We start from the raw sequence: 110,752 nt of genomic DNA, 5'->3' as shown, positions 1-110,752 counted from the left end.
GCTGGCCGCCCGCGTCGACGCCTATTGCCAGGAGGCGGGCCTTCTGGTGCGCCCCTACGAGAACCTCGCCATCCTCTCGCCGCCGCTGGTCGTCACCCGCGCCGACGTCGACGAGATCATCGATATCCTTTCCGACGCGCTGATCCGCGCCGGTGAGGATCTGAAGGCCGGGCGTCTCTGACGGCGCCCCCTCCTCGGCCCTCGCGGGCCTCCTCGGCGGTCAGGGCCGCCCCCCTCATAGGCCAGACCCGAAGGCCAGACCTAAGGAAGGACAGGACATGAGCCAACCCACCCATTTCATCGATTGCCGCGGGCTTTCCGCACCGCTGACCGTGCTGCGCATCAAGCAGGCCGTGATCGGCCGTTCGGATTGCGGGCTGCCGCTTGACGTGCTGGTGGACGAAACCTGCTGCGATTGCGATCGTGTCGCCGCCTCGCTGACCGGAGAAGCCACCGACCTGCGGCTGATCCACTCGGCCGCGCCCGCCGGGGCCGCCGCCGCCATCGCCGGGACCGCGACGACCACAGGGGCCACGCCGCATCATGTCTGAGGCCAGTGCCACGACGACCGCGCCCGCCGGGACCCGCCCCCGGGACCCGGCGGCGCACGACACCCCCTGGTGGCAGCGCGACGACCTGACCTATCGCGAGGGACGGCTGCACCTGGGCACCGCGGATCTGGACGCGCTGGCGCGCAAGGTTGAAACCCCCGCCTACGTGCTGCGCGCCCCGCGCGTGGTCGACAACCTGACCCGGCTGGGCCGCGCGCTGGACGGCACCGGGCTGGGATACCGGATCTACTACGCGATCAAGGCCAACCGTACCCCGCAACTGCTGTCGCACCTGGCGGCGCAAGGCATGTGCGGCGCCGACATCTGTTCCCCGAACGAGCTGATGCACACGCTGGCCTCGGGCTTCCGCGAGGAGGATATCTCCTTCACCGCGGGGTCGCTCTCGCCTGCCGACATGGCCGTGCTCGCGCGCTTCGACGGGATCAACATCAACCTCGATTCCCTTACCGCGCTGCGCCGGATCGGCGAGCTGTGCCCGGGGCGCGAGGTGGGCATCCGGATCAACCCCGACGTCGGCATCGGCTATACCGGCAACGACCTGCTGCAATACAGCGGGGAGGAGGCCACCAAGTTCGGCATCTACCTCGACCGCCTGCCCGAGGCGATCGAGATCGCCCGGACGGCGGGGCTGAAGATAACCCGGATCCACTTCCACGCGGGGTCGGGCTATCTCGACCGCGAGTTGATCCAGTTCGCCCGGGTGCTGGAGGCAAGTCTTGCCTTCGTCGACCAGCTGCCGGACCTGACCGAGGTGAACATCGGCGGCGGCCTCGGCCTGCCGCACAAGGCTGACGACAAGCCGCTCGACCTTGACCGCTGGGCCAGCGCGGTCGCCGCGGCCTATGGCGGGCGCGGCCTCTCCGTCGCGGTCGAGCCGGGGGATTTCCTGGTCAAGGATGCGGGCGTCCTGCTGACCCGCGTGACCTATTCCGAGCGCCGCAAGGACGTGGAGTTCCTCGGGCTGGACGCGGGCTTCAACCTGGCGATGGAGCCCGCCTTCTACGGCCTGCCCTGCGAACCCGTCGCCGCCGTGCCGCGCCCCGGGGCGCCCCGGAGCTACACCGTGGCCGGCAACGTCAACGAGGCGCTGGACAAGTGGGCCGAGGATCACGCGATGCCGCCGCCCGAGGAAGGCGACGTGATCGCACTGATCAACGCGGGCGGCTACGCCGCCTCGATGCGGTCCGATCATTGCATGCGGGGGGATGTGCGCGAGGTGCTGCTTCTCGACTGAGCGGTGCCACCGCCGTTCCCCTGCCGTTCGACCGTGCAGATGCACCTGCCCCGGGCGCGCGTTCCCCGCGCCCGGGTTGCCCCCGCCGCGAGACCGGCCCAGACGCTGAAAGACCCCATGACCGATTCCAAGCCTCTCCCGAGAGACACCGAAAGCTACGAGACCGCGCCCTCCCCGGTCTCTCCCGAATTCGCCTTCGACCCCACCGATCCCTGGACCGAGACCTTCCAGAAGGGACTCGAGCGCGCCGAGCTGCGTGACAAGCGGGTCTACGAGGTGGGCGTCGGCACCGGCATCAACGTGGCCTTCATGCTGCACATTTGCGGCGCCGCCGCCGTTGCCGGAAGCGACCTCGACCCACGGCTGGCGCAACTGGCCGAGGCCAACGTGCGCCGCCTCGCCCCGCGTGAGGCCGACCGTTTCACCCCCGTGCACGGGGAGGTCAGCCTGATCGACCATCCCGAGGCCCGCACCGCGGTGGAGCGCGCCGACATCGTGATCGGCTGCCTGCCGCAGGTGGGCGACCCCGACGATCCCCGCCTGTCCAGCTTTCGCCGCGCGCAGAAGGTAGCGCTGGCCGACGGCGCCGAAGACCGCGAGGCCGACCACCTTGCGCATTACTACCCCTGGGCCGATTTCGACGCGTTTCCCTTCAACGCCGTCGGCCTTGGCCTGAACGAGGCGCTGCTGCGCCGGCTGCGGGCGGTGGCGCCCTCGGCCGAGGTGGTGCTCAACTTCGGTGCGCGGATCGGCACGGAGGTGATCTGCGGCCTGTTCGAGGCGAACGGCTACACCCCCGAGATCCTGCATGCTCAGGTCGTGCGGCAGCACGCGGGCACCGATTTCTCGTTCTTCGTGGCGCTCGAAAAGGCACTGCGCGGCAGTGGCCTCGACGGTGATTTCGCGTGCGAATTCTACGCCGATCCCGAGGGCCGGCAGCACCTGACCGCGATCGAGGCGCAGGAACGCGTCGACAGCGACCCGGACGCCCCGCTCTTCCACGAGGTCTGCGTGATCCGCGGCCGCCCCACCTGAGCCCTTCCGCCCGAACCACTCTTCCCGCGGCCTCAGGGCCGACCGCCCTCGCGCAGGCAGGCAAGCCACGCGCGGGCGGCATGGGACAGATAGGCATCGCGGCGCCAGACCATGGCCATGTGCCAATCCGTATCGGCATGGTCGAGCAGCACCTGCGCCACCAGATGGCGGTGCTGCTCGCGCGTCATCAGCCGGGGCAGAAACGCCACGCCCAGGCCTGAGGCGGCCAGTTCGACGATGAAATCCACCTGGCTGCTGCGCACCGCGACCTGCGGGGTAAAGCCCCGGCGGCGGCAGGCCTCGACGATGATCCGGTTGAGGGCGAAACCGCTTTCGAACAGGATGAACGGGATGTCGCGCAGCGCGTCGATCCCGATCGCGCCGGCCTTCGCCAGCGGGTGATCGCGTGACAGCAGGGCCATCAGCGGCTCGCGCCGGACATCCTGCCAGGCGAATTCCTCGGACACCGGCAGCAGCGATCCGGCGAGGTCAAGCTCCCCCGCCCGGACCACCTCCTCCAGCCGCGAGCTGCCGTGTTCGACCAGGTGGATGTCGACCCCGGGATACCGCGCGCGGTAGCTGGCCAGCACCGGCGCGAACAGAACGCTTGATCCGATCGGCGGCAGGCCGAGGCGCAGCGTGCCGCGCTGCAGGCCGCGGATCTCGTCGATCTCGCGCATCAGGTCCGCCTGTTCGGCAAGGATCCGCAACGCCCGGCGGTGCACCACCTCCCCCGCCGCGGTGAGGCCGACGCGCTGCCCCGCCCGGTCGATCAGCGGCACGCCAACCTCGTCCTCCAGCTGCCGCACCGCCTTGCTCACCGTCGACTGGGTGGCAAAGACGGCCTCGGCCGCGCGGGTGAAGCCACCCTGGCGGACCACCTCGACGAACATTCTCAGCGTGCGGAAATTCATCATCATTCCATATTGGAATGATGATCAGTCACACAAGTCATTTTACGAATTTCCGCCGCGCCCCCATATTGCCCCCAGGGAAGGAGACACGCGCCGAACGGGAGTTTCCGCCATGACCGCCCACCACCTCTCCGTCCGCTTCCGCTACGGCCTGCGCCACAGTGCGCCGGGACAGATCGTCTTCCTCGGCCTGATCTGGCTGTTCAGCCAGGAGGTGGTGCGCGCGACCGGGTTGCCCCTGACCGGCGGCATCGTCGGCCTTGCGCTGGTGCTCTTGCTGCTGGCGACGCGCCGGATCAGCGTGCTGAGCCTGAGGCGCGGCGCAAGCTGGTTCCTGGCCGAGCTTCTCCTGTTCTTCATACCCGCGGTGCTGGCGGTGCTGAACTATCCGCAATTGTTCGGCCTGCTCGGGCTGAAGATCATGGTGGTGATCCTCGGCGGCACCGTCGCCGTGATGGGCGTGACCGCGATGACGGTCGAGCTTTCGGGCAAGTGGAGGGCGCGCCATGCCGCATCCCATGCTCTCGACGCTTGATCCCTGGCTCGCGACGGCGTTCTGGTCGGCGCTGACGATCGCCTTCTACCTGCTGGCCAAGCGGCTTTACCGTCGCTGGCCGCACTGGCTTCTGATGCCGCTGGCGCTGACGCCCGCGCTGCTGATCGTCGTGGTGCTGCTCATGCATGCAAGCTACGGCGATTACATGCACGGCGCCGGCTGGCTGCTGACGCTGCTCGGGCCCGCGACCGTGGCCTTCGCGGTGCCGATCTACGAACAGCGCGCGCTGATCCGGCGCGAATGGCCGGTGCTGGCCTTCGGCATGGTCGCCGGAAGCCTGACCGCGATCGGGACAAGCTGGCTCCTCGCCACGCTTCTGGGGCTGAACGGCGCGCTGAGGCTGAGCCTGCTTCCGCGCTCGATCAGCACGCCCTTCGCGATGCAGGTCTCGCAGGACATCGGCGGGGTACCGAACCTGACGGCGGTGTTCGTCGTGCTGACCGGGGTTTTCGGCGCGGTGCTGGGCGACATGATGCTGACCTGGCTGCCGATCCGCAGTTCGCTTGCCCGTGGGGCTGTGCTGGCGATCGGGGCCCACGGGGCGGGCACCGCGCGCGCCAACCAGCTGGGGGTGGAGGAAGGCTCCATCGCCGGGCTGCTGATGGTGTTGGTGGGATTGCTGAACGTGCTGGTCGCGACCCTCCTCGCCGCCCTGGCCTGAGGCCCCTACACCTCCGCCGCGGCGACCGCCAGCTCGGCCATCCGCAGGACCGCCGCGTGCGTGGCGGCGACGGCGATGAACCGGGCATTGTGGCAGAACTTCGCCCCTGGCACGCCACTGACCGCCTCGAGCGCCGCATCGGTCAGCCCGGCCCAGGCCTCGGGCAGGTCGGCCCGGCTTTCGAAGGTGTCGCCACCCTTGCGGATCGTGGTCAGGGCCCAGTCTCCGTCGCGCGGGTGGATCACGAACAGCAGGTGATCCGCCCCCGCCTTCTCGACGGCCGAGCGGAAGGGCATGCCCATCGGCAGTTCGAGGATGCGCGCGGCCCCGGCGGCCTCGATCGCCTGCATCACCATCGCCTCGGCCCGGCACTTGGCGGCCCGCCCCTCGACCGCCGCCTCGACGAAGGCCCGCGCCACATCCAGGGCGCGAAGGAAGGCGACATCGTCGGCGCCCGCACCGCGGCTGTCGAAGGCGGGCTTCAGCGTCTCCAGCAGCGCGGGCAGCGTCAGCCCCGCCAGAGGCCCCGCGACCGAGGGTTCCAGCGCGCCGTTGTCGACAAGGTCGACCGGCAGCACGAACCCCTTGTCAAAGCTCGCGTGGACCTCTTCCACCGCCGCCTCGGGCACCCCGGAGGCGCGCAGGTAGGCGTGGCCGAAATGCTTCCAGATCAGCCCGAAGGAACTGTAGGGTTGCCCGTCCTCGCGCAGCGGATTGGGCCGCTGGTGGTGGTCGAAGATGCCGGTCACGGCGTCATAGGAGCGGCCCACGTCATAGATGATCCGGCCCTCCCCCGGGGTGATCCACGCCGCCTCGCGCGAGCGGACCAGCGCGGCGTCGGGATAGAGCCGGGTGAGGATGACGGAGGACAGAAGCTCGTCGGCATGGAAGCCGCCGGAATGGGTGACAAGGTGGGTGATGGTCATGGCATGCCCCGGCGTTGTTGGACGGGGTGGCCGGTCGCGGCGCCCCGGAATGTCTTGATCAGCGCGGCGCGCGCCGCGAAGCGTGGGATTGCCTGACCGCACCGCCCGGCGGCGCCTCGCCAGGCGGCGTCGCCCCGGGGTATCCCGGATTCGGTCCCCGGTTGCCACCGGTTTCTGCGAGTTGACCGCGCACAGGGCCCGGCGCGGCACAAGAGACACGGGCGGGGCAGCCGGGGAAGCCCCCGATGCCCCGCCCAGGATGCGGGCGAAAAGGCGTGGCGGCCTAGCCGTCGCCCGCCGCCGCCAGAAGCTGCGCGTTGCCGCCCGAGGCGGTCGTGTCGATGCAGACGTGGCGTTCCAGCAATACCCGCCCCGCATCCGGCGCCTCGGCGATCAGCGGCAGGATCGGCCCGTCGCGCCGCGCCAGCGCCTGCGCATAGGCACGCCCGGTCTCCGCATCGCCCCACCACAGCACGCCCGAGAAGCCTTCGAGCGTCTCGAGCAGTTCCGGCGCCACCGCCCCTTCGGCCGCCACCGCCGCGCCACGCAGCGCCTCGACCGCCGCAAGCTGACGCGCGGCGACCTCCGGCCCCGGGCCGAGGCACAGGACCGGCGCGCGCGGCACCAGCGACAGCCGGTTCGATTCCCCCGTCGGCCCCGGAAGCTCGGTCACCCGCACGGTGCCGTCCTTGCGCCGGGCGGTCCGAAGCGCCGACTGAAGGCGTTGCGAATCCGCGGCACCGGGCCACGCGCCGCCCTCGGGCCGCTCGGCCCGGGCAAAGCGCGGCAGGTACTCGGGCCCGCCGGCCTTGGGGCCGGTGCCGGAAAGACCTTCGCCGCCGAACGGCTGGCTGCCGACCACCGCGCCGATCTGGTTGCGGTTGACGTAGATGTTGCCGACGTGCAGCCGGTCGACCAGCGCCTGAACCCGGTCGTCGATCCGGCTGTGCAGGCCGAAGGTTAGCCCGTAGCCGGTCGCGTTGATCGCCGCGATCACCTTCGGCAGGTCGCGGCCCTTGAACCGCGCGATGTGCAGCACGGGGCCGAACACCTCGCGCTCCAGATCGTCGATGCCGCCCACGCGGATCGCCACCGGGGGCACGAAATGGCCGTCCACCGGCGCCGCCAGCTCATGCAGCACCCGGCCCTGGGCGCGGGCACCGGCGACGTACTCCGCGATGTCCGCCTGCGCCTCGGCGTCGATCACCGGGCCCACGTCGGTTGCAAGCTCCCACGGGTTGCCGAGCGCTAGATCGTCCATCGCGCCGAACAGCATCTTCTCGATCCCGTCCGCCACGTCCTCCTGCACGTAGAGGCAGCGCAGGGCCGAACAGCGTTGCCCCGCGGACTGGAAGGCCGAGGCGAGGATGTCGCGCACCGCCTGTTCCGGCAGCGCGGTGCTGTCCACCACCATGGCGTTGAGGCCCCCTGTCTCGGCAATCAGCGGCGCGTCGGGCGACATGTGATCGGCCATCGCCCTGCGGATCATCAGCGCCGTCTCGGTCGAGCCGGTGAAGGCCACGCCCGCAACCCGGGGATCCGAGGTTAGCGCCGCGCCCACGGTCGCCCCGTCACCAGGCAGGAACTGCAGCGCGGTTTCGGGCACCCCGGCCTGATGCAGAAGGCGCACGGCGAGTGCCGCGATCAGCGGCGTCTGCTCGGCGGGTTTGGCGATCACCGCATTGCCGGCGGCCAGCGCGGCCGAGACCTGACCGGTGAAGATCGCCAGCGGGAAGTTCCAGGGCGAGATGCAGACGAAGGTGCCGCGCGGCGGCTGCGCCAGCCCCAGCGCCCCCTCGCCATAATAGCGCAGGAAATCGCAGGCCTCGCGCAGCTCGCCCACCGCGTCGGCCATCGACTTGCCCGCCTCGCGCGCCGCAAGGGCGAAGAAGGCGCCGTATTCGTTTTCGTACAGCTCTGCCGCGCGGCGCAGCACCGCCGCACGTTCCGCGGCGGGGGCGTCCCAGGTTTGCGCCGCGGCAAGGGCGGTTTCCACGTCGGCGGGCGTCGCGGGCGTGACCCGGCCCACCTTGTCCGCCGGCCGCGCGGGGTTCAGGGCCTCGTAGGCCGTGCCGCCCTCCACCGGCCCGGCGATCACCGGGGCGGCATGGAAATGCTCGGCGTGGAAAGCCCCACGGGCCTCGTCGATCTCGGCCAGCTCGGACAGTTCCGTAAGGTCCCACCCGCGCGAGTTGCCGCGCCCGCCGAACAGGTCCGGCCCCTTGCGGATCGCCGGGTTCGACGGGCTGGGCAGCAGCGGTTCGATCGCCGCGAAGGGGCAGGCGGCGACCACCTCGGGGGGCACGTCCTCGTCCACGATCTGGTTGACGAAGGAGGAGTTGGCGCCGTTCTCCAGCAGCCGCCGCACCAGATAGGCCAGCAGGTCGCGATGCGCCCCCACCGGCGCGTAGATGCGGCAGCGCGTACCCTCGGCCTTGTGGACGATGTCGTGCAGGCGCTCGCCCATGCCATGCAGGCGCTGAAACTCGAAAGCGTCCTTGTCGGTGGCCATTTCAAGGATCGCGGCGACGGTATGGGCATTGTGGGTCGCAAACTGCGGATAGATCCGGTCGGTCATCGACAGAAGCTTGCGCGCGTTCGAGACATAGCTGACGTCGGTCGAGGCCTTGCGGGTGAAGACCGGGAAATCCGGCAGGCCCATCACCTGCGCGCGCTTGATCTCGCTGTCCCAATAGGCACCCTTGACCAGCCGCACCATGATCCGCCGGTCCAGCCCTTGCGCCAGTTGGTAAAGCCAGTCGAGCGCCGCGCCGGCGCGCCGCCCGTAGGCCTGCACCACCACGCCGAAGCCCTGCCAGCCGGCCAGCACCTCGTCCGCCAGCACCGCCTCGATCACGTCGAGCGACAGGTCGAGCCGGTCGGCCTCCTCCGCGTCGATATTGAGGCCGATGCCGGCCTTGGCCGCCTGCCGGGCCAGTTGCTGCATGCGCGGCACCAGCTCGTCCATCACCCGGACGTGCTTGGCCACCTCGTAGCGCGGGTGCAGCGCCGACAGCTTGACCGAGATCCCGGGGTTGTCGCGGATGTCGTCGGATTTCGCCGCCCCGCCGATCGCCGCGATCGCGTCGGAATAGGCCTTGAGGTAGCGCAGCGCGTCGGCCTCGGTCCGGGCGGCCTCGCCCAGCATGTCGTAGCTGTAGGAATAGCCCTTCGCCTCCATCCCGGCGGCGCGGTCCATGGCGGACTTGATGGTCTCGCCCAGCACGAACTGGCGCCCCATCTCCTTCATCGCGCGGCCCACGGCGGTGCGGATCACCGGCTCGCCCAGCCGCCTGACGGCGGCGCGCAGGTGGCCCGCCACGCCCGGCTCACGCTCGTCCAGCACGCGGCCGGTCAGCATCAGCGCCCAGGTCGAGGCGTTGACCAGCGACGAGGCCGAGCGGCCAAGGTGGCGGCCCCAGTCGGACGGCGCGATCTTGTCCTCGATCAGCGCATCCATCGTCGGCGCGTCGGGCACCCGAAGCAGTGCCTCGGCCAGGCACATCAGCGCGATGCCCTCGTCGGTGGACAGGCCGTATTCGGCAAGGAACACCTCCATCAGCCCGGGCTTGGCGCTGGAGCGGATCTTGCGCACGAGGTCGGCGCCGCGGGCGGTGATGCGGGCGCGGTCGTCGGGCGACAGCGCGGCGGCCTCGATCAGCCGCGCAAGCAGCGGGCCCTCGGGCGCAAGGGTCGATGCGCGGATCGTCGCGCGGGGGTCGGCAGGAACGGAAACTTGCATGGCGCGATTCTCCTTGATGGGTCATCATAGGCCGGAGCGGCCACCCGTTTGTCCTGAATTAGACTCAACGGCAGGCCGAAAGAACTGAATATTCGGAGAATGACATGCCACAAGACCCGGCGGACCTCGACCGTTTCGACCATGCGATCCTGCGGGTCCTGTCGGCCGAGGGCAGGATCAGCGCGACAGAGCTGGCCCGCCGCATCGGATTGTCGAAATCGCCGACCCAAGCGCGGCTCAAACGGCTGGAGGAAGCCGGGGTGATCACCGGCTACCGCGCCCTGCTCGACCCGATCCGGATGGGCCTTGCCCATGTCGCCTTCGTCGAGGTCAAGCTTTCGGACACGCGCGAGGCCGCGCTGCAAGCCTTCAACAAGGCGGTGACGACCGTGGGCGAGATCGAGGAATGCCACATGATCGCGGGGCATTTCGACTACCTCCTCAAGGTGCGGACGGCGGACATCCAGGAATACCGCAAGGTCTTGGCGGAGCGGATCTCGGCCCTGCCCCATGTGACCGCCACCTCGACCTATGTCGCGATGGAATCGGTGAAAGATACCCCGATCTGAGGCCCCCGCCCAAGTCCCTCGGGCCAAGGCCCCCTCCCCAAAGGTCTCGTCCAAATCTCTCCGGTGCCGGGTGTCAGGGCGCCCGATGTCACGGCGCCGGGTGCAGGCCCGCCGGCGCGGCGGGGCCACTCTCCTCTGGCATCGGGCGCGGCACCTCGGCCGCCGCAGGGGCCATGATCGGCGCGGCGACCGGCGTCGCCCGCGCCGCGGCAAGGCTTCTTGGCAGCGTAATCCTGGGCAGCGCGATCCGCGGCAGCCGGCGCCGGTGCAGGTGGCGGGCCTCGTACCAGGACCGGGCAGTGGGATGTACCGCTTCCGAGGCGTCGCGGCCGATCGGGCGGCGGCGACGGATCAGGAAGGCCTTGCCCCAGCCCATCCAGGTGCCGCACATCGGCGCCTCGGCATCGGTCTCGAACCGCTCGCGCCAGCGCGGCGGCAGGGTCAGCCCCGATCCGGCCGCCTTGTCCAGCATCCAGACCAGCGGGATGTTCGACAGCGGCCGCCCGGGCGAGAAGCCCCCCAGCATGCCGCCGACATCGCCATGGGTACCGCGAAACCAGACTTGTTCCACCCGCCCTTCCCAGGCGTCGGGGGTCGTCCACAGCACCGGATCGAAGGCCCGCCGCGTCTCGTCCAGCGCCAGCGCGTGAAAGCCGCGCAGGATCGCCGGGCCAAGGTCGTGGTTGTGAAACGCGTGCTGCGGCGCGCTCATCCGCCACAGCAGCGGCAGCCGCCAGCCAAGCGCCTTCACGGTGTCGAAAACGCCCACCATCTCGATCTTCACGTCGGCATGGCAGAAGCGGCGGGCGAAGGCCCGGCCCGCGTCGCGCCCCGGCGGCATCTGGTAATGGCGGTAGGCGGTGCGGATGTTGCGCACCGTCGCCTCCTCGGCCCGCACGAGGCCGACCCGGTCGATCACCCCCGCCAGCGAGCGTACCGCATAGGCCCCGCGCGAGTAGCCGAACAGAAAGATCCGGTCGCCCGGGCGGTAGCGAGAAGCAAGGAAGCCGTAGGCGCGGCGGATCTGACGGTTGATCCCCCGCCCCGAGATCACGTCGGCCGACTGGCGCCAGCTTTGCCACTGGATCCCCGCCTCGTAGTAAAGCGACAGGCGGGGCGAGGGCGTCAGTTCGGACAGCAGCTTGTAGGCCAGGCCCGCATTCGTCTCCATCCCGGCGTCGAGGGTCGACAGGGTGCCGTCGAGGATGACGACGTGATCGACCGGTTCACGCGCGAACCGCGCGCCCGCCGGAGTTTGCGACGTGACCCGGCGCCGTGGCCAGATCCGTGCGAGAAGCTGCTTAACCCGCGACACCGCCTTCCATTGCCTCCGTTTCGGCCTCTCTGAGCCACCCCCAGACCCGGGACGGTGTCAGCGGCATATCCACCCTTCGGACCCCGCGTGCCCAGAGCGCATCGAGCGCGGCATTGGTCACCGCCGCCAGCGCCCCCACCGTGCCCGCCTCGCCACAGCCCTTCATGCCCAGCGGGTTCGCCGTCGAGGGCACGGGTTCCGTGGTGAAGCGCATCATCGGCATGTCCGAGGCGCGCGGCATCGCGTAGTCCATGAAGGAACCCGTCAGAAGCTGTCCGGTTTCATCAAATCCCACGTGTTCCATCACCGCCTGCCCGAATCCCTGCGCCACGCCGCCGTGCACCTGCCCCTCGGCCAGCTGAGGATGCAGGATATTCCCGAAATCGTCAGTGATCGTATAACGATCGAGTGTGAGTTGCCCCGTCTCGGGGTCGATCTCGACTTCGGCCACATGCGCGCCATTGGGATAGGACCGCCCGGGCAGCTTGGTTTCCTCGTGATGGGTCAGCAATTCGGGCCGCCCGGCCCGGCGCGCCATCTCTGCCGCCTCCATCACCGTCGGCGTCAGGTTCGATCCCGGCGCGCGGAAGCGCGTGCCGTCGAATTCCGGCCGCTCGCCCATCTCGCCTTCCAGGAAATCGGCAAAATTCGCGATCATCGCCTCGGCCGTCGCCATGGTCGCCACGGACTGCACGGTGACGGAGCGCGACCCGCCGGTGCCGCCGCCCTTGGCGATCAGATCGCTGTCGCCCTGCACCACGACGATCTTGTCCACCGGAATGCCCATCCGGTCCGACAGGAACTGGGCGTAGACCGTCTCGTGCCCCTGCCCGTTCGACTGGGTGCCGACATAGAGGTTCACCGTGCCATCCTCGGCGAATTCCACCTTCGCACCCTCGGTCGGGTCGCCGAGGATCGCCTCGAGGTAATAGGACAGGCCCACGCCGCGCAGCATCCCCTTCGCCTCGGACGCGCGGCGCCGTTCGGCGAGGCCCGCAAGGTCGGCCTCCTGCGCCACCCGGCTCATCACCCGGTCGAATTCGCCCACGTCGTAGAACTCGCCCGAGGCAGTCTTGTAGGGGAAGGCCGCCGGCGGGATGAAGTTCTTGCGCCGCAGGGTCAGCGGATCCACCCCCAGCTCACGCGCGGCCATGTCCATCGTGCGTTCCAGCGTGTAGATCGCCTCGGGCCGGCCTGCGCCGCGATAGGCATCGGTCTGGGTGGTGTTGGTGTAGATGCCCCGCGCGCGTACATGCACCGTCTGCACGTCATAGACGCTGGTCAGCACGCGCGAGGAGATCTGCGACTGGATCAGCTGCCCGAAGTTCGAGTTGTAGGCGCCGAGGTTCGACAGGATGTCCACCCGGTAGGCGGTGATCCGGTGATCCGCGTCGAACGCCAGCTCGGCCACGCTCACGAGGTCCCGGCCGGCGTTGTCGGTCAGCATCGCCTCGCCGCGGTCGCTCATCCAGTGGCAGGGGCGGCCGAGGATCTTTGCCGCCGTGGCGACGGCGAAATGCTCGGGGTACGGCCCCGCCTTCATGCCGAAGCCGCCGCCAACGTCGCCGGTGGTGATATGCACCGCGCCGGCGTCGAGCGAGAGCGCCTTTGCCATTTGCCGCTTGAGGTTCCATACGCCCTGGCTGTTGAAGGCCAGGTGCAGGCGCGATCCGTCCCAGTCGGCGGTGACGCCGCGCGGCTCCATCGAGTTGACGATGATCCGGTTGTCCTCGACCCGCAGCGTCACGGTGCGGGCGGCGGCGGCAAAGGCCGCCTCGGTCGCCTCGGCATCGCCGAGGGTCCAGTCGTAGGCCACGTTTTCCGGCGCCTCGTCATGGATCTGCGGTCCGCCCGGCGCGATCTCCAGATGCACCGGCAGGTCATCGAATTCGACCGCGATCGCCTCGGCCGCGTCGCGCGCCTGCATCACGGTCTCGGCCAGCACCAGCGCGATCGGCTCGCCGACATACCGCACCCGGTTGCGCGCCAGCGCCGGACGCTCGGGCGCGGCCCCCATGGAGCCGTCGGAATTCTGCACGCAGGTCGCGGGGACGTTCGCCGCAAGCCCCGCCGCCTCCAGATCCGTCAGCGTCAGCACGGCCGCGACTCCCGGCATCGCGCGGGCCTCGGCCACGTCGAGCGTCGTGATCTCGGCATGCGCGACCGGGGAGCGCAGGAATTGCGCGACCAGCGCGCCATCGGGCCGCGTATCGTCGATGAACCGGCCCTCGCCGGTCAACAGCCGCACATCCTCGACCCGCTTGATCGACTGGCTCTTTCCGAATCCGCTCATACCCTGCGCCCTTCCCTGCTGGCCCTCGCTCGCTGGGGGGAGCCTAACCCGTCGCGCGGCGCTGTCCAGACGCCGCAACGCAGAATCGGGTTTCTGCACCGCCAGCCCCACGTCGCCGAAAACCCGCCAAACGCAACGCGGCGCCCCCGTCGCCGGGAACGCCGCGCCTCCATCCCCTGCGGGAAGATCAGCCTTGCAGAGACAGGACCGTCACGAGGCCCAGGTCGCCGAAGCCGTTGAACCGGGTATTGGTGGCCATCGAATAGGCGCCCATGCCGTGGAAGACGAGGTAATCCTCCTCCTCAAGGTCGCCCGGCAGCGGCAGCTCGCCCGGCAGGCGGTCGACGCTGTCGCAGGTCGGGCCGAAGACGATGCGGTTGACCGTGTCGCCGGTGCGGCGCTGACCGGTGGGAGAGACCGCCTCGATCCGGTCGATCACGCCGATCATCGGCAGCTCCATCAGCGCGCCGTAGACGCCGTCGTTCAGGAACACGTGCTGATCGTCGCGGATCGCCTTGACCCGGGCGGCCAGCGTGAACGCCTCGGCGCAGAGGCCGCGGCCCGGCTCGCACACCAGCGCGGGGCGGGCGTCGCCGAAAGCCTCGGTCGTGGCGCTGTCGATCAGGGCGAAGATCGCCTCGAGCTGCGGCTGCACGTCGTTCAGCCGGTGCGAGGGGAAGCCGCCGCCCACGTTCAGCCGGCGGATCGTGACGTCCGCGCCCTGCGCGATCTCGGCGGCGGTGTGGATGTAGGTCTCCCACGCCGCGGGATCGGTGCACTGGGTGCCCGGGTGGAAAGTGAGCGAGGGGATGAAGCCCGCCTGCGCCGCCTTCGCCAGAAGCTCGATCGCCAGGTCGACTGTCGCGCCGAACTTGGCGCCGAAGTTGTAGGCAGCCCCCTGCACCGGAAGCTTGAAGCGCACCGAGATCTCGCAATTCTCGGCCGGCACCAGCTCGATCAGCTTGGCCAGCTCCGAGTGGCTGTCGACTGACCACGACTTCACGCCCATCTCGACCGCGGCGCGGATTTCGCTGCGCGCGCGGACCGGGTTGTTGTAGTGCAGCGCGGCATGCGGTGCGAGCCGGCGGATCATCGCGATCTCGTTCGGCGAGGCGACGTCGAAGCCCTGGATCCCCGCGGTCGCGAGGTTGGCGATGACGATCTCGTCCGGGTTCGATTTCACGGCATAGGTCACCAGCCCCGGAAAGCCGTTCAGGAACCGCCGGGCGGTCGCCTGCAGAACCGCGGGCGAAAAGAACATCGCCGGGCTATCAGGTTGATTCGATTTGAGGAATTCGGACGGGTTGGTCCAGATTGTCTTCGAGAGCCCCATCGGCGTGTTCCCTTTCGCTGCCAACAGAGCGCAAGCCTTCCAGCCCTGGCATGACCAGTTCGGAGCCGCATGCGCGTTCAACCAAACCAGGCCAGGTACGAGCTGTGCGCGCCCTTTGATCCTGAAAGCAAGTCTCGCCCATATGAATGTTGTTTTCACCGATGAAAAGGGTTGAATTGTCCGAAATCGTCGTCAAAATGACGAAACTGGCAGGCAAATTCGCAAGGCTTCGATGGACGACCTCGACGAGAAGCTTCTGGCGGCGCTGGCGGCGGACAGCAGCACCTCGACCTCGCGTCTCGCGCGGCGTTTCAAGGTGGCGCGATCGACCGTTCAGGCCCGGATCGAGCGGCTGGAACGAACGGGAATCATCGCGGGCTACACGGTGAAGCTGGGTAACGTGGCGCTTGGCCGGCGGATTCGCGCGACCGTTCTGGTGCAGGTCGAACCGCGGTCCACACCGCAGATCCTGCAACGACTGAAAGGGATGCCGGAGGTCGAGATTGTCCACACCACCACGGGCCGGGTTGATCTGATCGTGCAGATCGCGGCGGGCACGACGCAGGAGCTCGACCTTGTCCTCGACCAGGTGGGAGCGATTCCCGGGGTGAAATCGTCGGAAAGCCTGATCCAGCTGTCGACCAAGATCGACCGGGCGATCTGAGCGGTCATTCGAACGGGCGGGACGACGCCCCGTTCGGGGATCTAGCAACGGCTCAGCGCAGGTGAAACCGGTCGACGAAGGCCTGCCCCAGCGCGAGGTCGCCGCGGAACCCCACCGTTTCTGCCGTCTCGGCCAGCGGCTGCGGCCCGTAGACCGCCGCGGCCACCGCGTTGGTCGTGCCCGAGAACCCGATGTCGCCGCCCGGCACCTCGGCCCGCGCGACCTTGTAGGTGCCGTCCATCCGCCCCTCGAATCCGTCGCCGTCGAAGTCGAAGCCAATCGTCAGCCGAGGGCCGCCCGGCGCGGCCATCGCCCGCATCGACAGCATCAGCGCGGTGGGCGAGATGAAGAGCCCCGGGTCGTGCCCCGGCATCCCCGCGCCCCACCGGCAAAGCGCGCGGATCACAGGCCAAAGCCCCCTGCCCGCCGCGCTCAGCGCATAGACCTGAACCGAGGCCGGCGCCGGGATCTGCCGCGTCTCGACCACGCCGGCCGCCTGCAGGTCGCCCAGACGCCGGGTCAGGATGTTCGCGCTGATCCCGGGCAGGCCCGCCCGGATCGCACCGAAACGGCGCGGCCCCAACATCAGCTCGCGCACCACCAGAAGCGCCCAGCGGTCGCCGATCAGGTCGAGGGCATGGGCCGCGATGCAGCCCTCCTCATAGCGTCTTTGCGGGGTTTCGCCTGCCTTGGTCATGTTTTCTAATTTATAGTTGTTTTTTGTAACTTCAACGCTCAGCCTTGTCTCAGGGAGAATCGAAAGGGCATGTGCGATGACCTATGTCGACGGGTTCCTCACCCCCGTGCCTGCGGACGGACAGGAGGCCTATCTCGCCTTCACCCGCCGCGCCTGGGCGATGTTCCGCGATCTCGGCGCGACTGGCACGATGGAATGCTGGGAAGACGATGTGCCCGACGGCCAGCAGACGGATTTCCGCCGCGCGGTGCAGGCCGCACCGGGCGAGAAGGTGGTGTTCAGCTGGATCCTTTGGCCCGACAGGCCGACCCGCGACGCCGCCATGGCGAAGATGTCCGACGCGACCGTGATCGCCGGGCTGGGCGGGATGCCCTTCGACGGCCGCCGGATGATCTTTGGCGGCTTCACACCGATCATGACCTCGGAGGATGCGACATGAGCGACAGTTTCCACGGCCTGCCCTGCTGGTTCGAACTGATGAGCCCCGACCTCGACGCGGCGAAGGCCTTCTATTCCGGGCTGTTCGGTTGGGAGGTGACGGATGCCGGGATGGAGGGTTTCACCTATCTGCTGGCAAAGGCGGAGGGCACGATGGCCGCCGGCATGATGGCGGTGCCGGAGCCGGGCATGCCGCCGTTCTGGGTGATGTACCTCGCGGTCACCGACGTGGATGCCGAGGCCGAGGCGATCCGCGCCCAGGGCGGCGAGGTTCACAAGGCGCCCGCCGACATTCCCGGCACCGGGCGCTTTGCCGTCGTCGCGGATCCGCAGGGCGCGGTATTCGGGCTCTTGCAGCCGCTGCCGATGGAAGGGGGTGGCGCGCAGGATGGCGCGGGCCGGGCCTTCGACCAGGGCAAGGCGGGCCATGGCAACTGGCTGGAGTTGCAGACCACCGACCAGAAGGCGGCGCTCGGCTTCTATGCCGGGCGCTTCGGCTGGACGCTGGATCACGCGATGCCGATGGGCGAGATGGGCAGCTACGACGTCTTTGCCCGTGAAGGCACGCAGATCGGCGGCATGATGCCCAAGGTCGCGCCGGTCCCCCGCCCCTTCTGGCTGGTGTATTTCGGCGTGAACGACGTCGCGGCGGCGCTGGCCGGGATCGAGGCGCAGGGCGGCAAGGTCGTCAACGGGCCGATGGAAGTGCCCGGCCCCGCGCTGGTGGCCCAGGCGCGCGACCCGCAGGGCGGACTTTTCGCCGTGGTCGGGCCGAAGCCCGCGTGACCAAGCGCCCTCGGCGGGGTGCGGCGCCGGACGGTCCCGCCGACCGACGCGCGCGCCTTCAGGCGGTGACGGTCGCCGCACCCGCGTGCAGCACGCCCTCCGCCCGGTCGAGCCGCAGGAAGGCGATCGCGCGGCCGCCCGACTGGGTATAGAGCGTGCCGGCGGTCTTGCCGCCCTCGGTCATCAGCTGGGTGCCCACAGGGGCCGCCCCCTCGACGGTGACGGTGCGCAGGCCCTTGCGCAGTTCGGTCTTGTGCTTCATCCGCGCGGTCACCTCCTGGCCGACGTAGCAGCCCTTGCGGAAGTCGACGCCGTTCAGGCGTTCGAACCCCGCCTCGAGCAACAGCGTCTCCTCCGGCACCAGCTCGATCCCGCTTTCGGGGATGCAGCGCGCGACGCGAAGCGCGTCCCAGTCGGTCTCGCCCTCGCCCGCCGACAGGCCGTAGCCGCGCCAGCCGAGGCCCGGGTCGCGCGGATCGGCAAAGGCGCCCTCGGGCACCGGGCCGAGACCGCGCACGACGGCCATGTCGGCTTCGGCGATCTGCACCTTGGCGCGCAGCCGATACATGTTCAGCCGCTTGATGAGCCCGTCCGCCAGCGCCGCCTTTACGTCGAGCAGCACGCTTTCGCCGTCCGCCTCGGGAACCAGGAAGAAATCGGCAAGATACTTGCCCTGCGGCGTCAGCAGCGCGGCATAGACCAGCCCGTCCTTCAGCCGCCCGACATCGTTCGAGACGAGGCCTTGCAGGAAATCGCGCGTGTCCGGGCCGGTGAGGCGCAGGATGCGACGGTCGGGGGTGCGTTCGCCGGGCATGGGAACTCCTTTCCAGGGATTGCCCCCGGGATATAGCATCCGCCGGGCGCCATGAAAGGGGCCGCACCTTCTGGCCCCCTCATGACCTGCCGCGGCGTCCGCCCGGGCCCTACCCCATCGGCAGGGCCCTTTCCACGAGACGGGCGAGGAAGCTCGCGCCGATCGGGGCCGCCTTGTCGTTGAAGTCGAAATCGGTCTCGTGCACCAGCGGACCCTTGCCCTGGCCAAGGAACAGGAAGGCGCCGGGCCTGGTACCGAGCATGGCGCCGAAATCCTCGCCGCCCATATGCGGATGGCCGAGGATCTCGACCCCCGAGATCTCGGCCGCGACCTCGGCGGCCAGGGCCGTCTCGGCCTCGTGGTTCACGGTGGGATCGAGGTCGATCTTGGACGAGATCGTCACGGAAACCCCCATTGCGGCGGCAACGCCCTCGCAGATCTCCTTCATCCGGCGGCGGACCATGTCGCGCGCCTCGACCGAGAAGCAGCGGATCGTGCCGCCGATCCGTGCCTCGGCCGGGATCACGTTGAAGGCGGAGCCGGCGTTCACCTGGGTGATGGACAGCACCACCTCGTCCGTCGCATCGGCATTGCGCGACACGATGGTCTGCAGCGCATTGGCCATCACCAGCATCGCCGCCACCGGGTCGGAGCTTTTGTGCGGATAGGCCGCGTGGCCGCCGCGTCCGGTGATGTGGATGTTGAAATCCCCCACCGAAGCCATGAACGGCCCGGGCCGGGTGGTGAAGACGCCCAGATCCTCGCCCGCCGAAGTGTGGATGGCAAAGACCCGTTCCACCCCGAAGCGGTCCATGATCCCCTCGGCCAGCATCGCCTTGGCACCTTCGCCCGTCTCTTCCGCGGGCTGGAAGATCAGCGCGACCGTGCCGGCGAAGTTCCGCGTTTCCGCCAGATACTTCGCGGCGCCCATCAGCATCGTCGTGTGGCCGTCGTGGCCGCAGGCATGCATCGCACCCGGCACCTGCGAGGCATAGGGCGCGCCGGTCGTCTCGGGCATCGGCAAGGCGTCCATGTCGGCCCGCAGACCCAGCGTCGGCCCGGCCGCGCGCCCCTTGATCAGCGCGACGATCCCGGTGCGGCCGATGCCCTCGTGGATCTCGTCCACGCCGATCTCGCGCAGCCGCTCCGCCACGAAGGCCGCGGTCTTGACGCAGTCGAGGCCGATCTCGGGGTTCTGGTGGATATGCTGGCGCCAGCCCGCCATCTGGGCTTCGGCATCGGCGATCGAGTTGAGGACGGGCATGGTGGACTCTCCGGCTGTCGTGAGGTTAACCGGACCCAAGCGCAAATCGCCGGAGGCTGCAATGTCCGATCCCGCATCCACCCCGCCTTCAACCGGCAGGGACCGCGCCGCGTCCGAGCGGCTGGTGCACGATCCGGAGGGCGGCATCGACCGGCTGGTCGAGATCATGCGCCGCCTGCGCGACCCCGAGGGCGGCTGCCCCTGGGACCTGGAGCAGGACTTTGCCACCATCGCGCCCTACACGATCGAGGAGGCCTATGAGGTCGCCGACGCGATCGACCGCGCCGCCTGGGGCGAGCTGCAGGGCGAGCTGGGGGACCTGCTGTTCCAGTCGGTCTATCATGCGCAGATGGCGGCCGAGGCGGGGCATTTCGACTTCGCCGACGTGGTGCGCGGGGTCAGCGACAAGATGGTCTCGCGTCACCCCCATGTCTTCGGCGACGAGAGCCGCGACAAGTCGGCCGAGCAGCAGACCGCGGATTGGGAAAAGATCAAGGCCGCCGAACGCGCGGGCAAGGCCGAGCGCGGCGCGCTGGACGGGGTGGCGGCAGGGCTGCCGGGGCTGACGCGCGCCGTGAAACTTCAGAACCGCGCGGCGCGGGTGGGCTTCGACTGGCCCTCGACCGACGAGGTGATCGACAAGATCGCCGAGGAGGCGCGCGAGCTGGTCGAGGCCCGCGCCGAGATGACCGAGGCCGAGGTGTTCGAGGAATTCGGCGACCTGATGTTCGTCGTGGCGAACCTTGCCCGCCACCTGAAGATCGACCCCGAGCAGGCGCTGCGCGCCGCCAATGCCAAGTTCACCCGCCGCTTCGGCGCGGTCGAGGCGGCGCTAGCGGAGCGTGGCAAGCGGCCCGAAGACAGCGACCTGGCCGAGATGGATGCGCTCTGGGACGCGGCAAAGGCGGCGGAGAAGGCGACGCAGGGCTGATTTCCCGGACGGGGCGCTGCGTGGCGAGTGCCGGGATTTGCGTATTTGGGGAACAATGAAAGGCAGGCGGCCTTTCGCACGGGCCGGGGTCAGCGGGGCGATGTCAGCGGGCCGGGATCAGCGGGCCGGGATCAGCGCCACCACCTTGATCTCGACCAGGAGGCCCGGGTGGGCCAGTTCCGAGACGCCGATCCGCGTCCAGGCGCAGGTGCCGCGCGGGAAGCGGCGGTTCTTCACGGCGCGGAACAGGTCCATATGCTCTGCCATGCCCACGTGATAGGTCGTCATCTCGACCACGTCCCCGAAGCCGCAGCCGCCTGCGGAGAGGACGTCGGATAGGTTCCGCCAGCAGGCCTCGAACTGCGCCTCGGGGTCGTCGATCACCTCGAGCGCGTCGTCGCGCCCGACCTGGCCCGCGCAGAACAGCAGGTTCCCCGCGCGCACGGCAGGCGCATAGCCCTTTTCCACCACGATCGCCGCCATCGAGGGGGGGGACGATGGTCTCTCGTTCCTGGGTCATGGCGGGTCTCGTTGGTTGCGGGGTCCGCGCCGGGCTACACCCGGGGCGCGCGGCTGTCGAGGCGCCCCCTCGACAATCGCCGCGTCCTCCGGTCTTGTCGCCGTTCAGACAGGAGGCAGGCCATGAGCGCGCGAAAGATCATCATCGACACCGATCCCGGCCAGGACGACGCCGTGGCGATCCTGCTGGCGCTGGCCAGCCCCGAGGTCGAGGTGCTGGGCATCACCGCCGTCGCGGGCAACGTGCCGCTGCCGCTGACCGCGCGCAATGCCCGCATCGTGTGCGAGCTGGCCGGGCGGCGCGACATCCGTGTCTTCGCCGGCTGCGACGCGCCCATGTCGCGCGGCCTCGTCACTGCGGAGCATGTCCATGGCAAGACCGGCCTCGACGGGCCGCAGCTGCCCGACCCCACGATGCCCCTGCAAGACACCCATGCCGTCGATTTCATCATCGACACGCTGAGGGCCGAGGCGCCGGGGACCATCACCCTTTGCCCGATCGGGCCGCTGACCAACATCGCCACCGCCTTCCGCCGCGCCCCCGACATCGTGGAGCGCGTGCAGGAGATCGTGCTGATGGGCGGCGCCTATTTCGAGGTGGGCAACATCACCCCCGCGGCCGAGTTCAACATCTACGTCGACCCGGAGGCGGCGGAGATCGTGTTCGGCGCGGGCGCGCCGATCACGGTGATGTCCCTCGACGTGACGCACAAGGTGCTGGTGACGGGGCCGCGCACCGAGGCCTTCCGCGCCATGGGGACCGAGCCGGGACGGATGGTCGCCGAATGGACCGATTTCTTCGAGCGCTTCGACAAGGAGAAGTACGGCTCCGACGGCGCGCCCCTGCACGACCCCTGCGTCATCGCCTGGCTGATCGAGCCCACGCTCTTTTCCGGCCGGCAGATCAACGTCGAGATCGAGACGAAGGGCACGTTCACCCAGGGCATGACCGTGGCCGACTGGTGGGGCGTGTCGGGGCGCGCGCCGAACGCCTTTTTCGCGGGTGACGTGGATGCCGACGGCTTCTTTCGCCTGCTGACGGAGCGGATCGCCCGGCTCTGACCGGCTCAGGCCCCGCCTTCGGAAAGCTTCATCACGACGAGGCCCGCCACGATCAGCACGGCGCCCCCCAGCCGCAGCGGCGTCACCGCCTCGCCCAGCACGGTCACGCCCAGAAGGAAGGCGCCGATCGTGCCGATCCCGGTCCAGACCGCATAGGCGGTGCCGAGCGGCAGGGACCGCATGGCAAGCGAGAGGACGAAGAAGCTCGCCACCATGGTGACGACGGCGATGATGCTGGGCAGGGGAACGGTGAAACCCGCGGATTTCTTCAGGTAGAAGGCCCAGACGACCTCCAGCACCCCGGCGATTGCAAGCGTGATCCAGGCCATGGCACGGCCCTTTCCGAACGAGGCCGGGCCGTCCCGGGAAGATGCGAAGGACGCGGGCCGTCCCGCGCCCGGGGACCCTAACCCTCCGCGGCCACCGGTTCAATGGCGGGGTCGATGGCCCCCCCCCTCGCCGCCCGCACCGCAAAATCCTTGCTCAAGGATTTTGGCAAGAGTTTTGCGCAAAACTCTTCCTCCCCCCGCCCGAGCGACTATCTTGGGGATATCATGCTTCACATCCCGTTCGACAATTCCTACGCCCGCCTGCCCGACCGCTTCTATGCGCGCCAGGGCCCCACGCCCGTGGCCACGCCCGGCCCGATCGCCGTGAATGCCCCGCTCGCGGCGGAACTGGGGATCGACCCGCAGGCGCTGACCGCGCCCGAGGGCCTTGCCGTTCTCGCCGGCAATGCCCTGCCCGAAGGCGCCGACCCGATCGCGCAGGCCTATGCCGGGCACCAGTTCGGCGGCTGGTCGCCGCAGCTCGGCGATGGCCGCGCGATCCTGCTGGGCGAGGTGGTGGACCGCGAGGGCCGGCGCCGCGACATCCAGCTCAAGGGCTCGGGCCCCACCCCGTTCTCGCGCCGTGGCGACGGGCGTGCCTGGGTCGGCCCCGTGATCCGGGAATACCTCGTGTCCGAGGCGATGCACGCGCTCGGCGTGCCCACCACCCGCGCGCTGGCCGCCGTCACCACCGGCGAACGGATCCAGCGCGAGCGCGCCTTTCCCGGCGCCGTGCTGACCCGCGTCGCATCCTCCCACATCCGCGTCGGCACCTTCCAGTATTTCGCCGCGCGCGAGGATACCGAGGCGCTGCGCCTTCTCGCCGACCATGCCATCGCCCGGCACTATCCCGGGGCCGAGGGCGCGATGGGCCTTCTGGACCGCGCCGTCGCGGCACAGGCCGCGCTCATCGCGCAATGGATGTCGCTCGGCTTCATCCACGGCGTCATGAACACCGACAATTCCCATGTCGGCGGCGAGACGATCGACTACGGCCCCTGCGCCTTCATGGATGGCTATCACCCCGACACGGTGTTCTCCTCGATCGACCAGCAGGGCCGCTACGCCTATTCGAACCAGCCCAACGCCGGGCTGTGGAACCTTGCGCAATTCGCCTCGGCGCTGCTGCCCCTGATGGGCGCGGACACCAACGCCGCGATCGAGGCCGCGACAGAGGCGGTCTACCGGTTCGAGCCGCTCTACCAAACCGAGTGGCTGTCGCGGTTCCGTGCCAAGCTGGGCCTTGCCACAGCGGAAGAGGACGACCCGCAGCTGATCGACGGGTTCCTGACCCTCATGGCAGGCCAGGAGGCCGATTTCACCCGCAGCTTCCGCGGCCTCGCCGAAGGCACTGCGCGCGCCGAATTCGCCGACCCGGCCGCCTACGACGCATGGGAAGCCTCCTGGCACGACCGCCTCGCCCGCGAGGGCCGGCCACTGGCCGAGGCGCAGGCCGCCATCGCCCGGGTCAGCCCCGCGATCATCCCCCGCAACCATCGGGTGGAGGAGGCGATCCAGGCGGCGGTAGGCGGCGATCTCGGCCCGTTCGAGGCACTTCATGTCGCCCTTGCCCAGCCTTTCGACGCCGATCCCGCCTCGCCCTGCCGCGCTGCGCCGGCGCCGGACCAGCGCGTCCTGCGCACCTTCTGCGGAACCTGACCCGATGCATCGCGACGCGCCGGGAGAGCGCCTGAGGATCGCCTCGTACAACATCCGCAAGTGCATGGGCACCGACCGGCGCCGCAGCCCCGAACGGGTGCTGCGGGTGATCGCCGACACCGATGCAGAGATCACCGTGCTGCAGGAGGCCGACCGCCGCCTCGGCCCCCGCCCCGCGGCACTGCCGCGCCGGGCGATCGTGGAACACACCGCCTACCAGCCGCTCCCGGTGGCCCGCAACGAGGTCAGCCTCGGGTGGCACGGCAACGCGATCCTCGTGAAGCCCTGGATCGAACTGGAGGAGGTCCATCACATCGACCTGCCCTCGTTCGAGCCCCGCGGCGCCGTCGCCGCCGACCTCAGGCGCGACGGGCGGATGCTGCGGGTGATCGGCGTGCATCTGGGCCTTCTGGGCAACGACCGGCTGCGCCAGCTGGGCGCAATCTCGGACTGGATCGCGCGCCAGCCGAACCTGCCCACGCTGATTCTCGGCGATTTCAACGAATGGTCGCCGCGCGCCAGCTTTCCGCCGCTCGGGCCCGACTTCCGGGTGCTCGCCCCCGGGCCCAGCTACCACGCCCGCTTTCGCCTCGCCCCGCTCGACCGCATCGCGCATGACCGCGGCTGGCAGGCCGGCCCCACGGGTCTCACCGACCATGGAGAGGCCACCCGCGCCTCGGACCACCTGCCGATCTGGGCGGAAATGGCCCTCGCCGACCGCCCGGTGGTGCACCCCGTGGCCTGACACCGCCGGCCGGGCCACCCTGCGAAAACGGCCCAGCCCGGTCAGCCCCGGTCAGGCCCCGATCCGACTTCATCCTGGCAGAAATACTCCGACGGGGGCAGCCCCCCGAAACCAAAGCCTTGCGCGCACCCGGGGCGCGCTCCGCTGGATCAGGCCTGACGACCGGAGGGCGCCGCCGCCCGGGCCCGGGTTTCAGCCCTTCTGCGCCGCTTCCAGCGCGTCTAGGCGCGCCTTCAGCGCCATGTTTTCCTCGCGCGCCTTCTGGGCCATGGCGCGAACTGCGTCGAATTCCTCGCGGGTGACGAAATCGCGATCGGCAAGCCAGCGGTCGACCAGCCCCTTCATCGCGGTCTCGGCCTCGGTCTTAGCGCCCTGGGCCACACCCATGGCGTTCGTCATCAGCTGCGAAAAATCGTCGAGAATCTTGTTGCGGGTCTGCATGGCGCGCCTCCGGATAACGTGACCTTCCATATGGCCCCCACGCGCCGGAATCTCAAGGTTGACTTCACCCCGCAATCCGGGACAACCAAGCCCCGACGGAGGTGCCATGCAGCATTACATCCCCTTCCCAGATATCTCCCCCGACATCTTCACCCTCCACCTCTTCGGCGCGACCTTCTCGCTGCGCTGGTACGCGGTGGCCTATATCGTCGGCCTCATCACCGGCTGGCGCATCGTCGTGGCGCTGGTGAAGCGCGCGCATCTGTGGCCCGGCGGCACCGCCCCCATGTCCCCCCGGCAGGTCGAGGACCTGCTGACCTGGGTCATCCTCGGCGTGGTTCTGGGCGGGCGGATCGGCTTCGTGCTGTTCTACGAACCCGCCTATTACTTTTCCCACCCGTGGGAAATCCCGCAGGTCTGGAACGGCGGCATGTCGTTCCACGGAGGTTTCCTCGGCGTCATGATCGCCGGGCTCATCTACACCTGGCGGCAGGGCATCCCGTTCTTCCAGGTCGCCGATGCCATGGCCGTGGCCACCCCACCGGGGCTGATGTTCGGCCGCATCGCGAACTTCATCAACGATGAGCTCTGGGGCCTGCCCAGCCACGTGCCCTGGGCCGTGGCCTTCCCCGGGCCGGAGGCGTCGAATTGCGGCCCGGGCTGGGTCGGCGTCTGCACCCGCCACCCCTCGCAACTCTACGAGGCGGGGATGGAGGGGATCCTGCTCGGCTCTCTCCTGCTCTATCTCGCCTGGCGCACCGGCGCACTGAAGCGCACCGGGCGGGTGCTCGGGGTATTCCTGATCGGCTACGGCCTTGCCCGCTTCACGGTGGAGTTCTTCCGCCAGGCCGACCCCGAGTTCATGACCCCCTCCGACCCGATGGGCAACGTGATCCGGTTCGGCCACGGCCTGGGCGGGTTCTCCATGGGGCAGGTGCTGTCGCTGCCGATGATCCTGATCGGCCTCGGCTTCCTGTGGTGGAGCTTCCGGCGACGGCCCGAGTCAGGGCCCGAGACGCGGCCCGAAACTGCGCCCCCGGCCGCCGCTTCCGCCCCTCCGCCCCCTGACGGCAAAGACCGGACGTGACCCCGCTCGGCGATCTCCTCGCCCGGCGGATCCGCGCCGGCGGGCCGATCACGGTGGCCGAGTACATGGCCGCCTGCCTGCTCCACCCCGAGCATGGCTATTACACCACGCGCGAACCCTTCGGGCAGCGGGGCGATTTCATCACCGCGCCCGAGATTTCCCAGATGTTCGGCGAACTTGCGGGCCTCGCGCTGGCGCAGACATGGCTCGACCACGGCGCGCCGGCCGCTTTCGCGCTGGCCGAGCTGGGCCCCGGGCGGGGCACGCTGATGGCCGATATCCTGCGCGCCACGCGGGGCGTGCCGGGGTTCCACGCGGCGATGAAGCTACACCTGGTCGAGGCCTCGCCCCGGCTGCGCGCCGTCCAGGCGAAGGCGCTGGCGGGTCAGGCGCCTACCTGGCATGACGGGGTCGAGACCCTGCCCGACCTGCCGCTCTACCTGATCGCCAACGAATTCTTCGACGCCCTGCCGATCCGCCAGTTCCTGCGGGCGGGCCGCGCCTGGCGCGAGCGTCTGGTCGGGCTGGAAGACGGCGAATCCGGGGGTGTTGCGCTGACCTTCGGCCTCTCCGCCCCGGTGGCGCCCCCGGCACTTGCCCATCGCCTCGGCGACACGCGGGAGGGCGAGATGGTCGAGCTTTGCGCCCCCGCAACGGCCGTGATGGAGGTGCTTGCCGCGCGCCTTGCCACCGATGGCGGGGCCGCGCTGATCATCGACTACGGCGACTGGCGGTCGCGCGGCGACACGCTGCAAGCGCTTAGGGCACGCGAAAGTGATCCGCCCCTCGCCCACCCCGGCGAGGCCGACCTGACCGCGCATGTGGATTTCGAGGCGCTCCGCCGGGCCGCCCCCGCCCTGCCCGCCGCAGGCCTGACGGCGCAGGGGGCCTGGCTTGGGCGCCTTGGCATCGCCACCCGGGCCGAGGCCTTGGCCGCGCGGCTGGAGGGGGCCGCCCGCGATACCCACCACGCCGCGACACACCGCTTGACCGCGGCGGAGGAAATGGGAACCCTGTTCAAGGTGCTGGGCCTCTCGGGGCCCGGCCAAACCCTTCCGCCGGGGCTGGATCCGGCGGCCGACAGATCTGACCGGGAAGGCGGCACACAAGGATCATGACGCTCGAGATCATCACCTCTCCCGCGCTCGCCCCGGTCCGCCACGGCTTCTTCACCCGCAAGGGCGGGGCCTCGTCCGGCATCTTCCAGGGGCTGAACTGCGGTCCAGGCTCGTCCGACCTCGCCTCGGCCGTGACCATCAACCGGGCCCGCGTGGCCGAGGCGATGGGGGCCGCCCCCGATGCGCTGGTGACCATCGACCAGGTGCATTCGCCCGACGTCGTGACACTGACCGAGGCGCGACAGGACCGGCCCACCGCCGATGCCATGGTCACCGCCACGCCGGGCATCTTGCTGGGCATCCTGACCGCCGATTGCCAGCCCGTGCTGTTCGCCGACGCGCAGGCCGGGGTGGTCGGCGCGGCCCATGCCGGATGGCGCGGGGCGCAGGCGGGCGTGCTGGAGGCGACACTCGACGCCATGGAATCGCTCGGGGCGCGACGGTCGGACATCACCGCGGTGATCGGCCCCTCGATCAGCCAGCAGGCCTACGAGGTGGGCCCCGAGTTCTTCGAGAGCTTTCTCGACGAAGACCCCGACAACAGCCGATTCTTCGCGGGGGGCGATGGCGACCGCGTGCAGTTCGACCTTCCCGCTTACGGTCTGCACCGGCTGCGCAGCGCGGGTGTCGGCGCGGCGGAATGGACCCGGCACTGCACCTATTCCGATCCCGACCGGTTCTATTCCTTCCGCCGCACCACCCACCGCGGCGAGGCCGATTACGGCCGGCTGATCTCGACCATCCGTCTCTGACCGCCGGCTTCGGCCGTTGCGCCAACGGGAACAATTTCAAGCCATCCACCATCATCGTCGCCGAAATGCGGCGGAAATGGCCCCGGGCTTTCGCGAAGATACCCGCATCCTGTCACGGCTTTGCCCCATTGCAGGGTCAGTTTCGATCTCAGCGAAACGCAATCTCCCACTGGGGCTGAGGAGGGGAAAAGAGATGAAGACCGAACGCCGCTGGATGAAATGGGTCCTTGAGGAAAGCGCAAAGCCGCAGCCGGCAATGCCGTGGCAGCGCAGCCAGCGCCGCCGCCCCGAAGCACTGCGCACCGCAGAGCGCCCGGCGCCCAAGCCGCTTCAGGTCTTCGCGGCCGAGTGAGCGGCCCGCACTGGCGGCGCCCAAACGATCTTTCCGAAGGCCGGGCAAGCGCCCGGCCTATCGCATTTGTCCCGGGGCATGCCGCCGGAGGAGACCGGGCCTGACCGATCAGTGGACACGCGGGACGCGAATCACGGGTTGCAGGCCGAGCGCCGGGTCAGGGGTTCCCCGGAAAGCCTGGGGCGAACCGCGCCGCGCCAAGTTCGCCCCTTTTGTCCGAACTCGGTTAAGATTGCGTCAAGTTGATCCCGCTTCGGCCCCACCCGGGAAACAATTCCGGCAGACCCCGATGATTGCGGCTTATTGCGCATAAATACTGGAAATATTTTGACAAAAATTGGAACACCGTCCATGTTTGGGGAACATCGGTTGAAGACCGAATGAGCTTGGTCCCACAGCGCGCCCGGGAAAGTTCGCAGCAAGCGGATGGACCCCCGTCGCTCCTCTGGCGACGGACGGGCGGCCGGGGAGACCTTCTCTCTCCATACTAGATGATACGTGCAAGCGGCGGCGCCCTGCGCAACCCGAAGCTGCAGCCGCCCGCGCCGCGGGCAGAGGCCTCAGGCCGTACGGCTCAGCCGCGCTTCGAGCACGTCGAAGGGCACGCCCGGTTCGTCCTTGGCGCAGCGGATCACCAAGCTTGTCTTCACCGATGCCACGTTGGCCGCCGAGGTAAGCCCCTCGGTCAGGAAGCTCTGGAAGGTCGACAGGTCCGGCGCCACGCATTTCAGGATGAAGTCGATCTCGCCGTTCAGCATGTGGCACTCGCGCACGAGGGGCCAGTCGCGGCACCGCTGCTCGAACGCCGAAAGGTCGACCTCGGCCTGGCTGTGCAGGCGGACCATGGCGAAGACCTGCACCTCGAACCCCAGCTCGCGCGGGTCGATGTCGGCGTGATAGCCGCGGATGTAACCGGCCTCTTCCAGCGTGCGCACCCGGCGCAGGCAGGGCGGGGCCGAGATCCCGACCCGCCGGGCCAGTTCGACGTTGGTCATCCGGCCGTCGGCCTGCAACTCCGCCAGGATCCTGCGGTCGATCGGGTCGAGTTTGGTGCCGGCCATCTGAATTCCTCGTCTCAGCGCGCAGAACTTACGAAATCGCATGCCTGTGCGCAATATTATTTCGCGACTGCGCAAGATTTATTGCGCAAGTCCCGTGGCAATTGTCGGAGCGATGCAGAGCGGGCGATCTGTCGCAGACGCAACCCCGCATCCCGCAGCCCTTCCCGTCGCAGCCATGCCGGCCTATATCGGGGCCTGCGACAAGACGAAAGGGGCAGATCATGGTCGAGACACGACATAGCAAGGTTCTGATCATCGGCTCGGGGCCGGCGGGCTATACCGCGGCGGTCTACGCCTCGCGCGCGATGCTGGAGCCGGTCGTCGTGCAGGGCATTCAGCCGGGTGGCCAGCTGACCATCACCACCGAGGTCGAGAACTGGCCCGGCGACACCGAGGTGCAGGGCCCCGACTTGATGGTGCGGATGGAGGCCCACGCCAAGGCGATGGGCGCCGAGATCATCAACGACCACATCTCGCGCCTCGACCTGTCGAAGCGGCCCTTCGTGGCCGAGGGCGGCATGACCACCTTCACAGCCGACGCGGTGATCCTTGCCACCGGGGCGCAGGCGAAATGGCTCGGCCTGCCGTCGGAAGAGAAGTTCAAGGGATTCGGCGTGTCGGCCTGCGCCACGTGTGACGGGTTCTTCTACCGCGGCAAGGAAGTGGTGGTGATCGGCGGCGGCAACACGGCGGTCGAAGAGGCGCTGTTCCTGACCAACTTCGCCTCCAAGGTAACGGTGATCCACCGCCGCGACAGCTTCCGCGCCGAGAAGATCCTGCAGGATCGGCTGTTCAAGAACCCCAAGGTCGAGGTGGTCTGGAACCACACGGTCGAAGAGATCCTGGGAGAAGAGCCCAAGGGCGTCACCGGCGTGCGGCTGAAGTCGACGGCGGACGGTGCCGAGAAGACCCTGCCCTGCGACGGCTTCTTCGTGGCGATCGGCCATTCGCCGGCCTCGGAGCTGGTCAAGGATCAGCTGCAACTCAAGGACGGCGCCTATGTATGGGTCGAACCGGGCAGCACGCGCACCTCGATCGACGGGGTGTTCGCGGCGGGCGACCTGACCGACCACACCTACCGCCAGGCGGTCACCTCGGCCGGCATGGGCTGCATGGCCGCCCTCGATGCCGAGCGGTGGCTGGCCGAGCAGGGGATGGCTGAGTAATCGGGCACGAGGTCCCGCCGGATGCACCCGGATGCGCCCTGCGGGACCACCATTTCACGCCCCCTGCCCCACCATTTCACGCCCGCTGCCCCACCATTTCGCACCCACTGCCCCACCCAGAGGGAATGCCATTCCACGACGCGGGCCACGACCGAACAACGCGGCCTCCGACCCCCGGTCCACCAGAACCCTGTTCGCTCACTGCGCAGGAGTGCAGCAGGTTCGGTCTTTTCCCGCCGAAAGCGCCCGAAAGTCTTGAATCCGCCTCATTCGCGGGGCTATCCCCAGCCAAACGCGCTCTTTCGCCCAGGTGGCACATCGGCGCAGCCCGACGCCCTTATCGCAAGGAATTCAGATGCAGCTTCCCAACCTCGCCCCGATCCCGGAACTCTATGTGTCCTATGAGTCGGCCCAGAAACTGAAGGTCGAGGCGGGCGAGCTGCCGTCCTGGGATCTGACCCCGCGGCAGGTCTGTGACCTGGAGCTCCTGATGAACGGCGGATTCTACCCGCTCAAGGGCTTCATGACCGAGGCAGATTACGACGGCGTCCTCAAGGACATGCGGATGAGCGACGGCGCGCTCTTCCCGATGCCGATCACCCTCGACGTGGGCGAGAAGTTCGCCGAAGGGATCGAGCCGGGTCAGGACATCGCGCTGCGCGACGCCGAGGGCGTGATCCTCGCCATCCTGTCGGTCACCGACAAGTGGGTGCCGAACAAGGCGAAAGAGGCCGAGGCGGTGTTCGGCGCCGACGACCTGGCGCACCCGGCGGTGAACTATCTGCACAACACGGCCGGCAACGTCTATCTGGGCGGCCCGGTCACCGGGATCCAGCAGCCGGTGCATTACGACTTCAAGGGTCGCCGCGACACGCCGAACGAGCTGCGCGCCTATTTCCGCAAGATGGGCTGGCGCCGTGTCGTGGCCTTCCAGACCCGCAATCCGCTGCACCGCGCCCACCAGGAGCTGACGTTCCGCGCCGCGCGCGAGGCGCAGGCGAACCTGCTCATCCACCCGGTCGTGGGTATGACCAAGCCGGGCGACGTGGACCACTTCACCCGCGTGCGCTGCTACGAGGCGGTGCTGGACAAGTACCCGCAGGCAACCACGACGATGAGCCTGCTGAACCTTGCCATGCGCATGGCCGGCCCGCGCGAGGCGCTGTGGCACGCGATCATCCGCAAGAACCACGGCTGTACCCATTTCATCGTTGGCCGCGACCACGCCGGCCCGGGCAAGAACTCGGCGGGCGAGGATTTCTACGGCCCCTACGACGCGCAGGAAATGGTGCGCAAGCACCAGGAGGAGGTCGGCATCGAGATGGTCGACTTCAAGCACATGGTCTACGTGCAGGAACGCGCCCAGTATGAACCGGCCGACGAGATCGAGGACGGCGTGACCGTGCTGAACATCTCCGGCACCGAACTGCGCCGCCGCCTGCGCGAAGGGCTGGAGATCCCGGAATGGTTCTCGTTCCCCGAGGTGGTGACGGAACTGCGCCGCACTTCGCCCGCGCGCTCGAAGCAGGGCTTCACCGTGTTCTTCACGGGCTTCTCCGGCTCGGGCAAGTCCACGATCGCCAACGCGCTCATGGTCAAGCTGATGGAGATGGGCGGCCGTCCGGTCACGCTTCTGGACGGTGACGTGGTGCGCAAGAACCTGTCGTCGGAGCTGGGCTTTTCCAAGGAGCACCGCGACCTGAACATCCGCCGCATCGGCTATGTCGCGAGCGAGATCACCAAGAACGGCGGTATCGCCATCTGCGCCCCGATCGCGCCCTACACCGCCACCCGCCGCGCCGTGCGCGAGGACATCGAGCAATACGGTGCCTTCGTCGAGGTCCACGTGGCCACCGCGCTGGAGGAATGCGAACGGCGTGACCGCAAGGGTCTCTACAAGCTGGCGCGCGAGGGCAAGATCAAGGAATTCACCGGCATCTCCGACCCCTACGAGGCGCCCGAGAACCCCGAGCTGCGCGTCGAAACCGAGAATGTCGAGGTCGACAACTGCGCGCACCAGGTGCTACTGAAGCTCGAGTCGATGGGTCTCATCCGCGGCTGACGACAATGCCTGCCCAGGCGGCCGGCAGCATGCGCCTGGGAGGAGGCCGGTGAGACTAGCGACATTCTGGCGCACCGGCCCCCTGCGCAACATCGAAACCCTGTGCCTCGCCTCCTGGGTCGAGGCCGGGGCGGAGGTCGACCTCTACAGTTTCGGCCCGGTGACCGGCGTGCCCGAAGGGGTGCGCCTGCTGCCGGCCTCCGACGTTCTGTCGGAAAGCTACATGGAGCTTCTGGTGCCGCTCAGGCACCCCGACCGCGAGGTCTGGCAGCCCATGGTCAATTACTCCGACCTGTTTCGCATGAAGCTGATGGAACAGGGCCGCGGCATGTGGCTTGACGGTGACGTGCTGCTGTTCCGACCGTTCGAGATCGACACCTCGAAGCCGTTCTTCGCCTGGGAAGACAGCCACCGCATCGGCAGCCCGGTGTTCTACCTGCCGCCGGACAACCCGATGATCGCCGATTACAACCGGCTCTATGACAGCCCGACGCTGATGCCGCACTGGCTGGGGTGGAAGCGTGGCGTGTTCAAGCCGCTGATATACCGCCTCACCGGGCAGCGTTTCACCCCGCCCGACCTTGGCATCACGATCTACGGCAACGACGCCTTCACCCGGCTGGCGACCAAGCACGGCCAGCTTGGCCATGCGATCGGCACTCGCGCCTTCTATGCCTGGAACGGCAAGGAGACAGCACAGTTCTACAAGCCCGGTCCGGTGGAGGCGCTGGAAGAGGACCCCGGGGTGATCGGCCTGCACGTCCATTACAAGGGCGCGCCGAACACCCGCCCGCCGGAAAGCAGCCTCTACGCCCGGATGGTGAAACGCCTCGGCCATCGCCTGCCACCGATGAACTGGATCGAGCCGGACTGACCGCGCCAGCGCGGCCTTCGCCGAACCTAGCCCCGATCCCTGCCATGGCCCGACCCCCGCCTTGGCCAGAACGGCACCCGGCACCGAAATGTCCGAAAACGACAAAGGCCCCGTCCGGGCGGATGGGGCCTTTGGGTGCCGCCCACGCCCCCCGAGAGGGGCGCGGCGTCATGGGTGCCGGTCAGTGCACGTTGACCGGCGTCATGTCGTTCTGCCGGGCCAGCGCGAAGGCCAGCCTGCGGTCGCGCACCAGCGCGATACGTTCGCCGTCCGCGCCATGTACGGCGTAGAGCGTGTCAAGCCCGTCCGCCTGCTCGCGGATCTCGTCCGGCAGGGTGTCAACCGCGACGGGACGCACGTAGACAATCGGGCGTGCGCCCGTCTCGTGTTCGAATTCGTACTGGGTGTTCATCGCGTTCTCCTTGCCCCGATTCCTGTCTCGTTGCTGCCTTTCGCCTTGCCGACCCGGCGGCGGGATACCCTAGCCCCGGGTAATCTCGATCCTCTGAACCCGCGTCTCGGGAACCGACCGGCACAGATCGACATGCAGAAGGCCGTTTTCAAGCGACGCCCCCGACACTTCGACTCCGTCCGCCAACACGAAGCGGCGCTGGAATGCCCGCGCCGCGATGCCGCGATGCAGGTAGATGCGGCCGTCGTCGGCCTCGGACTGCCGGCCGCGGAGGATCAGCTGCCGGTCCTCGATCGTGATCTGAAGCTCGGCCTCGGAAAATCCGGCCACGGCGAGGGTGATGCGGTAGGCGGTCTCGCCCGATTGTTCGATATTGAAGGGCGGATAACCCTCGGTTCCTGCCTTTGCGCTACGCTCGACCAGCTGGTCGAGCCGCTCGAACCCCAGCAGGAACGGGTGCGAGGCGAAGCTCAGTTTCGTCATCGGCGTATGTCCTTCACGCAAAGCGACATGTGCCGGGCCCCTGATCCGGGCGCCCGTACACAAGATATGGGCGCGCCCCACCCCCGCTGCAAGGGCAGCCGCCGGGGCGCGCCGGGAGAGGCCGCCGGCGGATTGCACCGCACCCGCCGCCCCCGGCGAGCGCCTGCCCCGCACCTGCCCCGCGGCCGAGATGCCGGAATACTGCCACGGCGGCGGGTATTTTCTGTATCCTGAGCCGAGAATCACATGTCACGCGACGGCCGGAGATGAACGCGTCAAGCAAACTGGAAAATCTGGAGGTCCTGCGGATCGAACTGGGCGTGCTTCGGCGCGAACACCGCGACCTCGACGAAGCCATCCACGCGATGGAAACCGCGGGCCGGAGCGACCAGCTGACCCTGCGGCGGCTGAAAAAGCAGAAACTGGCGCTGAAGGACCGTATCGCCCGGCTGGAAGACCAGATCACCCCCGACATCATCGCCTGACCTCCATCATCGCCTGACCTCCCTCCCGCTCCGCGCCCCGGCGGCTGCGCCCACCCACCCGGGGGGCACATTCGCATCGTCGGGCGGAAAAGACGGGGGATGAGCCCGCCCTCCCCGGCGGCCCGGGGGTTTTGCAAAGCCTGCCCGGGGGGTGCTTGCCGCGGGCGGCGTCGTGGGTATAGTGCCCGCTCCAATCACCGGCGCGAGGGGACCGCGATGGCCGAGACAGAGGTGGGCATCATCATGGGCAGCCAGTCAGACTGGCCCACGATGAAGGAGGCGGCAACGATCCTCGACGATCTGGGCGTGCCTTACGAGACGCGCATCGTGTCGGCCCATCGCACGCCGGACCGTCTCTGGTCCTACGGCAAGGAGGCGGCGGGCCGTGGGCTGAAGGTGATCATCGCCGGCGCCGGCGGGGCCGCGCACCTGCCCGGCATGATGGCGTCGAAGACCCGGGTGCCGGTGATCGGCGTGCCGATCCAGACGCGGGCGCTGTCGGGCGTCGACAGCCTCTATTCCATCGTCCAGATGCCCCGGGGCTTTCCGGTCGCGACCATGGCGATCGGCGCGGCGGGGGCGGCCAATGCCGGGCTGATGGCCGCGGCGATCCTGGCCACCACCGACGCCGCGCTGGCCGAACGGCTGGAGGCCTGGCGCGCCGCGCTCTCCGCCTCGATCCCCGAGGAGCCGCAGGATGACTGAGACGGAGGCACCGCTCGCGCCCGGCGCGACGATCGGGATCCTGGGCGGCGGCCAGCTGGGGCGCATGCTGTCGGTCGCGGCGGCCCGTCTGGGCTATCGCACCCATATCTACGAGCCGGGCGCCAACCCGCCCGCCGCCGATGTGGCCCATGCCGTGACCACCGCATCCTACCAGGATGTCCAGGCGCTTGACGCCTTCGCGGCCTCGGTCGACGTCATCACCTACGAGTTCGAGAATGTGCCGACCGCCGCGCTCGACCGGCTCGAGGCGCTCAGACCGATCCGCCCGGGGCGGCGGGCGCTTGCGGTCAGCCAGGACCGGATCGCCGAAAAGGATTTCCTGACCGGGCTGGGGCTGACCACCGCCCCCTATGCCGCGGTGAACGATACCGCCGGGATGGAGGCCGCAGTCGCGACGATCGGCGCGCCCTCGATCCTCAAGACCACGCGGCTGGGCTATGACGGCAAGGGACAGGCACGGCTGACATCGCCCGCCGACGCCGGCGCGGCGCTGGCCGCGATGAACGGCGCGCCGGCGGTGCTTGAGGGCTTCGTCGACTTCTCACACGAGGTCAGCGTGATCGCGGCGCGGGGCGTGACCGGTGAGGTCGCGGCCTACGACCCGGGCGAGAACGTCCACCGCGACGGCATCCTGCACACCACCACGATCCCCGCGCGGCTAAGCCCCTCGCAACGCTCGGACGCGGTGCTGATCGCGGCCCGCATCCTCAACGCGCTGGACTATGTCGGCGTCCTGGGGGTCGAGCTGTTCGTCACGCCGCAGGGCCTTCTGGTCAACGAGATCGCGCCGCGGGTGCACAATTCCGGGCACTGGACTCAGAACGGCTGTGCGGTGGACCAGTTCGAACAGCACATCCGCGCGGTCGCCGGCTGGCCGCTGGGCGACGGGCAGCGCCACGCGGACGTCGTGATGACCAACCTGATCGGCGACGACATCGACGCGGTCCCGCAGCTTGCGAAGGAGCCGCACGTCGCCCTGCACCTCTATGGCAAGGCCGAGGCGCGGCCGGGTCGGAAGATGGGCCATTACAATCGTGTAACAGGCGCAGCCCCCCGCTAAGGCAGCCACAACCGCCTGCCGGGCAAGAATTTTCGGCGAAAATTCATGCCTGGTGCGCGTTCACGCAAGCGTCACGACTCGGTGGAAACCAGCCGACCCGTCTGGCGTTTGCGGAACAGAACTCCCAAGTGAAGCGTCAGTCCGGCAGTACGTCGGGGGCGATGAATCGCCCTCGGTTGAACGCATCCTTTGCGAAGGAGAATGAACAATGAAGACTTTCGCTCTGACATCGAAACGTGTCGCCATCGGGTCTGCCGCGGCGCTGACGCTGGCGCTCGGGACCGCCGCCGTCACCACGCCCGCCCATGCGCAGGGCGGTGACATCACCCGCGGCGTCATCCTCGGCGCCATCGGGGGGGTGGCCCTCGACCAGCTGGCGAACCAGCCGTCGCGGCGCGACTATTATGCCGCGCCCCCGCCGCGCACCGATTACGTCTACGAGCGTCCGGCGCATCGCCGGGTGGTGCGCGAATACGTCTATCATTCGCACGCCGCCTCGCCCGCGCAGCAGGCCTTCGACAGCCAGCCGCACCGGATGCGGGTGTCGATCCAGTACCAGTTGATGCAGCGCGGCCTCTACAATTCCGGTCTCGACGGGGCCTGGGGTCCGGGCACGTCGGACGCGCTCTACAGCTATGCCCGCAACCACCACAAGGAAGGCATGCTGGCCACGGTGAACGGCAGCGATCAGCTGTTCTCCGACCTGCTGGGCTGACACCCGGCGCTAGCCGAACGCCATCGGGGGCGGGAAGGTCGGGCGACCTTTCCGCCCTTTTCTCATGGCCACTGCTCTCATGGCCGCTCCGGTCGGACGGCCGGAGGTCACGGCGCGGGCATCCGCCCCACCCCCGCGCGCCCCGACGCCAGAAACGGGCGGATAAGTGCTCCGGGACCCGCCCCGCCGCCCGCGAGCTCTCTCATCCGGCGATGCGGGGCCGGCCGGAGGCGGTGACGCCCAGCCGTGCCTCGATGAACATCCGCCGACCCTCCACCTCGACCTCCTGGATCTCGCGCGCGGGGCTAAGGCGCAGGTCTTCGGCCCCGGCGGCGCGGGCGCGGGCGGTGGCCTCGGCGCCGGCCGCGGCCTCGGCGGCCTCCAGCGCCGTTTCGCGGTCGCCATAGCTCTCGGCGCCCGAGGGCAGGTGCACGGTAAACCGCCCCTCGACCGGCTGGGTCACCAGCACCTCGGCCCGAACGGCGACCTGCCCCACCACCGCCCCTACCGCATTGGCAACGCCCGCATGCGCCGGCAGGATGATCCGTGTGTTCAGCCGCGCGCCCAGCGGCGGGTAATAGGCGGGCGCCGAGGCCCCCAGCCCCACCACCGGCAGACCCAGCTGCGCCTGCAGCCGCACCACGCCGGCATGCCCGGCAAAGGCGCGGCGAGTGAGGGCATGGCGGGCCAGCGTCTCGGGCGGCACCTCCCAGCCGGGCGTATCCTCGGCAAAGGCGGTCTCGAGCAGGCAATCGACGGTCTGGTCGCCGAGCTGCGCCAGGATCGCCTGGGCGAGTGTGCGGGCATCGGGTGCGATCCGTTCACCCCGCGCGTCGCGTCGCCGGGCCATCAGCCGCAGCCCCTTCTCCGCCGCGCCGGTGTCCCATGCCTCCTGCTTGCCCAGAAGGTGGCTTGCGTCCGAGGGCGTGACCCCGGAAAGCGCAGCCAACCCGAGCTGTACCAGGCGGTTGAGTGCGGCCGCCTCGGGCCGGGTCTTTAGAATCTCGGCCAGCGGCGCGGGCCCGGGCGCGATCCGTTCCCAGAGCGCCACCTCGCGCGCGCTCAGCCCCGGGGGAAGGTTCCGCCCCGTCTGGCCCTGCCCCGTCTGGCCCACCCCAGTAGGCGTCACGAAACGGCCATCGTAGCTTCCCGGCAGGTCCGAGGCGAGGGCGCGGTCCAGCGCGCGATGCACCATCTCCGGCGCCTCGGTGGCCAGCAGCGCGATCGGCACCAGCCGCCGCGGCCCGAGATGCAGCCCGGCCTTCAGCCCGTCGAGCAGGTGCACCTCGCTGTCGCCGCCAAGACCGGTCGTGCGCATCGCCACCGCCTCGACCATGGTGCGCCAGCCGCCGACGCTTGCCCCCAGCGGGTCGATCGCCGGGCGCCCGTCACGCAGGATCGCGACATCCGTCGTCGTGCCGCCGATGTCCGACACCAGCGCGTCGCGCACACCGCTCAGCCAGCGCGCGCCCACGAGGGAGGCCGCGGGACCGGAGAGGATCGTCTCGATCGGCCGTTCGCGCGCGACCCGGGCCGAGATCAGCGCACCGTCGCCGCGCACCACCATCAGTGGCGCTTTGATGCCCGACGCGGCAAGGTGCCCCTCACAGGCGTCGATCAGCCGGGCGATCATGCCGATCAGTCGGGCGTTCAGCATCGCCGTCAGCGCCCGCCGCGGGCCATTGAGGTTGGCCGACAGCTCGTGCGAGCAGGTCACCGGGCAACCGGTCGCGGCGCGGATCAGCGCGGCAGCGGCCAGTTCGTGCGCCGGATTGCGGGTGGCAAAGCTTGCCGCCACCGCGAAGGCGCCCACGCTGTCGCCAAGCGCCGCCAGCGCCGTTTCCAGCGCGGCGAGGTCGAGGGGGGCGACCTCGATGCCCGCATGGCTATGACCGCCGGCCAGGTGCACCACGGGATCGCCCGCAAGTGCCGCGTCGAGACCGCCCCGTGCCAGATCCTCGGGACCGAAGCCGATGAACACAAGCGCGACGCGGCCGCCCTGCCCCTCGACCAGCGCGTTGGTGGCAAGGGTCGTCGAGAGCGAGACGAGCGCGACCTCGGCGGGCAGAACTCCGGCCTGGGCGAGGGCCGCGTCGACGGCCCGGCCGATGCCGAGGGCAAGGTCGGCACGGGTGGTCAGCGACTTCGCCGCGGCGATCACCCGCCCGTCGCACATCCCGTCGGGTTCGGGGGCGATCCCGCGGGCTCCGGGCGGGGCCCCAGGTACTTCCCCGGGCGCAGCCCAGGATGCTGCCCCGGCACCCGCCGCCTCGTCGATCACCACCGCGTCCGTGTAGGTACCGCCGGTGTCGACCCCCAGAAGGACCGCCATGGCGTCAGCGTGCCATGGCGCGCTGGAACGCCGGCCGGGCGCGGATCAGGTCGAGGTAATCGGACAGACGGCGCTGGGTCACCGGGAACTTGGCCCCGAGCGCCCAGACAAGGCAATGGCCGAGCACGATATCCGGCACCGTCATGTCGCGCCCCATCAGGAACGGCCCTTCCGAGAAGCGGTCGACCAGCACCTTTTCGCTGCGCTCGAATTCCCACTTCAGCGTCGCCTTGACCCCGGACTGGCGCAGTTCCTCGGGCAGGACGAAGGAATGCCGCGCCGCCATCCACAACGCCGCGTCGAATTCGTCGAGCAGGAACTGCGTGAGGCTGTCCTGCCGCGCGCGGCCAAGGGTACCCGCCGGGAAGGTGAGCCGGCCGTGCTTGTCGGCGAGGTACTGGATGATCGCGGTGGAATCGGTGATCGGCGTGCCGTTGTCGATCAGCACGGGCACCTTGCCCGCCGGGTTGAACGCCACCACCCCTTCGGAACGCGGCGCGGCGGGGATGTGTTCGTAGCTTTCGCCCAACTCCTCGAGCATCCACAGCACCCGCGCGGCGCGGCTGTTGACGGGGCCGATCACGGTGTAGCCGCGGTGCGCGTCCAGCCGGGTCGGATCGGGGGTTTCAGTGGTCATGGCGGTCCTCCCTGTCTGGTGTCGGTGGCGGTCTCCGCCGCCTGCGCTATCGCTGGGCAAGCATGGCAAGCCGGATCAGGCTGCGTTCCATCACCGCGCGGGCGGGCGCACGGGAGGAGGAGCGCAGCTGCAGGTCGGTCTCGACCAGGATCCCGAGCGCGGTCTCGGCCTTCATCACGTTCCACTGGCGCAGCTGCCGCTGCATCCGGTCGCGGCGCGGCCCGAAGACCGGCGGGCGCAGCCGCGCCAGGCCCTGCGCCGGCCCCGCCGGATCCGCCCCCGCAGAATGCAGCGCCCGGAAATGGCGCAGCGTCATGATGCAGAGCGTGACCGGCGCCACGCCCTGCCCCTCCAGCCGGCTGAGCATCGGGCCCAGTTCCTGCTGGCGACCCTCGGCCACGATGTCGATCACCGCGTCCACCCCGGCCTCGGTGCTCTGGGGCGCCGAAAGGGCCACCTCGGCCACGGTCAGGGGCGTCGTGTCGCCGTGCTTGTACAGGCCGATCTTTTCCACCGTCTGGCGGAAATCGCCGGGGTCGAGCGTGCGCGCCAGCGCCATCAGGTCGGTCATCGCCTCGCGGTCGACCTGCGCCAGCCCCGCCTTCGCCAGCGCGGCCTCGATCTCCTCGCGGCCCGGCGGGTCGTCGTAGATCCCCACCGCATAGGCCGAAGCATGCCCCTCGAACGCCTTGCGCAGCGCCGACCGGGCGTTGAGCTGCCCTGCCGTGACCACGATCGCCGCGTCGCCCTCGCGCCATTCGGCCAGCGCGGCGGAGATCACCGGGGCAAGGCCATCGCCCGCCTCCTCGACGAAGGCGACGCGAGGGCCGGGAAAGAAGCCCTGCGCCTTGACCGCGTCGATCAGCAGCGCGCCATCCTTGCGCAGGTCGGCCGCGGGGATCCGGGTCAGCCGCATCTCGGCCTCGCCCTCGGGGCCGATCAGCGCCGCGATCGCCTCCTGCCGCTTGAGCGCGACGCGCATCGCGTCCGCGCCAAACAGCAGCAGCCCCGCGCGCCGCGGGTCGGGGCGGGCGATGTAGCGGCTCGCCTCTGCCCCGGAAAGTTTCATTTGTTCCAGCTTCCCGAGGTGGCAAGCAGGCGGGTGACCACCTCGTCGGCGAGAATCACCATCAGGCGCCGGTGCGCGTCGGCCTGGGCCGACAGCGTGGCGACCGTCGATCCGGTCGCACCGTAGCTGACGAAGCTCTGCGCCTTGCCGGTACTGACGGTGGCGCCGGTCTGGGCGTCGCGCAGCGTGTAATTGACCGATCCGGTCACGTTGTAGCGCCCCGTCACCCCGTCGGGGGTCAACGCGGAACCGGATTCGCCCACCGACAGCGAATAGCCAAGCGTGAAGCGCGGCCCGTCGGGGGTGCCCAGCCGGGCTTCCAGCTCGCCCACGAAATCGAACGCATCGCGCGAGGTGGGGTCGTCGGCGCGGATCTTGCCACGCAGGCCGGCGGCGGGGCCGCCGGGCGCGTAGGCCGGGGTGAAGCCGCAGGCGGCCAAGGGCAAAGCGCCGAGGGCGATCAGGACTGAACGGCGATCAGATGACGACATTGACGATACGCCCCGGCACGACGATGACCTTCTTCGGCGCGCGTCCGTCGAGCGCCCGGATCACACCATCCTCCGCCAGCGCCAGCTTTTCAACCTCTTCCCGGGGCAGATCCTTCGGCACGGTGATTTCGCACCGTTTCTTGCCGTTGATCTGGATCGGCAGCACGATCTCGTCATCGACCAGCATCGCCGGGTCGGCCCTGGGCCATTCGGCATCGGCCACAAGGCCCTTGCCGCCGAGCATGTCCCAGATCTCCTCGGCCAGGTGCGGGGTCATGGGCGACATCAGCTGCGCCATGACCTGCATCGCCTGACGCTTGGCACCGGCGCTGGCGTCGGTACGCTGCACCGCATTGGCCAGACCGTAAAGCGCCGCGACCGACTTGTTGAAGGCAAAGCCCTCGATCCCCGCCGTCACCTCGGCGATGGTGCGATGCACGGTCTTGATCAGCGCCAGGTCCTGCGAGGCATCCCCCGCGCCCCGCGCGTCCACCTCGGCCGCCAGACGCCAGACGCGGCTGAGGTGCTTCGAGGCCGCATCGGCGCCCGAGGCCGTCCATTCAACGTCGCGCTCGGGCGGACTGTCGGACATCACGAACCAACGCGCGGTGTCGGCGCCGAAGCTGTCGACGATGTTAACCGGGTCGACCACGTTCTTCTTCGATTTCGACATCTTGGCCGAGGGGACGATGGTGACCGCCTCCCCCGTGGCCTTCACCTTGCCGTCCTCGACCTCCTCGGGCAGGTGATAGACCGCCCGGCCCCGTTCGTCGCGGGTCATGTAGATCTCGTGCGTGACCATGCCCTGCGTGAACAGCGCGTCGAAGGGTTCGATTGCCGTCTTCGGCAGGTGGCCGGTGATCTGCATCGCCCGCGCGAAGAAACGGGAATAGAGGAGGTGCAGGATCGCATGCTCGATCCCGCCGATGTACTGGTCGACGTTCATCCAGTATTCGGCCTCTTCCGCGACCGTGGGCGTGGTCGCGCGCGGCGCGGTGAAGCGGGCGTAGTACCACGAGCTGTCGACGAAGGTATCCATCGTGTCGGTCTCGCGCCGGGCGGGCCTGCCACAGGTCGGACAGGCGCAATCGCGCCACGTCGGATGCCGGTCGAGCGGGTTGCCCGGCTTGTCAAAGCTCACGTCTGCGGGCAGCTCGATCGGCAGGTTTTCCTTCTTCTCGGGCACCACGCCGCAGGCATCGCAATGCACCACCGGGATCGGGCAACCCCAGTAGCGCTGCCGCGACAGGCCCCAGTCGCGCAGGCGGAACTGGACCTTGGCCTCGCCCCAGCCCTTTTCCTCGTAAAGCGCGAGCGTCCGGTCCATCGCCTCCTGGCAGGTGATCTCGGTCCCCGGCGCGCCGTGCCACTGGACATAGCGCACCTTCTCGGTCTTCTGCGGCACGAAGGCGGTCTTGCCAACGCTTTCGTCGCTGCCCAGCGGCTTGAACACGTCGATCACCGGCAGGTCGTACTTGCGTGCGAAATCAAGGTCACGCTGGTCATGCGCCGGGCAGCCGATGACCGCGCCGGTGCCGTAATCCATCAAGACGAAGTTGGCGATCCACAGCGGCAGCTCCAGCGTCGGATCGGCCGGATGCGTGACCTTGAGGCCGGTGTCATAGCCCAGCTTCTCGGCCTGTTCGATGGCGGCCTCCGAGGTGCCCATGCCGCGGCACTTGGCGCAGAAGGCCGCGATCTCGGGATTGTCCTTCTCCAGCGCCTTGGCCAGCGGATGGTCGGCGGCAATGGCAGCGAAGGTCGGGCCCATCATCGTGTCGGGACGCGTGGTATAGACCGGCAGCGTCTCGAACCCCGCGGGCGCGCCCTTCACGCCGAACGAGAACGACAGGCCCTTCGACTTGCCGATCCAGTTCGACTGCATCAGCCGCACCTTCTCGGGCCAGTCCTTCAGACCGTCGAGCGCGGCAAGCAGCTCATCGGCGAAATCCGAGATGCGGAAGAACCACTGGGTCAGCTCCTTGCGCTCGACCTCGGCGCCCGAGCGCCAGCCCTTGCCGTCGATCACCTGCTCGTTCGCAAGCACCGTCATGTCGACCGGATCCCAGTTGACGACGGCATTCTTGCGGGTGATCAGACCAGCCGCCAGCATGTCGATGAACAGCGCCTGCTGCTGGCCGTAATATTCCGGATCGCAGGTCGCGAATTCGCGCGTCCAGTCGAGCGAGAAGCCCAGCGGCTTCATCTGCTCTTTCATGTCCGCGATGTTCTGGTAGGTCCAGTCTCGCGGGTTCGCGCCCTTCTCCATCGCCGCGTTCTCGGCAGGCATGCCGAAGGCGTCCCAGCCCATCGGGTGCAGCACGGAGAACCCGCACGACCGCTTGTAGCGCGCCACCACGTCACCCATCGTGTAGTTGCGCACATGGCCCATGTGGATCCGCCCCGACGGATAGGGGAACATCTCGAGGACGTAATACTTCGGCTTGGCCGGGTCACGCTTGGCAAGGAAGGTCCCCGCCTTCTCCCAGGCTTCCTGCCATTTCGGCTCGACGGTGGCGGGATCGTAACGCGACATGAGGGCCCCTTGATAGGAATAGGACGCAGCTTGCGGTGCAGCTGGCGATGCGCAGGCCGTTATATCGCCCCGGGGGCCGAGGTCCAGTGCCCCGCTTTCATTGTTCCACAAATACGCAAGCCCCGCCCGGCATGAGGCAACCCGGATAGGGGCTGTGCGGAAAGGGCCTAGTCGTCGGTCCTGCGCGCCTCGGACGCCAGCATCACCGGGATGCCGTCGCGGATCGGGAAGGCCAGATGCGCGGATTTCGAGATCAGCTCCTGCGCCTCCGCGTCATAGCTCAGCGGCCCAAGCGTCAGCGGACAGACCAGCGCCTCGAGCATGTGGCGGTCGAAGGCGGGCCGGCGCTCGCCCGCTTCGGCGGTGCCGGTCGCGGGCGCGCTTGCGGGCGTGTCGGTCATTGCAGGGTCTCCTCGGACGAGCCGCCGCGCAGGGCGAACTCGATCAGCGTCACCAGCGTCTCGCGCCGGGTTTCCAGGTTCGGCGCCTCGAGCAGCGCCTGCTTGTCCTCGTTCTCGAACGGACAGAGCATCGAGAGCGAGTTGATCAGCAACTCGTCCTCGGCATCGGCAAGGCTGCCCCAGTCGGTCGAGAGGCCCATCTCTTCGAAATATTTCTCGAGCACGCCGAGAAAGCTCTCGCGGTCGAATTTCGGATCGGTCTCGACCGCGCCCTGGTCGCCGGTGAAGCACGACCAGTCGACCTCGGCCCGCAGGTAGGGGGTGAACCCCTCGACCTCCTGACGCACCTTGAACCGCTGCACCCCCGAGAGGGTGATCATGTAGCGCCCGTCCTCGGTTTCCGAGAACGCGGTGACGCGGCCCGCGCAGCCGATCTTGTGCAGCTTCGACCCCGAGCACCCCTTGGGAAGCTCGCGCGGCTGGATCATGCCGATCAGCCGGTGTTCGGTCTTCAGCACGTCGTCAAGCATCGCGAGGTAGCGCGGTTCGAAGATATGCAGGGGCAGCCGCGCGCGTGGGAGCAGCAGCGCCCCCGGAAGGGGGAACAGGGGCAGCATATCGGGAAGGTCGGCAAGCTTTCGCATGCGCATGGAGCTAGCGCGCCCCGCGGCTCAGGCAAATATCATCGACGACAGTTTCCGGCGGCCTTTCTGCACGACCGGATCCTTGGGGTTCAGCGCCTCGAAGATGGTGAAAAGCTGAGCCTTGGCAGCGCCCTCGTTCCACTCGCGGTCGCGGCGGAAGAGTTCCAGCAATTCGTCGATCGCCGCCTCGGTCTCGCCCGCGCCGTACAGCGCCTGGGCCAGGTCGAACCGCGCCTGCAGATCGGACGGATCGGCGGCCACCTTCGCGCGCAGCTCGTCGGCGGGGCCGGCCTTCTCGGCCTGGCGGGCCAGCGCGATCTTGGCACGCGCGGACTCGATCTCCTTCGCTGTGGCGATCTCGGCGGGCGCATTGGCCAGCAGCGCCTCGGCCTCGTCGACATTGCCGAGTGCGAGGTGCGCCCGGGCCAGCCCGCCGTAGGCGCCCGCGTTGGCAGGCTCCTCGCCGAGGATCGCGGCGAAGATCTCGGCCGCGTCGGCGGCGGCGCCCTGCTCAAGGAATTCCTCGGCCTGTTCCAGCGCCGCGCCGAGGCCGCCATCGTCCTCGCCCTCGCCCTCGAGCAGCTTGTCGATGAACTTCTTCAGCTCGATCGGCGGCAGCGCGCCCTGGAAGCCGTCGACCGGCTGGCCGTTGCGGAAGGCATAAACGGTGGGGATCGACTGCACCCGCGCCTGCGCGGCCAGCGCCTGGTTCTCGTCGACGTTGATCTTGACCATGCGGACCTTGCCGCCGGTCGCGTTCACCGCCTTTTCCAGCTCGGGTCCGAGGGTCTTGCACGGTCCGCACCAAGGGGCCCAGAAATCGACGACGACGGGCACTTCCTTGGACAGCTCGATGACGTCCTCCATGAACGTCCGCTCGCTGCTTTCCTTGACGTAGGCGCCCTGCCCACCCTGCGCGTTGGCGGCCGCAGCCCCGGTGCCGAGTTCGATCATGTCATCCCCCTCTAGGCTCGTGTTGCGCCCTATATGTGTCGCGCAGGCGCGAAGGCCAAGGGGGAAATGGCGGCCAAACGTCGCGCACCCGCCGCGCCACCGGGCGCGAACCGGTCGGCTGATGCCCTGCCGGGGCGCCTGTACCGTAGCCCGGGCAGGGCTCCCTCCGGGCCGGGGCGGAGAGAATCACCACAACCTGAAATTGAAAATCACGCGCCGACGCCGACCTGACCCGCACGTCAGAAGCTTGTATTCTTTCGCCTGTGAAGGCGTCCGGGAAACATCATTGCAAATTTCCGGCGACGCCCTGCGGGGCCACTCAAATCAAAGTGAACCACGTCGCGTCACGTCTTGCCCTCGCCCACCATCCCGCTGTTGATGCCCTCTTCAAAACCAAAGGGGGGCGTCCCACGGCGCGGGCGGGAGGGTTCTGCCGCGTCCAAGCCCCCTTCAAACGGAGGTTCAATTTGAAAACGCTCACAGCGCTCTCCGCGCTCGCCCTTGCGGCGGCCGCGGCCGCCCCCGCATTGGCGCAGTCCGACCATGTTCCCGCCGGCACCAAGCTGGCCAAGGATCAGACCTACACCTACTGGTTGCAAGACGACATCAAGACTCTCGACCCCGACCTGAACCAGTCGGTCGAGGGCAACGAGATGCTTCTCCAGCTGTTCGAAGGTCTCTACGACCAGGACAACGAGGGCAACCTCGTCCCCGCGCTGGCCGTCAGCTACGACCTGTCGGCGGACAAGAAGGTGTATACCTTCCACCTGCGCAAGGAGGCCAAGTGGTCGAACGGCGATCCGGTGACGGCGCAGGATTTCGTCTATGGCTGGCAGCGCGTGGCGAACCCGAAGACCGCGTCGGAATACGCCTATTACATCCAGCTGATGAACCTCGAGAACGCCGATGACGTGGTCAACGGCAAGAAGCCGGTGACCGATCTGGGCGTCAAGGCGCTGGACGATCACACGCTGCAGGTCACGCTGTCGAAGCCGACCGCCTTCTTCCGCGAGATGCTGACCAACGCGACCACCTTCCCGGTGCCGGAAAAGGTGGTGAAGAAATACGGCGACGACTGGACCAAGCCCGAACACATGGTCACCGACGGCGCCTACACCCTGAAGACCTGGGACATCGGCGCCAAGATCGTCATGGTGAAGTCCGACACCTATTGGGACGCCAAGAACACCACGCTGACCCAGGTCACCGCGATCCCGATCCAGGACACCGACCAGGCGCTGCGTCGCTACATGGCGGGTGAGCTGGACCGCGTGCAGATCCCGGCCGGCCAGTACCCGCGCCTGAAGAAGGAATACCCGAACCAGGCGACCTCGCACCCCTATTCGTGCACCTACGCCTACCGCTTCAACGTCGGCCCGAACGGCCCGAAGGCGCTCAAGGACGTGCGGGTGCGCAAGGCGCTGAGCTACGGCATCAACCGCGACATCATCGTCAACAAGATCCTCAAGGGCGGTCAGAAACCGGCCTATACCTGGACGCACTGGGACACCGCGGGCTTCAAGGCGCCCGATATCCCCTACGCCAAGTGGTCCGAGGCCGAGCGGATGAAGAAGGCCAAGGCGCTGCTGAAAGAGGCGGGCTACGGCCCCGACCACCCGCTCAAGCTGTCGATCACCTACAACACCTCGTCGGATCACAAGAAGATCGCGATCGCGGTGCAGCAGTTCTGGAAGGCGATTGGCGTTCAGGCGACCCTCAGCAACTACGAGTGGAAGGTCTACCTCGACAAGCTCAACAAGGAGCATGACTTCGATGTGGCCCGCGTCGGCTGGTGCGCAGACTACAACGAGCCCTCCACCTATCTCGACGTGAACGTGTCCTGGTCGGACCAGAACTCGGGCCAGTGGGACAACGCCGAGTACGACAAGGTGATGAAGGATTCGACCACCGCCAAGGATCCGCAGGCGGATTACACCAAGGCGTCGAAGATCCTGGCCGACGACATGCCGCTGGCGCCGATCTACGCCTATGCCAAGGCGGACATGATCAACCCGCACATCAAGGGTATCTTCACCAAGAACGTGATGAACTACTGGTACGCGAAGGACATGTACCGCACGGCGAAATAAGCCCGCGCGACATGACCTGAAGGGGCGCGGGCCGATCCAGGGCCCGCGCCCGCCCCTTGACCGAAAGCCCCCCGATGATCGTCTACATCCTCAAGCGGCTGGCCGTCGCGATCCCGACGTTGCTGGTCCTCATCATCGTGTCCTACATGCTGATGCATTTCGCGCCCGGGAACCCGTTCTCGTCCGAGCGCGCGGTCTCGCCCGAGATCATGAAGAACCTCGATGCCAAGTACGGCCTGAATCTGCCGCTCTGGGAACAGATCGTGCATTACCTCTGGCAGGTCGTGGCACATTTCGATTTCGGCCCGTCCTTCGTCTACAAGGACCGCACGGTGAACGACATCATCGCGCAGGGCTTCCCCGTCACCCTGACCTACGGGTTCCTCAGCTTCATCGCCGCCGTGGCAGTGGGCGTGGGCCTGGGCATCACCTCGGCGATCCGGCGCAACTCGTGGCTGGATTATTGCGCCGTGGGGTTGTCGATCGGTGCGCAGGTGCTGCCGAACTTCGTCATGGCGCCGATCCTGGTGCTGATCTTCACCCTCGGCCTGCACTGGCTGCCCGGCGGCGGGTGGAGCTTTCACGACCCGCGGTTCTGGATCCTGCCGGTGATCGCGCTGTCGACGTCCTACATGGCGTCGATCACGCGGATCACCCGGTCCTCGATGCTGGACGTGCTGGGATCGAACCACATCCGCACCGCGCGGGCCAAGGGCCTGCCGAACCGCAAGGTGATCCTGCGCCACGCGCTGAAACCGGCACTGGTGCCGGTGGTGTCCTACCTCGGGCCGGCCTTCGTCTCGATGATCACCGGCTCGGTGATCGTGGACGTGTATTTCTCGACCGGCGGCATCGGCAAGAGCTTCGTCGACAGCGCGCTGAACCGCGACTACGCGGTGATGATGGGCGTGACGATCCTTCTGGGCACCCTCACCATCCTCTTCAACCTTGTCGTCGATATCCTCTACGCGTGGATCGACCCGAAAATCCGGTACTGAGCCCATGGTCTTCGACGAAACCAAGATGAATTCCCTCGCCGATGCGACCAGCCAGCCCGACGTCGCCGGGCGCTCGCTCTGGGCTGACGCACGCCGGCGGTTCTTTCGCAACAAGGCGGCGTTGCTGGGCCTCGGCCTGCTGATCTTCGTGGTCTGCTTCGCGATCTTCGGCAACTACATCGCCGCCTGGAACAACTCCGACATCGACTACAACGTGATGGGCGACGCGAGCCTGTCCGGGCCGTCGCTCAGCAACGGCCATTACTTCGGCGTGGACGACCTAGGCCGCGACCTTTTCGCCCGCACCGTGCAGGGCACGCAGATCTCGCTTCTCGTCGGTATCATCGGCTCGGCCATCGCGGTGATCGTGGGCACGGTCTACGGCGCCATCGCGGGCTATTTCGGCGGCCGGGTCGACGGCGTCATGATGCGCATCGTCGATATCCTGCTGGCGATCCCCTACATGTTCGTGCTGATCCTGCTCTTGGTCATGTACGGCCGGTCGATCGGCATGCTGTTCGTGGGCGTCGGCCTGATCTCGTGGCTGGAAATGTCGCGGATCGTGCGAGGGCAGACACTGACACTCAAGAACCGCGATTACGTCGAGGCCGCGCGCGCCATCGGCGTGCCGCCGCTGACGATCATCCGCCGCCACATCCTGCCCAACCTCGTGGGTGTCGTGGTGGTGTTTGCCACGCTGCTGGTGCCGCTGATGATCCTGACGGAAAGCTTCATCTCGTTCCTCGGCCTCGGCGTGCAGGAACCCCAGACATCGCTGGGCGCGCTGATCTCGGAGGGCGCCGGCACCATGAACTATGGTACGCTGTGGCAGCTGGCCTTCCCACTGTTCTTCTTCATCATCACCCTCTTCGGGTTCTATTTCGTGGGCGACGGCCTGCGCGATGCCCTCGACCCAAAGGAGCGCTGATCATGCCCCTTCTCGATATCAAGGACCTGAACGTCCGCTTCGGCACCCCCGACGGCGAGATCCACGCCGTGAACGGCGTCAACCTGAGCCTCGGCCGGGGCGAGGCGCTGGGGATCGTCGGCGAAAGCGGCTCCGGCAAGTCGCAGCTGAGCTTTTCGCTGATGGGCCTGCTGGCCTCGAACGGGCGGGCCTCAGGGTCGGTGACATTTGATGGGCAGGAGATCCTGAACCTGCCCGAGCCCCAGCTGAACCGCATCCGGTCCGAGCGCATCGCCATGGTGTTCCAGGACCCGATGACAGCGCTCAACCCCTACATGCGGATCTCGGACCAGCTGACCGAGGTACTGGTTCTGCACAAGGGCCTGTCGAAGCGCGACGCGCTGAAGGAGGCGGTGGCGATACTGGATGCCGTGCGCATCCCCGATGCCGCGAACCGCGTGCGGCTTTACCCGCACGAGTTCTCGGGCGGGATGCGGCAGCGGGTGATGATCGCCATGGCCCTTCTGTGCAAGCCCGACCTTCTGATCGCGGACGAACCCACCACCGCGCTGGACGTGACGGTGCAGGCCCAGATCATGGAACTGCTGGGAGAGCTTCGTCGCGAGCTTGGCATGGCGACGATCCTGATCACCCATGACCTTGGCGTCGTCGCGGGCTTCTGCGACCGGGCGATCGTGATGTACGGCGGCCGGGTGATGGAGGAATCCCCCGTCGATCCGCTCTTCGAGGCGCCGAGCCACCCCTACACCCGCGGACTGCTTTCCGCCCTCCCCCGGCTGGACGAGGACACGGCGGCGACGCCGATCCGCGGCAACCCGCCGAACATGGCGGGCGCGACGGTGGGCTGCCCGTTCCGCCCGCGCTGCGACTTCGCCGAAGGGATCTGCGCGCAGGAGATGCCCCCGCTCGAGGGCTTCGCCCCCGGCCGCACCCGCGCCTGCCACCGCGCCATCTCGGCGCTGAACGAGGAGGCCGCGGCATGACCACCCCCGCCAAGGCGCCCCTGATCGAGGCGCGCGACCTGCGCGTGACCTTCGAGATCCGCCGCCCGTCCGACCTGCCATGGACGACACCGCCCAAGCTGCGCGCCGTCAACGGCGTGTCCTTCACGCTGGAAGAGGGCAAGACCCTCGGCATCGTGGGTGAATCCGGTTGCGGAAAGTCCACGCTGGCGCGCGCGCTGATCCGCATGCTGCCCGCCGAGGGCGAGGTGATCTGGGAAGGCAAGACCGACCTTCTGAAGCTGTCGCCCCGGCAGATGCTGAAGCACCGGGCCGACATCCAGATGATCTTTCAGGATCCGCTGGCCGCGCTCGACCCCCGGATGACGGTGGGAGAGATCATCGCCGAGCCGCTCCGCACCCATCGGCCCCGCATGGGCGCCAGGGCGCGCAAGGAGAAGGTGCGCGAGATGATGGAGAAGGTCGGCCTCCTGCCGAACCAGATCAACCGCTACCCGCACGAGTTCTCGGGCGGCCAGTGCCAGCGGATCGGCATCGCCCGGGCGCTGGTGGTGGAGCCGAAGCTTCTGATCTGCGACGAGCCGGTCTCGGCGCTCGACGTGTCGATCCAGGCGCAGGTGATCGCGCTGCTGGAGGACCTGCGGCGGGAACTGGGCCTGACCATCGTCTTCATCGCGCATGACCTCTCGGTGGTGCGCCATGTCTGCGACGAGGTGCTGGTGCTCTACCTCGGCCAGATGATGGAGACGGGGGAGTCGAAGGCGCTGTTCCGTCAGCCGGAACATCCCTACACCCAGGCGCTTCTGTCGGCCGTACCGATCCCCGACCCGAAGGTCGAGCGGTCTAAGACCCTGATCACGCTGGAGGGCGACCTGCCCAGCCCGCTGAACCCGCCCTCGGGCTGCCCGCTTCGCACCCGCTGCGGCCGCGCGACCGAGGTCTGCGCCCAGACGCCGCCCGTCCGGCACCGCGCGGCCAGCACCGTGGTCTGCCACCACCCCGGCCCCGCCGAGGCATTGCAGGACGTGCTGGCCGAGGGCTGAGCGAACCATTGCCCGGGCGACCAGCCCGGGCAGCGGCCTATCGTGAGCTTGCAAGGCGCCCCAACGCCCGAGACGGGCGGGACTTTCGCGAACTGCCTCGCCCCGGCGTTCAGGCCACGCCCGACCCTCCGCCCCGGAGGGCGCATTGCAACGCCGCCGCAGGCTCAGGCGACAGAGGGGTGTGGCACGACCAAGTACCCGCCAACGCCGCAGGAACAGCGCCTGCCCGGGGCCGGGCGCCGCCCCTCTCAGCTGGCGCCCTTGCTCCCCCCTCAGATGTCGAACGTCGCGAAGACCGGCGCGTGATCCGAGGGCTGCTCCCACCCGCGCACGTCGCGCAGGATGCGGCTGGAATGCGCGGCCCCGGCGATGTCGGGCGTGGCCCAGACGTGATCCAGCCGGCGCCCCTTGTCCGCCGCGTCCCAGTCGGGCGAGCGGTAGGACCACCAGGAATACAGGTTCCCCTCGGGGATGTCCTTGCGGGTCACGTCGACCCAGCCACCGGCTTCCTGCGTCTCGGCCAGCGCCTCGACCTCGACAGGCGTATGGCTGACCACTTTCAGAAGCTGCTTGTGGTTCCAGACGTCATCCTCGCGGGGTGCGATGTTCAGATCGCCCACCAGGATCGACCGCTCCGGCGTCTCGGCCCGGAACGCATCGCGCATCGCTGCGAGATAGTCGAGCTTCTGCCCGAACTTCTCGTTCACCGTGCGGTCGGGCACGTCGCCCCCGGCAGGGACGTAGAAGTTGTGCACCGTGACCCCGTTTTCCAGTCGCGCGGCGATGTGCCGGGCATGGCCGAGGCCTGCATAATCCTCGGCCCCCGCTTCCTCGATCGGCTGTTTAGACAGGATCGCCACGCCGTTGTAGCCCTTCTGCCCCCGGGCCAGGCAATGGGCGTAACCATGGGCCTTGAAGACGTCGACCGGGATCTTGTCGACCGGGCTCTTGCATTCCTGCAGGCACAGGACGTCGGGCGCCTCCTCGCGCAGAAGCCGCGCGACGAGGGCGGCGCGCAGGCGGACCGAGTTGATGTTCCAGGTGGCAAGCGTGAACGGCATGGCAAGTCCTTCGAGGCATGCGGGACAGAGTCGGGGCGATGGAGGGCGGAAGATAGGCCCCGCAGCCGGGGGCCTCAAGCAGGTTCCGACGGCGGGTGCCATGTCTCTCCGCCGAACCACGCCAATCCGCGGCGCGGCGCCACCGAGGTTGGGATGGCGGTGGACCTCCGACACGTCACCGCTCACCCTGGTCCTCCCGGGGACGCCGTTCGCCGCTTGCCACCGCGGCCGCCCCGGGCGAGGATCGGCGTGAATGTCCGAGGTTCCCGATGCGTGCTGTCCAGTTCTCCGCCCCGCTTGCCCCCCACCCTGCCGCCGCGCATCGCGCCCGGCGCCTCCGGGCAGCTCGGGCCGGGGCCTTGGCGCTGCTGTCCGGCCTGCTTGCCGGCGCACTCCCGGCCCTGCCCGCAGCGGCCACAGTACTGGGCCGGATGGAGGCGCAGATCGCCGGGCGGCACATCACCTATCACACCTCGGACACCGCCGCAGCAGGCTCCGGCTGGGAGGCCCGGGCCAACCGCAAGGTCGTGTCGATCCTGTGGAAGGGGCCAGCCCCGACCGACCTCCTGCTGATGGAGATGACGCTGGAGAACGGCAGCCCTGCGTCGGCGCGCCTCCTGTTGCCCGAGGCCCGCCAGGGTGCGGTCGAAGCGAAGGCGCCGCGCGATCTGTCGGTCAGGTTGCAGGCCGTGCGGACCGACGGAAGCTGGCTGAAGCTGAAGGGCCGTGCGACCGGCACCTTCTACCCGCTTCGCCGGGGCGGGGCGCTGCTGCCGGACGACGGCCTCCCCGTCACGGTGCGGTTCGATACCTGGGTGCCCGGCATCGCGCCGCCCGCACAGTCCAAGCCCTCCCATCGGAAAACCGGCAAGACGGCCACGGAGACGGAGACGGGCGCGACGCGCAAGGCGCACCCCGCCGCGCCCGAACGCTCGCCATTGCCGAAACCCCGCGCGCCGGCCCCTACGGCGGCCCATCAGGAGACACCCTGACATGCCCGCCCCCCTCGTGCTGCGCAATCGCGGCTTCGGCCTCCTGATCTCGGCCAGCGCGGTGTCGAACCTCGGCGACGGGGTCTCGGCGCTGGCCTTTCCCTGGCTCGCCACCCTGATCACCCGCGACCCGCTGCTGATCGGGGTGCTCGCGATGGCCGGGCGCCTGCCATGGCTGATGTTCTCGCTTCCCGCCGGGGTGATGACCGACCGCTGGGACCGCGGGCGGATCATGGTACGGGCCGACCTGGTGCGGCTGGTGCTGACCCTCGGGGTGGTCGCGCTGATCCTGTCGGTGCCGGCGCTGGATGGCGCCGCACCGGGCGGAAGCCTCGCCGGCGCGGGCTGGCTGATGGCGGTGCTGGCGGCACTGTCGTTCCTTCTGGGCACCGCCGAGGTGCTGCGCGAGAACGCGGCGCAGACCGCCCTTCCCGCGATCGTCGCCCCTGCGGATCTGGAACGCGCCAACGGCCAGCTCTGGAGCGCCGAACACCTCATGGCCTCGTTCCTCGGGCCGCCGCTGGCGGGTGTCCTGATCGCCGCGGCGGTGCCCCTGCCCTTCGCCTTCGATGCCGCGACCTTCGCGGTGGCAGCCGGCCTCGTCGCGCTGATCGCGATGCCGCGGTTGGCGCCCGTGGCGACGCGCCGCCGCTTCCTGGCCGAGATGGCCGAGGGCATCGCCTGGATGCGCGCCAATCCCTTCGTCCTGCGCCTCGCGGTGATGCTGGGGCTGATGAACGCCCTCTTCACCGCCGGGCAGACAGTGCTGGTGCTCTATGCCCAGGACATCCTCCACCTCGGCGCCGTGGCCTTCGGCGGCCTGATGACCGCGGGCGCGATGGGCGGGATCGCGGGCGGCCTTCTCTGCCCCGGCCTCGTGCGGCGCCTCGGCGGCGACCGAAGCCTTCAGCTCGCACTGGCGATGATGGCTGTCTCGGACCTCGTGATCATGGCCGCCACCTCGGCCCCGGCGGTCGGGGGCGCGATCGTGCTGCAGGTGCTGGGCGGCATGCTCTGGAACGTGGTCACGGTCTCCTACCGCCAGCGGGTTATCCCGCCGCTGCTGCTGGGCCGGGTGAACAGCGTCTACCGCTTCTTCGGCTGGGGCGCGATCCCGCTCGGCGCGCTTGCCGGCGGTGCCATCGTCGCCGGGCTGGAGCCCGCGCTCGGCCACGTGGCCGCCCTCCGCGCGCCCTACGCGGTGGCGGCCGCAGGCGGCGGCGCCCTCCTGCTCTACGCGCTGGCCCGGCTCAGAATGCCCGCCTGCGCCAAGTGATCACCGCCGACGGCCCGCCCAGCCCCTTTCCCCGCGCGGCCCCCTTTCATCTTGGCGAAGATACTCCGGGGGTTCGGAGGCTGGCCCCCGGCCTCACCCCCGCCCCCGGCCTCACCCCCGCACGCCCATCCTCCCCCAACGCAAAGGGCCCCGAGGTTTCCCCGGGGCCCATCGCCGCGTTACGCGCGTCCGTCACTTCTTCAGCGCAAGATCCGTGACCTCATGCGTCCAGGCCCCCTCGGGCTTCTTGGTGATCGCCGGGTTCTCGGGCGAGATCGCCGACAGCAGCGTGTTCACCGTCTCGTCGTAATCCTTCGGATCCAGCGCGCCGTCCGAACCCTCGGTAAGCTTCGCCACCTCCTTCATCATGTATTCCTGGTGCTCCAGCGTCTGGGCGCCCGAGGCATCGTTGTCGATGACGATCTTGGCGGCCTCGTCGGGGTGCTGTTCGGCCCATTTCCAGCCCTTCATCGAGGCCCGCACGAACTTCACCATGTCGCCCTTGAACTTCTCGTCCTTGAGCTTCGGCCCGAGGACATAGAGCCCGTCCTCCAGCATCCCCACCCCTTCCTTGAGGTAGTTGAAGGTCACCAGCTGGTCGGGCTTGATCCCCGCGTCCAGAACCTGGCCGTATTCGTTGTAGGTCATGACCGAGATGCAATCGGCCTGGTGCTGCAACAGCGGATCGACGTTGAAGCCCTGCTTGAGAACGGTCACCCCGTCCTTGCCGCCCTCGGTCGGGATCTTCAGCTTCGCCATCCAGGCGTAGAACGGGTATTCGTTGCCGTAGAACCAGACCCCCAGCGTGTGGCCCGGGAAATCCTTGGGCGACGAGATGCCCGAGGATTTCAGGCACGTCAGCTCCAGCCCGCCGTGCTTGAACGGCTGGGCGATGTTGACCAGCGGCAGGCCCTTCTCGCGCGCGGCCAGAGCGGCGGCCATCCAGTCGACGATCACGTCGGCGCCACCACCCGCGATCACCTGCTCGGGCGCAATGTCCGGGCCGCCCGGCTTGATCGTGACGTCCAGCCCCTCGTCGGTGTAGAAGCCCTTGTCCTTGGCGACGTAATACCCCGCGAACTGCGCCTGCGTGACCCACTTGAGCTGCAGCGTCACCTTGTCGGCGGCACTGGCCGAAACCGCCGCCCCCGCCACCATCGCGCCGGCAATCGCCCCGGCTACCAGTTTCCTCATTCCTTCAACCTCCGTGTTGGCGGGCCGGGTTGTCCCGGTCCCGGGTTCTCTTTCACTCGTCCTGTCGCGGAGGGGTCACCCCCGCGCCCGCTGTGACGGATGCCAGAAGGTCACGGCCCTCTCGATCATCGCCACAATGCCATAAAACGCGCTTCCGGCCAGCGCCGCGACCGTGATCTCGGCCCAGACCATGTCGAGGCCCATCCGCCCGACCTCGGTCGAGATGCGAAAGCCCATCCCCTTCACCGGCGAGCCGAAGAACTCCGCCACGATCGCGCCGATCAGCGCCAGGGTCGTCGCGATCTTCAGCCCGTTGAAGACAAAGGGCATGGCCGCCGGCAGCCGCAGTTTCCACAGGCTCTGCCAGTAGCTCGCCGAATAGGTGGCCATCAGGTCGCGCTGCATCTTCTCGGACGCCGCCAGCCCCTCGACCGTGTTCACCAGCACCGGGAAGAACACCATCACCACGACGACCGCCGCCTTCGACTGCCAGTCGAACCCGAACCACATCACGAGGATCGGGGCCGTGCCCACGATCGGCAGGGCGGCGACGAAGTTCCCCACCGGCAGGAGCCCCCTTTGCAGGAAGGGCGAGCGGTCGACGAGGATCGCGACGATCACCGCCGCCGCGCAACCGATCACATAGCCCGACAGCGCGCCCTTGATGAAGGTCTGCACGAAATCGACCCAGAGGATCGGCAGGCTGCCCGCGATCTTCACCGCGATCTCGGTCGGCGGCGGCAGGATCACCAGCGGCACGTTCAGCCCGCGCACCAGCCCCTCCCACACCACCAGCAGGGTCAGGCCGAACAGCGCCGGCACGATCAGGCCGACCGCCCGGCTCTTCGCCCAGCGACCGTTCGAGAGCCGGATGTTCACGGCCCAGGCTGCGGCCCAGAAGACCAGTACCGAGACGATCCAGATCATTGCCGCATCCCCATCCGCCGCAGCGTCACCGCCTGCAGCGCGCCGATCGCGCCGACAAGAACCGCCGCCACGATCGCCGCCATGAACAGCGCGGCCCAGATCATCACCGTCTGGCCGTAATAGCTGCCCGACAGCAGCCGCGCGCCAAGGCCCGCGACCGCGCCCGTGGGCATCTCGCCCACGATGGCACCGACGAGGGCGGCGGCGGCCGCAATCTTCAGCGAGGTGAAGAAATAGGGCATCGAGGCGGGAAAGCGCAGCTTCCAGAAGGTCTGGGACCGGCTGGCCGAATAGGTCTTCAGAAGGTCGAGCTGCATGCCATCGGGGCTGCGGAAGCCCTTCACCATGCCGACCACGACCGGGAAGAAGCTGAGATAGGCCGAGATGATCGACTTCGGCAACAGCCCGGTGATGCCGACCGAGGCCATCACCACGATCACCATCGGCGCGATGGCGAGGATCGGGATCGTCTGGCTGGCGATCGCCCAGGGCATCACCGACATGTCCATCGCGCGGTTGTGCACGATCCCCACCGCCAGCAGCACCCCCAGCCCGGTGCCGATCGCGAACCCCAGCAGCGTCGCCGAGAGCGTCACCCAGGCATGGTAGACAAGGCTGCGCTTCGAGGTGATGGCCTGACCGAACACACCCTGCCAAAGCCCCTCGGCCACCTGGTGCGGCGCAGGCAACTTCGGGCGTTTCTGCGCCATCGTGTCGGTCAGGATCTGCGAGAAGGTGACGGTCTGGTTGTTGCGCGCCGCCTGGTCGAGGGTCCACTGGGAATTCATCCAGACCGAGGCGCCGTACCAGACCACGAGGATCGCGGCCACGACGGTGAGGATCGGGATCACGGATCTCATGCATGCCTCCCCTTGCTTTCATTGTTCTCCAAATACGCAAGCAGCGCCCGTGGCCGGCGGGCCGCCGTGCGTATTTTAAGAACAATGAAAGGATTTGGGTGTGAGCTTGGCGCACGGTACAGGCTGGCGAGCCGATGACCGTGAACGATGAAAGGGGGGCCCGCGTCCCTACCCCAAGCGCGGGACGGCACAGGGGGGCGCAGGGCGACCGAAGCCCCCCGGGCCGTGACCCGCGACTCAGTCATAGGAATGCCCCGCGCGCAGCCCGTCGCGGACCCGGTGGGCGACCTCGATGAACGCGCTACTGTCGCGGATGTCGAGGGGGCGGTCCTTCGGCAAGGGGCTTTCGATCACGTCGGTGATCCGGCCGGGCCGGGGCGACATGACCACGATCCTGGTGGACAGGTAGACCGCCTCGGGGATCGAGTGGGTGACGAAGCCGATGGTCTTTCCGGTCCGCGCCCAGAGCTTCAGGAGTTCCTCGTTCAGCCGGTCGCGGACGATCTCGTCCAGCGCGCCGAAGGGTTCGTCCATCAGGAGGATCTCGGCGTCGAAGGCCAGCGCCCGGGCGATCGAGGCGCGCTGCTGCATTCCGCCCGACAGCTGCCAGGGGAACTTCTTGCCGAAGCCGCCGAGGTCGACCAGATCCAGCACCTCCTCGACGCGCCGTACCTGCTCGGCCCGGTCGAACCCCATGATCTCCAGCGGCAGCCTGATGTTGCCGGCGATGGTGCGCCAGGGATACAGCCCCGCGGCCTGGAAGACATAGCCGTAGGCCCGGCTCTTGCGCGCTTCGTCCGGGGTCATGCCGTTGACGGAAAGCGTGCCCTCGGTCGGATGCTCCAGCGCTGCGATGGCACGCAGGAACGTCGTCTTGCCGCAGCCCGACGGCCCGATGAACGAGACGAAATCGCCCTTCTCGATCGTCAGGTTCACATCCTTGAGCGCATGAACCGGGCCGTCGTTCGTGGAGAACGTCAGCCCGAGGTTCCTTGCCTCGATCACCGTTTGCGCGGGGGAAGCCGTATCCTTCATCACACCCCGCTCGGCGGAATGCCCGACCGCTGGACCGGCCGCGGGGCGGTCAGGTCCTTCCAGCTCGACAGCGCCTTCGACACCGCGCCGTTCGGCGGACGGCTGACGAATTCGCCGTGCCCCTCCTTCGGGTTCAGATCGCCATCCACCACCGCGACACGGCCGCGCGACAGGGTGTAGCGCGGCAGGCCCTTCACCGTCTTGCCCTCGAAGACGTTGTAATCGATCGCCGATTGCTGGGCCGAGGCGGAGATCGTCTTCTCCTTCTCCGGATCCCACACGATCAGGTCGGCATCGGCGCCCACCAGCACGGCGCCCTTCCTGGGGTAGATGTTCAGGATCTTGGCGATATTGGTCGAGGTGACGGCCACGAATTCCTGCGGCGTCAGGCGCCCCGTCCCCACCCCGTAGGTCCAGAGCATCGGCAGACGGTCCTCCAGCCCGCCGGTCCCGTTCGGGATCTTGGTGAAATCGCCGACGCCGTAGCGCTTCTGGTCCGTGGTGAAGGCGCAATGGTCGGTCGCCACGCAGGAAAGCGACCCAGAGGCGAGGCCGTTCCACAGGCTGTCCTGATGCTGCTTGTTGCGGAAGGGCGGGCTCATCACGCGGCGCGCGGCATGGTCCCAGTCCTTGTCGAAATACTCGCTCTCATCCAGCGTCAGGTGCTGGATCAGCGGCTCGCCCCAGACCCGCTTGCCCGCCTGTCGCGCGCGGCGGATCGCCTCGTGGCTCTCCTCGCAACTCGTGTGCACCACGTAGAGCGGAACCCCCGCCATGTCGGCGATCATGATGGCGCGGTTGGTCGCCTCGCCCTCCACCTGCGGCGGGCGCGAATAGGCGTGCCCCTCCGGCCCGTTGTTGCCCTCGGCCAGAAGCTTCGCCGACAGCTCGGCCACCACGTCGCCGTTCTCGGCATGCACCAGCGGAATCGCCCCCAGCTCGGCACAGCGGCGGAACGAGGAATACATCTCGTCGTCGTTCACCATCAGACTGCCCTTGTAGGCCATGAAATGCTTGAAGGTGTTGATGCCGCGCTCCTGCACGACGGTCTGCATCTCGTCGAACACCTGCTTCGACCACCAGGTGATCGCCATGTGAAAGCTGTAGTCGCAATGTGCCCGGGTCGACTTGTTGTCCCACTTCTTCAGCGCGTCGAGCAGGCTCTCCCCCGGGCTGGGCAGCGCGAAATCCACCACCATCGTGGTCCCGCCCGCCAGCGCCGCGCGCGTGCCGCTTTCGAAATCATCCGAGGAATAGGTGCCCATGAAGGGCATCTCCAGATGCGTATGCGGATCGATCCCGCCCGGCATGACGTAGCAGCCGGTCGCGTCCAGCACCTCGTCGCCGTTCAGATCGGGGCCGATCTCGACGATCCTGCCGCCCTCGACCTTGACGTCGGCCGCATAGGTCAGGTCCGCCGTCACGATCGTTCCGTTCTTGATGACAGTACTCATCCCTGCCTCCCTTTTCCATCGAAGGGCGCCGCACACCCTTTCATTGTTCCACAAATACGCCGGGGGGTCCGGGGGGCTGGCCCCCCGGCCTCATTCCACGACGACTGCCGTCTCCAGCACCGCATGCAGAAGCACGTCCGCCCCGGCCCCGGCCCACTCCTGGCTGATCTCCTCGGCCTCGTTGTGCGACAGGCCGTCGACGCAGGGGCACATGATCATCGCCGTCGGCGCCACCTGCGCGATCCAGCAGGCATCGTGCCCCGCGCCCGAGATGATGTCGCGGTGCGAATAGCCAAGGCTCTCGGCCGCCTTCCTGACGGCGCCCACGCAACCCGCGTCGAAGGTGACCGGATCGAAGCCGCCGACCTTCTCGAACTCCACGCCAAGGCCCATCTCGTCGCAGATCGCCTGCGCGCCCTCCTTCAGCCGGGTCTCCATGTCCTCGATCACCGCAAGGTCGGGCGAGCGGAAGTCGACCGTGAACACCGCCTTGCCGGGGATCACGTTGCGCGAGTTGGGATAGACGTCGATATGCCCCGCCGCCCCCACCGCATGCGGCGCGTGGGACCAGGCGATCTCGTCCACCAGCTGCAGCACCCGCGCCATGCCGAGGCCCGCATTCCTGCGCATCGGCATGGGGGTGGAACCGGTATGCGCATCCTTCCCGGTGATCGTGACCTGCGTCCAGCTCAGTCCCTGGCCATGGGTCACCACGCCGATATCCTTGCCCTCGGCCTCGAGAATCGGGCCTTGCTCGATGTGCAGCTCGAACATCGCGTGCATCTTGCGCGCGCCGACCACCTCGTCGCCGACCCAGCCGATCCGACTGAGCTCATCACCGAAGGTGTTGCCCTCCGCATCCGTGCGCGCATAGGCCCAGTCCTGCGTGTGGATCCCCGCGAAGACGCCCGAGGCCAGCATCGCGGGGGCAAAGCGCGTGCCCTCCTCGTCGGTCCAGTTGGTGACGACGATCGGATGCTTCGTCTTCACGTCGAGGTCGTTCATCGTCCGGATGACTTCCAGCGCGCCCAGAACCCCCAGCACGCCGTCGTACTTGCCGCCCGTGGGCTGCGTGTCCAGGTGGCTGCCCATGTAGACCGGAAGCGCGTCGGGGTCGGTGCCCGCCCGGGTCGCGAACATGTTGCCCATGGTGTCCACGCCCATGGTCATGCCCGCGGCTTCGCACCACCCCTTGAACAGCGCGCGGCCCTCGGCATCGGCATCGGTCAGGGTCTGGCGATTGTTGCCGCCCGCCACGCCCGGGCCCACCTTCGCCATTTCCATGAGCGAGTCCCACAGGCGCGCGGGGTTGATGCGGAGGTTCTCTCCGGGTGCAGCCATGTCGTTCTCCCTGTCGGCGGGGTTTGCAACCCTCTTGCGACGAATCCAATTCTGACCATATGGTCAGGCTTGAGACTGGGACGGCTCTGACCATCCGGTCAAGGTTTATCTCGGGAGAAAGCGCAGGATGAACGAGGAATCGCCGGTCGGACGCCCAAAAAAAGGGCGGCGCGAGGCGGCGCGGGAAGCGACCGAGCAGGCGATCCTCGAGGCCGCCGAGAAGGTCTTTGCCGAGGCCGGCTTCGGCGGGGCGACGATGCAGCTGATCGCCGATCTGGCAGGGCTGCCCAAGGCCAATCTGCACTATTACTTCGCCACCAAGGAATCGCTCTACCGCGCGGTGGTGGAGCGGATCTTCCGGATCTGGCTGCACGCCGCAGACCAGATGGACGAGGCCGCGGGCCCGGCCGAGGGGATCGGCGCCTACATTGACGCCAAGATGGAGATCTCGCGCCGTCACCCGAACGGGTCGAAAGTCTGGGCGTCGGAGGTGATGCACGGCGCCCCGGTGATCCAGGATTACCTTGAGACCACGCTGCGCGACTGGACTGCGGGGCGCTGCGCGGTGATCGAGCGCTGGATCGCCGAGGGCCGGATGGCCCCGGTTGACCCGCGCCACCTTCTCTACATGCTGTGGGCCACGACCCAGCATTACGCCGACTTCAACCACCAGATCGAAACGCTGAACGGCGGCCGCCCGCTGTCGGCCGCGGACTGGGAGGCGGCGAAGACCAACGTCAAGGAAGTGATCCTGCGCGGGATCGGCGCGCTGGACTGATCCTGCCCCGCCGGGCCAGGGTCAGCAATGGGGTCAGGACCGGAGCCAGGACCGGGGCTGCGCCCCGCCTCGGGAGGGCTCGCTTTCCCGGCCCGGTGCCCTACCCTTTCCCCCGAACGATCGGAGGAAAGCCATGCGCAAGCTTCAGACCCAGGGGGTGCACCACATCACGCTGACTGGGGCCGACCGGCAGTCGACGATCGACTTCTGGGAGGGCGTGCTGGGGATGCCCTTCGTCTTCGACCAGCCCAACCTCGACAACCCGGATGAGGGACACCTCTATTTCGATCCGGGCGACGGGCGGCTCATCACCGTCTTCACCAACGAGGCCCGCGCGCCCGTCCACGACCGAACGCCCACCGATCCGGGCTGCGTCCACCACCTCGCCTTCGCCGTCAGCATGGCGACCCACCGGCAGGCAGTCGAACGGCTGGACGAACGCGGCATTCGCCATTCGGGGGTGAAGGACCGGGGCTTCATGGACTCGATCTACTTCACCGACCCGCTGGGCCTGCTGATCGAGCTTGCCTGCTACAAGTTCGACCCGCCGCGCGGCTTTGCCCATGCCGACGTGATGATCGCGGCGCATCGTCTTCGGGTCGCGCGCGGCGACGATCACATCGCCGAGGTCCACCTTGCCGACGCGATCGAGGAGCTGATCGCCGGATCGCAGGGATCGCTGAGCGGGGACCGCGGCGCGAAGAACCCCTACTGACCGCCGCCCAGCCGGAACCCTGCCTCTGCCGCCGCGTCCACCGGTAGCCCCATCAGCGCCAGCACCTCGGCGATCCGCGCCTCGCATTCCGCGGGCTGGGCGGCAGGCAGCAGGTTCTGGCCGAAATACCACGTAAGGTACTTGGCGAAGGGCGTCCGGGCCGCCTCGGCCGCCTGCATCGCCGCGCCGATCGCATCGGCACGGTAGAGCGTGGTCACCGCGTGATGGAAATCCACCTGCGCCGACACCACGGCGGGCACCCGGTGCAGCATCGCCTCGATCGCCACGGCCGAGCAGCGGGTCACCACCACCGCCGATTTCGCCAGCACCTCGTGCAGGTTGGGCGTGGCCACGATGACCCCGTTCCGCGGGTCATGATAGCGCGCCATCACCTCGGTCTCGCGCAGGCCCGACCATGGGTGTGGCTTGATCACCACCGGACGGTCGCCCCGCTGGCGCAGGGTCTCGGCGATCAGATCGGGATAGGCCGCGTAGCTCGGGTAATGCTCCGGCGCGGCAAAGGTCTGCGCGGCGATGGTGATGCAGCCGTCGGGGATCTCCACCTCGCCCGCGGGCGCCTGCGCGAACTTCGTCCGCCCGGTCGCGACGAAGCGCTGGCGCAGGCGGGCCATGAACTTGGCCGAGAACTCCTCGGCCATCTTGTGCGGGCGGAAGTCGCGCAGCCGGACTGAGGAATTGTTGCGCACCCCCAGGGGATCGAAGAACCAGAACCCGTTCAGATAGCCCGGAAAGCAATGCACGAGGTCGGGCCGGGTGGCGGGCACCGGCGGCCGCTCGATCATCCAGATGTTTAGGAGGCCCGGCCGCGGCGCAACCGGCGCAACCGCCGTCAGCCCGTCGACCGGTGCCAGCCGGTAGCCGTTGCGCTCCAGCAGGCCCGAGAGCGTGCTGAGGAAATCGAGGCGCCCGGCGCAGGCCGCCTCCAGCAGCTTGTCCTGCGAATAGACCAGCGCGAGACGCCCGCCCGCCGCCGACACCTCGGCGGCCAGCCTCTCGGCCTCGGCCATGGTCAGGGGGGCGGTCACCGCGTCACTCATCCTGTCCCCCACCGACTGGCCCCGCCGACTGGCCCCGCCGACTGGCCCTCACCGAAGGCTCACCCCTTCAGCTCGACCTCGACAAAGGTCATCGGCGCATCGCCGCCGTTGATGACGTTATGCTCGGTGCCCACGGGCCGGCGATAGGCGCTGCCGGCGGGCACAACGCTTTGCGTGACCTCGCCCCCTGGCAGTTCCAGTTTCAGCGTACAGTCCGTCACCGTGGTGATGACGTACTCCATACCGTGGGTATGCCATCCCGTCTCGGCCCCCGGCGCGAAATCGTAGCGGGTGACCCGTACCTTCTCGTCATCGAGAAGGACCGTGGCCGCCGCCCCGGCGCGCGTCATTCCAGCGTCTCCAGCACCTCTTTCAGCGTGCCGATCAGCTGGTCGATCTGCGGCTTCTCGATGATCAGGGGCGGCGACATGGCGATGATGTCGCCGGTGGTGCGGATCAGGATGCCCTTCTCATAGGCCTTGAGGAAGGCGTTGAACGCCCGCTTCGTGGGTTCCCCCGCGATCGGCGCCAGCTCCACCGCGCCGATCAGGCCCATGTTCCGGATGTCGATCACGTGGCGCGTGCCCTTCAGCGAATGCAGCGCCTCCTCCCAATAGGGGGCGAGTTCAGCGGCACGTTCGAAAAGGCCTTCCTCCTTGTAGGTGTCCAGCGTGGCGATCCCGGCGGCCGAGGCGATCGGGTTGCCGGAATAGGTGTAGCCGTGGAACAGCTCGATCATGTGCTCGGGGCCCTGCATGAAGGCGTCGTGCACCTCGGCCGAGCACATCACCGCGCCCATCGGGATCACGCCGTTGGTCAGGCCCTTGGCCGTGGTCATCATGTCCGGCACCACACCGAAGTGCTGGCCAGCGAAGGCCGACCCAAGCCGCCCGAAGCCGGTGATCACCTCGTCGAAGATCAAGAGGATGCCACGCTTCTTCGTGATCGCGCGTAGCTTCTCCAGATACCCCTTGGGCGGCAGCAGCACGCCGGTGGAGCCCGCCATGGGTTCGACGATCACCGCGGCGATGGTCTCGGCCCCGTGCAGCGCGACGATACGCTCCAGCTCATCGGCAAGGTTCGCGCCGTGTTCCGGCTGCCCCCTGGTGTAGGCGTTCTGGTCCGGCAGGTGGGTGTGCGGCAGGTGGTCCACACCGGCCAGCAAAGTGCCGAAATGCTTGCGGTTCGACACGATCCCGCCGACGGAGATGCCGCCGAAGTTGACCCCGTGATAGCCGCGCTCGCGCCCGATCAGGCGGGTGCGCTGCCCCTCGCCGCGGGCACGGTGATAGGCGATCGCGATCTTCAGCGCGGTTTCGACCGACTCGGAGCCCGAGTTGGTGTAGAAGACGTGTTCCATCCCCTCCGGCGCGATGTCGATCAGGCGGTTGGCCAGCTCGAAGGCAATGGGGTGGCCCATCTGGAACGCCGGCGCATAGTCAAGCTCTCCCGCCTGTTTCCGGATCGCCTCGGTGATCTTCGGCCGGCAATGGCCCGCGTTGCAGCACCACAGACCCGCAGTGCCATCCAGCACCTCGCGCCCGTCGGCGGTGGTGTAATGCATGTCCTTCGCGGCCACGAACATCCGCGGCGCCTTCTTGAACTGGCGGTTCGCGGTGAAAGGCATCCAGAAGGCATCAAGATCGTTCGGGGCGGGTTTGCGGTCCAGGGCCATGGGCCTCTCCATCACAAGGCGCGCCGCGAGAGGCGGCGCACGGGTATCGGTTTCTGACCGGATGGTCAGGCTCACGCTAGGCAGCCTTGCATGCCACAGTCAAGGGCGGGCGTCGCGGGGCGCCACATGCAAGGCACTCCCCGCGCCGCGCCAATCCGCCCCCGCGAGGGGCTTTCCTTTCCGATCGTCATCCCCCAATCTCCACGCAAGATTCTTTCAGCGGGAGGGCGCAGAATGGGGTGGTTGCCGGACGAGACCGGATTGGAGCGCAGGCCCGCGAATTTCGTGCCGCTGACACCGCTGTCGCACCTGCAGCGCGCCGCTGACCTCTTCGCCGAGCGCACCGCCCTCGTCTATGGCAGCACCCGGCGGAGCTATGCCGAATATGCCGCCCGCGTCAGCCGCCTCGCTTCGGCCCTCGCGCATCGCGGCGTTCGGCCCGGCGACGTGGTGGCGACCCTCCTGCCCAATATCCCGCCACAGGCGGAGGCGCATTTCGGCGTGCCCGCCGCGGGCGCGATCCTGAATACCATCAACACCCGGCTCGACGTCGATACGGTGGCCTATATCTTCGGCCATGCCGGCGGCAAGATCGCGCTGGTCGACAGCGCCCTGCTGCCGCTTGCCGAGGCCGCGATCAAGGCGATGGAAGGCCCGGCGCCGCAGATCGTCGAATGCGTCGACACCGAGGCCGGGCAGACCCAATCGGGCCATTACCTGACCTACGAGGAGCTGCTGGCCGAGGGCGATTCCGGCGCCGACTGGATCATGCCCGACGACGAATGGGAGAGCATCTCGCTCAACTACACCTCGGGCACGACGGGCAAGCCCAAGGGCGTGGTCTGCCATCACCGCGGCGCCTACCTCTGCACCATGGGCAACGCGATCTCGTGGCGAATGGTGCTTTATCCGGTGTACCTGACGATCGTGCCGCTGTTTCACTGCAATGGCTGGACGCACACCTGGATGATGCCGCTTCTGGGGGGCACGCTGGTGTGCTGCCGCGACATCACCGCGAAGGCGATCTACGACGCGATCGCCGACGAGGGCGTCACCCATTTCGGCGGGGCGCCGATCGTTCTCAACACCATGGTCAACGCGAAACCGGAGGACCGGCGCAGCTTCGACCACATCGTCGAGGTCTTCACAGCGGGCGCCCCGCCCCCCGCCGCGACCCTCGCCGCGTTCGAACCGCTAGGCTTCAACGTGACCCAGGTCTACGGCCTGACCGAGACCTACGGCCCCACCACCGATTGCACCTGGAAACCCGAATGGGACGCCATCGAGGGCGACGAGCGCGCGGCGCTGAAGGCCCGGACCGGCGTCGCCATGCCGATGATGGAAGAGGTCGTGGTGCACGACAACGGCACGCCCGTGGCCCGCGATGCCGCCCACCTGGGCGAGATCGCGATGCGCGGCAACGGCGTGATGAAGGGCTATTACAAGAACCCGCAGGCCACCGAGGAGGCCTTCAAGGGCGGCTATTTCCGCTCGGGCGACATCGCGTTTCAGCATCCGGACGGCTACATCAAGATCACCGACCGGGCGAAGGACATCATCATCTCGGGCGGAGAGAACGTCAGCTCCGTCGAGGTCGAGGACGCGCTGGCGCGCCACCCGGCGGTCAGCCTCTGCGCCGTGGTCGCCAAGCCCGATGAGAAATGGGGCGAGGTGCCCTGCGCCTTCGTCGAGCTGAAGGACGGCGCAGAGGTCACGGAGAAGGAGCTGATCGCCTTCTGCCGCGAGCGGCTCGCGGGGTTCAAGACGCCCAAGCACATCGTCTTTGCCGACCTGCCCAAGACCTCGACCGGGAAGATCCAGAAATTCGAGCTGCGCGCGGTGGCGAAGCTGATCGACGCCTGAATGCCGGAAGATCCGGCTGCCGGAGGCAAGGCAAGGGGGGGCGCGCCCCCCCTTGGACCCCCCGGGATATTTCCACTCAGAAGAAGGGGAGCCGGGCGCGCGAGGCGGATGACGGATCTTTGCGTCTTTCTTGTGCAAATACCTCTGTCCGGCGGGTCTCCTGCCCTTTGCCCCCGCCGCGACATGCGGTAGGATCGCCCGCGAGAGGCACAACGAGCAGGGCCCATGGCGCGCGCAACGGCGCTATCACGTTATCAACGGCTGGAAAGCCAAGGGATCTGGCGCGAGGCGCCGGACGCCCAGCGTCGTGACGTCATCGTGGCATTCGGTGAGGCTTCGCTCGTGCTGTCCGACGTCCGGTCCGAGCAGGCGCTGACCCACTGGTCGCTGCCGGCCGTGGTGCGGCTGAACCCCGGCGAGGTGCCCGCGCTCTATTCCCCGTCGGAGGACGGGGTCGAGACGCTGGAGCTTGACGACGACGAGATGATCAGCGCCATCGAGACGGTGCGCGGCGCGATCGAGGCGCGGATGCCCCGGCCGGGGCGACTGCGCCACGTGATCACCGGAACCGCGCTGACGGCGGTGGTGCTGCTGGCGGTGTTCTGGCTGCCGGGCGCGCTGATCGACCACACGGCGCAGGTCGTGCCGCAATCGAAGCGGCAGGACATCGGGCGCATGGTGCTGGCCGATCTGACGCGGATCACGGGCCCGGCCTGTTCCGATCCCGACGGCAAGCGTGCGCTGACCCTGCTGACCGACCGGCTGTTTCCCGACGGGGGGGCGCAGGTGATCGTGGTTCCCGGCGGCCCGGCGCGGGCCGTGCATCTGCCCGGCGGCTACGTGGTGCTGCGCCGCGACCTGATCGAGCGTTACGAGGGCCCCGATGTCGCCGCCGGCTACATGCTGGCCGAGCGCGCGCGGGCGGCGCAGACCGATCCGCTGAAGTCGCTGTTGCGGTGGGCCGGCGCCGCAGCGACGGTCCGGCTGCTGACCACCGGTCAGATGTCCACCGGCGCGGTGCATGGCTATGCAGAGGTGCTGCTCAAGCGCGCGGCCCAGCCGGCCGAGGTGTCCGAGACCGCGCTGATCGCCCGGTTCCGCGCCGAGGAGCTGTCGCCCGCGCCCTATGCCAGGGCGCTGGACGCCGCGACCCCGCCCGAGCCGGGGGCCGCTGCGACCGCCGCGGGCCTTCTGGCCGCCGATCCGTTCAAGAGCGATCCGCCGCCGCCGCTGATCCCCGATGACAGCTGGGTCGGCCTGCAGGGCATCTGCCAGAATTCCTAGCACCGCCATGCGCCGCGGCCACCGGCGGTGGCGCGCGGACCCGTCGGCAGCGGACCCGTCGGAAAAGGTCGGGGCGCCCCTCGCCTTTCGGAAAGGAACGCCCCTGGTCGCTTGCCTGTCCTCTGCCCTTCTTGGCTCGGGGGTCTTGCCTGTCCGTCAGCGAATATAGGCGTCGCCGAACCCCGCCTGGCGCACCGTTCCCAGTGCGGCCGTTAAACTTGCGGTCGAGGCGAAAGGCCCCGCCATGACCGTCTTCAGCACGCGCCCGCGCGCATGCATCGTTCCCATCGCCACCGGCAGCCCCGCCGCGCGCAGCCGTGCCGCCGTGCGGGTTGCGTTGCCCGGTTCGCCGAAGGCGCCGACCTGGACGTAGCGCCCGCCGGCCTGCGGCGAGGGCGCCGCCGCAACCGCCGCGTTCGAGGTCGAGAGCGTGGCCCGCGTGGTGCGTTGCGCCGAGGCGGTGCGGACCGGGTGGCTGCGGGCAACCTTGGCCGTCGTCGATACGGGGCGCGCCCGCACCGTGTCAGGGTACGTCAACCCCGGGTATTTCGAGGTCACGTTCTGCCCGGTGGTGGTGTTCAGCAGTTGCCGCGGCACGGTGTCGGTCCAGACCAGGTTCATCGACTGGTCGCCGGCCGCGCTGCGCGGACCGCGCAGAGGGTTGAGCCGGCCATCGGTCCAGGCCTGCTTGTAGCCCGAGGGTACCACCGGTGCGGTGTTGATGTTCGGATTGTCGACCATCGAGGCGCCATTCACGCCCGAGGTCCGATCTGCATAGACCGTCTGCCCCGAAGACGCCGGAATCTGTGCCACGCTCGCCGGCGCCACGCTTGCGGGCAGCGGTGCGGCAGCGGTCGTGCTTTGCGCGGGGGCCGGGCTACCGGCGGGCAGAAGCGGCTGCGGCGGGGCGACCGGGACATTGCCCTTCATGTCGAAGTCGTCAAGCTGCGCGGTCTGCACCGGCTGCTTGGCCTGCGCCTGATCGACCACGCGCACGACCATATAGGTGTTGCTCCCCGGCTGGCAGCTCACCGCGGTGCGCCCGTCCGACAGGGTGTAGACCTTCGACACCTCGTAGCTGTAGCCCGGGCATGAGGCCTTGTTCACCAGCTTCACCGGGCGCGCTTCGACCGCGCTGCCCGAGCCCTTGGTCTGCTGCTCTGACGGGGCGTCGCCGAGCGCGACCTGATGCGCGGTGACCGGCCCGACCGCGCCAACGGGGGTGCCGCTGCTGTATTTCGGCGTGGTCTTGGCGGTGTAGGTCGCGGCAGCGGGGGCCGGGGCCATCTTGCTTGCGATGGTCGGCATCGGCGCCGCAGCCTTCGAGGGGGCCGGGATCGGAGCGGGGGCCGGTGCGGGCGCCGCGGCGGCGACCTTCGGCTTGTTCAGGGGCACCTCGGTGGTGATGCTCTGATGCGTGGCGGGACGGGTCTCGTTCTGGGCGAAGGTCGGTTTGTAGCCGCACATCAGTTGGCGCGACCGGGTCACCCGCGGCACCCAGGTCGTGTTGCCGCCGTAGCCCGCGCGCATGAAGATGCAGCCGCTGCTGTCGACGAACTGACCGCCCTTGTAGGAGGCAGGCGGCAACTCTGCCGGACCCTGGCTTTGAAAGATCGTCTCGGCCCACAGGGTCGAAGGAACCAGGGCAGTCGCCGCAGCTGCGACCGCCAGTACCCGAATAAGCATGACTACCCCCTAGTAGCGTTGGGGAATCATGCCAGCCCTCGGCCCACGAGTAAAGCGGGAATTCGCTTATTTGGTACCGAACATGCGGTCGCCCGCATCCCCTAGCCCAGGAACAATATATCCATGGTCGTCCAGCCGTTCGTCTACAGATGCTGTGACGATCGGCACGTCGGGATGGGCCTCGCGCATCCGCTTCACCCCTTCGGGCGCGGCCAGCAGGCACAGGAAGCGCAGGTTCCGGGCGCCCGATTTCTTCAAGAGATCGATCGCCGCGGCCGAGGAATTCCCGGTGGCGAGCATGGGGTCGACAACGATCACCATGCGGTCGCCCAGCTCCGGCGGGACCTTGTAGTAGTACTGGACCGGCTGCAGCGTTTCCTCGTCGCGGTAAAGGCCGACAAAACCCACGCGCGCAGCGGGAACCAGCTCGAGGATCCCGTCGAGCAGGCCGTTCCCGGCCCTGAGGATCGACACCAGCACCAGCTTCTTGCCGTCGATGGCGGGGGCGTCCATCTCCATCAGCGGGGTTTCGATCCTGCGCGTGGTCATCGGCAGTTCGCGCGTCACCTCGTAGGCCAGCAGCTGGCTGATCTCGCGCAGGAGCTGGCGGAAGCTGGCGGTCGAGGTGTTCTTGTCGCGCATGATGGTCAGCTTGTGCTGCACCAGCGGGTGGTCAACGACGGTCAGGTGGGTCTGCATGGCCTAGCTCCCTAGTCTTTCGATCAGCCGCTTGCGGGTGCCCTCGTCGCAGAAGGCGGCCTCGGCCGCGGTCCGGTTCAGGGTATGGAACACCCCGTCGTCCCAGTCCAGCGCCTCGGCCAGCCGGTCGAACTCGCGGGTCATCGTGGTGTGGAAGAACGGCGGATCGTCGGTGGACACCGTAACCTTCACCCCCCGGTCGTAAAGCTTGCCGATCGGGTGGCGGCGCCAGTCGGGGTAAAGCCCCAGCGCCACGTTCGATCCAGGGCAGCATTCCAGCACCACGCCCGCCTCGGCCAGTTCGTCGACCAGCGCCAGATCCTCGATCGCGCGGACACCGTGGCCGATACGCTCGACCCGCAGATCATGCAGGGCGTCGCGCACACTTTCGGGCCCGCCCCATTCGCCGGCGTGGCAGGTCAGGTGCAGCCCGGCCTCGCGCGCCATGTCGAAGCTGTAGGCGTAATCCTTCGGCGTGCCGGTCTTCTCGTCGCCCGCAAGCCCCAGCCCCACGACGAACTCCCCCGCTGTCTCGGCGGCGCAAAGCGCGGCCTCGCGCGCCTTGTCGGGGCCGAAGTGGCGGATGGGCGTGACGATGGCGCGCAGGATCGGGCCGCCCTGCGCCTCGACCCGTGCCGCCGCCTCGCGGATCGCCGCGAGATAGTCGCGCCAGGCCGCCACGTCGCGGCCGCCGCAGAAATCGGGGCTGAGGAAAGCCTCGGTGTAGATCACGCCCGACGCTGCGCTTTCCTCAAGCACGGCGGTGGTGAGGCGGGCGTAATCCTCGGGGCTGGTCAGGACGGAGGTCGCGGCCTCGTAGACCTTCAGGAAGTGCCAGAAGTCGGTGTAGCTGTAATGCCCCTGCGCATCGAAGATGCCCGAGATGTCGATGTGCTTCTCGGCCGCAAGGCCACGGATGAAGGCGGGCGGCGCGGCCCCTTCGAGATGCAGGTGCAGTTCGATCTTGGGGGTCACAGAAAGCTCCGTCCCGGGCACTGGGGGTGGCCCTGCGGATCAAGGCCGAGATGCGCGGCGACCGAGGCCGCGACGTCGGCATAGGCCACCTGCCCCACCGGGCGCAAGCCGACACCCGCGCCCACGACCGGCACCCGTTCCCGCGTGTGGTCGCCGCCGGTCCAGGTGGGGTCGTTGCCGTGGTCCGCAGTGAAGATCACCAGGTCGCCGGGACGCAGCGCCGCCGCCAGCCGCCCGACATGGCCGTCGAACCATTCCAGCGCGCGGGCATAGCCCGACACGTCGCGGCGGTGGCCCCAGAGGCTGTCGAACTCGACGAAATTCGCGAAGGTGAGCGATCCGTCGGGGGCCTCGGCCACCCGTTGGTGCAGATGGTCCATCAGCGCGGCGTCGTCGGGGCCCTTCAGCAACCGCCCCACCCCGCGCATGGAAAAGATGTCGCCGATCTTGCCGATCGCCGTGGTCTCGCGCCCCGCCCCTGCCGCCCAGTCGAGCAGCGTCGGCGCCGGCGGCTCGATGGCATAGTCGTGGCGGTTGGGGGTGCGGATGAAATGGCCCGGCTCTCCCACGAAAGGCCGTGCGATCACCCGCCCCACCCGCATCGCGTGAAGCGTCGGCGCCAGCGCCTCGCACAGCGCGTACAACCGGTCGAGACCGAACGCCTCCTCATGCGCGGCGATCTGGAAGACGCTGTCGGCCGATGTGTAGCAGATCGGCCAGCCGGTCTTCAGATGCTCCGCGCCCAGGGCATCGACGATCGCGGTGCCCGAGGCATGGCAATCGCCGAGGATCCCCTCGGTCCCGGCTAGTCGGCAGGTCTCGGCCACCAGGTCGGGCGGGAAGCTGTCGAACCGGTCGGGGAAGTAGTGCCATTCCCACGGCACCGGCACGCCCGCCAGCTCCCAGTGGCCGGAGGGCGTATCCTTGCCGCGCGACACCTCGGTCGCGGCGCCCCAGAGGCCCCGGGGGTCGGCGTCGAACCCGGGCATCCCGGCGCCCGAGGCCAGCCGCACCGCCGCCCCCAGTCCCAGCGCATCGAGGTTGGGCAGACGCAAGGGGCCGCTGCGCCCCTCCTCCGCCCGACCCGCGGCGCAGGCCTCGGCGATATGGCCCAGCGTGTTCGCGCCGGTATCGGGCACGCCATCGTTGTAGAAGGTCCCGGCGTCGGGCGCGCCGCCCGCGCCCACGCTGTCCATCACCACCAGAAAGGCCCGTGTCATCCGTCGATCCTGTCGTAGATCAGCGGCGGTTCGACCACCTCCTCGTCGCCCAGGATGAAGGCCGCGCGCACCACGGCCTCCGCCGCGTCCGCCTCGGCCTCGGACGCCGCGTGGATGATGGCCAGCGGCAGGTCGGCCGAGACATGCTCCCCCACCCCCGCGATGTCCGAGAGGCCGACGGAAGGGTTGATCCGGTCGCCGCCGGTCAGCCGCCCGCCGCCCAGGGTCACCACCGCAAGTCCCAGCGCCTCGCCGTCGATCATGGTGACATGACCTTCGACGCCCGACACCACCTCGCGCATCACCGGGGCCGAGGGGAGGCGGTCGGGCCAGCGTTCGACGAAATCGGCCGGCCCGCCAAGAGCCGCGACCATGCGGCCGAAGACCTCTGCCGCCTGGCCGGATTCCAGCGCCGCCTCGATCCGCTCGGCGCCATCGTCGGGATCCGCCGCCAGCCCGCCCAGGGCCAGCGCCTCGCCCCCCAGCGCCGCCGTCAGATCCCACAGCGCCGCGTTGACCGAGGTGCCGGTCAGCGTTTCCATCACTTCGATCACCTCGAGCGCGTTGCCCGCGGCGGTGGCCAGGGGCTGACTCATGTCGGTAATCAGCGCAGTGGTCATGCAGCCCGCGCCCTGCGCGGTGGCGACCAGCGCACGCGCCAGCGCCTCGGCCTCGCCCAGGCTCTTCATGAAGGCGCCGGAGCCGGTCTTGACGTCCAGCACCAGCCCCTCCAGCCCCGCCGCCAGCTTCTTGGACAGGATCGAAGCGGTGATCAGGTCGATGCTTTCCACCGTGCCGGTCACATCGCGCACGGCATAGAGGCGCCGGTCGGCCGGGGCCACGTCGTCATTGGCCGCGACGATGGCGCAGCCGATGTCACGGGTGATCTGGCGCAGCCGGTCGGTCGTCACGTCGGTACGCACTCCGGGGATCGCCTCGAGCTTGTCGAGCGTGCCGCCGGTATGACCCAGCCCCCGGCCCGAGATCATCGGCACATAGGCCCCGCAGGCGGCCAGCGCCGGCGCCAGCAGAAGCGAGACGCAATCCCCCACCCCGCCGGTCGAATGCTTGTCGAGCACGGGCCCCGGCAGGTCCCATTCCAGAACCGCGCCGCTGTCGCGCATCGCCCGCGTCAGCGCCACGCGCCCGGCCTCGCCCAGCCCCTTGAGGCAGACCGCCATGGCAAAGGCCCCGGCCTGCGCGTCGGTCACGGCGCCCGAGGCGAGGCCCTTGGCGAACCACGCCAGCTCCTCGCCCGTGGGGCGCTGGCCGCGGCGCAAGTGGGCAATGATGGTGCGGGCGTCCAAGGTCAGCGGCCCGTCGCGGTGAAGGGGACCCGCACGGTCAAAGCTCCATGTGCCCGCGTCCGAATGCGCCGGGCAGGATCTCGGCCACGGTCACGGTCCAGCTCTTGCCGCCGGTGGTGCACATGGTGACCTTGACCTCCGGCTTGGCGAATTCGGCGATCTTCTGGCGGCAGCCGCCGCAGGGGGTGACGGGCTCGGGGCTGCCGGCGATCACCACGATCTCGGCGATTTCGGTCTCGCCCGCGGCCACCATCGCCGCGATCGCGCCGGCCTCGGCGCAGGTGCCCTCGGGGTAGGCCACGTTCTCGACGTTGCAGCCGGCGTGGACATGGCCCGCGGGGGTAGAGAGCGCGGCGCCCACCTTGAAGTTGGAATAGGGCACGTAGGCGTTCTCGCGCACCTTCGTGGCGGCCTCGAGAAGCGTTGCGGTGTCAGCCATCTGGACCTCCTGGGATGGTGCCGGACAATGTGCGGCGCGGGGGCACATGATGCAAGGGGGCGTCGGCGGGGAGTGCTGGCGGAGGGACTGGCGGGAACCGGCGGGGGCGCTGCCCCCTGCACCCCCGGGATATTTTCGCTCAGAAGAAGAGCAGGGGCGCGTTCCGTCCTCTTCCGAGGGCGGATATCCGACGGGGCGCCGGGGCGCGTCAATCACGGTGCTGCAGCGCCGCCACAGCCCGGGCCAAGGCATCGAGGAAGGCGGGATCGCGCGCAAGCGCCGCCGGCATCAGGCTGCCGCCACCGTGCACCGGATGGGCACGGCCGCTGCGCCGCCGGCATCGGTCGGCGAGGTCGGCCTCGGCCAGCGACTGGGGGATCGCCCCGTCGCGCCGCTCCGGCTGCGGGGCGCGTGGCACCCGCGCGGCCGCCAGCACGTCGCCGATCGTCAGCAGGCGCATCGCGTCTCAGGCCGCGACGACGACCTGCGCAAAGGGCCCGGGGCCGAAGCTGTCGGAGATCTGCGCCACCGCCAGGGAGAACCCGGCCCCCAGCGTGCCGTCGGCGTCGCGCGCGGCGGGGGAATAGGCCCATTCCGGGGTGACCACCACCTCTTCGCGCACGATCCCGCCGTTCAGGACGACCCGCACGAGATAGGCCTCGCGGCTTTCCCCCAGCGGTACGTCGTAGCCCTGCCAGCTGTCGCCGTCGATCCGGGTGCGGCGGGTCCAGCCTGTCCGCACCCACAGGTCCGCCCCGACCACCGCCCTCAGGTGGCATGGCGAATAGGGACGCAGGCCGATCCCCCCGAAGGCGGCGACCTCGTGCACGTAGCTCGGGTCATCGTAGGGCCGCGCCGCGTTGCCGATCCGGTAGTGCCGCGCCAGCCCGCGCGCCGACAGCGGCAGCGAGATCTGCCGCGCTGCCCCGTCGAGCAGGACGAAGCGGCTGCCGATCGGCCAGACCGCCGGCATGACCCCGTCCGATCCCGCCTGCCCCCGCAACCTCAGGCTCAGGTCATAGGTGTCGGGCGCGACCAGCGTGGCCTCGGCGAACTGGAACACCTCCCAGAACTCCGCCGTGCCATCGCCGATCACCGCCGCATTCGCCCCGTTCAGCACATCATCCATCGAGGCGGATGACAGCGCCCCGCCGTAAACCTTCACCCGCAGCGCCAGCCCCCGGTCCCAGAGCCCGGCCGAGGCAGCCGGCAGGATCGACAGCGTCTCGCCCATGACCGAGCGCGCGGGGATCAGCGTGTTGAGCGCATAGCCCGCGTCCTGCGGGGCCGAATAGCACGCCACCGTCCCGGGCCATGGCGTCGCCGTCACCGCAAGATGCGGCGCCTGCGGCACCTCGGTCCCGGTCAGCAGCGGCAGGTCCATGAAGACCGGAAACACCGGCACCGGCGGCACGAAGGGCCGGGGCACCACCCGCTCCTCCGCCGCGTCCGAGGGGATGTAGACCCCGGGCTCCACCCGCGTCGCCTCGAGGATCTTCGCGCCCGCGTCCTCGACATGATCGATGCGGTAGTCGAGGCCGCGCAGGCTTACCACGTCGCCCGCCCCGAGGCCCGGCATCGACGGCGGCACCGCGCATTTCAGACTGTCGCGCGCCACCCGCTGCTCGGCCAGCCAGCGCTCGGTGATCTGCCGGCCCTCGACGCCGGTGAAGACGATCGGCACCTCGGATTGCGACACCGGCAACTGCCCCTCGCCCGGAAAGGTCGCCTCGGCCGCCGCCGCCTCGTAGGCCCCGGCCCAGCCGACATAGCTCAGCCGCACCCGCCCCGATACCTCGGCCGCCGCCGCACGCGCCACCTCCACCGCGCTGTCCATCTCCTCGGCCAGCGCCAGCCGTCCCTCGTCGAGGCTGACCGACGCAATCCCGTCGCGCAGCCGGAACCGCAGGAGCCCGTCCCGCTCCGCCGCCTCGAACCCCGAGGTCAGCATCAAGGGCTGCAACGCCGCCCGTGCGCTGCCGGTCTGGTCCAGACTGTAGCCCCGCACCAGCCCATGCAGCCGGGCCGTGTCCAGATCCTCCGGCGGCACGCCCGAGCTGGCGCAGATCTCGGCCACCACCGGCGCCATCGCCTGCGCCGTGGCCCGCCCGGTCAGCCAGTGGCCGCGGGCGTAATTGTCGCCGTCGGTCCAGACGTCGACACGGCTCGGAAAGGCCGGGAAGGATCGCGCGTCCCAGCACCAGACGTGGCTCCGCTCATGCTCCAGCATCCGCCCCGCGTAGAGGGTCGCCGCCGGGTTGTGCGCCGGATCGCTCCAGTAGATCCCCATTGCCCGCAAGTACTGGTGCTGGATCAGGTCGTCCCGCGTCCCGCGCGAAAAATACGGCAGCGCCGATTCCGAGGATTTGGGATCCAGGAACACGTTCGGCCGGTTCGTCCCCTTGTCCACCGCCGGACAGCCGATCTCGGTGAACCGAATCGGCTTCGATCCCGGCACCCAGGCCGTGGGCAGCGCCTCCCGCATCCCGCCCGTGCGCGCGAAGTGCAGGTTTTCCCACCAGCCCCGGATATCCTTCGCCCGGTAGACCCAGGGCTCACCGTAATCGCCATCGGTGATCGGCGTGCGGCGCTGGATCTCGCGGGCCTCCCCGGTCTGATAATACCAGTCGAAATACTCGCCGCCCCCGATATTCGCCATAAGGTAGTCAAGGTTGTAGATCGCGCCCCAGCCCTCGTCCGCATGCCCCGGATCGTCGCGCCAGTCCGACGCCGGCAGGTAATTGTCGATCCCCACGAAATCTATGTTCTCATCAGCCCAGAGCGGATCGAGCGGGAACGTGAGATTGCCCTCCGGCGTCACGTAGGATCCGTATTCCGACCAGTCCGCCGCATAGGTCAGCCGCGTCCCCGCCCCAAGGATCCCCCGAACATCCGCGGCCAGCACGCGCATCGCCTCGGCAAAGGGCACACCGCCCGCCCCGCGGACCCGTGCAAGCCCCCGCATCTCCGACCCGATGCAGAACACGTTGACCCCGCCCGCGGCCCTGGCGAGCCAGGCGCAGGACAGGATGAACCGCCGGTAGCCCCAATCCTCCGCCGCGCCGGAATACGCCACCCCGCCCGCCTCGATCGCGAAGTCCCCGGGCTGGACCGTACCAAAGAACGTCGCCACCTGCGTATCGGCCTCCACCATCCCGTCGACCGACCCTTCGCGCCCCGGCGCAATGTCCAGCGTGATCCGCCCGCGCCAGGGAAACGCCGCCTGCTCCGCCCCGCCATAAGGGTCGGGAAGGCCGTTGCCCTCAAGCACCTCCATCAGGACGAAGGGATAAAGCGTCACCTCCTGCCCCGCCGCCTTCAGGGCCGAGATCGCCTCGATCACCGACCCGTCGGCGGGCGTCCCGCCATAGACCGGCGCCTCTTCGATCCGCCCGATCGCCTGTGCCTCGCCCCGCGTGATGCCCCCCGCGCGCCAGGCCATGCCCACGCCCTCGGTCTCCGTCTGCTCGACCTTCGGGCGCACCTTGCACGCGCCGCAACGCAAATCGTCCCCGAACCACGACACCACGACCGAGACCGACCCGCAGGCCGGCAGCTCCAGCCCCAGCTGATCCAGCGCATGGGAGAAATCGGTACGCGCGCCCACATTGTGCACATTGGCCGAAGCATTCACCCCCGGACCATAGGAATAATGCACCGGCGTTGTCGCCAGCGCATATTCCCCGGTCCCGGGTATCAGCGCGACCGCCGTCACCTCTTCGGTCATGAGCGCGGGTTCCGCCCCCTGCCGCGGCGCCCTGCGCAGCACCTCGAAACTGAACTGCGGCACCCGGTTGCCATAGTCCCCCAGCGGCAGATCCTCGAACACCACATAGGCCGTGCCGCGATAGGCGGGCGCAAGCCCTGCCCCGTTCACCGCCTCGATCTTGGGGTCGGGCAGCTGGTCCTCCGACCCGGTGTAAACCCGCATCGGCAGATCCTCGGGCGCAAGCTCCACCCCGTCGGCCCAGACCCGCTCAATCCCCGCGATCTCGCCCTCGCAAAGCGCGACCGCAAGGCTGACCGAATAGCTGTATTCCGTCACGTTCGTGGTCTGGCTCGACCGTGGCGAAGACGCCTTGCCGCCCCCGCTCGTCACCGTGGACGAGGTGGTCGATACATGCTCGGTATAGGTCGTGGCCCAGATCACCTGGCCTCCCACGCGGGTCATGCCCCAGACCCGGCCCACCGCCGTGCCCTCGCTCGCCCCCGTCAGGCGGTAACGGTCGATCCGCCCCGTCTCCACCGCCTGCGACCCGCTGGAGCCACCCATCAGCCGCTGGTCGATGACGCGGCCCACGGTCGCCCCGATCGCCCGCCCGATCACCGCACCCGACAAGCCCAGCACCGTGCCGCCAAACCCCGCCCCGATGGCAGATCCCGCCGCCGCAAGTACGATCGTCGCCATCAGGCACCCCTTTCCTCAACCTCTGGCCCCGGAAACCGGAACCGCGCCACGATCCGCCGCCGCCAGGGCGCCGTGAGCGGGCTTTCCATCACCCGGTGCCCCGAATAGGCATGCACGAAACTGGGGATCGCCCCCACCTCTGCCGCGATCCCCAGGTGCTTGGCGATGCTGCCCTCGCGCATGCGAAACAGCAGCACGTCCCCCGGCGCGTCCTCTGCCTCGCCCCCCGCCGGCACCAGATGCCTGAGCGCGGCGCGCCACAGCGCCTCCTCCCGCCCGGGTTCGGCCCAGTCGGGGGTATAGGCCGGCACCGCCTCGGGCTCCGCCCCCATCACCTCGCGCCAGACCCCGCGCACAAGGCCAAGGCAATCCGCACCCGCCCCCTTCAGGCTGGCCTGATGCCGATAAGGCGTGCCGATCCAGCCCCGGGCGGCCAGCACCACCTGCCCGCCGACCGCACTCATGACGCCCCCTGCGCCACGCCCGGCCGCTGCGGAAAGGTGGTCAGCCAGTCATCCCCGGGGATGTCCGGAAACCCCCGGAAATTCAGAAAATTCTGGAACTTGAGGCGGCAGGTCTCGGCCCGCTTGTCACAGCCCGCCTCGATCCGCACCATGTCGCCCGCGGCAATCTCCGTAGCCAGCGTCTGCCACAGCTCCACCTCCCGGCCCTCCGCGCTCAGCCGGTCGTTCTTGACCATCGCCACCACGCCCGCCGCCGCCCCGGTCAGCACCTTGAAGCGCCCCCGCTCGAACCAGCGATCGTCGAAGCCGGTGAAATCGGCAAAGCGAAAGATCCGCCGGTCCTCGACCTCCTCCACCACGCGCTCCGAGAAAAATCCCGGCGCGCCCAGATCCACCTTGCAGGCCCCGTCCCCCAGCACCGCACCACAACCCGGCTGATAGACCGCGCCAAAGGGCTGGTTCAGCGCCTCGGTCAGCCCCCGCAGTTCGGCCGTGAAACTCCCGCCCGTCCGCGCAAGCTCCCCGAAGCTCCCCCGAAACTGCAACACCCGCGCCGAAGGGTCGGTCCAGTCCACCAGCCAGGCCCGCACCTCGGCCCCGTCGAACCGCCCGGCGATGATGTCCGCCTCGGTGACCGAGACATCCGACAGCGCGCCCACCGCCTCGGTGTTGTCCACCGCCAGCCCCGTTGTCTGCGACAGCGCCTTGGCCGTCATGCCGGTACCGGCGCGAAAGGTGATGCCCTCGAAACCCAGATCCCGGTCGTGATCGGTAAAGCCGAAGGTCGCCCCGTCCGCCCGCACCACCGCCCAGCAGCGGCAGACATGGGTCGTCCCCTCCGCCAGATGCGCATGAAGATCGCTCACAGCCGTACCTCCACCACCGGCACGCTGGGCAGCTCCCCGGCCTGAAAGCTCTGCACCGAAACCTGAACCCGGTCGGTATCGAAGCGCACCGGCACGTCGAACTCGAACCCCGCCGTCACCGGCACGCCCACGTCTGGCGCGGCCGCGAAGGTCACCACCCCCGTAGCCGCCTCGACCGAATATTGCAGGCCCTCGACCAGCGGCTCGCCCGCGATCCCCACTTTCACCGTCCCCGCCACCGGCTTCAGGATCGGCCGGGCATAGCTTTGGTCGCCGGAACGATAGACCTTCTGCAACCGGAACGCCGTCGTCGCCCCGTCCCCCGTCGCAATCACCTGGTCGTCGAAGGCCACGCGGCCCGAAGGCAGGCACGACCGGTAATCCGCCCAATCCTTCCAGCGGAACCCGTTCAGCTGCCCCCGCCGCGCCTCGAAGAAGGCGATCAGCGCCTCGACATCGTCGAGCGAGCGCAACCCCACCCCCGCGTCGTAGTGCCTGCGCGAATCCGCCCAGGGCGTGTTGCGCTCCTCATAGCCGTTCGCCAGCGTCACGATCTCGGTGCGCCGTTCCGGCCCGCCGACCGAGCCGAAGCTGAGGTTGGCGGGAAAGCGGATCTCGTCGAAGCCCATGATATCACCTGTTCCTCTGGCCGCGGCTCAGCGCCCGGCCCAGCTGCGCGGCAACCTGGCTCTGGCTGCGGCGGAAATTCGCGACGTCCGGCGTGGTCACATTCATCACCACATTCACCGCCCCGCCGCCGCCCGCCGCCTGCACCCCCAGCCGCCCGTCGGGGCCACGGGTCAGCGGCATGATCGCCTCCGGCCCCGCCTCGCCCATCAGCCCCCGACCGCCGCGCATCGCGAACCCCGTGGGTTGCGCCACCACGCCGCCACGCGCGAACGGCATCACCCGCCCTTGGCTGAAGGGCGCGCCATTGGCGAACGGCTGAATCGACGACATCACGCTTTCCAATCCCGTGGCGATCGCCCCGCCCACCGCGTTCTGCACCGGCCGCATCGCGATGGCGTAGACCGAATCCACCATGCTCTTGGCCACCCCGTCCAACGCGTCCGACAGGCTCTTGCCGTCGAACACCAGCCCGTCGAAAGCGCGCCTGAGCCCCCAGCCGATCCCCCGCGACAGCGTGTTCACCTCGCGCGAGGTGAACACGAGGCTGTCGCGCATCGACGACAGCGCGCCATCGAACGCCGTCACCACCTCGGCCGAGCCGCCAAGCGTCGCCTCCAGCGCATCAATCCCCTGCGCCAGATCCGTCAGGTCCGTCGTCATCCATCCGCCCCTTCTTGCCCGGAATGTCCGGATAGGCCGCGGCCAGCTCCTCCAACCGCACCCGTGTCAGCGGCCCGGCACCGCCCCCGATCCCCAGCATCAGCATCAACTCCACCGGGGTCAGCGCCCAGAACGCCCGCGGCTCCAGCCCCAGCGTCCCCAGCCCGGCCCGCATCAGCCCGGGCCAGTCGAGCCCGCCCTTCACCGCCCCTCCGGCAGCGCAAACGCCCGCGCCAGCAGCTCCGCCGCCACCCGCGCGGCCTCCACCGGCCCGCCGCCGATCTCGGCACTGCGCAACGCCGCGTCGGTCACGTCCCAGCCGCCGCCGCGCAGGCCCGCGACCACCAGCGCCAGAACGTCGCGGGTGGAAAACCGCCGCCCCTCGAACCGCTCGACCAGCGCGATCAGGCTGTCCTCGCCCAGGCCCGCCTCCAACTCGGCCAGCGCCCCGAGCGTCAGCTTGCACACCCGCCGCTCGCCATCGACGACCAGCGCGACCTCTCCGGCCCATGGATTTACCGGCGCCTTCGCCATGCCGTTCACGTCAACGCCGTGAACACGAGGGCCCCGGCCGAGGCCATGGTCAGCTCATAGGTCGCCTCGCCGTCATGGTTGCCGGCATATTCCAGCGCGGTGATCATGAACGGCCCCTCGACCGTGCCGAAGGCGGGGATCACCACCTGGAAATTCGGCACCTCGCCGTCGAAGAAGATCTGCCGCGCCCGCTCGTCGGTCGTGGCATCCTTGAAGATCCCCGACCCGGTCAGCGCAGCCGACTTCACCCCAGCGCCGGACAGGAGCTCGCGCCACCCTCCGGCGCTCTCCAGCGAGGTCACATCGACCGATTCCGCGTTGAAGCTGAGGTGCGAGGCCCGCAGACCGGCCACCGTCTCGAACGTGCCGCTGCCGGTCATGTCCAGCTTGATGAGAAGATCCTTGCCGTTCTGGGCAGCCATGGTGATTTCTCCGATATGTGAAACAGCAGACAAACAGGGCGCCAACGTCGGCGCCGAAATGTCTCAAAAGTGACAGCCTAAAGGTCGATCCGCGCGCGGAAGGTCAGGTCGATCCGCCGCGCGTCGCCGTTCTCCGTGCGCCGCGCCCGGGCCTTCAGAAAGCCGATGCCGACCAAGTGACCCGCCTCCAGCGCAAGATCGGCCCCCACCAACAGCGCGGCCACCCGCCCCGCCACCTCCTTGGCGCCCAGGAACCCCGAGGCCGTCGAATGCACGCTGACGGTGAACCGGTGCTCGGCCCCCTCGCTGGTGGCGTCCGAGGCATCGCGCACCTCCTCCTCGCCCAGCGAGACGAAGGTCTCCGGCGCGTCGCCCGGCGGCACCGCGTCATAGATCGCGCCGCCCAGAAGGGCCGCCAACGCCGCGTCGCCTGCCAGAAGATCGTAGACCGCGCCCTGCAGCGCGGCAGCATCCTGATAGCTCATGCCGGCACCTCCTCGCGCGCGAAGCAGGTCAGGAAGTTGCCCGCCGCGTCCATCTCGGCCACCGCGAGGATGGTGAAGATCCGCACCCCCTCGCGAAAGCGCTGCCCCGGCACCGGCCGCGCCGGCGCCCCCGGGGGCGCTGCCCGCACGATCACGCGGTAAGGCACCCGCGCGTAGGTCACCGCCTCGCCGAAACTCTCGCGCCCGGTGCCGGGCCGCAGCTCGGCCCACACCGTGCCCAGCGCGGTCCAGCCGCTGCGAAACCCGCCATGCCCGTCGCCCGCGCGGGCAGCGGTCTCCAGCACCAGCCGCCGGTTCAGACGCACCGCGCTCATGCCTGTCCCCCGCCCAGCACCCGCACCGTGCGCCAGCGCTCGATCAGTGCCAGTACGCCGAACGGGATCGCGCCCTTCGACGCCCCGCCCTCGTGCCGGGTCTCGTAATATTCCGCCCCCAGCAGGAACACTGCCTGCCGCAGATCGGCGGGAACGTCGGTCCAGTCCGTCCCGAACCCCGCCTTGAAGGTGATCCACGCCTCGCCCTGTGTCGGTATCGCGGGCAGCCACGTGCCCGCCCCCGCGATCCTCGGCCGCTGGCTGTCCTTCACCAGCCGGTAGCGCGACGGGTCGACCATCTCCTCCGCACCATCCTGGTCCAGCAGCACCAGCGACAGAATCTGCTGCACGGGCGCGACAGGAAGGGCCTGTGCCGCACCATCGCGCCACTGGTTCAGCCCCCAGGAGAAGCTTTTCTGGATCAGCACCTTGCCGATCCGCCCCTCGATCGCCGCCAGCGCCGAGCGCAGGTAGCTTTCCGCCAGCCCGTCCTGCAGCCCGTCGTCGCCGAACCCGGTACCCAGCCTCAGGTGCTCCTTGAATTCGGCCACCGGCAATTGCGCCGCGGTCACCGATGTCTGCTCTATCAGCGTCATCATCCGCTTGTTTCCCCGTTGGTCATCCTCCGCGGATCCGGGCGCGCGCCACCTCGTCCGACCGGCGGAGGAAGACAGCAGCTTGACGAGCGTGCCCCGCGAGGGCCCGGCACGCGCCCGGCAACCCGGCCCCGGCGGGCCGGGCGCTCGGCCCCCTTACGAGACCGCGAACTTCAGAAGCTTGATCGCGGCGAAGTCACTGACATCGCCACCGACCCGCTTGGTCGCGTAGAACAGGACATGCGGCTTGGCCGAGAACGGGTCGCGCAGCACCCGCAGGTCGGGACGCTCCGCCACGGTATACCCGGCGCGAAAATCGCCGAAGGCCAGGGCATAGCTGCCCGAGGTAATGTCAGGCATGTCCTCGGCGATCAGCACCGGATAGCCCATCAGCCGCGCAGGCTCCCCCGCTGCAAGGCCGTCCGACCACAGGAAGCGGCCATCGGCATCCTTCATCTTGCGCACCGCCCCCGCGGTCTTCGAATTCATCACGAAGGTCGCGTTGGCGCGGTAATCGGCATCCAGCGCATAAACCAGATCCACGATCGCATCGACCGAATTGGTCGCCGCGAAATCGCCGTCCGCGCCGGTCGCGACATAGCCGAGGCTGCCCCAGGACCAGCTCGTCTCGGCGACCGCCGGATGGCTCAGGAACCCGGTCGGCTTGTCCGACCCGTCGCCCGCGATGAAGGCCTGCGCCTCGGCCCGGGCGAACTTCTGCGCGATCCGGCCGGCCAGCCAGCCCTCGATGTCGAAGGCGCTGTCGTCCAGCAGCCGCTGCGACGCCTTGGGCATCGCGCTCAACTCGTTCAGCGGGATGGTGATGCGCTCGATCTGCGGCGTGTCGCTTTCGGCGACGGCACCCGTCTCCGATGCCCAGCCCGAGCCGACGTCGCTATGGTCGATCAGCACGTCGAAGCTCGTGGCCTCCACCGTCACCACGTTGGCGATCGCCCGGATCGACGCGGTCGAGGACAGCACAGAGCTGATCGTCGCCGCCGTCTCCGGATCGACCAGATAGCCGCCATCCGCCGCCACCGAGGTGTTCATCGCCTTGCCCTCGAGGACGAGGCCGCGCAGCCCGTCGTCGTCGCCCGACCGCAGGTAGGCATCCAGCGCCTTGCGGTGCGGCGCCTCGATCTCGGCGGCATGCGAAAGTTCGGGGCGCGAAAGGGCCGGGCGGCCCTGGGTCATGGTCTTGCGGTCCAGCATGGTCAGTCGCTCTTCCTGCTCTCTGAGGGTTACCTTCACGTCATCCCGAAAGTCCCTGATCTCCTCCAGGAACCCGGCCAGGGCGGTCTTCACCGTCAGGGCCTCGCCCGTGCCGCCGGACACACCCGTCCCGGCCGCCCGAGCCTTGATCTCGGTCGTCGTCATTCATCTCTCCTTGGGGTTCGTGCGGGCGGCTCAGCGCCCCGCCAGCGTCCGGCGGGCGTCCTCCAGGACCTCCGCCAAGTCAGCGAGCAACGGGTCGGGCGCTTCGCCCTTGGCCGCCACCCGCGCCTCCGCGAGCATCGGGAAGGTCACCAGCGACACCTCCCAGAGCTCCAGTTCCTGCAACAACCTGCGACCCTTGGCGTCGCGCTCCGCGCTGACCGTGCGGTAGCCGATCGACAGCCCCTCGATCGCACCCGCGTCCAGCAACGCCAGCGCCTCACGGCCCTGCGCCACCTCGGTCAGCACCCGGCCCTCGACCCACAGGCCCTTGCCGTCCTCGCGCACCACGTCCCAGACGCCGATCGGCTGCGCGGGATCGTGCTGCCACAGCATCTTCACCCGCCCGCCCCGCGCCGCCAGCGCACTCAGCGACCGGGCATAGGCCCCGGCCGCCACCACGTCGCCGCCCTGGTCGACATGGCCGAAGACCGAAGCATAGCCCCGGATCGTCGCATCCTCGCCCAGTTCCAGCGCCACCTCCGGCCGGCAATACTTCAGCTCCAGCCCGTAATCCCTTGCGTCCATGTCCGGTTTCCTCACTTCAAAAGGGAGTCGACGATCAGCCCCGCGCCCTGCGCCAGCATGAAGATCAGCGCGCCGTAGACCGCCATCCAGATCCGCCGCTCCAACCGGTCCAGCGCCACCTCGATCTGCCCGAGCCGCCGCTCCAGCCCGGTCCAGCGCTCCTCGGCCACGCGCTCGTTGGCCTCGATCCGCGCCGCCGTCGCGTCGAAACTGTCGTAGAGAAAGCGCGAGCCCCCGCCGGGAGGCTTGCGCCCCTCCATCGACTCAGGCCTCCCCGGCCAGCCGCGGCAACCCCAGGATCGCCCGCTTCTCGGCATCGGTCAGGAACTCGGCCGCCCCCACCCGGGCCCATTGCTGGTCGCGCTCGGCGGCCAGGGCCGGCACCTGATCGAGGTCGGGCCGGATCTCGACGGCCTCGCCCGAGAACCCCGCCAGCCAATGCCCCACCGCCGCCGTCACCCGCGTGACCAGCGGCACCACCGTCAGCCGATAGAAGGCCCGGTTCGCCTCCTGATAATTGGCATAGGTCGCGTCGCCCGGGATCCCCATCAGCATCGGCGGCACCCCGAAGGCGATGGCGATCTCCCGCGCCGCCCCTTCCTTGGTCTTCAGGAATTCCATGTCCGAGGGCGAGAACCCCATGGGCTTCCAGTCAAGGCCGCCTTCCAGCAGCATCGGCCGCCCGGCATTCCGCGCGCCCTGGTGATAGCTCTCCATCTCCGCCACCAGCCGGTCGTACTGGTCGGCCGACAGCCCGCCCTGCCCATCGGCGCCCCGGTACACGATCGCCCCCGAGGGCCGCGCCGCGTTGTCCAGCAAGGCCTTCGACCAGGTGCTGGCGGCATTGTGCACGTCCAGCGCCACCGCCGCCGCCTGCAACGGCGACAGGCCGTAATGGTCGTCCTGCGGATGAAAACTCTTCACATGGCAGACCGGCGCCACCGCCCCGGTCATGTCGAACCGGTGCTTGCGATTGCCCACCCGGTATTCGTAGGCCACCGGCCAGCCATCGGCCCCAGGTACCAGCCGCATCCGGTCCGAGCGCAGCACATGCAGCTCCAGCGGCAGCCGCCCCGCCCCCGGCACCGCCTCGAGATACCCGTCCCCACTGAGCAGGATCTGCGCGTAAAGCGCCTCGAACAGCTCCGCTCGCCCCTGCGCCGGGTTCGGCCGCCGGATCAGGTCGATCAACGGATGCACGTCATAGCGCCGCTCGGCATCCTGATAGACCAGCGGCAGCGCTGCCGCCGCCTCGGCGATCAGCCGCACCGCGCGAAACCCCACCGGGTTGCCCTGGAACCCCGCACGCACCAGGGACGCCCCGTCGCGCGCGCCCCCTGCCACCCGGCCCGAGCCCGCCCAGGCGATCGCCGGGACCGCCGCGCCCGCCTTGCGCTCCGGCACGACCGCTTCCTTGCGCCGCAGGAACTGAAACATCCGCCTTCTCCTCGATCACGCGCGCGCCCCCGAAACCGCTCCCGGCTCCGGCTCCGCGCACCCTGCCCACGGGCCGCGCCGCCGCCCGGCACACGCACAGCCCAACCTTCTTTCTTGCCGAAATACTCCCGCCGGAGGCATCCTCACCCGGCCGAGCGCGCCGCCCTCACAGCCCCCGCACCCGCGGCCGCCGCCAGGCCTGTGCCGGCGCGATCATCAGGTCGGTCAGCGCCCAGACCAGCGCGTCCACCCGGTCCGGCGACCCCGTGCCCTCGAAACCCCGCGCCGTCATCTGCGCCATCTGGTCCTCCAGCAGCCCCAGCCCCCGGACATGGCGCACCCGGCCCTGCTCGTAGAGCGCGGCCACCGGCTCGGCCCGCGCGGCCTTGCCGCGCGCCGCCCGCACCGCACGATAGGGCACCAGAGGATCGACCTGCCGCAGCACGCTCTCCACCAGATCCCCGCCCTGGTTCACCTCGGCTACCAGACGCTCGGCCCCGTGCCGCTCCATCGCCGCGATCGCGGCCCGGGCCCACCCGTCGGGCGATGCCGCCTCGACGCTCGCGTCCTCAAGGACGTAGGCCCGCCAATCCTGCGGCGGCCCCTCGGCCACCACGCCCGCCACCACGATCCCGCAGGCATCCGACCGCCCGTGCCCGGTGACTGGCGGATCCACCGCCACCACCACACGGCTCAGCTTCGGCACTGCATCGCCCCGCGCCGCCTCCAGCATCGCACTTGTCCAGAGCGCACCCTCGGCATCCTCCAGGAGCACACCGTCCAGCTCCTGCCGACCCTTGCGCGTCCCGCCGTACCGCGCCCGCACCTCCTCGAGGAACGAAGCCGCCAGATAGGCCCGGTTCGCCTCGGTCGGCGCATGCGTCAGCACGGTCGAAGGGTTTCGCAGGATCGCCTTCAACACCCCCACGTTGCGCGGCGTCGTCGTCACCACCTGGCGCGGCCCGGCCCCCAGCCGCAGCGCGAACTGCAGCATGTCCCAGGCCTCCTCAGCCCGCTTCCACTTCGCCAGCTCGTCGGACCAGGCCGCGTCGAACTGCGGCCCCCGCAGACGCTCCGGGTCATGTGCCGAATACAGCTCCGCCACCGCCCCGTTGGGCCAGACCAGCCGCTTGCGCGTGGCCTCCCAGGCCGGGCGCCGGTCGGGCGGCGTGCAGGCCAGGATCCCGCTGTCGCCGAACACCATCACCTCGCGCGCCTGGTCGATCGTCTCACCCACCAGTGCCACGCGCCGCGCCACGCCCGGATCGCCGGGCCGCGCCCCCTCAACCTGGGCACGCACCCACTCGGCCCCGGCCCGGGTCTTGCCCGCGCCGCGGCCGCCCATGATCACCCAGCTGCGCCAGACGCCCTCGGGCGGCAGCTGATGCGGCAGCGCCCAGAACTCGAACATCCAGGGCAGCGCCATCAGCGCGCCCTCGCTCAGGCTCTCCAGGAAGGCATCAACAGTCTCCGGCGTCGCGGAGGCAAGCCAGGCGGCGCCCGATCTCAGCGCGGGCCGCATCGAAGTCGAGCGCCCCGGGGCCGGCGCCGCCGGCCTCGTCTTTGCGGAGTCGTTCAAGGGTCGTCCTTTCGGTCAGGACCGCCTGCAGTGCCTGGCGCAGTTCACGGGCATAGCCCGGAACCTTCTTCGCCTCGTCCAGCTCGCCCCGCTGCAATTCCCGCAGCATGTGGGCCAGCACCTCGGCGGCGGTCGTGTAAAGAAGGGAGGCCTCCGAAACCAGCGGTCGCGGCGGCGCCCCCGACGGATCGGGAGTGTCCATGTCCATGTAGAGAATGTTCCTGCCCCTCGGACCCGCGTCACCCGGCCCCGGGCGTGCCTGGCACGCCCGACCGCCCGGTCCCGCGAGTGTCTTGCTGGTACGGCGGTGACCCGATGCGATGGTGCCACGGTGCGATGTGCCGCGATGCCAAGCGAAATTGCGGCACCGCAGCCACCGGCTCTCAAGAAAACCGCTCTCGAGAAAGCCGGGCAACAAAAAAGCGGCCCCGGGTCTCCCCGTGCCGCTTGCCCACCTCTTCCAGCTTGTCTGAAGCTATACCCTGGAGCGTTCGCAGAGTCAAGCGCTAAATTTCAGGTTGTGCTCGACACGCGCCGCGACAGGCCCGCCGCCGCGCCGTCACCGTGGCGGCCAGCGGCCTTCATTCATGCGTTTTCGCACCTCTGCCGGCTCGTAATACTGCCCCATAAGCCCCCGATCATTCAGGATTTTCCGAACATCCGCCAGGGCCTTGCCATAGCGCCCGTCCAGATCGACCCGGGACTTCGCGGCAAGGTAGGGCAAGGTGAAGCCCCGCTTGTCCGCCACTCCCGGGCGCGCGCCGCGCTGAAGCAGGTACAGAACCGTCGGCCAATCCTCGATCACCGCCGCGGCAAGCACCGGGGTCGCCCCCTGAAAGCCCTTGATCTCGATATCGGCGCCCGAATCCAGAAGCGACTTGAGCCGGGCGTGATCCTCGGCCTCGATCGCGTCGAAGATCACCGGCCAGTTGTTCGGCCCCTTCGCGTTGGGGTCCGACATGTCGTTCGCCATCTTCGGCCCTCCCATGGCCCCGGAACTGCGGGCACCGACCCAGACTAACAAGGCCGCCGCACCCGAGACAACCAGCGCGCGCCTCACAGGCATCCGTTCGCGACCTGCGTGTCGTAGATGCCTTTCGCGGCCTTCTCCAACGCCTCGTTGACCGAACTCATCAGGTGAAGCCGTCCGCCCCGCGCCGCCGATCCGCCCGCCGCGCCCCCGGCCGCGGCGCCCCCGAAACCGCCGGCAAAACCTCCGGCGATGCCGCCCGCCGCGGCGCCGGCATAATCGGTCCAGGCCGAATCCTTGGCCGGCGCCAACGGCCGCCGCGTGCCCACCGCATCGGGCAGCGGGGTGTTGTCCTGGCCGGCACTCAGGATGTCACCCTCGACGTAATAGGCCTCCATCGGCACGTCGCCCAGCGTCTTGCCGAACCGCTCCGTCGTCGCGGGGTTCAGGCCCGCCGCGTTGAAGGTGCTCCCCGGCGCGCCGCTCACGGCCGACGCGGCCGATGCCATGCCGCCCCCCAGCGAATGCCCGGTAAAGCGGACGCGGCCCGGGGCCATGGTCTCCGCGGTCTGCCCGATCTGCATCGCGCGGTTGTAATACGGCGTCTCCTTGCCCAGTCCCTGCTTGACGTTGGTCTCCCAATCCTCGCCACTCAGCGGCGAGGTGCCCTTGAACGCGATGGTGTAATCCTTCTCGCCAGTCACCGGATCGGTATGGACGAACACGTCCGAGCGGAAATCGCTGTCGGGGATGCGGGTCAGATCCATGTCGCCATCCTTCAGCCCCAGCGCCTCGAGATCCTCGTCGGTGGCGCGCGCGGTGTTCGGCGGCAGCGGCGCATCCGCACCGCCATAGGCCGCGCCCGCCATCATGGCGTCGTTCTGCGCCTGCGCCAGCCGTGCCGCGTCGGCCGACAGGCGGATGCAGATCGGTGGCAGCACCTGCATGCCCGGCGGCCCCATCGCCCCGGCCATCCCGATCAGCACGGTCGGCAGGCAGGGCGGCATGATCGCTCCACCCTTCGCCGTGGGGTCGCCCAGCCGCGCCGCCGGCCGTCCACCGATCAGCACGGTGGGCGAGCCGAAGATAATCGCGTCCACCGCCGCCGGCGGCGGCCCGACACAGGCGCAAAGGTCACCCATTCGCGCGGCGGGCAGCTTGCCGACAAGAACGTTCGGTTGGCAGGCGGGCAGGATCGGAAGGGTCGCCCCCATGCACATCGGGCAGGTGTGCATGTCGGTCAGACGCGCGGCAGGAAGTCCCGGCATTCAAATACCCTCACGAATGCGAGAAGTATCGGCAGGTCGTTCCCCATTGTCAACGCAGCCGCCGGGTCGGCGCCGGCCTCCGGACACGCGCCCCCGCCCTGCTTGCGCCGGGACGCGACCCCGGATACCTTTCAATAGCGCAGGGCCGCCCGACGGCCCCGCGTCTCCCCCTTTCGCATCGTCATCTCCCCCCTGACCGGCCCGGACCGGCCTTGACCGGAAGGATCGCTCCATGAGTGACCGCCTCTTCGTCGTCACCGGCGGCCCCGGCGCCGGCAAGACGACCCTGATCAATGCCCTCGCCCGCCGCGGTCTCGCCCATATGCCCGAGGCCGGGCGCGCGATCATTCGCGACCAGCGGCGGATCGGCGGCACCGCCCTGCCATGGGCCGACCGCACCGGCTATGCCGAGCAGATGCTGGGGTGGGAGATGCGCTCCCACGCCGAGGCCTCGGCTCTCCCCGGCCCGGTGATCCTCGATCGCGGCCTGCCCGACGTGATCGGCTACCTCACGCTTTGCGGCCTGCCGGTGCCTGCGCACATCTCAACCGCCGGCCGCGCGTTCCGCTACAACCCCACGGTTTTCCTCGCCCCGCACTGGCCCGCGATCTATGCCCGCGACGCCGAGCGACGGCAGGCCCCCGAAGAAGCCGCCGCCACCAGCCGGACGATGGCGGAGACCTACCGGCGCCTTGGTTACCGCCTGGTGAACCTGCCTCTCGCAGGGGCCGAGGCGCGGGCGCAATTCGTCCTCGACCGGATCGGCGCCGTCTGAACCGGCACCGGAAACGCAAAAGGGCCGCCCCTCAGGGCAGCCCTTCGCAAATCGTGGAGAGAGGGGCCGATCAGGCCTCTTCGTCAAGCGCCTCGACGGCCTTCTGAAGGTCGTCCTTCGAGACGTCCTTCTCGTCGACCTTGGCGTGGCTGACGATGTGATCGACGACCTTGTCCTCGAACAGCGGGGCGCGGATCTGCTGCTGGATCTCGGCGTTCTGCTGCACGAAGTCGAAGAACGCACGCTCCTGCCCCGGATACTGGCGCGCCTGCGTCAGGATCGCCTGGGTCATCTCGCCGTCCGACACCTCGATCTCGTGCTTGCGGCCCATCTCGGCCAGCAGGAGGCCAAGGCGCACCCTGCGGGTCGCCAGCTTGGTGTGCTCGTCGGTCACGTCCATCTCGCCATGGTCATGGCCATGGTGATCGGGGTTTTCCTCGTGCCACAGCTGGTGCGCGATCTGCTTGGCCTCGACCTCGACCAGGCTCGGCGGCAGGTCGAACGACACCAGCTTGTCGAGCTGGTCGAGAAGCGAACGCTTCATCACCGCGCGCGCCGCACCGGCATATTCCTCTTCCAGACGCTCGCCGATCTGCGATTTCAACGCGGCAAGATCCTCGGCGCCGTATTTCTTCGCCAGCTCGTCGTCGATCTCGGCGGGCTTGGGGGCCTTCACCGCCTTGACCGTGCAGTCGAAGGTGGCTTCCTTGCCGGCCAGATTCTTGGCACCGTATTCCTCGGGGAAGTTCACGGTCACGGTGACCTCGTCACCAGCCTTGGCACCGACCAGCTGCTCCTCGAAGCCGGGGATGAAGCTGCCCGAGCCCAGAACCAGCGGGTAATCCTCGGCCGCGCCGCCCTCGAAGGCTTCGCCGTCGACCTTGCCCAGGAAGTCGATCACGATCTGGTCGCCGTCCTTGGCCTTCGAGCCCGCCTTGCGGTCCTCAAAGTTCTCGGCGGATTCGGCGAGGTTCTTCAGCGCCTCGTCGACGGCCTCATCATCGGCCTTGACCACCATCTTCTCGAGCGCGAGGCCCGACAGGTCGACCTCGGGGATCTCCGGCAGCGCCTCGTAGGACATGTCGACGACCACGTCGTCACCTTCCTTCCAGGTCTCGCCGTTCTGCATCTTCACGTCGGGCTGCAGCGCCGGGCGGTCGCCGGTGGCTTCGAAATGATCGCGCATCGCGCCGTCCACGGCTTCCTGGATCGCGTCGCCGACCAGGCGCTGACCGAACTGCTTGCGCAGCATCGCCATCGGCACCTTGCCCTTGCGAAAGCCCTTCATCTCGACTTCGGGCTGCGCCTCGACCAGCTTTTCCTGCACCTTCGCGTCGAGCTCGGCAGCAGTCACCGTGATGGTGTAGCCGCGCTTCAGACCGTCCTTCAGGGTCTCGGTGACCTGCATCTTCCGTTCCTTCTTTCACCTCTGGTGCGGGTGGAGGGACTTGAACCCCCACGGATCACTCCGCCAGAACCTAAATCTGGTGCGTCTACCAGTTTCGCCACACCCGCATGAACCAAGGGCGCCCCCGCCTGTCTCCACGTCGCGCAAAGCTTGACGTCTCGGGCAGGGCCGCCCTGAAATCGCGCCCTTCTAGCAAAGGCCGCGATGGGATGCGAGAGGAAAAACAGCCGCAGAAAAAGCTCGCCCGTAACCCATTCTTGACATATTTTGGCAAAAAAATACGAGGCAGAAACAGCAGGATCAGCCCATGTCGAAAATGACGACGGGCCACACGGTGCAGGCGCGCCGTGTTGACGGCCATGAGCATGCGTGCGGGGGCATCGCCGCCGGGACCATCATTCTCACGCTCGACGGCGCCCTGCCGGTCGAGCATCTGACACCGGGCGACCGGGTCATCACCCGCTCGAGCCCGCGCGTGCTGCGCGGCGTTTCTGTGCGGTCCGAAACCGGGGTGTCCGTCGTCCGCATCGGCGCCAGCACCCTCGGCCCCGACCGCCCTGACGACGACATCCTCGTTGCCCCGGGGCAGCCCGTGCTGGTGCGCGACTGGCGGGCCAGGGCGCTCTACGGCGCCGAACGCGCCATGGTGCCGGCCCATCGCCTCGTCGACGGCGAATTCATCCGCACCGAGGAAATGGCCGATCTGCGCCTCTTCACCCTCGACCTCGGCGGCCCGGCGGTGATCTACGCCGGCAACCAGGAACTCGGGATCGAGCCGGAGACGGCCCCCGCCTGACCCGGATCCGGATCACCGGCATCGGCACGTCTGCGATGGGCGCCCCCGAAAGGGCGCCCTCTTTCATTACGACCCCGGCGTCACGACACAAGTTCCCCGAACCCGGCCTCGGTGGTGCGGTGCATCGGCGGGCGGCCCGGCCTTGGGCCCCGGGCGTCCTCCGGCTCCGGATCGGGGGCGGAAAGCAGCTTGTGCAGGTCCTCGCGCGTCAGGCCGATATCGTCGATCAGACGGTCATCGCTGCGCGCAAGCAGGAACGCCATCGACCTGCGGCGGGCATGCAGCGCGCGCAGGCGGGACGGCAGGGTGAGCAGGGCGGAAAACCTCAGGGCGCGGAACATCGTGGGCCTCTCTCGTGTCTGGAAGCTTCTATCTGGCGCCTGCGTTGACATCAGACCAACGAATAGTGATGATGTCCGGTATATGCTGGATTGATGCCACCCCTTCAGGCCCGCCCTACCCCGTCAGGCCACCCCCACCCCTTCAGGCCCGCCCATGCCCGTCCCCCTCGACAGTGACCTGATGCGCAGCTTCCTCGCCGTGGCCGAGGCCGGCAGCGTGACCGAGGCGGCCGGGCGGCTGGGGCGGACGCAATCGGCGGTCAGCATGCAGATCCGCCGGCTCGAGGATCTGCTCGGCCAGCCCCTGTTCGAACGTCAGCCGCGCGGCGTGGCGCTGACCGACCGCGGCGCGCGGCTGCTGCCCTACGCCCGGAGGGTGAGCGAGCTGTTGGACGAGGCCGCGGCGGCGCTGAGCGAGCGGCCGCTGTCGGGCCCGGTCCGCGTCGGCATACCCGAGGAATACGGCGAGCGGGTGCTGCCCGGTGTCCTTGCCGCCTTCGCCGAACGGCACCCGGCGGCCGAGGTGACCGTGCGCGTGGACTTCTCGGCCCCGCAACTGCGGGCGCTGGCGTCGGGAGAGCTCGACCTCGCCGTGACCTTCGCCGAGGGCAAGGAGGGGCCGGGCGAGGTGTTGGGCGTCGACCCCACCGTCTGGGCCACCTCGCTGGCCCACGGCCAGCACCTGCAACGGCCACTGCCGATCGCGGCCTTCTTCCGCTCGGACTGGTGCCGCGACTATGCCGAGGGGTCGCTGCGGCGCCAGCGCATCGCCTACCGCGTGGCCTGGACCTGCGACACCGCGGGCGGCATGGAACGCGCGGTGAGGGCTGGCCTTGCCGTCGCCCCGCTGTCGCGCTCCTCCATGCCCGACGGCTGCCGCGAACTGACCGCCGAGGACGGCTTTCCCCCGATCGACAGCTCGGCCATCGTGCTGCACCGCAACCCGCGCAGCACCACCCCCGCGGTCGAGGGCATGATCGAGATGCTGCGCGAGGCGTTCCAGCCCTTCGCCGGGGCACGGCCATGAAAGCGCGGTTCGACACCCCCACCGGCCCGGTCAGCGTGAGCGCGACCGACACCGCCATCACCCGCCTGCGCTGGAGCGGGGCGGAGCCCGAAGGCACCTCCGACCTGCTCGAGGAAGCGGGGCGCCAGCTGGCGGAATATTTCGCCGGGGCGCGGCGCGGGTTCGACCTGCCGCTGGCGCCGCGCGGCAACGATTTCCAGCTGCATTTCTACGCGATCCTCTGCGCCATCCCCTATGGCGAGACACGGACCTACGGCGAGATAGCGGCTGAGATGGGCGCCAGCGCACAGGCGATCGGTCAGGCCTGCGGCGCCAACCCGATCCCGATCTTCATCCCCTGTCACCGGGTGCTGGGGGCGAATGGCCTTGGCGGGTTTTCCGGCGGCACGGGGATCGAGACCAAGGTGGAACTTCTCAAGCTCGAGGGCGCGGCGGGGCTGCTGATCTGAGGGCGCGGTCGCCCAAAAGTCTTCAGAAGACTTTTGCCAAAATCGTTCTCAACGATTTTTTGCGCCTCTGCCGGGCTCAGGCGCGGGTCGGCACGATCTGCTGCGCGATCCCCACCAGCACGAGGTAGATGCTGGTCAGCGCCAGCCCCCAGTGCGAGATCACGCCCGCCTCGAAGTTCGTCGCCGCGCACCAGCCCGCGAACACCGTCCACAAAAGCGCGATCGGCAGCGACAGCTGGCGCCAGCGCTCGGTCCGCACGGGGTGGATGAACTTCAGCGGCGTGAACATCGCCGCCGCCAGTACGACGACAAGGCCGAGAGTGACCCAGAAATCGGGCCTGAGCGCAAAGATCACGATGGCGAACATGTTCCAGCAGCCCGGGAAGCCGGCAAAGGAATTGTCCTTGGTCTTCATCCGCGTGTCGGCAAAGTAGATCACGCTGGCATAGGTGATGACGATGATCGCCAGCCACCCGGTCCAGCCCGGCAGAAGCCCCGACTTGAACAGCGCATAGGCCGGGATGAAGACGTAGGTCAGGTAGTCGATGATCAGGTCCAGCAGCACGCCGTCGATCTGCGGCGCGTTGCGCTTGACGTCGTAGCGCCGCGCCAGCGGCCCGTCGACACCGTCGACGGCGAAGGCCACGACCAGCCAGGTGAACATCAGCGCCCATTTCTGCTCGACCGCCGCCAGCATGGCCAGCATCGACAGAACGGCGCCTGTGCCGGTCAGCAGGTGGACGAAAAAGGCTTTCTGTTGCGCGTTCATGGGCCTGTCATGAAGAAAAAACGTCGCACTTGCAACCATCGGGCGGCGCGAAGGCACGGCGCCTCAGGCACGCGGATGGGCCTTCTCGTAGACCTCCATCAGCCGGGCGGTGTCGACCGCCGTATAGGCCTGGGTCGTCGACAGCGAGGCGTGGCCAAGCAGCTCCTGGATCGCCCGCAGATCGCCCCCCGCCGCCAGAAGATGGGTGGCAAAGGAATGGCGCATGGCATGCGGCGTGGCGCTCGCGGGCAGGCCCAGCTGCAGCCGGGCCGTCTCCATCGCCTTGGCCACCTGCCGTCGCCCCACCGGGCCGCCGCGGGCGCCGCGAAACAGCGGCTCCCCGGCCCCAAGCTCCATCGGGCAGAGCCGCGCGTAACGCTCCACCGCGACCCGGGCCGCGGGGATCACCGGAACGATCCGCTCCTTGCCGCCCTTGCCGCGGATCCGCAGCACCTCCGGCAGCTGGACCTCGGCCCCGGTCAGCGACAGCGCCTCCGAGATCCGCAGACCGCAGCCGTAAAGCAGGGTCACGATGGCGGCGTCGCGCGCGCCCTGCCAATCCTCGCGCGCCTGCTCGCCCACTGTCCGGATCACCGCGCGGGCGGCATCCTCGGCCAGCGGACGCGGAAGCTTCTTCTGGAACGCCGGCGCCCGGGCCGAAAGCACGGCGGTCGCGTCGAACCCTTCGCGGTCCGACAGGTGCCGCACGAAGCCCTTCACCGCCGACAGCGCCCGGGCCAGCGACCGGGGCGCCACGCCCCGGCGGCGTTCATGCGCCATCCAGGCCCGCATGTCCGACGGGCCCAGCGCGCGGATCTGCGCCATGCCCCCCGCCCCGCCCGCATGATCGGCAAGGAAGGCAAGGAACCCGGTCACGTCGGCGCGGTAGGCCTCCAGCGTGTTGTCAGCGGCGCCGTCCAGCGCCTTCAGACGGGCAAGCCAGCCCTCCAGCGCGTCGCGCATCTGGGGGGCGATGGCAAGGCTCACGGCGCGCCCCTCAGGACAGCCAGCGCCGCATCGTGCGCTCGAACGTGCCGGCGAAGAAGGCCAGCAGATCGGTGCCCTGCGCGGGTTTGAAATGGTGCGGGTCCTCCGCCCCCATGACCAGCATCCCCGGCAGCCGCCCCTCGCCCAGGTCGAGCCGCATCAGCGCCTCCGACCGGACCCAGGCCGCGGCCTCGCCGTAGATCGCGTCCGAGGACGGCAGGGTCTGGCGCAGGGTCACAGGGCGCACAGGCACGTTGCGCCCCGCCGTCATGTAATCGTCGATGAACCCAGGCTCGGCCACGCACAGCACGTCGCCCAGCCGCCGCAGCGCCGGGTCGTCGGCGTTCTGCACCGATTCCAGCACCAGCCGCACGCAATCGACGCGCAGGATGTCCGCCACCTCGCCCCCAAGGCTGACGAGGAACTCCTCGAAGGTCACGGGGTCGAGCATCCTCAGGATCGCCCGATGCACCTGGTTCGTGCCCGCGAGGTTCTCGTAGGCGGCGGCGATCACCGAACGGTGGGTATCCTCGAGCCGGTCGAGACGCTGCTCCAGCCGCTCCATCGCGATACCGCGCAGGTCGACGATGTTCGACCCCATGAGCCGCTCGTTCGCGCTGATCAGCGCGCGCATCACGTCGTGGTCCTCGAGAATCGCGTCCGGATCGGCAAGGATCCTGTCGCGCATCTCTTCCTCGATCATTGCGGTTTCTGCCATGCTGTCCACTGCCTGTCCTTAGATGTGCCTGCTCGTTTTTTCCCGAGTCTAGCGAAGCCCCGCAACGAACGCCAAGGGTTTCCGCCCCCTGCCCCGATGCCGTGCCCCGGGTGTGCCCCCTTGCCCACGGCGCGAAGGCCCCTCCCACCGATCCCGCGCCACAAACGCGGCGACGAACAAAAGGGGCGGCCCGAAGACCGCCCCTTTCATTGTTCCGCAAATACGCAAAGTCCCGACCGGCGACCTAGCCCAGCACCTCGTTGCAGCGCGCACAGGTGCCCGGGTGCTTGTGGGTGCCCACGTCGGGCAGGATCCGCCAGCAGCGGTCGCATTTCGCGCCCTCGGCAGTCTCGAACACCACACCGACGCCCGGCGCCTCGGGCAGGCGGAAGGCCTCCTGCGGGGCGGGGTCCGTGGTGACGTAGATATCCGAGGTGATGCACAGATCGGCGAAATGCGCGTGCCGCAGGATGTCGGCCACCGCCTTGTCCTGCACATGAACCACCGGCGCCGCCTCGAGGCTGGCCCCGATCGTCTTGGCGCTGCGCTGCACCTCCAGCGCCGCGGTCACCGCGCGCCGCACCTGCCGGATCTGCGCCCATTTCGCGGCAAGATCCGCATCGTGCCACGCCGCCGGCGTCTCGGGGATGTCGTGCAGGTGGACCGAGTCGTCCTCGGACGGGAAGCGCGACAGCCAGACGTCCTCCATCGTGAAGACGAGGATCGGGGCAAGCCAGGTCACCAGCCGGTGGAACAGCAGGTCCAGCACCGTCCGCGCCGCGCGCCGCCGCAGGCTATCGGCCGCGTCGCAGTAAAGCGCGTCCTTGCGGATGTCGAAGTAGAAGGCCGACAGGTCCACCGTGCAGAACTGGAACAGTTTCTGGAACACGTCCTGGAAGTCGTACTTGCCATACCCCTCGCGGACCTGCTGGTCGAGTTCGGCCAGCCGGTGCAGCACCCAGCGCTCCAGCTCCGGCATCTCTTCCGGCGCGACCCGCTCCTCCTCGGAGAAGTCCTTGAGGCTGCCCAGCAGGAACCGCAGCGTGTTGCGCAGGCGGCGGTAGCTGTCGGCGGTGCCCTTCAGGATCTCGGGGCCGATGCGCTGGTCGACGGTAAAGTCGGTCTGCGCCACCCAGAGCCGCAGGATGTCGGCGCCATATTGCTTGACCACCTCCTCGGGCACGATGGTGTTGCCGAGGGACTTCGACATCTTGAAGCCCTTCTCGTCCAGCGTGAAGCCGTGGGTCAGCACGCCGCGATAGGGCGCCCGCCCCTTCGTCCCGCAGGCCTGGAGAAGCGAGGAGTGGAACCAGCCGCGGTGCTGGTCGGTGCCCTCGAGGTAGAGATCGGCGATCCCGTCCTTCGCCCCGTCCGCGCGGTCGCGCAGCACGAAAGCATGGGTCGAGCCACTGTCGAACCAGACGTCGAGCACGTCGAAGACCTGATCATAGGCCTCGGGGTCGTGCAGGCCGCCCAGCACCTCGGCCTTGAAGCCATCCATGTACCAGACGTCGGCGCCCTTCTCCTCGAAGGCCGCGACGATGCGCTTGTTGACCTCCGGGTCGCGCAGCAGGAACCCCTCGTCGGTAGGCTTGGCGCCCTTCCTGACGAAACAGGTCAGCGGCACGCCCCAGGCGCGCTGGCGCGACAGCACCCAGTCGGGGCGCGCCTCGATCATCGAATGCAGGCGGTTGCGGCCCGAGACCGGCGTGAAGGTGACCAGCTCGTCGATCGAGGTCAGCGCGCGGCTGCGGATCGTGTCGCCGTACTGGCCCATGCCGTCGTCCAGCTTGTGGTCGATGGCGGCGAACCATTGCGGCGTGTTGCGGTAGATCACCGGCGCCTTCGACCGCCAGGAATGCGGGTAGGAGTGCTTGATCTTGCCACGCGCCAGAAGGCCGCCCACCTCGACCAGCTTGTCGATGACGGCGCTGTTCGCGTCGCCCTCCTTGCCGTTCGGCTTGAGGATCATCTTGCCGCCGAAGAACGGCAGGTCCTGGCGGAAGGAGCCGTCGTCCATCACGTTGTAGGTGATGACCTGCGGCAGCATGCCCAGATCGCGGTAAAGCTCGTATTCCTCCATCCCGTGGCTCGGCGCGCAATGGACGAAGCCGGTGCCCTCGGTATCGGTCACGAACTCCGCCGCGCGGAAGTCGCGGAAGTCGTCCCATTCGCCGTTCGAGCCCTCGGCTCCGGCGAGGGGGTGCTTCAGGGAGAGCGATGCCAACTCTTCAGGGTAAACATCACGCAAACGGTGATACATGGTCTCGTCCAGCCGGGCGCGGCTCATCACATCTCCGACGAGGGCGTCGGCAAGAATGTAACGGTCGCCCTTGGTCGCCCAGCACTGTTCCGGCGTATCGACAACCTCGTAAAGGCCGTAGGCAATGTCCTCGCCATAAACCACCGCCTTGTTCGACGGCATGGTCCAAGGCGTCGTGGTCCAGATCACAACGTAGGCGCCGAGGAGGCTATCCACTTCTTCGCCATTGTTGAGGCGGATCTTTTCAGTCTTTTCGCCTTCTCCAAACGCGTTGATGAAGGTCTGAACATTCTGGTCGGCCACCTTGAACTTCACCCAGATCGTGAAGCTTTCCTTGTCGTGATACTCGACCTCGGCCTCGGCCAGCGCGGTCTTTTCCACCGGCGACCACATCACCGGTTTCGACCCCTGGTAGAGCGTGCCGTTCATCAGGAACTTGAGGAATTCCTCGGCGATCACCGCCTCGGCATGGTAATCCATCGTCAGGTACGGCTGGTCCCACTTGCCGGTGATGCCCAGGCGCTTGAACTCCTCGCGCTGGATGTCGATCCAGCCCTCGGCGAACTTGCGGCACTCCTGGCGGAAGGCGACGACGTCGACCTCGTCCTTGTTCTTGCCCTTGGCGCGGTACTGTTCCTCGATCTTCCATTCGATCGGCAGGCCGTGGCAATCCCAGCCCGGCACATAGCGCGCGTCGCGGCCCATCATCTGCTGCGAACGCACGATGATGTCCTTGATCGTCTTGTTCAGCGCATGCCCGATGTGCAGGTGGCCGTTCGCATAGGGAGGGCCATCGTGCAGGATGAAGGGCTTGCGGCTGCCCGCGCTCTCGCGGAGGCGGTCATAGATGCCGATCCGCGCCCAACGGTCGAGCCACTCCGGCTCGCGCTTGGGCAGGCCCGCGCGCATCGGGAAATCGGTCTCCGGCAGGAAGACGGTGGCGCGGTAGTCGGGGGTTTCGGTCTCGGTGGCAGGCGTGTCGGCGCACATCGGAAAATCTCCGGGAAATGTCGGAATTTGCGGCAAGCGGCGGCGCGAAGGCTCAGGCGCCTTGTCCCGGCGTCTGAAGGGTCAGAGCGCCGGGCCGGTAATTCGCTGAATGATCGCGGATGCGCGGGTCATGGGGCGGCTTATACGCAAGGGGTGCGGGCGGGTCCAGAGGGGCCGCGCCCGCCGAACGCGCAGGATGCGCCAAAACGCACCCTGCGGGCCCGGTTGCATCCGGCCGCCCGGCGGGCCACCCTCGCCCCCGGCGACAAGACCCCCCGCAAGACGGCCCCACAAGCCCCCCTGAGGAGACCCCGATGACCGCCCAGCCACCGCGCTTCTTCCTGACCCCGGAGGAGGTCGACCGGATGATGACCGCCTTCTACGCCGCGATCCGGCGGCACGCGGTGCTGGGCCCGGTCTTCGCCGCGCATGTCGGCACGACAGATGCCGACTGGCGCGCGCATGAGGAAAAGATCGGCCGCTTCTGGAAGAACGCGATCCTGCGCGAGGGCGGATATTCCGGCAGCCCGATGGCCGTGCACCGTGCCCGACCCGATATCCTGCCGGAACACTTCCCGCTCTGGCTCGACCTCTTCGACGAGACCGCGGCGCGGGTGCTGCGCCCCGAGGCGGCGCAGGCCTGGTCGGCGATCGCACACCGGATCGGGCGCGCCTTCCGCATGGGCGTGGAAGAGGCGCACCGCAGCGCGGATGCCCCGCCGAAGCTGTTCTGAGACGCCGCTAGCGCAGCGCCGCGATGCGCACCGCAAGCTGGTGCAGCGCCGCCGCCTGCGCCTTGGCCACATCCGCCGCCCCGGTGCCGGCCAGCGGCACCGAGATGTCGAAATTGCGCACCCGGCCGCGCCCGACCGCCCCCGCCGGGATCACGAAATACCGCCCCGACAGATGCAGCTGCCCGTCCGACCCGGCAAAGATCTGGCCGATCCGTACCTGAAGCCGCCGGTCCGGCCCGTCGTTCAGCGGCCAGGGCTCGGCCAGCGCGGTCGCCCCGCTGAGCTGCGAGATCTGGTCGGCAAGGATCCGCGTGATCGCATCCGACGGCGTATCGGCCCAGAGGTCGTTCTTGGCCCCCTTCAGCGTCCCGCCCGCCTGCTGTGTCGCGATCTCGGGGGCCGAGGCGTATTGCGGCAGGTTCACCTTCTGCACCTCGACCCGGCCCAGCCGGTCGGGCATCGACCGCGCCGCAGCGGGCGGGTCCATCAGGTAGAGGTTGGGGGTCGCGCCGAAGCAGCCCGCAAGCGCGGTGCAGGCGGCCAGGGACAGGACAAGGGGGCGCAGGGACATCGTTTCTCTCCTACCGTCCGAGGATCAGGGCCTGGGGATTGCGTTGCAACATCCGGGCGACCGCGCTGATCTGGCTGGCCGCGTCGCGCAGCTGGCGCAGCGTCGCCAGGGTCTCCGAGTTGAAATTCGACCGCGAACCATAGGCCGAGATCGTGTTGTCGGCCTGTGCCACGACGGCATCCAGCCGTTTCACCAGCGCGGGCAGTTGGTCGCTTGCCGCCTTGACCGATTGCGCCGCACTGTCGGCCGACGCCAGCGTATCGTTGAGCTTCTGCGTCGCCCCGCCGTTCTGCAGGTCGGTCAGCATGCCGTTGAGCGAGGCCAGCGCCTCGTTCAGCGATTGCGGCAGCTTCTTCGTCTGCTCGGCCGAGGTCAGCACGTTGACCGAAGCGATGAGCTTGTTGGCATTGTCGACCACGCTGTCCAGCGGCAGCTTGTTCACCTTGTCGCCAAGTGCGGTGTAGGTATCCACCAGCTTCGGCACGCCCTTGGCGCTGTCGGAGACCGCCTGCGCCGCCGCGCTCGCGTCGTTCATCGCGCTGACGATCGCATCCACCGTCTTGGCCTTTTCCAGCGCCGCGAAGAACTGGTCGATCGAGGTCAGCACCTTGTTGACGTTCTCGGGCGCATGCTGGATGCCCGGCGCGGCCACCACCTTGCGGATATCGCTGACCAGGCCCGCGACCTCGCCCGGGACCTTCTGGGTGTCGGACTGGCCGATCAGCTTGTTGGTGTTGTTGAGAAGGCTGATCGCGCTGTCCATCAGCTGTTCGATCGGCAGCGCGTTGATCCGCGCCAGCACCCCCTCGGCCGAGGCCGAGACGTCGGGAATGTGCGGTTCGACCGAGGGCATCACCGGGAATGGCTTGGCCCCCGTGTCGATCGTCGCGGGCTTGGCTGACGGCATGTCCAGAAGGTCGACCTCGAGCGTGCCGCCCAGGATCCCGGTGGAGGTCACCTGCGCGCGCAGCCCCTCGCGGACCTGCGAGGCGAGGAAATCCATGAGGTCCTGCTTGTCCGCGTCCCGCGCCAGCCCCATCCGCTCCGGGATCAGGGTGAAGTCGATGCGCTGCTGCACGATCCGCCCTCCGTTCGGCGCATCGGTGACGTTGATCGCGAGGTTCGACACCTCGCCCACCTTGAGACCCCGGAAATTGACGTTGTCGCCGACCTTGAGCCCGCGCACCGACTGGCCCAGCAGGATCGACAATTTCACCTTGGGCGCCCCTGTGTCCGAGAAGATGCTGTCGCGCGCCGTCGGCTCGTCGGGGAACAGCTGGTAGGTCGGCTTGTTGTCCTTGGTCACCGGCCTGCCGCCCGAGACGAAGGTGTCGAACTCGATCCCGCCCTGAATCAGCGACGACAGGCTGCGCACGCTGAGCTTGACCCCGGACGCCCCGAGCGAGACCGAGAATCCCGAGGCGTTCCAGAACACGCTCGAGGTCGTCAGCCGCTTGTTGTAGGGCGCCTTGACGAAGGCGTCGACGAGGACCCCGTCGCCCGAGGGCGCCAGGCGGATGTTCTGGATCTCGCCGACCTTGAGGCCGCGCATGAGGATCGGCGCGCCCTCGATCAGCGCACCGCCGTCGGGGGCCTCGATCGTCACCCAGGTCCCCGAATCCGGGCCGCCGGCCACCGGCGCCTTCTCTAGCCCGGTGAAATGCGACGGTGTCGGCCCGCTGGTCTTGGGATCCCACTGGCCTTCGATGTAGACACCGGAAAGCACGGTGTTGAGGCCGGTGATCCCCGACAGGCCGATCTCGGGACGCACGACCCAGAACTGCGCGTTCTTGCCGATATGGTCGGCCACCGACTTGTCGACGCGAACGCTGACCTCGACCTTCTTGAGATCGGGGGTGAAGCCCACCTTCTCGACCTTGCCGACCGGCACGTCGCGGTATTTCAGCACGCTCTGCCCGGCCTGGATGCCGTCGCCGCTGGCGAAGGTGATGTGGATGAGCGCGCCGCGGTCGTTATAGGCGCGCCAGGCCACCGTCAGCGACACGATCAGCGCGATCACCGGCACCAGCCAGACGACGGACAGGTTGCGCCGCACGATGCCGCGCGGCGCGCTCACGTCCATCTCGGCGGGGCGGCCGCCAGTGCCCGTGCCCGTGCCAGCCCCCGCGTCGCCAGCCGCCTCGTGGCCCGGTGCCTGACCCGTCTGGTTACCGGCGTTGCGACCAGTCTGGTTACCGGTCTCGTCGCTGGCTTGGGGCCGGTCTTCGGGGGTCTTGTCGTCGGTCATGCTGCCTCAGCCTCGTCTCTTTCCCAGATCAGCCGCGGGTCAAAGGCCTGCGCGGCGAGCATCGTGAACACAACCGACAATGCGAAGAAGATCGCCGCCGGGCCGGGGTGAACCTGCGCCAAGCTTCCCAACTGCACCAGCGACGACAGGATCGCCACCACGAATACGTCGATCATCGACCACCGCCCGATGAAATCGACCACGGCCAGCATCCGGTGCCGCCGGTGCCGCCGCCACGGCCGTACCCGCCCCAGGGTCAGCGCGAGCTGGGCGATCGCCAGGAACTTGGTGATCGGCACCACCACCGAGGCCGCAAAGACGATCGCCGCGACGCCGTAATCGTGGGCATGGACCAACTCGATCACGCCGCCGACGATCGTGTTCCTGACATCGCCGGTCAGCAGCGACGCGGTGTCGAGCATCGGGTAGAGGTTCGCCGGCACGTAGAAGATCACCCCCGCGATGAGCCAGGCCCAGACCCGCTGCAGGCTGGCGCCGCGGTCGTCGTCCAGATGCCCGCCGCAGCGGCCGCAATGGCGCTGCTGCCGCGGCCAGACCCGGCCGCAGCTTCGGCACCCGACCAGACCGGCCCGGCGCGCAGTCAGCATCACCGCGTGGTCTCGAGCGCGTCCCATATCGTCCAGTCGTTGGAAAGGTTGTCCATCACGCCCACCGCCAGCACCAGCGCGGCGAAGGCCCAGAAGGCGGGGCCGAAGCTGACCGAGGCAAGCCCCCCGATCTTCACCAGCGAGACGATGGTGCCGATCATGAAGACCTCGGCCATCGCCCAGGGCCGCAGGTGGCGTGCCAGCCGAAAGGCGATCTGCGCATGGCGGTAGGGCGTGCGCCCGGCCAGAAGCGGCCCGAAGGCGAAGATCAGCGCGCCCACCCGGAACACCGGCAGCAACACGATCAGCAGCATCACCGCGACGGCCAGCGGCGCGAGGTAGCCCTCGGAATAGGCCAGCGCGGTCGAGAAGATGGAGCTTTCGTGGGTCTCGCCGGCGGCCGAGATCGACAGGAAGGGAAAGAACAGCGCCCCCACCATCAGGATCCCGGCGGTCAGCGCCAGCGCGACGATCTTCACCGCGGCCTCGGGCCGGGGGCGGTAGAGCGGGTGGTGGCAGCGGCTGCACCGCGCCTGCTGCCCCGCCCCCAGCACCTGCCGCGACATCAGAAGATCGCATTCCGGACAGGCGATCAGCCCGTCCAACGCGGGAGCGATACGCCCGGTCGTCCCGGCGGCCGTCAGTCCGGCATCCATCGTGCCAGCGGCCGCAATTCCGGCGGCCGAGGTGCCGGACGCTGGCCCGCTCCATGGAACACCCTCGCGGGCGTCGGCTGTGGGATCTCGGTCGGTCAAAGGCAGAAGCTTCCCCGGTGGCCTGCACCATTGCACATTGAACACGCAGGGAAAGCCGACTTCAATGCCTGGCGCCCGGCGCCGGTGGCTGCCGCTGCGGAAGCCGCAGCAAGGGAACGCCCCCCACCGGACTTCTCGACAAGCCCGCCGGCCAGCCCCTCAGCGCCCGATGCAACCTCAGTGCAATTTCCGCGCAAGTCCCCGCGGCGTCCGGGCCCAGGGCCCGTCCGCCACCACGACAAACGCGCGTCATGCCCCCGGGTTCCCGACTGCGACCGCCGGTCGCAGGCCGCGGACGACCCGGAAAGCTGCCGCCTCACTGCATGCCGAGTGCTTGCTTTATGTATAGAAAAACATGTTCATATCCTGAGACCTCCCTTGGTCGACTAGCAACTTAGCAAGCACTTCCTGAAAACTTGATCCTGAACACCACGCGACTGCCCTGGCACAAACCGCGAAGGCGAGAACCGCTGCGATGTTTGAGGTCTTCGCGCTTCTCGCCTTCGCTTACGCACAAGCATCGTCAGCCAGCCAACATCGCTGCTTTTCGCGTGCAACCAGCGGCGCCAATCAAACTAGAACAGTTCGCTCAAAACAGCCTGTCACTCTAAATCGAGCGCCTGCCTCACTCACTTCAGAGTGACAGGCATCAAACTCTTATACCTCAATAAAAAATCTTCCGGCTCAACCCCAAGCGCAACCAGAACAACCCAGATTTCGACCACGTCAAGGCGCCGCTCGCTCTGTTCGTATTTCCCAACGAACGAAGGGGGCTTTCTGAGCTTTTTCGCAAGCTCGGCTTGGGACAGGCCAGCTTTTTGACGCTCACCCACGAGTCCCTCGACAATTGCCGCATAGGCATCGCTTCGGACTGCCCCCGCCATCAGCCATACCCATTTTGTAATAGACAGGCCTCCGTACCCCTGTTACGGGGTCAACCCCAAATTGGGAGTAAGAAGATGAACCAGATCACTAGAACATGGGCGCCGCATGCTCTGAAGAGAGGAGATAGATTGATTGCGCGACTAACAGTCTTTGACTTTCTGAGGGAGGACGAAGCGCGAGCCGCGCTTGCGAAAAAGCTAGTTTATCTTGTCGGCTGGCGGATCACCGACGGCACTCAAATCAAAACCATATATGGTCTTGAACTCACCCAGAGCGGCAAGCGCATCCTGCGCAGGCTGACACGTGGTGGATGCAAGAAAAGTCTCTATTACGTAGTTAGAGGTGTGTTCGAAGAAGTGCCTCACCCGCCTGATGCTAGCGGCATGTTTTCAGCAAGCTGGATTAGAAGGAACTTCTCTGACGCGAACGATGATGATGCATCACTCCAAATCCCGCAGGTAGCGTCCGGCAGCGTTTTTGCCGAATAGCGTAGTTAGGTTGCTGAGAACACTTGGTGTCCGTTGTTCCACGAAGAAGTCGCGGGACAAGTTCGCGCCTAAGCACGACACCATCTGGCAAACGTCTCGAAGGGCCATTTTTCGCAGCCTGCTTGCAAGCCGATGGAAGGCGCCCGCCACCCCTTGACCCTTTACGCGCTCAAGAGGGCGGGCAATGCACCGACGACCCGGGTCCTTCTCTCCGACCGAGGCGTGCGGACTGTGGCGGCGCATGCCGCCTGTCTTGGAAAGGATCACTCCATGCCGCGCATACCGTTCATCGACGCCCGCTTTGACCTGTCGGAGGAGAGCAGACGAGACATCGAATCTCGGCTGACCCAGCACTTCGTCGCGCTTCGGAAGAAGTCACAGGCCGCAGAAGCTGCTCCCGAGCTCTCTGATGATGACGACGAGATCGCTGCCGCCGTGCGCTACCGCGCTCACGCCCAGCGGTGCTATCCCTCCGACGCGGAGGCGGCCCGCATCCGTGCCAGAAGCAAGAAGCTCGCCCTGCGACGGGACGCAGCAACGGGTCTGCA

At 68.7% G+C, this 110,752-nt stretch carries 113 protein-coding genes and 1 tRNA gene (1 of these 114 cut by a window edge); 43 read left to right on the top strand and 71 right to left on the bottom strand.

Features of this window, described 5'->3' with window-relative positions:
* The 4 genes from CVV76_RS09600 to CVV76_RS09585 all read left to right on the top strand — a co-directional run.
* Positions 1-181: the final stretch of an aminotransferase gene (locus CVV76_RS09600; protein ID WP_102224425.1), read on the top strand. The gene continues 1,259 nt to the left of window position 1, outside the view; 181 of the gene's 1,440 nt are visible here — the last part of the coding sequence; its start codon lies off the left edge, out of view; its stop codon occupies positions 179-181.
* A gap of 97 nt (positions 182-278) precedes the next feature.
* Positions 279-551 carry a hypothetical protein gene (locus CVV76_RS09595; RefSeq protein ID WP_102224424.1) on the top strand — a complete coding sequence of 91 codons (273 nt, stop codon included), beginning with the start codon at positions 279-281 and terminating at the stop codon, positions 549-551.
* Positions 544-1,806, top strand: a complete 1,263-nt coding sequence (locus CVV76_RS09590) for a diaminopimelate decarboxylase (RefSeq protein WP_102224423.1) — start codon at positions 544-546, stop codon at positions 1,804-1,806. The genes CVV76_RS09595 and CVV76_RS09590 overlap by 8 nt, the downstream gene beginning before the upstream one ends.
* A 117-nt stretch (positions 1,807-1,923) precedes the next feature.
* Positions 1,924-2,841 (top strand): s-adenosyl-l-methionine--l-methionine S-methyltransferase, encoded by a 918-nt coding sequence (locus CVV76_RS09585; RefSeq protein WP_102224422.1) that lies wholly within the window; start codon positions 1,924-1,926, stop codon positions 2,839-2,841.
* Positions 2,842-2,873: 32 nt separating this feature from the next.
* On the opposite strand, the gene CVV76_RS09580 is transcribed toward CVV76_RS09585, so the two are convergent.
* Positions 2,874-3,755 (bottom strand): LysR family transcriptional regulator, encoded by an 882-nt coding sequence (locus CVV76_RS09580; RefSeq protein ID WP_102224470.1) that lies wholly within the window; start codon positions 3,753-3,755, stop codon positions 2,874-2,876.
* 112 nt (positions 3,756-3,867) lie between these two features.
* Between CVV76_RS09580 and CVV76_RS09575 the strand changes: the two genes are divergently transcribed.
* Positions 3,868-4,290: a CidA/LrgA family protein gene (locus tag CVV76_RS09575; protein ID WP_102224421.1), complete on the top strand. Its 423-nt coding sequence runs from the start codon at positions 3,868-3,870 to the stop codon at positions 4,288-4,290.
* Positions 4,262-4,972 (top strand): LrgB family protein, encoded by a 711-nt coding sequence (locus CVV76_RS09570; RefSeq protein ID WP_199178553.1) that lies wholly within the window; start codon positions 4,262-4,264, stop codon positions 4,970-4,972. Before CVV76_RS09575 ends, CVV76_RS09570 begins: the two co-directional genes overlap by 29 nt.
* A gap of 5 nt (positions 4,973-4,977) precedes the next feature.
* On the opposite strand, the gene CVV76_RS09565 is transcribed toward CVV76_RS09570, so the two are convergent.
* Together CVV76_RS09565 and putA are read right to left on the bottom strand one after the other, a co-directional pair.
* Positions 4,978-5,898: an MYG1 family protein gene (locus CVV76_RS09565; protein ID WP_102224420.1), complete on the bottom strand. Its 921-nt coding sequence runs from the start codon at positions 5,896-5,898 to the stop codon at positions 4,978-4,980.
* 283 nt (positions 5,899-6,181) lie between these two features.
* Complete coding sequence (gene putA, locus CVV76_RS09560) at positions 6,182-9,640, bottom strand: bifunctional proline dehydrogenase/L-glutamate gamma-semialdehyde dehydrogenase PutA (protein ID WP_102224419.1); 3,459 nt, start codon at positions 9,638-9,640, stop codon at positions 6,182-6,184.
* 104 nt (positions 9,641-9,744) lie between these two features.
* Here putA and CVV76_RS09555 point away from each other — a divergent pair, with 104 nt between their 5' ends.
* Positions 9,745-10,209, top strand: a complete 465-nt coding sequence (locus CVV76_RS09555; RefSeq protein WP_102224418.1) for an Lrp/AsnC family transcriptional regulator — start codon at positions 9,745-9,747, stop codon at positions 10,207-10,209.
* 88 nt (positions 10,210-10,297) lie between these two features.
* Here CVV76_RS09555 and CVV76_RS09550 read toward each other — a convergent pair whose 3' ends face one another.
* The 3 genes from CVV76_RS09550 to CVV76_RS09540 form a co-directional block, all read right to left on the bottom strand.
* Positions 10,298-11,524 (bottom strand): DUF2235 domain-containing protein, encoded by a 1,227-nt coding sequence (locus CVV76_RS09550; protein ID WP_102224417.1) that lies wholly within the window; start codon positions 11,522-11,524, stop codon positions 10,298-10,300.
* Positions 11,511-13,817, bottom strand: coding sequence for a xanthine dehydrogenase family protein molybdopterin-binding subunit (locus CVV76_RS09545; RefSeq protein ID WP_102224416.1), 2,307 nt, complete (start codon positions 13,815-13,817; stop codon positions 11,511-11,513). Before CVV76_RS09545 ends, CVV76_RS09550 begins: the two co-directional genes overlap by 14 nt.
* A gap of 187 nt (positions 13,818-14,004) precedes the next feature.
* The gene (locus CVV76_RS09540; protein ID WP_102224415.1) at positions 14,005-15,150 is read right to left on the bottom strand and encodes a type III PLP-dependent enzyme; all 1,146 of its coding nucleotides are present in this window, start codon (positions 15,148-15,150) and stop codon (positions 14,005-14,007) included.
* 232 nt (positions 15,151-15,382) lie between these two features.
* Between CVV76_RS09540 and CVV76_RS09535 the strand changes: the two genes are divergently transcribed.
* Positions 15,383-15,814: an Lrp/AsnC family transcriptional regulator gene (locus tag CVV76_RS09535; protein ID WP_102224414.1), complete on the top strand. Its 432-nt coding sequence runs from the start codon at positions 15,383-15,385 to the stop codon at positions 15,812-15,814.
* A gap of 52 nt (positions 15,815-15,866) precedes the next feature.
* Here CVV76_RS09535 and CVV76_RS09530 read toward each other — a convergent pair whose 3' ends face one another.
* Positions 15,867-16,511 (bottom strand): winged helix-turn-helix transcriptional regulator, encoded by a 645-nt coding sequence (locus CVV76_RS09530; protein WP_102224413.1) that lies wholly within the window; start codon positions 16,509-16,511, stop codon positions 15,867-15,869.
* 76 nt (positions 16,512-16,587) lie between these two features.
* On the opposite strand from CVV76_RS09530, the gene CVV76_RS09525 reads away from it, so the two are divergent.
* Positions 16,588-16,950 (top strand): DUF1428 domain-containing protein, encoded by a 363-nt coding sequence (locus CVV76_RS09525; protein WP_102224412.1) that lies wholly within the window; start codon positions 16,588-16,590, stop codon positions 16,948-16,950.
* Positions 16,947-17,735, top strand: a complete 789-nt coding sequence (locus CVV76_RS09520; RefSeq protein WP_102224411.1) for a VOC family protein — start codon at positions 16,947-16,949, stop codon at positions 17,733-17,735. Before CVV76_RS09525 ends, CVV76_RS09520 begins: the two co-directional genes overlap by 4 nt.
* Positions 17,736-17,793: 58 nt before the next feature.
* Here CVV76_RS09520 and ygfZ read toward each other — a convergent pair whose 3' ends face one another.
* Both ygfZ and CVV76_RS09510 read right to left on the bottom strand, forming a co-directional pair.
* Positions 17,794-18,549 (bottom strand): CAF17-like 4Fe-4S cluster assembly/insertion protein YgfZ, encoded by a 756-nt coding sequence (gene ygfZ, locus CVV76_RS09515; protein ID WP_102224410.1) that lies wholly within the window; start codon positions 18,547-18,549, stop codon positions 17,794-17,796.
* Between the two features lie 109 nt (positions 18,550-18,658).
* A complete protein-coding gene (locus tag CVV76_RS09510; protein WP_102224409.1) occupies positions 18,659-19,813 on the bottom strand; it encodes an amidohydrolase in 1,155 nt (384 codons plus the stop codon).
* A gap of 61 nt (positions 19,814-19,874) precedes the next feature.
* Here CVV76_RS09510 and mazG point away from each other — a divergent pair, with 61 nt between their 5' ends.
* Complete coding sequence (gene mazG / locus CVV76_RS09505) at positions 19,875-20,744, top strand: nucleoside triphosphate pyrophosphohydrolase (RefSeq protein WP_102224408.1); 870 nt, start codon at positions 19,875-19,877, stop codon at positions 20,742-20,744.
* Between the two features lie 117 nt (positions 20,745-20,861).
* Here the strand turns inward: mazG and CVV76_RS09500 are convergent, their stop codons facing one another.
* A complete protein-coding gene (locus CVV76_RS09500; RefSeq protein WP_102224407.1) occupies positions 20,862-21,227 on the bottom strand; it encodes a RidA family protein in 366 nt (121 codons plus the stop codon).
* A gap of 159 nt (positions 21,228-21,386) precedes the next feature.
* Here CVV76_RS09500 and CVV76_RS09495 point away from each other — a divergent pair, with 159 nt between their 5' ends.
* Positions 21,387-22,325 (top strand): nucleoside hydrolase, encoded by a 939-nt coding sequence (locus tag CVV76_RS09495; protein ID WP_102224406.1) that lies wholly within the window; start codon positions 21,387-21,389, stop codon positions 22,323-22,325.
* 5 nt (positions 22,326-22,330) lie between these two features.
* On the opposite strand, the gene CVV76_RS09490 is transcribed toward CVV76_RS09495, so the two are convergent.
* Positions 22,331-22,654: a DMT family transporter gene (locus tag CVV76_RS09490; protein ID WP_102224405.1), complete on the bottom strand. Its 324-nt coding sequence runs from the start codon at positions 22,652-22,654 to the stop codon at positions 22,331-22,333.
* Positions 22,655-22,876: 222 nt separating this feature from the next.
* On the opposite strand from CVV76_RS09490, the gene CVV76_RS09485 reads away from it, so the two are divergent.
* A complete protein-coding gene (locus CVV76_RS09485) occupies positions 22,877-24,313 on the top strand; it encodes a protein adenylyltransferase SelO (RefSeq protein ID WP_102224468.1) in 1,437 nt (478 codons plus the stop codon).
* A 4-nt stretch (positions 24,314-24,317) separates the two neighbouring features.
* Positions 24,318-25,058 carry an endonuclease/exonuclease/phosphatase family protein gene (locus tag CVV76_RS09480; protein WP_102224404.1) on the top strand — a complete coding sequence of 247 codons (741 nt, stop codon included), beginning with the start codon at positions 24,318-24,320 and terminating at the stop codon, positions 25,056-25,058.
* A gap of 192 nt (positions 25,059-25,250) precedes the next feature.
* Here CVV76_RS09480 and CVV76_RS09475 read toward each other — a convergent pair whose 3' ends face one another.
* Entirely contained in the window at positions 25,251-25,499 is a 249-nt protein-coding gene (locus CVV76_RS09475; protein WP_102224403.1) for an accessory factor UbiK family protein, read from the bottom strand.
* 106 nt (positions 25,500-25,605) lie between these two features.
* On the opposite strand from CVV76_RS09475, the gene lgt reads away from it, so the two are divergent.
* The 4 genes from lgt to CVV76_RS24950 all read left to right on the top strand — a co-directional run bounded on the left by lgt (position 25,606) and on the right by CVV76_RS24950 (position 28,808).
* Positions 25,606-26,586, top strand: a complete 981-nt coding sequence (gene lgt, locus CVV76_RS09470; protein WP_102224402.1) for a prolipoprotein diacylglyceryl transferase — start codon at positions 25,606-25,608, stop codon at positions 26,584-26,586.
* On the top strand, positions 26,583-27,704 hold the full coding sequence (locus tag CVV76_RS09465) for a class I SAM-dependent methyltransferase (protein WP_233192790.1): 1,122 nt from the start codon (positions 26,583-26,585) through the stop codon (positions 27,702-27,704). Before lgt ends, CVV76_RS09465 begins: the two co-directional genes overlap by 4 nt.
* Positions 27,701-28,456: a peptidoglycan editing factor PgeF gene (pgeF, locus tag CVV76_RS09460; protein ID WP_102224401.1), complete on the top strand. Its 756-nt coding sequence runs from the start codon at positions 27,701-27,703 to the stop codon at positions 28,454-28,456. The genes CVV76_RS09465 and pgeF overlap by 4 nt, the downstream gene beginning before the upstream one ends.
* 193 nt (positions 28,457-28,649) lie before the next feature.
* Entirely contained in the window at positions 28,650-28,808 is a 159-nt protein-coding gene (locus CVV76_RS24950) for a hypothetical protein (RefSeq protein WP_158243124.1), read from the top strand.
* A 560-nt stretch (positions 28,809-29,368) separates the two neighbouring features.
* Here CVV76_RS24950 and CVV76_RS09455 read toward each other — a convergent pair.
* Positions 29,369-29,869 (bottom strand): Lrp/AsnC family transcriptional regulator, encoded by a 501-nt coding sequence (locus CVV76_RS09455; RefSeq protein WP_102224400.1) that lies wholly within the window; start codon positions 29,867-29,869, stop codon positions 29,369-29,371.
* A gap of 221 nt (positions 29,870-30,090) precedes the next feature.
* Between CVV76_RS09455 and trxB the strand changes: the two genes are divergently transcribed.
* The 3 genes from trxB (at position 30,091) to CVV76_RS09440 (ending at position 33,971) form a co-directional block, all read left to right on the top strand.
* Positions 30,091-31,035 carry a thioredoxin-disulfide reductase gene (gene trxB / locus CVV76_RS09450; RefSeq protein ID WP_102224399.1) on the top strand — a complete coding sequence of 315 codons (945 nt, stop codon included), beginning with the start codon at positions 30,091-30,093 and terminating at the stop codon, positions 31,033-31,035.
* A 355-nt stretch (positions 31,036-31,390) separates the two neighbouring features.
* Positions 31,391-33,097, top strand: coding sequence for a bifunctional sulfate adenylyltransferase/adenylylsulfate kinase (locus CVV76_RS09445; protein WP_102224398.1), 1,707 nt, complete (start codon positions 31,391-31,393; stop codon positions 33,095-33,097).
* Between the two features lie 49 nt (positions 33,098-33,146).
* Positions 33,147-33,971 carry a hypothetical protein gene (locus CVV76_RS09440; RefSeq protein ID WP_102224397.1) on the top strand — a complete coding sequence of 275 codons (825 nt, stop codon included), beginning with the start codon at positions 33,147-33,149 and terminating at the stop codon, positions 33,969-33,971.
* A 181-nt stretch (positions 33,972-34,152) separates the two neighbouring features.
* Here the strand turns inward: CVV76_RS09440 and CVV76_RS09435 are convergent, their stop codons facing one another.
* Positions 34,153-34,383 (bottom strand): DUF1150 family protein, encoded by a 231-nt coding sequence (locus CVV76_RS09435; protein ID WP_102224396.1) that lies wholly within the window; start codon positions 34,381-34,383, stop codon positions 34,153-34,155.
* A gap of 69 nt (positions 34,384-34,452) precedes the next feature.
* Positions 34,453-34,866, bottom strand: coding sequence for an Hsp20 family protein (locus CVV76_RS09430; RefSeq protein ID WP_102224395.1), 414 nt, complete (start codon positions 34,864-34,866; stop codon positions 34,453-34,455).
* 266 nt (positions 34,867-35,132) lie between these two features.
* Here CVV76_RS09430 and CVV76_RS09425 point away from each other — a divergent pair, with 266 nt between their 5' ends.
* The 4 genes from CVV76_RS09425 to CVV76_RS09410 all read left to right on the top strand — a co-directional run bounded on the left by CVV76_RS09425 (position 35,133) and on the right by CVV76_RS09410 (position 37,852).
* Positions 35,133-35,351 carry a YdcH family protein gene (locus CVV76_RS09425; protein WP_102224394.1) on the top strand — a complete coding sequence of 73 codons (219 nt, stop codon included), beginning with the start codon at positions 35,133-35,135 and terminating at the stop codon, positions 35,349-35,351.
* A 216-nt stretch (positions 35,352-35,567) separates the two neighbouring features.
* Positions 35,568-36,056, top strand: a complete 489-nt coding sequence (purE, locus tag CVV76_RS09420) for a 5-(carboxyamino)imidazole ribonucleotide mutase (RefSeq protein ID WP_102224393.1) — start codon at positions 35,568-35,570, stop codon at positions 36,054-36,056.
* Positions 36,049-37,137: a 5-(carboxyamino)imidazole ribonucleotide synthase gene (locus tag CVV76_RS09415; RefSeq protein WP_102224392.1), complete on the top strand. Its 1,089-nt coding sequence runs from the start codon at positions 36,049-36,051 to the stop codon at positions 37,135-37,137. Before purE ends, CVV76_RS09415 begins: the two co-directional genes overlap by 8 nt.
* 208 nt (positions 37,138-37,345) lie before the next feature.
* Positions 37,346-37,852, top strand: coding sequence for a hypothetical protein (locus CVV76_RS09410; protein WP_102224391.1), 507 nt, complete (start codon positions 37,346-37,348; stop codon positions 37,850-37,852).
* A gap of 202 nt (positions 37,853-38,054) precedes the next feature.
* Here the strand turns inward: CVV76_RS09410 and CVV76_RS09405 are convergent, their stop codons facing one another.
* The 8 genes from CVV76_RS09405 to trxA form a co-directional block, all read right to left on the bottom strand.
* On the bottom strand, positions 38,055-40,184 hold the full coding sequence (locus CVV76_RS09405; protein ID WP_102224390.1) for a hydantoinase/oxoprolinase N-terminal domain-containing protein: 2,130 nt from the start codon (positions 40,182-40,184) through the stop codon (positions 38,055-38,057).
* A 4-nt stretch (positions 40,185-40,188) separates the two neighbouring features.
* Complete coding sequence (locus tag CVV76_RS09400) at positions 40,189-40,821, bottom strand: glutathione S-transferase family protein (protein ID WP_102224389.1); 633 nt, start codon at positions 40,819-40,821, stop codon at positions 40,189-40,191.
* Positions 40,822-40,867: 46 nt separating this feature from the next.
* Entirely contained in the window at positions 40,868-41,890 is a 1,023-nt protein-coding gene (gene holA, locus CVV76_RS09395) for a DNA polymerase III subunit delta (protein ID WP_102224388.1), read from the bottom strand.
* On the bottom strand, positions 41,887-42,381 hold the full coding sequence (gene lptE, locus CVV76_RS09390; RefSeq protein WP_102224387.1) for an LPS assembly lipoprotein LptE: 495 nt from the start codon (positions 42,379-42,381) through the stop codon (positions 41,887-41,889). The genes holA and lptE overlap by 4 nt, the downstream gene beginning before the upstream one ends.
* Positions 42,368-44,917 (bottom strand): leucine--tRNA ligase, encoded by a 2,550-nt coding sequence (leuS, locus tag CVV76_RS09385; protein ID WP_102224386.1) that lies wholly within the window; start codon positions 44,915-44,917, stop codon positions 42,368-42,370. The genes lptE and leuS overlap by 14 nt, the downstream gene beginning before the upstream one ends.
* 167 nt (positions 44,918-45,084) lie before the next feature.
* Complete coding sequence (locus CVV76_RS09380; protein ID WP_102224385.1) at positions 45,085-45,318, bottom strand: Trm112 family protein; 234 nt, start codon at positions 45,316-45,318, stop codon at positions 45,085-45,087.
* The gene (locus tag CVV76_RS09375) at positions 45,315-45,962 is read right to left on the bottom strand and encodes an LON peptidase substrate-binding domain-containing protein (protein ID WP_102224466.1); all 648 of its coding nucleotides are present in this window, start codon (positions 45,960-45,962) and stop codon (positions 45,315-45,317) included. Before CVV76_RS09375 ends, CVV76_RS09380 begins: the two co-directional genes overlap by 4 nt.
* 27 nt (positions 45,963-45,989) lie before the next feature.
* The gene (trxA, locus tag CVV76_RS09370) at positions 45,990-46,916 is read right to left on the bottom strand and encodes a thioredoxin (protein WP_102224384.1); all 927 of its coding nucleotides are present in this window, start codon (positions 46,914-46,916) and stop codon (positions 45,990-45,992) included.
* 467 nt (positions 46,917-47,383) lie between these two features.
* On the opposite strand from trxA, the gene CVV76_RS09365 reads away from it, so the two are divergent.
* From CVV76_RS09365 to CVV76_RS09345, 5 genes are all read left to right on the top strand, one after another.
* Positions 47,384-49,006, top strand: coding sequence for a peptide ABC transporter substrate-binding protein (locus CVV76_RS09365; RefSeq protein WP_102224383.1), 1,623 nt, complete (start codon positions 47,384-47,386; stop codon positions 49,004-49,006).
* Positions 49,007-49,080: 74 nt separating this feature from the next.
* Complete coding sequence (oppB, locus tag CVV76_RS09360) at positions 49,081-50,004, top strand: oligopeptide ABC transporter permease OppB (RefSeq protein WP_102224382.1); 924 nt, start codon at positions 49,081-49,083, stop codon at positions 50,002-50,004.
* 25 nt (positions 50,005-50,029) lie between these two features.
* Positions 50,030-50,932 (top strand): ABC transporter permease, encoded by a 903-nt coding sequence (locus tag CVV76_RS09355; RefSeq protein WP_233192789.1) that lies wholly within the window; start codon positions 50,030-50,032, stop codon positions 50,930-50,932.
* A 2-nt stretch (positions 50,933-50,934) separates the two neighbouring features.
* The gene (locus tag CVV76_RS09350; RefSeq protein ID WP_102224380.1) at positions 50,935-51,915 is read left to right on the top strand and encodes an oligopeptide/dipeptide ABC transporter ATP-binding protein; all 981 of its coding nucleotides are present in this window, start codon (positions 50,935-50,937) and stop codon (positions 51,913-51,915) included.
* Positions 51,912-52,937: an oligopeptide/dipeptide ABC transporter ATP-binding protein gene (locus tag CVV76_RS09345; protein ID WP_102224379.1), complete on the top strand. Its 1,026-nt coding sequence runs from the start codon at positions 51,912-51,914 to the stop codon at positions 52,935-52,937. Before CVV76_RS09350 ends, CVV76_RS09345 begins: the two co-directional genes overlap by 4 nt.
* A 272-nt stretch (positions 52,938-53,209) precedes the next feature.
* On the opposite strand, the gene CVV76_RS09340 is transcribed toward CVV76_RS09345, so the two are convergent.
* On the bottom strand, positions 53,210-53,998 hold the full coding sequence (locus CVV76_RS09340) for an exodeoxyribonuclease III (protein ID WP_102224378.1): 789 nt from the start codon (positions 53,996-53,998) through the stop codon (positions 53,210-53,212).
* Between the two features lie 359 nt (positions 53,999-54,357).
* Here CVV76_RS09340 and CVV76_RS09335 point away from each other — a divergent pair, with 359 nt between their 5' ends.
* Together CVV76_RS09335 and CVV76_RS09330 are read left to right on the top strand one after the other, a co-directional pair.
* Positions 54,358-54,990, top strand: a complete 633-nt coding sequence (locus CVV76_RS09335) for a hypothetical protein (RefSeq protein WP_102224377.1) — start codon at positions 54,358-54,360, stop codon at positions 54,988-54,990.
* A gap of 1 nt (position 54,991) precedes the next feature.
* Complete coding sequence (locus CVV76_RS09330; protein WP_102224376.1) at positions 54,992-56,266, top strand: MFS transporter; 1,275 nt, start codon at positions 54,992-54,994, stop codon at positions 56,264-56,266.
* A gap of 192 nt (positions 56,267-56,458) precedes the next feature.
* On the opposite strand, the gene CVV76_RS09325 is transcribed toward CVV76_RS09330, so the two are convergent.
* From CVV76_RS09325 to CVV76_RS09300, 6 genes are all read right to left on the bottom strand, one after another.
* Complete coding sequence (locus CVV76_RS09325; protein ID WP_102224375.1) at positions 56,459-57,460, bottom strand: ABC transporter substrate-binding protein; 1,002 nt, start codon at positions 57,458-57,460, stop codon at positions 56,459-56,461.
* 75 nt (positions 57,461-57,535) lie between these two features.
* A complete protein-coding gene (locus tag CVV76_RS09320; RefSeq protein WP_102224374.1) occupies positions 57,536-58,387 on the bottom strand; it encodes an ABC transporter permease in 852 nt (283 codons plus the stop codon).
* Positions 58,384-59,247, bottom strand: coding sequence for an ABC transporter permease (locus tag CVV76_RS09315; protein ID WP_102224373.1), 864 nt, complete (start codon positions 59,245-59,247; stop codon positions 58,384-58,386). Before CVV76_RS09315 ends, CVV76_RS09320 begins: the two co-directional genes overlap by 4 nt.
* 237 nt (positions 59,248-59,484) lie before the next feature.
* Entirely contained in the window at positions 59,485-60,282 is a 798-nt protein-coding gene (locus CVV76_RS09310; RefSeq protein ID WP_102224372.1) for an ABC transporter ATP-binding protein, read from the bottom strand.
* Complete coding sequence (hydA, locus tag CVV76_RS09305; protein WP_102224371.1) at positions 60,282-61,736, bottom strand: dihydropyrimidinase; 1,455 nt, start codon at positions 61,734-61,736, stop codon at positions 60,282-60,284. The genes CVV76_RS09310 and hydA overlap by 1 nt, the downstream gene beginning before the upstream one ends.
* 90 nt (positions 61,737-61,826) lie before the next feature.
* Entirely contained in the window at positions 61,827-63,077 is a 1,251-nt protein-coding gene (locus tag CVV76_RS09300) for a Zn-dependent hydrolase (protein WP_102224370.1), read from the bottom strand.
* Positions 63,078-63,204: 127 nt separating this feature from the next.
* Between CVV76_RS09300 and CVV76_RS09295 the strand changes: the two genes are divergently transcribed.
* The gene (locus CVV76_RS09295; protein ID WP_102224369.1) at positions 63,205-63,855 is read left to right on the top strand and encodes a TetR/AcrR family transcriptional regulator; all 651 of its coding nucleotides are present in this window, start codon (positions 63,205-63,207) and stop codon (positions 63,853-63,855) included.
* A 133-nt stretch (positions 63,856-63,988) separates the two neighbouring features.
* Positions 63,989-64,570, top strand: coding sequence for a VOC family protein (locus tag CVV76_RS09290; RefSeq protein WP_102224368.1), 582 nt, complete (start codon positions 63,989-63,991; stop codon positions 64,568-64,570).
* Here the strand turns inward: CVV76_RS09290 and CVV76_RS09285 are convergent.
* The 3 genes from CVV76_RS09285 to CVV76_RS09275 are packed head-to-tail and all read right to left on the bottom strand — an operon-like array spanning position 64,564 to position 67,303.
* Positions 64,564-65,628: a hypothetical protein gene (locus CVV76_RS09285; protein WP_146010281.1), complete on the bottom strand. Its 1,065-nt coding sequence runs from the start codon at positions 65,626-65,628 to the stop codon at positions 64,564-64,566. The two genes, CVV76_RS09290 and CVV76_RS09285, sit on opposite strands and share 7 nt — an antisense overlap.
* Positions 65,629-65,687: 59 nt before the next feature.
* A complete protein-coding gene (locus CVV76_RS09280) occupies positions 65,688-65,978 on the bottom strand; it encodes a cupin domain-containing protein (RefSeq protein ID WP_102224366.1) in 291 nt (96 codons plus the stop codon).
* Positions 65,975-67,303 carry an aspartate aminotransferase family protein gene (locus CVV76_RS09275; protein WP_102224365.1) on the bottom strand — a complete coding sequence of 443 codons (1,329 nt, stop codon included), beginning with the start codon at positions 67,301-67,303 and terminating at the stop codon, positions 65,975-65,977. The genes CVV76_RS09280 and CVV76_RS09275 overlap by 4 nt, the downstream gene beginning before the upstream one ends.
* A gap of 234 nt (positions 67,304-67,537) precedes the next feature.
* On the opposite strand from CVV76_RS09275, the gene CVV76_RS09270 reads away from it, so the two are divergent.
* Together CVV76_RS09270 and CVV76_RS09265 are read left to right on the top strand one after the other, a co-directional pair.
* The gene (locus CVV76_RS09270; RefSeq protein WP_102224364.1) at positions 67,538-69,166 is read left to right on the top strand and encodes an AMP-binding protein; all 1,629 of its coding nucleotides are present in this window, start codon (positions 67,538-67,540) and stop codon (positions 69,164-69,166) included.
* A 225-nt stretch (positions 69,167-69,391) separates the two neighbouring features.
* Positions 69,392-70,450: a hypothetical protein gene (locus CVV76_RS09265; protein ID WP_102224363.1), complete on the top strand. Its 1,059-nt coding sequence runs from the start codon at positions 69,392-69,394 to the stop codon at positions 70,448-70,450.
* Between the two features lie 156 nt (positions 70,451-70,606).
* On the opposite strand, the gene CVV76_RS09260 is transcribed toward CVV76_RS09265, so the two are convergent.
* The 26 genes from CVV76_RS09260 to CVV76_RS25175 form a co-directional block, all read right to left on the bottom strand.
* Positions 70,607-72,136 (bottom strand): SPOR domain-containing protein, encoded by a 1,530-nt coding sequence (locus CVV76_RS09260; protein ID WP_102224362.1) that lies wholly within the window; start codon positions 72,134-72,136, stop codon positions 70,607-70,609.
* Positions 72,137-72,202: 66 nt separating this feature from the next.
* Complete coding sequence (upp, locus tag CVV76_RS09255; RefSeq protein WP_102224361.1) at positions 72,203-72,835, bottom strand: uracil phosphoribosyltransferase; 633 nt, start codon at positions 72,833-72,835, stop codon at positions 72,203-72,205.
* Between the two features lie 3 nt (positions 72,836-72,838).
* A complete protein-coding gene (locus tag CVV76_RS09250) occupies positions 72,839-73,810 on the bottom strand; it encodes an adenosine deaminase (protein WP_102224360.1) in 972 nt (323 codons plus the stop codon).
* A complete protein-coding gene (locus CVV76_RS09245; protein ID WP_102224359.1) occupies positions 73,807-75,030 on the bottom strand; it encodes a phosphopentomutase in 1,224 nt (407 codons plus the stop codon). Before CVV76_RS09245 ends, CVV76_RS09250 begins: the two co-directional genes overlap by 4 nt.
* A complete protein-coding gene (locus CVV76_RS09240; RefSeq protein WP_102224358.1) occupies positions 75,027-76,337 on the bottom strand; it encodes a thymidine phosphorylase in 1,311 nt (436 codons plus the stop codon). The genes CVV76_RS09245 and CVV76_RS09240 overlap by 4 nt, the downstream gene beginning before the upstream one ends.
* Positions 76,338-76,374: 37 nt before the next feature.
* Positions 76,375-76,824 carry a cytidine deaminase gene (locus tag CVV76_RS09235; RefSeq protein ID WP_102224357.1) on the bottom strand — a complete coding sequence of 150 codons (450 nt, stop codon included), beginning with the start codon at positions 76,822-76,824 and terminating at the stop codon, positions 76,375-76,377.
* A gap of 160 nt (positions 76,825-76,984) precedes the next feature.
* Positions 76,985-77,236 carry a DUF7742 family protein gene (locus CVV76_RS09230; protein WP_102224356.1) on the bottom strand — a complete coding sequence of 84 codons (252 nt, stop codon included), beginning with the start codon at positions 77,234-77,236 and terminating at the stop codon, positions 76,985-76,987.
* Positions 77,237-77,242: 6 nt separating this feature from the next.
* Positions 77,243-81,184: a baseplate multidomain protein megatron gene (locus CVV76_RS09225; RefSeq protein WP_102224355.1), complete on the bottom strand. Its 3,942-nt coding sequence runs from the start codon at positions 81,182-81,184 to the stop codon at positions 77,243-77,245.
* Positions 81,184-81,648 carry an NlpC/P60 family protein gene (locus tag CVV76_RS09220; RefSeq protein WP_102224354.1) on the bottom strand — a complete coding sequence of 155 codons (465 nt, stop codon included), beginning with the start codon at positions 81,646-81,648 and terminating at the stop codon, positions 81,184-81,186. Before CVV76_RS09220 ends, CVV76_RS09225 begins: the two co-directional genes overlap by 1 nt.
* A complete protein-coding gene (locus CVV76_RS09215) occupies positions 81,645-82,514 on the bottom strand; it encodes a DUF2163 domain-containing protein (protein WP_102224353.1) in 870 nt (289 codons plus the stop codon). The genes CVV76_RS09220 and CVV76_RS09215 overlap by 4 nt, the downstream gene beginning before the upstream one ends.
* On the bottom strand, positions 82,511-83,143 hold the full coding sequence (locus CVV76_RS09210; protein ID WP_102224352.1) for a DUF2460 domain-containing protein: 633 nt from the start codon (positions 83,141-83,143) through the stop codon (positions 82,511-82,513). Before CVV76_RS09210 ends, CVV76_RS09215 begins: the two co-directional genes overlap by 4 nt.
* A 4-nt stretch (positions 83,144-83,147) precedes the next feature.
* Positions 83,148-83,804 carry a phage tail tape measure protein gene (locus CVV76_RS09205; protein WP_102224351.1) on the bottom strand — a complete coding sequence of 219 codons (657 nt, stop codon included), beginning with the start codon at positions 83,802-83,804 and terminating at the stop codon, positions 83,148-83,150.
* Positions 83,767-84,009: a rcc01693 family protein gene (locus CVV76_RS25185; RefSeq protein WP_199178551.1), complete on the bottom strand. Its 243-nt coding sequence runs from the start codon at positions 84,007-84,009 to the stop codon at positions 83,767-83,769. The genes CVV76_RS09205 and CVV76_RS25185 overlap by 38 nt, the downstream gene beginning before the upstream one ends.
* On the bottom strand, positions 84,006-84,338 hold the full coding sequence (locus tag CVV76_RS25180) for a gene transfer agent family protein (RefSeq protein ID WP_199178550.1): 333 nt from the start codon (positions 84,336-84,338) through the stop codon (positions 84,006-84,008). The genes CVV76_RS25185 and CVV76_RS25180 overlap by 4 nt, the downstream gene beginning before the upstream one ends.
* A gap of 5 nt (positions 84,339-84,343) precedes the next feature.
* Complete coding sequence (locus CVV76_RS09195) at positions 84,344-84,760, bottom strand: phage major tail protein, TP901-1 family (protein WP_102224349.1); 417 nt, start codon at positions 84,758-84,760, stop codon at positions 84,344-84,346.
* 77 nt (positions 84,761-84,837) lie between these two features.
* Positions 84,838-85,245, bottom strand: a complete 408-nt coding sequence (locus tag CVV76_RS09190) for a DUF3168 domain-containing protein (protein WP_102224348.1) — start codon at positions 85,243-85,245, stop codon at positions 84,838-84,840.
* Complete coding sequence (locus CVV76_RS09185; RefSeq protein ID WP_102224347.1) at positions 85,242-85,580, bottom strand: head-tail adaptor protein; 339 nt, start codon at positions 85,578-85,580, stop codon at positions 85,242-85,244. Before CVV76_RS09185 ends, CVV76_RS09190 begins: the two co-directional genes overlap by 4 nt.
* A complete protein-coding gene (locus CVV76_RS09180; protein ID WP_102224465.1) occupies positions 85,577-86,176 on the bottom strand; it encodes a head-tail connector protein in 600 nt (199 codons plus the stop codon). The genes CVV76_RS09185 and CVV76_RS09180 overlap by 4 nt, the downstream gene beginning before the upstream one ends.
* A 156-nt stretch (positions 86,177-86,332) precedes the next feature.
* Complete coding sequence (locus CVV76_RS09175; protein ID WP_102224346.1) at positions 86,333-87,553, bottom strand: phage major capsid protein; 1,221 nt, start codon at positions 87,551-87,553, stop codon at positions 86,333-86,335.
* A gap of 30 nt (positions 87,554-87,583) precedes the next feature.
* On the bottom strand, positions 87,584-88,138 hold the full coding sequence (locus tag CVV76_RS09170; protein WP_102224345.1) for an HK97 family phage prohead protease: 555 nt from the start codon (positions 88,136-88,138) through the stop codon (positions 87,584-87,586).
* Positions 88,139-88,149: 11 nt separating this feature from the next.
* Complete coding sequence (locus tag CVV76_RS09165) at positions 88,150-88,398, bottom strand: GTA head formation protein, RCAP_rcc01685 family (RefSeq protein ID WP_102224344.1); 249 nt, start codon at positions 88,396-88,398, stop codon at positions 88,150-88,152.
* 4 nt (positions 88,399-88,402) lie between these two features.
* Complete coding sequence (locus CVV76_RS09160) at positions 88,403-89,575, bottom strand: phage portal protein (protein ID WP_102224343.1); 1,173 nt, start codon at positions 89,573-89,575, stop codon at positions 88,403-88,405.
* A gap of 166 nt (positions 89,576-89,741) precedes the next feature.
* Complete coding sequence (locus tag CVV76_RS09155) at positions 89,742-91,097, bottom strand: DNA-packaging protein (RefSeq protein WP_102224342.1); 1,356 nt, start codon at positions 91,095-91,097, stop codon at positions 89,742-89,744.
* Positions 91,036-91,362, bottom strand: a complete 327-nt coding sequence (locus CVV76_RS09150) for a hypothetical protein (protein WP_102224341.1) — start codon at positions 91,360-91,362, stop codon at positions 91,036-91,038. Before CVV76_RS09150 ends, CVV76_RS09155 begins: the two co-directional genes overlap by 62 nt.
* A 351-nt stretch (positions 91,363-91,713) precedes the next feature.
* Positions 91,714-92,127 carry an ankyrin repeat domain-containing protein gene (locus CVV76_RS09145; RefSeq protein ID WP_102224340.1) on the bottom strand — a complete coding sequence of 138 codons (414 nt, stop codon included), beginning with the start codon at positions 92,125-92,127 and terminating at the stop codon, positions 91,714-91,716.
* An 83-nt stretch (positions 92,128-92,210) separates the two neighbouring features.
* Entirely contained in the window at positions 92,211-93,392 is a 1,182-nt protein-coding gene (locus CVV76_RS25175; RefSeq protein WP_199178549.1) for a PAAR domain-containing protein, read from the bottom strand.
* A gap of 232 nt (positions 93,393-93,624) precedes the next feature.
* On the opposite strand from CVV76_RS25175, the gene CVV76_RS09135 reads away from it, so the two are divergent.
* On the top strand, positions 93,625-94,167 hold the full coding sequence (locus CVV76_RS09135; protein ID WP_102224339.1) for an AAA family ATPase: 543 nt from the start codon (positions 93,625-93,627) through the stop codon (positions 94,165-94,167).
* A gap of 70 nt (positions 94,168-94,237) precedes the next feature.
* Here CVV76_RS09135 and tig read toward each other — a convergent pair whose 3' ends face one another.
* Both tig and CVV76_RS09125 read right to left on the bottom strand, forming a co-directional pair.
* Complete coding sequence (gene tig, locus CVV76_RS09130) at positions 94,238-95,575, bottom strand: trigger factor (RefSeq protein ID WP_102224338.1); 1,338 nt, start codon at positions 95,573-95,575, stop codon at positions 94,238-94,240.
* Positions 95,576-95,597: 22 nt separating this feature from the next.
* Positions 95,598-95,682: transfer RNA gene (locus CVV76_RS09125), tRNA-Leu, on the bottom strand.
* A gap of 200 nt (positions 95,683-95,882) precedes the next feature.
* On the opposite strand from CVV76_RS09125, the gene CVV76_RS09120 reads away from it, so the two are divergent.
* Positions 95,883-96,371 (top strand): Hint domain-containing protein, encoded by a 489-nt coding sequence (locus tag CVV76_RS09120; RefSeq protein WP_233192787.1) that lies wholly within the window; start codon positions 95,883-95,885, stop codon positions 96,369-96,371.
* An 80-nt stretch (positions 96,372-96,451) separates the two neighbouring features.
* On the opposite strand, the gene CVV76_RS09115 is transcribed toward CVV76_RS09120, so the two are convergent.
* Complete coding sequence (locus CVV76_RS09115) at positions 96,452-96,712, bottom strand: hypothetical protein (protein WP_102224337.1); 261 nt, start codon at positions 96,710-96,712, stop codon at positions 96,452-96,454.
* A gap of 154 nt (positions 96,713-96,866) precedes the next feature.
* On the opposite strand from CVV76_RS09115, the gene CVV76_RS09110 reads away from it, so the two are divergent.
* On the top strand, positions 96,867-97,739 hold the full coding sequence (locus tag CVV76_RS09110) for a LysR family transcriptional regulator (RefSeq protein WP_102224336.1): 873 nt from the start codon (positions 96,867-96,869) through the stop codon (positions 97,737-97,739).
* On the top strand, positions 97,736-98,188 hold the full coding sequence (locus tag CVV76_RS09105) for a methylated-DNA--[protein]-cysteine S-methyltransferase (protein ID WP_102224335.1): 453 nt from the start codon (positions 97,736-97,738) through the stop codon (positions 98,186-98,188). Before CVV76_RS09110 ends, CVV76_RS09105 begins: the two co-directional genes overlap by 4 nt.
* A gap of 76 nt (positions 98,189-98,264) precedes the next feature.
* On the opposite strand, the gene CVV76_RS09100 is transcribed toward CVV76_RS09105, so the two are convergent.
* The 4 genes from CVV76_RS09100 to ileS form a co-directional block, all read right to left on the bottom strand.
* Entirely contained in the window at positions 98,265-98,957 is a 693-nt protein-coding gene (locus CVV76_RS09100) for a CDP-alcohol phosphatidyltransferase family protein (protein ID WP_102224334.1), read from the bottom strand.
* Between the two features lie 63 nt (positions 98,958-99,020).
* Positions 99,021-99,920 (bottom strand): tyrosine recombinase XerC, encoded by a 900-nt coding sequence (locus CVV76_RS09095; RefSeq protein ID WP_102224463.1) that lies wholly within the window; start codon positions 99,918-99,920, stop codon positions 99,021-99,023.
* A gap of 34 nt (positions 99,921-99,954) precedes the next feature.
* On the bottom strand, positions 99,955-100,662 hold the full coding sequence (locus tag CVV76_RS09090; protein WP_102224462.1) for a DUF484 family protein: 708 nt from the start codon (positions 100,660-100,662) through the stop codon (positions 99,955-99,957).
* 244 nt (positions 100,663-100,906) lie between these two features.
* Positions 100,907-103,915 carry an isoleucine--tRNA ligase gene (gene ileS / locus CVV76_RS09085; RefSeq protein WP_102224333.1) on the bottom strand — a complete coding sequence of 1,003 codons (3,009 nt, stop codon included), beginning with the start codon at positions 103,913-103,915 and terminating at the stop codon, positions 100,907-100,909.
* 314 nt (positions 103,916-104,229) lie between these two features.
* Here ileS and CVV76_RS09080 point away from each other — a divergent pair, with 314 nt between their 5' ends.
* Positions 104,230-104,649 (top strand): group III truncated hemoglobin, encoded by a 420-nt coding sequence (locus tag CVV76_RS09080; RefSeq protein ID WP_102224332.1) that lies wholly within the window; start codon positions 104,230-104,232, stop codon positions 104,647-104,649.
* Positions 104,650-104,656: 7 nt separating this feature from the next.
* Here CVV76_RS09080 and CVV76_RS09075 read toward each other — a convergent pair whose 3' ends face one another.
* From CVV76_RS09075 to CVV76_RS09055, 5 genes are all read right to left on the bottom strand, one after another.
* On the bottom strand, positions 104,657-105,220 hold the full coding sequence (locus tag CVV76_RS09075) for a PqiC family protein (RefSeq protein ID WP_102224331.1): 564 nt from the start codon (positions 105,218-105,220) through the stop codon (positions 104,657-104,659).
* Positions 105,221-105,230: 10 nt separating this feature from the next.
* The gene (locus tag CVV76_RS09070) at positions 105,231-107,468 is read right to left on the bottom strand and encodes a PqiB family protein (RefSeq protein WP_102224330.1); all 2,238 of its coding nucleotides are present in this window, start codon (positions 107,466-107,468) and stop codon (positions 105,231-105,233) included.
* Positions 107,465-108,076 carry a paraquat-inducible protein A gene (locus CVV76_RS09065; protein WP_233192785.1) on the bottom strand — a complete coding sequence of 204 codons (612 nt, stop codon included), beginning with the start codon at positions 108,074-108,076 and terminating at the stop codon, positions 107,465-107,467. The genes CVV76_RS09070 and CVV76_RS09065 overlap by 4 nt, the downstream gene beginning before the upstream one ends.
* Positions 108,076-108,732 carry a paraquat-inducible protein A gene (locus CVV76_RS09060; RefSeq protein ID WP_102224328.1) on the bottom strand — a complete coding sequence of 219 codons (657 nt, stop codon included), beginning with the start codon at positions 108,730-108,732 and terminating at the stop codon, positions 108,076-108,078. Before CVV76_RS09060 ends, CVV76_RS09065 begins: the two co-directional genes overlap by 1 nt.
* A gap of 728 nt (positions 108,733-109,460) precedes the next feature.
* Complete coding sequence (locus CVV76_RS09055; RefSeq protein ID WP_102224327.1) at positions 109,461-109,715, bottom strand: helix-turn-helix domain-containing protein; 255 nt, start codon at positions 109,713-109,715, stop codon at positions 109,461-109,463.
* A 75-nt stretch (positions 109,716-109,790) separates the two neighbouring features.
* Here CVV76_RS09055 and CVV76_RS24665 point away from each other — a divergent pair, with 75 nt between their 5' ends.
* Together CVV76_RS24665 and CVV76_RS09050 are read left to right on the top strand one after the other, a co-directional pair.
* Complete coding sequence (locus CVV76_RS24665; RefSeq protein WP_146010280.1) at positions 109,791-110,204, top strand: hypothetical protein; 414 nt, start codon at positions 109,791-109,793, stop codon at positions 110,202-110,204.
* Between the two features lie 270 nt (positions 110,205-110,474).
* On the top strand, positions 110,475-110,752 hold a 278-nt coding region (locus CVV76_RS09050), incomplete at its 3' end, for a hypothetical protein (RefSeq protein WP_146010279.1).

It is taken from the genome of Acidimangrovimonas sediminis (genome assembly GCF_002871005.1).
Taxonomy (GTDB): Bacteria; Pseudomonadota; Alphaproteobacteria; order Rhodobacterales; family Rhodobacteraceae; genus Acidimangrovimonas; species Acidimangrovimonas sediminis.
Note: the sequence above shows the minus strand (reverse complement) of the source record. Positions and strands in the feature narration are given on the sequence as shown.

Coding starts and splice junctions, on each gene's coding strand:
- CVV76_RS09595 (WP_102224424.1), top strand. CDS start 279: ATGAGCCAACCCACCCATTTCATCGATTGCCGCGGGCTTTCCGCACCG.
- CVV76_RS09590 (WP_102224423.1), top strand. CDS start 544: ATGTCTGAGGCCAGTGCCACGACGACCGCGCCCGCCGGGACCCGCCCC.
- CVV76_RS09585 (WP_102224422.1), top strand. CDS start 1,924: ATGACCGATTCCAAGCCTCTCCCGAGAGACACCGAAAGCTACGAGACC.
- CVV76_RS09580 (WP_102224470.1), bottom strand. CDS start 3,755: ATGAATTTCCGCACGCTGAGAATGTTCGTCGAGGTGGTCCGCCAGGGT.
- CVV76_RS09575 (WP_102224421.1), top strand. CDS start 3,868: ATGACCGCCCACCACCTCTCCGTCCGCTTCCGCTACGGCCTGCGCCAC.
- CVV76_RS09570 (WP_199178553.1), top strand. CDS start 4,262: ATGCCGCATCCCATGCTCTCGACGCTTGATCCCTGGCTCGCGACGGCG.
- CVV76_RS09565 (WP_102224420.1), bottom strand. CDS start 5,898: ATGACCATCACCCACCTTGTCACCCATTCCGGCGGCTTCCATGCCGAC.
- putA (WP_102224419.1), bottom strand. CDS start 9,640: ATGCAAGTTTCCGTTCCTGCCGACCCCCGCGCGACGATCCGCGCATCG.
- CVV76_RS09555 (WP_102224418.1), top strand. CDS start 9,745: ATGCCACAAGACCCGGCGGACCTCGACCGTTTCGACCATGCGATCCTG.
- CVV76_RS09545 (WP_102224416.1), bottom strand. CDS start 13,817: ATGAGCGGATTCGGAAAGAGCCAGTCGATCAAGCGGGTCGAGGATGTG.
- CVV76_RS09540 (WP_102224415.1), bottom strand. CDS start 15,150: ATGGGGCTCTCGAAGACAATCTGGACCAACCCGTCCGAATTCCTCAAA.
- CVV76_RS09535 (WP_102224414.1), top strand. CDS start 15,383: ATGGACGACCTCGACGAGAAGCTTCTGGCGGCGCTGGCGGCGGACAGC.
- CVV76_RS09530 (WP_102224413.1), bottom strand. CDS start 16,511: ATGACCAAGGCAGGCGAAACCCCGCAAAGACGCTATGAGGAGGGCTGC.
- CVV76_RS09525 (WP_102224412.1), top strand. CDS start 16,588: ATGACCTATGTCGACGGGTTCCTCACCCCCGTGCCTGCGGACGGACAG.
- CVV76_RS09520 (WP_102224411.1), top strand. CDS start 16,947: ATGAGCGACAGTTTCCACGGCCTGCCCTGCTGGTTCGAACTGATGAGC.
- ygfZ (WP_102224410.1), bottom strand. CDS start 18,549: ATGCCCGGCGAACGCACCCCCGACCGTCGCATCCTGCGCCTCACCGGC.
- CVV76_RS09510 (WP_102224409.1), bottom strand. CDS start 19,813: ATGCCCGTCCTCAACTCGATCGCCGATGCCGAAGCCCAGATGGCGGGC.
- mazG (WP_102224408.1), top strand. CDS start 19,875: ATGTCCGATCCCGCATCCACCCCGCCTTCAACCGGCAGGGACCGCGCC.
- CVV76_RS09500 (WP_102224407.1), bottom strand. CDS start 21,227: ATGGCGGCGATCGTGGTGGAAAAGGGCTATGCGCCTGCCGTGCGCGCG.
- CVV76_RS09495 (WP_102224406.1), top strand. CDS start 21,387: ATGAGCGCGCGAAAGATCATCATCGACACCGATCCCGGCCAGGACGAC.
- CVV76_RS09490 (WP_102224405.1), bottom strand. CDS start 22,654: ATGGCCTGGATCACGCTTGCAATCGCCGGGGTGCTGGAGGTCGTCTGG.
- CVV76_RS09480 (WP_102224404.1), top strand. CDS start 24,318: ATGCATCGCGACGCGCCGGGAGAGCGCCTGAGGATCGCCTCGTACAAC.
- CVV76_RS09475 (WP_102224403.1), bottom strand. CDS start 25,499: ATGCAGACCCGCAACAAGATTCTCGACGATTTTTCGCAGCTGATGACG.
- lgt (WP_102224402.1), top strand. CDS start 25,606: ATGCAGCATTACATCCCCTTCCCAGATATCTCCCCCGACATCTTCACC.
- pgeF (WP_102224401.1), top strand. CDS start 27,701: ATGACGCTCGAGATCATCACCTCTCCCGCGCTCGCCCCGGTCCGCCAC.
- CVV76_RS24950 (WP_158243124.1), top strand. CDS start 28,650: ATGAAGACCGAACGCCGCTGGATGAAATGGGTCCTTGAGGAAAGCGCA.
- CVV76_RS09455 (WP_102224400.1), bottom strand. CDS start 29,869: ATGGCCGGCACCAAACTCGACCCGATCGACCGCAGGATCCTGGCGGAG.
- trxB (WP_102224399.1), top strand. CDS start 30,091: ATGGTCGAGACACGACATAGCAAGGTTCTGATCATCGGCTCGGGGCCG.
- CVV76_RS09445 (WP_102224398.1), top strand. CDS start 31,391: ATGCAGCTTCCCAACCTCGCCCCGATCCCGGAACTCTATGTGTCCTAT.
- CVV76_RS09435 (WP_102224396.1), bottom strand. CDS start 34,383: ATGAACACCCAGTACGAATTCGAACACGAGACGGGCGCACGCCCGATT.
- CVV76_RS09430 (WP_102224395.1), bottom strand. CDS start 34,866: ATGACGAAACTGAGCTTCGCCTCGCACCCGTTCCTGCTGGGGTTCGAG.
- CVV76_RS09425 (WP_102224394.1), top strand. CDS start 35,133: ATGAACGCGTCAAGCAAACTGGAAAATCTGGAGGTCCTGCGGATCGAA.
- purE (WP_102224393.1), top strand. CDS start 35,568: ATGGCCGAGACAGAGGTGGGCATCATCATGGGCAGCCAGTCAGACTGG.
- CVV76_RS09415 (WP_102224392.1), top strand. CDS start 36,049: ATGACTGAGACGGAGGCACCGCTCGCGCCCGGCGCGACGATCGGGATC.
- CVV76_RS09410 (WP_102224391.1), top strand. CDS start 37,346: ATGAAGACTTTCGCTCTGACATCGAAACGTGTCGCCATCGGGTCTGCC.
- CVV76_RS09405 (WP_102224390.1), bottom strand. CDS start 40,184: ATGGCGGTCCTTCTGGGGGTCGACACCGGCGGTACCTACACGGACGCG.
- CVV76_RS09400 (WP_102224389.1), bottom strand. CDS start 40,821: ATGACCACTGAAACCCCCGATCCGACCCGGCTGGACGCGCACCGCGGC.
- holA (WP_102224388.1), bottom strand. CDS start 41,890: ATGAAACTTTCCGGGGCAGAGGCGAGCCGCTACATCGCCCGCCCCGAC.
- lptE (WP_102224387.1), bottom strand. CDS start 42,381: ATGTCGTCATCTGATCGCCGTTCAGTCCTGATCGCCCTCGGCGCTTTG.
- leuS (WP_102224386.1), bottom strand. CDS start 44,917: ATGTCGCGTTACGATCCCGCCACCGTCGAGCCGAAATGGCAGGAAGCC.
- CVV76_RS09380 (WP_102224385.1), bottom strand. CDS start 45,318: ATGACCGACACGCCCGCAAGCGCGCCCGCGACCGGCACCGCCGAAGCG.
- CVV76_RS09375 (WP_102224466.1), bottom strand. CDS start 45,962: ATGCGAAAGCTTGCCGACCTTCCCGATATGCTGCCCCTGTTCCCCCTT.
- trxA (WP_102224384.1), bottom strand. CDS start 46,916: ATGATCGAACTCGGCACCGGGGCTGCGGCCGCCAACGCGCAGGGTGGG.
- oppB (WP_102224382.1), top strand. CDS start 49,081: ATGATCGTCTACATCCTCAAGCGGCTGGCCGTCGCGATCCCGACGTTG.
- CVV76_RS09355 (WP_233192789.1), top strand. CDS start 50,030: ATGAATTCCCTCGCCGATGCGACCAGCCAGCCCGACGTCGCCGGGCGC.
- CVV76_RS09350 (WP_102224380.1), top strand. CDS start 50,935: ATGCCCCTTCTCGATATCAAGGACCTGAACGTCCGCTTCGGCACCCCC.
- CVV76_RS09345 (WP_102224379.1), top strand. CDS start 51,912: ATGACCACCCCCGCCAAGGCGCCCCTGATCGAGGCGCGCGACCTGCGC.
- CVV76_RS09340 (WP_102224378.1), bottom strand. CDS start 53,998: ATGCCGTTCACGCTTGCCACCTGGAACATCAACTCGGTCCGCCTGCGC.
- CVV76_RS09330 (WP_102224376.1), top strand. CDS start 54,992: ATGCCCGCCCCCCTCGTGCTGCGCAATCGCGGCTTCGGCCTCCTGATC.
- CVV76_RS09325 (WP_102224375.1), bottom strand. CDS start 57,460: ATGAGGAAACTGGTAGCCGGGGCGATTGCCGGCGCGATGGTGGCGGGG.
- CVV76_RS09320 (WP_102224374.1), bottom strand. CDS start 58,387: ATGATCTGGATCGTCTCGGTACTGGTCTTCTGGGCCGCAGCCTGGGCC.
- CVV76_RS09315 (WP_102224373.1), bottom strand. CDS start 59,247: ATGAGATCCGTGATCCCGATCCTCACCGTCGTGGCCGCGATCCTCGTG.
- CVV76_RS09310 (WP_102224372.1), bottom strand. CDS start 60,282: ATGAAGGATACGGCTTCCCCCGCGCAAACGGTGATCGAGGCAAGGAAC.
- hydA (WP_102224371.1), bottom strand. CDS start 61,736: ATGAGTACTGTCATCAAGAACGGAACGATCGTGACGGCGGACCTGACC.
- CVV76_RS09300 (WP_102224370.1), bottom strand. CDS start 63,077: ATGGCTGCACCCGGAGAGAACCTCCGCATCAACCCCGCGCGCCTGTGG.
- CVV76_RS09295 (WP_102224369.1), top strand. CDS start 63,205: ATGAACGAGGAATCGCCGGTCGGACGCCCAAAAAAAGGGCGGCGCGAG.
- CVV76_RS09290 (WP_102224368.1), top strand. CDS start 63,989: ATGCGCAAGCTTCAGACCCAGGGGGTGCACCACATCACGCTGACTGGG.
- CVV76_RS09285 (WP_146010281.1), bottom strand. CDS start 65,628: ATGAGTGACGCGGTGACCGCCCCCCTGACCATGGCCGAGGCCGAGAGG.
- CVV76_RS09280 (WP_102224366.1), bottom strand. CDS start 65,978: ATGACGCGCGCCGGGGCGGCGGCCACGGTCCTTCTCGATGACGAGAAG.
- CVV76_RS09275 (WP_102224365.1), bottom strand. CDS start 67,303: ATGGCCCTGGACCGCAAACCCGCCCCGAACGATCTTGATGCCTTCTGG.
- CVV76_RS09270 (WP_102224364.1), top strand. CDS start 67,538: ATGGGGTGGTTGCCGGACGAGACCGGATTGGAGCGCAGGCCCGCGAAT.
- CVV76_RS09265 (WP_102224363.1), top strand. CDS start 69,392: ATGGCGCGCGCAACGGCGCTATCACGTTATCAACGGCTGGAAAGCCAA.
- CVV76_RS09260 (WP_102224362.1), bottom strand. CDS start 72,136: ATGCTTATTCGGGTACTGGCGGTCGCAGCTGCGGCGACTGCCCTGGTT.
- upp (WP_102224361.1), bottom strand. CDS start 72,835: ATGCAGACCCACCTGACCGTCGTTGACCACCCGCTGGTGCAGCACAAG.
- CVV76_RS09245 (WP_102224359.1), bottom strand. CDS start 75,030: ATGACACGGGCCTTTCTGGTGGTGATGGACAGCGTGGGCGCGGGCGGC.
- CVV76_RS09235 (WP_102224357.1), bottom strand. CDS start 76,824: ATGTGCCCCCGCGCCGCACATTGTCCGGCACCATCCCAGGAGGTCCAG.
- CVV76_RS09230 (WP_102224356.1), bottom strand. CDS start 77,236: ATGCGCCTGCTGACGATCGGCGACGTGCTGGCGGCCGCGCGGGTGCCA.
- CVV76_RS09225 (WP_102224355.1), bottom strand. CDS start 81,184: ATGGCGACGATCGTACTTGCGGCGGCGGGATCTGCCATCGGGGCGGGG.
- CVV76_RS09220 (WP_102224354.1), bottom strand. CDS start 81,648: ATGAGTGCGGTCGGCGGGCAGGTGGTGCTGGCCGCCCGGGGCTGGATC.
- CVV76_RS09210 (WP_102224352.1), bottom strand. CDS start 83,143: ATGGGCTTCGACGAGATCCGCTTTCCCGCCAACCTCAGCTTCGGCTCG.
- CVV76_RS09205 (WP_102224351.1), bottom strand. CDS start 83,804: ATGACGACGGACCTGACGGATCTGGCGCAGGGGATTGATGCGCTGGAG.
- CVV76_RS25180 (WP_199178550.1), bottom strand. CDS start 84,338: ATGGCGAAGGCGCCGGTAAATCCATGGGCCGGAGAGGTCGCGCTGGTC.
- CVV76_RS09195 (WP_102224349.1), bottom strand. CDS start 84,760: ATGGCTGCCCAGAACGGCAAGGATCTTCTCATCAAGCTGGACATGACC.
- CVV76_RS09190 (WP_102224348.1), bottom strand. CDS start 85,245: ATGAGCTATCAGGATGCTGCCGCGCTGCAGGGCGCGGTCTACGATCTT.
- CVV76_RS09185 (WP_102224347.1), bottom strand. CDS start 85,580: ATGAGCGCGGTGCGTCTGAACCGGCGGCTGGTGCTGGAGACCGCTGCC.
- CVV76_RS09180 (WP_102224465.1), bottom strand. CDS start 86,176: ATGACGCTGATAGAGCAGACATCGGTGACCGCGGCGCAATTGCCGGTG.
- CVV76_RS09175 (WP_102224346.1), bottom strand. CDS start 87,553: ATGACGACGACCGAGATCAAGGCTCGGGCGGCCGGGACGGGTGTGTCC.
- CVV76_RS09170 (WP_102224345.1), bottom strand. CDS start 88,138: ATGGACGCAAGGGATTACGGGCTGGAGCTGAAGTATTGCCGGCCGGAG.
- CVV76_RS09165 (WP_102224344.1), bottom strand. CDS start 88,398: ATGGAGGGGCGCAAGCCTCCCGGCGGGGGCTCGCGCTTTCTCTACGAC.
- CVV76_RS09160 (WP_102224343.1), bottom strand. CDS start 89,575: ATGTTTCAGTTCCTGCGGCGCAAGGAAGCGGTCGTGCCGGAGCGCAAG.
- CVV76_RS09155 (WP_102224342.1), bottom strand. CDS start 91,097: ATGCGGCCCGCGCTGAGATCGGGCGCCGCCTGGCTTGCCTCCGCGACG.
- CVV76_RS09150 (WP_102224341.1), bottom strand. CDS start 91,362: ATGGACATGGACACTCCCGATCCGTCGGGGGCGCCGCCGCGACCGCTG.
- CVV76_RS09145 (WP_102224340.1), bottom strand. CDS start 92,127: ATGGCGAACGACATGTCGGACCCCAACGCGAAGGGGCCGAACAACTGG.
- CVV76_RS25175 (WP_199178549.1), bottom strand. CDS start 93,392: ATGCCGGGACTTCCTGCCGCGCGTCTGACCGACATGCACACCTGCCCG.
- CVV76_RS09135 (WP_102224339.1), top strand. CDS start 93,625: ATGAGTGACCGCCTCTTCGTCGTCACCGGCGGCCCCGGCGCCGGCAAG.
- tig (WP_102224338.1), bottom strand. CDS start 95,575: ATGCAGGTCACCGAGACCCTGAAGGACGGTCTGAAGCGCGGCTACACC.
- CVV76_RS09120 (WP_233192787.1), top strand. CDS start 95,883: ATGTCGAAAATGACGACGGGCCACACGGTGCAGGCGCGCCGTGTTGAC.
- CVV76_RS09115 (WP_102224337.1), bottom strand. CDS start 96,712: ATGTTCCGCGCCCTGAGGTTTTCCGCCCTGCTCACCCTGCCGTCCCGC.
- CVV76_RS09110 (WP_102224336.1), top strand. CDS start 96,867: ATGCCCGTCCCCCTCGACAGTGACCTGATGCGCAGCTTCCTCGCCGTG.
- CVV76_RS09105 (WP_102224335.1), top strand. CDS start 97,736: ATGAAAGCGCGGTTCGACACCCCCACCGGCCCGGTCAGCGTGAGCGCG.
- CVV76_RS09100 (WP_102224334.1), bottom strand. CDS start 98,957: ATGAACGCGCAACAGAAAGCCTTTTTCGTCCACCTGCTGACCGGCACA.
- CVV76_RS09095 (WP_102224463.1), bottom strand. CDS start 99,920: ATGCGCGACGCGCTGGAGGGCTGGCTTGCCCGTCTGAAGGCGCTGGAC.
- CVV76_RS09090 (WP_102224462.1), bottom strand. CDS start 100,662: ATGGCAGAAACCGCAATGATCGAGGAAGAGATGCGCGACAGGATCCTT.
- ileS (WP_102224333.1), bottom strand. CDS start 103,915: ATGTGCGCCGACACGCCTGCCACCGAGACCGAAACCCCCGACTACCGC.
- CVV76_RS09080 (WP_102224332.1), top strand. CDS start 104,230: ATGACCGCCCAGCCACCGCGCTTCTTCCTGACCCCGGAGGAGGTCGAC.
- CVV76_RS09075 (WP_102224331.1), bottom strand. CDS start 105,220: ATGTCCCTGCGCCCCCTTGTCCTGTCCCTGGCCGCCTGCACCGCGCTT.
- CVV76_RS09070 (WP_102224330.1), bottom strand. CDS start 107,468: ATGACCGACGACAAGACCCCCGAAGACCGGCCCCAAGCCAGCGACGAG.
- CVV76_RS09065 (WP_233192785.1), bottom strand. CDS start 108,076: ATGCTGACTGCGCGCCGGGCCGGTCTGGTCGGGTGCCGAAGCTGCGGC.
- CVV76_RS09060 (WP_102224328.1), bottom strand. CDS start 108,732: ATGGATGCCGGACTGACGGCCGCCGGGACGACCGGGCGTATCGCTCCC.
- CVV76_RS09055 (WP_102224327.1), bottom strand. CDS start 109,715: ATGGCGGGGGCAGTCCGAAGCGATGCCTATGCGGCAATTGTCGAGGGA.
- CVV76_RS24665 (WP_146010280.1), top strand. CDS start 109,791: ATGAACCAGATCACTAGAACATGGGCGCCGCATGCTCTGAAGAGAGGA.